This is a genomic window from Martinezella rhizogenes (genome assembly GCF_027460065.1).
Taxonomy (GTDB): Bacteria; Pseudomonadota; Alphaproteobacteria; order Rhizobiales; family Rhizobiaceae; genus Agrobacterium; species Agrobacterium rhizogenes_C.
Genome location: NZ_JAPYZZ010000006.1, coordinates 57061 through 172403 on the forward strand (window position 1 = coordinate 57061; position 115343 = coordinate 172403).

Consider the following 115343-nt stretch of genomic DNA (forward strand, 5'->3'; position numbering starts at 1 on the left):
GCCGAGACAAACGCGGCGGTCCATCTCATTCGAGAAAGTGCCCAGAGAACCGGAAACGTGACCGCGACCGGGAGAAGCAGGACATGGCCACTCCATCCCACCGTCCCGGCGACGATTGAAACGGCAATCAATGCGGTCGGCTGGAGGTGCTCACGGCACATAGGTGAGCACCGGTTGTGCCAAGCCGAGAATGCCGGATGCGGGCAGGGGGCCGAAATAACGGGAGTCATAGGAACCCCGGAACGGTGAATGGAGAAAGACACTTTTCTCCGGCACGATGCCGCCGGACCACGACTTCATCGGTCGGCCCTTGCCGTCCCGTGCAGTCCGAGCGGAAAATGGAACCGGGCGTCCATCGACCGTTACGCCGGTGCCGATTTCGACTTGCTGCCCGGCAATAGCGATGACGGTCTTGATAAGCGGCGCGACCGCGCTCGGGCAGGTTCCTGATCGGAGATAGCCACGCTCTCGCCCCTCCTGCATGACAGGCGTTTGGGGCGGGCAAATGAAGACGAGGTCGCCAGCGGATGCCGGACGATCGAGTGCGACGATACGCCAGAGGCCGAGGGGTTCGCTCGGAGTCAGGTTGATGCGGTAGCCGCCGATGATGGCCGCAGCAACGCTGCCCCCAACGATGAATGCCGCTACCAGCAAGAGCGCGACGGCATTCGATCGTTGCGCACTTCCCATCCGACGTGCAGAGGCCTGCGCCGTCATTTCAACGAGAGCCCCTGGCTCTTTGTCTGGCGCAGGGCTTCTGCCTGTTTCAACGCCTCGGTCGTGCGCTCATGCGCGGCCAGCTGCTGCACTGTCCGCATCGAATTCCATGCCGATTGCACTTCCGCCTTCTGGCCGGGTGTCATCCCCGCAGTGACGGTGTTGAATGTCTGTCCGTTGGTGTCTTTTGCAGCGAGAGGCAGGAAGGTCCGCTCGCCGAAACGCTCCGACACGGCTCTCGCAAATCCCTCCAGTTCCGCCTTCACCATTTTGTCGGCGAGTGCATATTCGAGACCGGCCGGCAGGTCGTTCCGGTCGATCGCATCGCGCACACGTTCGAGGGTCAACTTTGCATTAGCCGAGAGCGCCGGAATATCGATCGACACCTTCAGACGGACCGCACGTTCCTCGAACTCATACTTGTGTTCTGCCTCCGCCCGCTGGCGCAGATAGCGCTCTAAGTTGCGGGTCAGCGCCGGCGCGTTGGTCTCAGCCTTCTCTCGCTCCTGCTTCTCGGCGCGACTTGCGAACATCCCGGTCTTGCCCCTCAGCGCACCGAAGTGTTCAGGGTTCGATCCGATCGTCGCCAGCGTGGATTTTGCGGCAGTCTCGTCTTTCAGCATCGCATCGACATTGATCGCCTTGAACGCGCTTTCCGGCTGCGCGTAGACGAGGTGGAAACGGGTCGAGACTTCCTCCCACTGCTTCTTCAATCCGGGATCGGCGGCGACCTTGTCCTCGATCGCCTGATCGATCGATTTGGCAAAGGTGGTGATACCTGTAACCATCGGCTTGGCCTCCTTGGTGCTGGTTCGATTTGGGGATTGCGGCGCGCCAAGGACGAGCCCGAGCCTGCCGGCGACGGCGGCAAGGCGCGCACCAAGATCGACGAGCTTTTGCTTTTGCCTGACCGTCCATTCCAGCTGGTCACGAAGGAGCGTGCGGGCCACGTTGACGAGATTGAGGCCGCGCGCTTCGGCGAAGCGAAGCGCCTGGCGATAGAAGGCGCTTTTCTCGTAGTCGAGAGTCGTTTCCTTCGCATTTCGTCGCGACAGGATCGGGATCAACCCACCGTTCTTCGCGAAGGATCTGCGCCCGTAATAGACGGCAAGGTCCTCACGATGACGCGTCATGGCAACATAGGTGAGGTGCCGGTCCAGCGAGAGCGAGGCCAGCACCTTCACCCGGTCGACCGTGGCGCCCTGGCTCTTGTGGATTGTCGTGGCATAGCCATAGTCGAGGTTGTTGTAGAAGCGTTGTTCGACCAGGACCTGGCGCGCATGCTCGCCGTCGCCGATCTGTGCGATGATGCGACCCGGTCCGGTCTCGACGACCTTGGCCAGCATGCCGTTCTTGACGCCGAGAGACCCTTCATTCTTGAGGAAGACGATCTGGTCGCCGACGGCGAAATTGCGATCGCCATCCGCCGTCTTGAACATGGTTCCCTTGTCGAGAACCCCGCGTTCGATCAGCTTGATGCGGGCCATCTGGTTCAGCATACGCACGTCCATGCGCAAATGAGCAAGGATCAGCGACGTCTTCGTCGGATCGTAATCGCGGTCCCAGGCAGCGATGAGGTTGTCGACGGCCTCGGCCTTCAGATCCCAGCCGATCACCTTGCCATTGGCGCGGTAGGCATCGACCGCCTTGCCGACATTGCCGCGCGCCAGATCAAGCGAGGCATCGCGCATCCATTGCTCACGCTGCCGGTAGATGGTTTCGAGTTCGGCATAGCCGATGCGATCGGCAATGGCGCGAAAGGCAGCGCCGGCCTCGATCGGTTGAAGCTGCTCGGGATCGCCGATGAGAACGAGTTTGGCACCAGCCTTGGTCACGGCTTCCACGAACAGCGCCATTTGCCGCGACGACACCATGCCGGCTTCATCAAGGACGAAGACCGTCTTGCTATCGAGCTGATTGCGCCCCTCATGCCAACGCAGTTCCCAGGACGCCAACGTGCGAGAGGCGATCCCGGCCTCCTTCTCCAGGCCTTCGGCCGCCTTGCCTGCAAGTGCTGCGCCGACAACGCGATACCCTGCCGCTTCCCAGACTTCGCGTGCCGCCCTCATCATCGTAGTTTTACCGGCGCCGGCACGGCCGATCACTGCGGCGATCCGCTCGGGTCCCGCCACATGCTCGATCGCCGTTTTCTGTTCGTCCGACAGGCGCTCATGACGATCGAATGTCGCCGCCAGCACCGCTTCCCGCACACCATGCGACGATCGCTGCGACAGCCAGATGGCGCGATTGGCCATCTCCGCTTCCAGCCGGATCATGTCGCGCGTCGTGTACTTGGCAGGCAGCCTGGATCCGGTGGCGAGGTCGATCCGCTCGCGTTCAAGACGCAGAGTCTCGGGGTGCAGGATGATCCGAAGCATCAGGCTTTGGAACAGGACTGGATCATCGATGTAGCGGTGCAGGATCTTGGCGACATCCCGCTCGTCGAATACGCTCTTCTCGCGCATGATCATGTCGATAACGAGTTTCGGACTCCGGTCGATCCGTCTCGCGTTTTCGGCTCTGCGAGCGTCCTGCAGTTCGATGCGCTCGAGCTCGACCGGCTTCGAGGCCCCATCCGATTTCCGCTCGATCGCTTTGGTGCCGACACCCAGGTGGATGGTCGGTTCGAGTTCGATCCCTTGCTTCTCAAACGATCGCCCGTCGACGCGAAGGTCGAGACCGGCCAGCGCCAGATGCCGGTTCTGGCAGGCAAACCATCCGTCGCGAAACGCGTTGAAATCGTCGATGCTTCCGGCCCAGAGCTCATAGACGATTTTGCCAGAATCGTTGCGGATCGGATTGCCGTCCGGTCCTGTTACCGCGACCTTCTTGGCGCCGAAGCCATCTTCGTTCAGCGGCCGCAAGGTGGTCATGAGATGGACATGCGGATTGCCGGGCGCGTCATGATAGACCCAGTCGGCCACCATGCCCTTCGACGTGATGTGCCGGTCGACGAAATCCCGCACGAGCGCGATATTCTGCTCAGCCGTCAGTTCTAGCGGCAGTGCGATGGTGACATCCTTGGCAAGCTGCGCATCGGTGCGTTTCTCGAAATCTTCGACCCTGTTCCAGAAAGCCTCGGAGGCGCCGGACACCGAACGGTCCGCGATCATCGAACGCAGCCATTCCGGCGCATCGGCGGGGATGACGAACTCCTCATGAAGCAAGCCCTGCTTGCGGGTGTAGTCGATTGTGCGGGCCTCGCGCTCGAACTCCATCTTGGCGCAGTGCCGGTAGGCCGCCGACAGCACGGCGCTGCGGCCGGAGCCGCGGGCGACAACGCTGACGGAGAAATGAGGGACGGCCACGGCAATTCTTTCCCGGTTGCGAACGAAATCAACGGGTTCGTCGGAAGCGGAAGGCCCCGCCAGGGGCAAAAAGCAGAACGTCGCGTCAGCGACGTATAATTGCGCCCTTCGGATCCGCTCCTTCGGAACGGCCGGGATCATTCACCAAAGCTTGCGCTTTGGCGATTGTAGGATTCACAGTAGTGCGTTCCGCGCTCACCTCCGGAAAAATGGGTTCGAAAGACAAGCTTTCTCACCCAAAGGAGACGATCGGACATGAAGAAGCCATCCTCGAAAATCCGTGACGAAATCGCCAAGCTCCAGGAGCAGCTTAAGGCCGCCGAGACCCGTGAGGCAGAGCGTATCGGCCGGATCGCCCTCAAGGCAGGTCTTGGCGAGATCGAAGTCGACGAGGCGGAGCTGCAGGCGACCTTCGAGGATCTGGCCAAACGGTTTCGCGGAGGAAAGGCCGCGACGAACGGAGGGAAAAGGGGAGGGAACATCGGTGAAAGCAGCGCACCGTCCACGCAGAACGCGGCTGGCGCGGCTGCGGGCGGGACTGCTGAGGCTTGAGCGGATGGCACGCACAACCACATCCGACGCCCGCAAGAAGGACACGCGGGAAAAAATCGAGCTTGGCGGCCTGATCGTCAAAGCCGGTCTTCGCTACGAGAAGCGAGCGCTTCTGCTGGGCGCGCTGATCGAGCTGAGCCAACGGCTCAAAGCCGACGACACCGAACGCTCGCGGCTGTTCGCGATCGGAGTAGAGGCCTTCAAGACAGATGAATAGGATCATGCTCTTCATCGTACCTGTCGCGCTGATGTTCCTGGTCACGATCGGATTGACCGGGGTTGAACACTGGCTGTCCGACTTCGGAAAGACGGAGGCTGCTCGGCAGACGCTCGGCCGCGCCGGCATTGCCCTGCCTTATGTCGCCGCGGCGGTCATTGGCATCGTTTTCCTGTTCGCGAGCGTCGGCGCGATCAGGATCAAGACAGCAGGATGGGGCGTCGCCGCCGGAGGGCTAGCGACGATCGTTGTCGCCATCGCTCGCGAGGCGATCAGGCTATCGGCATTCGCAAACCAGGTTCCGGTCGACAAGTCGATCCTCTCCTATGTCGATCCGGCGACACTGATCGGAGCCGCGGCGGCGGCGATGGCCTCATGCTTTGCTATGCGCGTCGCGCTGTCCGGCAATGCGGCCTTCGCCAGTGCTGAGCCCAAACGCATACGCGGCAAGCGGGCGCTGCACGGCGAGGCCGACTGGATGAAGATGCAGGAAGCGGCCAACCTGTTTTCGGAGGCTGGCGGCATCGTCATCGGCGAACGATATCGCGTCGACAAGGACAGCGTAGGAATGCGCGCGTTTCGCGCTGACCATCCCGATACATGGGGTCTCGGCGGCAAGTCGCCGCTCCTGTGCTTCGACGGCTCGTTCGGCTCATCACATGGCATCGTGTTTGCCGGTTCCGGTGGCTTCAAGACGACGTCGGTGACGATCCCGACTGCGCTCAAATGGGCCAGGTCCCTTATCGTTCTCGACCCGTCGAACGAGGTTGCCCCGATGGTCTCGGCCCATCGCACCAGTGCGGATCGTGACTTGTTCGTGCTCGATCCCAGGAACGCGGAGACCGGCTTCAATGCGCTGGATTGGATCGGACAGTTCGGCGGCACCAAGGAAGAGGATATCGCTTCCGTCGCTTCATGGATCATGAGCGATACCGGCGGCACGCGCGGTGTTCGCGACGATTTCTTCCGTGCCTCGGCTTTGCAGTTGCTCACCGCGATGATCGCTGACATTTGTCTCTCAGGCCACACGGCGAAGGAGAACCAGACGCTTCGCCAGGTTCGCGCCAATCTCTCCGAGCCGGAGCCGCAGTTGCGCCAACGCCTGCAGGAAATCTACGACAATTCGGACTCGGATTTCGTCAAGGAGAACGTCGCGGCCTTCGTGAACATGACGCCCGAAACCTTCTCCGGCGTCTACGCCAATGCGATAAAGGAAACCCATTGGCTTTCCTATCCGAACTATGCCGCGCTGGTTTCCGGAAAGACGTTTTCGACCGATGACATTGCCGGCGGCAACACCGACTTCTTCATCAACATCGATCTCAAGACCTTGGAGACGCATGCCGGCTTGGCGCGTGTCATCATCGGTTCGTTCCTCAACGGGATCTATAACCGCAATGGGGTGATGCCCGGTCGAGCGCTTTTCCTTCTCGATGAGGTGGCGAGGCTTGGCTACATGCGGATCCTGGAAACTGCGCGCGACGCCGGCCGCAAGTATGGCATCACCCTTGTCATGATCTACCAGTCGATCGGCCAGATGCGCGAAACCTATGGCGGACGTGACGCCTCGAGCAAATGGTTCGAGAGCGCGAGCTGGATCAGTTTCGCGGCGATCAACGATCCCGAAACCGCCGACTACATTTCTCGGCGCTGCGGCATGACGACAGTCGAGATCGACCAGGTCAGCCGTAGTTCACAAATGAAAGGATCGTCGCGGACGCGATCGAAGCAACTGGCCGCACGGCCGTTGATCCAACCGCACGAGGTGCTTCGCATGCGCGCCGACGAGCAGATCGTATTCACGGCAGGGAATGCCCCACTTCGGTGCGGCCGTGCGATCTGGTTCCGGCGAGATGACATGAAAGCGTGCGTCGGAACGAACAGGTTCCATAGAACCAACGATCCAGACGCTGCCGCTTAGAAAACTGCGACACTCCGCCTTCGAATGTAACACTCTCAATTTCATTTGTAGCGATTTTGACAATGCCGATATGTAGAGAACTGCCTGATGCCGAGCTATAGTTCTCGCAATGGATCATATCGTCGAGAAGATGTTCATCTCAGGTCAACGAATTAAATCCTTCGTCAAAAATACTTGAGAGCCGCGCGGCACAGCTGGCCTGGCGTCTGGATTTTGATGATCGCCATGCTCCATCCAATAGACTTTGAGACTTCAGCGGATGCTTGTTGCGCTCTGAATTAGCACCTACCGGACTGCGCATCCTTGAATGAGTGATCACCAAACAGATTGAAAAGTGAGAAGAATAGGAGCGGCAAGCATGCCAGTCGATGACATTATGATGTCCGATCCCGGATTGGCCGCTATTGACACATCTGTGCCGGCGCGATCGCAGGCGGAACCCAGCCAGTCCAGTAAGCGGCTGGATCAGAGCGATATTGTGGAGTGGGTCGTAAACCACGCCTCCAACCGCAACGCGGTCTTCGGACAAGACCAACTTAAGATTTCGACGGCCCGGGCACTCACGCGCTTCAAACGACCTGCACAAGAAATCGATCGACTTTTCGAGCAGGTCGCCTCAAGCGAAATGCTTACTCAGCTTGGATCACCCGATGGCCAACCTCTCTATACCTCAACCGAACTTAGAAATGCGGAAGAGAATATTGTACGGCATGTCAGCAATCTTTCGGCGGAAGAAAGCTTCGGCGTTCCAGGAACCATTGTTGATACGGTCGCCGACAGAGGCAGTTTCACACCGGAGCTCAGAGGAGCCCTACACTATCTGTCTAGGCCTAATCGCGCTGCCACCATGGTAGGCGTGGCGGGTTCTGCTAAAACAAGTGTACTTGGAGCCCTGAACGAAGCGGTGGACCGGTTCAACGTTGAAGCGCTGGCGGCCGAGCAAATAAAGCTGGTTGCCTTCGCACCCACAAATAGGGCAGCGCAGGAGCTTCGTCAGAAAGGGCTTCGCGACGTCGCGACGACGTTTAAGGCGAAGGATCGGACTATCGGAAAAAATACCATTGTCGTCATCGACGAAATGTCAATGGTCAAGACGCAGGAGATTGCGCAGCTAATCCACAAGATCGCAAGTGCCAATTCCTACCAACCAACCGAGAGGCCGAAACTTATCTGCGTGGGGGACGATCGTCAGCTGCCTCCGGTTGGCCCCGGTGATCTGCTTCCGACGATCATGCGGCAAGCCGGTTGCTATGAACTCGTCCAGCCGCTTCGACAACTCGATGAGGCATCGCGATTAGAAACCGAAAAGCTCGGACGTGACATACGAAACGATGCCCGGAGCGCCGTCGGGAACTATCTCACAGCGCTTCAAAAAAGGGGCCATGTCCGTTTTGTATCTGCAGGCTCGAGCGGCGCGAACGTGAGGGCATCAGACCAAATCATCGACCGTATGCTCGAGCAGATGAATGGAGTTTGCGATCAATACCCGGTGGATGATCGTCTTGTGATGGCACACTCCAACAGGAGTGTTAACCGCGCCAATATCGCTCTTCATCAGAGGTTTGTCGATAAATCGGGATTGCAAAACCAGCAAATAAGCGTGTGGTCAAGCGTAATGGATGGGGGAAATTCTGAATTTGGAATAGATGATGGGTCGTCGAGACAGGTTCAGCAAAGGATCAATCTCGCCTTGGGAGACAGAATCCTGTTCAGTGAAAATCGCCTGCAGGCCGACATTCGGAATGGTACTTTTGCAACTGTAGTCGGACTTCGTAGCGCAGAACTTTCCGGAGATGAGAATGGCACACATGCGGCGGTCCGTATCAGTGCAAGGCTTGACGGATCTTCACGAATAGTCACTTGGACCGATAGTGAGTTTACAGGATTTACCTACGGTTATGCCGCTACAATTCATAAGAGTCAGGGGGCCACAGTTGATCACGCCATCCTCATCTGCGATGGCGCTCTTTCAGATAAGCTGACTTATGTCGGCTTGACGAGGCATCGCGGTCGTCTCGACGTCATTGCTTCTCCTCTCGTGGCAAACAACGTTCAAGCTCTCAGTGCAAAGCTCACTCAGCAAATCGCACCTAATAATTCCATTCAATTCCCAGTGTCCGAACATCCTGCCCGCCAGGAGCGCTCGTCGATTTCGAACGAGCAGTTGCTGGGGCCAGTCGATAGGATGGAAATCTCTCCAACGACTCCCCGTTCATTTCCGGCTACACAAGAGAGCTCCGTTGGAGAGAAACAGTTTCTCGGGCCATCCACAGCTGATGTGGAAATGCTGGAAGTCGCGCCCCTTTATCCAAGAGCCACTGATTTAGAGGTATCGCAGGCGTCCGCCATCACGACTGAAGAGCAGATGCGACCGGAATTCTATCGGCCAGGATTGCCGGCTAACGCCTCAGCCCACGGAAGACACCAGGCTTGGATCGCAACGGAAACGAAGCCGCAGATCGCGGTTGAGAAAAGGAAGCGCGGCGCGACGAACGAAGAAATCGAACCATGTAAAAAAATGGCGCGGCATTCGATCAGTTCTGCCGAAGCTGTTGAAGATATCATCCCCTTGTTCGAACGATTGAACTTGGCTGGATCTGTCGCGAACGGAATTCAACCGATCTACGCGGGCCTCGATCACGACACCAGTACGGCCGGTTCCCAATTTGGTGCCACAGTCCACCAACAAGATGTTCAGAAATCAGATTGGGAATCGTCATCAGCGGACACCCTCTCAAAATTTTCAGAAAAGCGATCGACCGAAGATTCAGGACAAAAAATACTGCCTTCGAATCACCAGGAACTAGAAGACGTCGACGTTGTGGGCAACGAGCGTCACTTTTCACAAACATCCATTGTGGAGGCCTTGCGGGGCGGCGATTACAAGAAGCTGGTGGAAACGCTTGTCGCAGCCGACTCACTTGTCGAGAGCGCAGATCCGGGGTCGGCCCTGGAAGCGATGGCAAGTGCCTACGAAGAAGATATCAAGGCTGATCCGGGGAAGGTCCGCGCGCTCTATGCTAACCGGCGTGTTGATGTAGATGCACTGGCCAAGAAGATCGAAGATCGAGGTCTCGAATCAGGCCGCCTCACCGGTGACCCTTTCACATTTAAGACGTTCAACAAGGAGGTTCGTTTTAGAGTCGGCGACAGGCTCAGTATCACCCACAGCTTCAGCAATGTGTTTGCAGGCGAAGCTGGCCGGGTTGAAGAGATCAAAGGAAAATTCATTACCTTCACTCTAGATGGCAACGGCGGGCGCAAGACCTTCGTAGCCAATACTGGCAAGCATGGTGACACAGGTGTCAAAGGCTACAAAATCGAGGGCCCCGACACCATCATCGGCTCTGGCGGTGCAATCAAAAACCACAATAATGGTTGGCGGGTTGACCAGGTCTATCTCTTGCACAATTCCATTCACGGCGCTAATGCCAACGGTGCCTTGCTGAGTAAGGCCGACGAGCGGACAAAACTTTTTACCACACAGAAATATATGCCCTGCAAAGATATCTTGGCCCCCCAACTGAGCACGCCGGGCAGCGATCTCTATCGGCGCCAATTCCCCTCCCTTCCGGATTACACAGCCGCTCTCGATCGGATCGCGAAGCGTCAGGAAGTTCTGGTCGCACGTGGTGCTGCCAAGCCGATCGTGCAGACCAAAACGCTGGAACTACAGCGGAGCTCTGAACCGAGCCATACTGAGCTGAAGAACTCATTGAAATCGTTCCAACTACCGCGCGCACAAGCCAGTATCGCTAATGAGACCTCAATCATCCGGTTGTCCGATCGGACAAAAGCCAATCGCTGGAAAACTACGGAACCCTATGTAGTCGCGAGAGAAGAGCAAAGAACTACAGGCAGCGAGGCGCGGGGCGCCCGATCCGGTTTGCCGAAAGAGAACAACAAGGCACTACAAGAGATTTTGCCGAAGGTGGCAAATGACACGGAGCGGCTGACACGGAATTTTGACGAGCGCGTCCGCGTCCGCGGTGATAGCCGTGGAATCTAAGTGAAAGAGGGTGCGCGTTGCGCACCCTCTTTCACTACCTGAACCCGTATCCGTTCCCCTTGGCGAGGATGTCGACGATACCTTGCTCAGAACTCTTCCCAGGTCTGCTTGACGGCGGCGTTACCGGAAAAGGCTTTGGCAACAGCACCTACAATACGACGCGCCGGCGATGCGATGGGCCGGTTGAATGGGCTAACCTCGGTGATCGAAGCCGGCCGGCGTACCGCATCGCCGAACTGGAATTGGCTGATGAGATCACGAAGCCGCCCGGCCTCACTGGCAAGTGTCGCGCTTGCTGCATTGCTCTCCTCGACCATCGCCGCATTCTGCTGGGTGACCTGATCCATCTGGTTGACGGCGGTGTTCACTTCCGAAAGACCCACCGATTGTTCGCGGGCGGATGTCGCAATTGCGTCCATATGCTGATTGACGGTGACAATGTAGCCCTCGATCGTTTTCAGGGCCGCGCCGGTTTCGCTGACGAGCTTGACGCCGTTCTGCACCTCGACCGATGAGTTTCGGATGAGATCCTTGATCTCCCTGGCAGCCTTTGCGGAGCGTTGCGCCAGTTCGCGTACTTCCTGCGCGACTACGGCAAAGCCCTTGCCGGCCTCGCCGGCCCGCGCCGCTTCGACACCGGCATTCAGTGCAAGAAGATTGGTCTGGAAGGCGATTTCGTCAATGACGCCGATAATGTTGGATACCTGGTTAGACGACTGTTCGATCTTCTCCATGGCATCGACGGCGCTCGCCACCACATGCCCGGATTGAGCGGCGCTGGCATTGGCTTGGGCGGCGATCGTGCGAGCTTCGTCGGCGCGCTTGGACGAATTGGCGACATTGACGGTGATCTGGTCGAGGGCTGCAGCCGTTTCTTCCAGCGACGCGGCCTGCTGCTCAGTCCGCTTGGAGAGGTCGTCGGCGCTGGCACTGACTTCGCGGCTGCCATTGTCGATGCCGTTCGCCGTATCGGCAACGGACCGCAACGTCTCGGCAAGCTGGCCGACTGCACCGTTGAAATCGGCGCGCAGCGTTTCGAATTCGGCCGCGAAGGGCTGGGAAAGCCGATAGGTCAGATCCCCGGCAGCAAGGTGCTTCAGCCCGTCGCCGAGACCATGCGTGGCCTGCGCCATCGCTTCCGCCCGAACGCGATCGCTTTCAGCCTTACGACGCCGGTCCTCTTCTGTGAGGTTGCGCTGTTCCTCTGCTTCCTGTTCGAGGCGGATGTTGGCGACAGCATTGGCGCGGAACACTTCAACGGCGCCGGCCATGTAGGTGATCTCGTCGCGGCCGGTCACAGGGACAAGGGTGGAATGGTCGCCCGCTGCGAGACGGCCCATCACCGTCGCAAGCCTGATGAGCCGCCGCGTCACGGAACGCCGGACGTAGAAGAGGGCCGTGAGAGCCGCTGCAATCACCAAGCCGCTCGTTGCCGCATTGACGGCCACGGTTTGTTGAGTCATTCCCCGAGACAATTCGGCGGCATTTCGGGCGGCTTGCTTTTCCTTCGCCGCAATCAATTTAACATCCACCCCAAGGATGATGGAGGTTACAGTCAAATCATTCAACATGTCTGCGATCTGGCCATCGATTTTGGCCTGGTCGGACCGAAGCGCAAATAGCCCTTCGGGGCCGCTGCCCTCACTTAAGAGAGCCGTTACTAGTCCCTGCATCGCAGCACTTCCGCCTGAAGCTTTTAGTCGAGCGAGTATGCCGTCAATTTCCTTGCCGGTGGCATCATATTGATCTTTGATGACCGGCAGTTCGGACTCCGATGCATCCGGTACGGCCGATATAAGTGTCGATACCTGCGCGGCCGCCATCTGGAGGTCAGTCAGAGCGCGCGATCGCTCGATACTACTATCCGCTGCTCCGGCCTGAGCGTTGCGAAGCACCGACGCCAGCGATTTGTATCGCGACAGAGCGCGGGTCATGCCCTCATGTATGCGGAACTTGGATTTGATCCGCTCGCTCGATATGCCGGTGAGCTGCTGCAGTTTTGGTTGCAGGGTTTGGCTCGTCTTTTCGACCGAATCCAGGAGTTCGGGAGCCACTCCGAGGTTGCGCAAAGTCATCAGTCGACCACCTTGACTAACGAGGATGGCCTCCAGGCGCTTCGAGTTTCCATCAAGCGAAGCAAGATCCGGCTCGTAGACAAGGTTGGGCGCCTCGGCGAGAAGAAGAGCACTTTCTTGAGCAAAGGCCAGAGATTCGGTTACGGTCGGAAGCGTTCGATCTCCCAGTCCCTTGACGATGCCGGAACTCTCCAGCGAATACCAGGATGAGGAAGCGCCGGCGATGGCTGCCAAGGTCGCAATGCCGACAAAGGCCGTCGTCAACCGTCCGGCAATTCCGAAACTGCGTCTGTCTTTGGTTTTCGTTGCTGCTGGTGTCATTTAAGACGGCTCCTTGGAATCGGGGCGACCGCAGGCGCGCTGGCCCTGCCACGCTCGATAGAGTGGTAAAATAGTGATACTGCCGACATCGACGTTTAGGGTTCGCCGACCGGCCTGGAATCTGTGCCAACGAGTACTTTACGGTTTGCCATAGAGAGCCTTGAGGTCTGAGCTGCTCAGGCTGCTCGGCATCCAGAACTTCTCTGATAGGTCCGCACGATAGTTCGCTTTTGCCTTCTCAAGGTTCCAGCCGTCAGGTTCATAAACATATCGTTTATGGATGGCCTTTCCCTCAAGCAGTGCGACGGCGGCGCGAACTGCGGCTGCTCCTTGCTCTGGCCCGTATTCGGTTGCAATAGCATCAACCCCGCTTTCGATCCATTTCTGGAGAAAGCCATTGTTTACCTCTCCAGTAATCGGAGGAACTTTTGCGCCATATTGCTGGAAGACATCCATACAGGCGCGGCTCATGTCAGCGCCAGATGACCAGATGCCGTCGACCTTCGGGTTTTCGAGATAGAATGTCTCACACACCTTGTGGCCATAATCATACGACCAGAGGCCGGCATCCTCGGCAACGATCTTGATATCAGTTCCCTTTATGGCTTCGAGCAGGCCCTTGTAGCGATTGATATCTTCGGGATGTGTTGGAAGTCCGCGCAGAACCCAGATATTGCCCTTGCCTCCCAGTTCCTTAACCAGGAAATCTCCCGAAACCTTTCCGAAATTCTCGCCGCCACCCTGTATATCGACGGTGTATTTGTCGGTTTTGGTGAGACCGGTATGCACGATGACTGGAATGCCAGCGGCGACTGCTTTCTCAATGCCGGCGTCGGCTGATGTCGGTGAAACAGGCGTGACAATGATGGCGTCTACCTTCTGCGCAATCAGCTCATCTATATCCGCAATTTGCTTGGCCTGGCTGAGATTGGCGTCGAGGAGCACGAACTGCGAGATGCGTTGATCGCTCTTGGCAGCTGCCTGCGATTCGGCAGCCATTTGACTTGCCCATGTATTGGCGTTGACGCCGAAGTGGCTCATCCCGATTTTCCAAGGGCTCGGCTTCTTGAATTGACCAGCTGATATTGTGCCTTCAACGCCTGAACGAGGCACCACACCGGTCATCAGATCGACGTCTTCGGCCATGGCACCATGGCCAAGGAGGAGGGCCGCCCCTAGCAGACAAGCGAATTGTTTTCTTCTCATGAAAGCCAGCACGGTCTCTTCCCTCACATATCTTTAGGGCGGCGGCGAGCACCAACTCGTCGAAAAATTTCAGTCATCCAACGAATTTCGGAGATTGTTGCTGCGATAGTCCACGGGGTGGTGCCGGACTTTCAACCCCATCCTGGCTGTGTGCGTGAGGAGCCATTTCGCTCTGATTTTTCTTCATCACGGCTTGGTATGCGAGAATGGCCGCTTGTGCTCGTTCGGCTTGCCGGAGGACACCAAGCAGGCTGTCGGCAGCCTTACGAAACCGCACATCTACCGGATCCTCGTTGTCGAGCGGTACATGCTCCTTCACACCACCCGCGCGCTGCGAGGGAAAGTCGATAATTTTTGCCATGTCTTTTGCCTCCTCTCTTACCACGAACACTGTCGCGGAAGATTGCTTGCGACAGAGGAATCGAGCCCGATCCGTATGACTTCGCATCGTCCAACATACCTACAAGGCAATAATTATTCAGAGAGAATGAAAATTAAATTAAAGCTTTAACGATGCCACCGGATTCGTCCTCTGGATGACTTCCGGAACCGCATCCTAGGCGCCGCAGACATTTCGATTGGTCGGATAAGGATGGCTGCGCGCCCTTGCACGCGGGTCGTCACGCGGATGTACGGAGAGCACTTTCAGCGTCCGGGAGCGCCCGCAAATAGAGCCGTGCGGCTCAGCGGCCCGACCCAAATAATCGCTAAGGTTTGCGAAACATCACAGCAATGAATCGATCAGCCTTCAACGATTCAAAACTGTCGTTGGACGCGATTTCCGGGATCAGCGATTTTCTGTTCATGATCTCGCAACCGTACCATCTCTACATCGAACGTTCGGATGCCTCAAAGAACATGGCGCGCTACTACGCCATGTCGATCGAACCCAACCTCTTCGGAGAGGTCTGTCTCCTACGCAAGTGGGGCCGCATCGGGACCAGTGGGCAGATGATGATCCATCATTTCGGTCGAGAAGAGGAGGCTGTGCAGTTGTTTCTCGATCTGCTCCGACAGAAACGAAAGCGTGGCTACCGTCCGCGCGCATCGATGCCGGTGGCTGTGATCAATTGAGCGAGCTGTCACATGTTGATCTGCTGGTTGATTGCGGGCACGACGGGGTAAGAGCGCGGACCGAAGGGGAGGGATGCACCATCGGATCGGAACGGACGTAGACGACTTGCCGCCAAGGCCGCCTACGCAGCAGGCTGCCAGTCTCATCGGACGCGAAGTAGACATCACCGTCCTCCATCACCAAGTGCGGAAGTTGATTAGCTTGCATGTAAGCGACGGCCCTTTCAGCTAAACAGGCTTCCGGATGATCGGAACGATAATGGGGCATAATTCAGAAATCGACGAGACCCATGCCGGTCCAAACGACGTCGGCGAGTTGCTCCGGCTGATCCATCAGGTCAATGCCTCCGCCGCCAATCCGAGAGCGCTAAAGTGTCTAGGGGGATCATAGACTTCGGACTCGTATTTCCGGCGAGCCTCCTCAGGGATGAAGTCTAGTGCGTTGCTAATAATGGCGACACGCTTTTTTCCGGCGATCTCCGCCAGTTTCTCCGGATAATCTGCCATGCGATATGACGACAGATACAATTTCATGCTTGTCCTTCCTTATGGAGCCGGACATGCGAGAACACTAAAAACCCCGCACAAACCGGCGGGGTTGGTTGCCGGTATTATTGCAATACGCTCACGCACCGACCTTCCGCCCAAAGGCGGTGGTGGTCGTCGTGGTTGCAGCAAAAATCATCATTCCGTCATCCTCCAGGCGTTTTCGCACCCTGTCAAATAAAAAGGTAGCAACTCTGCTACGGTCACCACCCTTCGCACCTGGCGTAGCTGACACGGGACGCACTTACCGCGATACCGGTTTCCCGTGTGATATCCTTGATGATCGGCGCAAGTGAGCCGAGTTCGTCATCGGTGAGCGCAATCAGCTCCGGATAGTCAATGTCGACGCCGGTATAGTCCGCCGTCAAAGCGCTGGACCAATCGCCGCTGTTGATGCGGTATTCGTGCGTGTCGAAATCAATGTCGAGCTCATCCAGCAGGATGATGGTGAAGCGCCCGAAGATCTCGGTCTCACCTTCCAGCAGGTACCCGGCATATTCGTCGTCGCCGGCAAGAACGCTCTGCTCCAATGCCATGATGGTCCGGATACGATCGCCAGCCGCCTCGAGCCCTTCGAGCAGTCGATCATGGACCTCTCGCGAGACTTCGGTATCGCAGCCGGAGCGGTCCGCCAGGACGACGAGCCGGAAACCGGCAAGCTTGGTATAGAGCGCAAGGTTCTGGTCAGATGTCATTGTGTGATCTCCTTCATCTTGATGACAGAGATCGGCCACTCTGTGGCAAAGAGGGGTCAAGGACCGCGGGACGCGGCGCGCAAGCGGGGGAACCGATTTTTTCGGGAAGCGCAGCGGCGGAAAAATTGGGGGAGACGCCGTCCTTGACGCCGGATTTGCTGGAGTAAAATGGGACGTCAGAGAGAGAAGAGACCCGCGGGCCCGGAGGGACCGCGACCGTCTCCGGCGTGAGCCGGGGGAGTGTCGAGGGATGAAATCCCTGACAGCCGAGAGGCCGGTCGATCCGGCGGACCGGCTCACATAACAAGAAGAAAAGCCGCCTCAGAAGGGCGGCTCGGCTTCGATGATGCCGTCCTGTTCGGCAAGCGCCACGGCCAGATCGGCCTGGGTGAGCTGAAGCTCCGCTTCGATCTGGCGCCGCTCGACGGCGTCGCAGGCGTTCCTCAACTCGGCGCGCAGCTCTTCGAGGTGTTGTTCAATGGTCATCGTCTCATCTCCTTGAATTCGTGAAAGACGAGACGGCGGGGCGGGAAGAGATGACGGGGTCAAGGAGCGCGGAAGCGACCGGCGGAGCCGGCGAGTGGGGGAGCCGATTTTGTTGGAGTGGAGGGAACCGGAGCGGAGGCAAAATTGGGGGTAACCGCTCGTCCTCGAGGCCGGCATTTCTTCCCGGCACGATAGCATCCACTGAGCAGATATATTCCGGTTCCGTATCGCACCGAAAAAGCCGACGGCAGGCTCGATGCCTGCCGTCGGCTTGTCTCGTCGCAGGTCGGCCCGCCTCGGCGGCGGAGCATGTCCAGATCTCAGTCCCGGTTGGGGCGAGACCAGATCAGCTGATAGCCGCCATCCTCTTCGACTACGGCCCGCGCTGCTTGGATCGTGGGCTAGCTACACCCGTAGTAACCGCAATTGGCCAACGCTTAGCCGCTCCCTCTTTCCGCCGGAAAACGCTGCCACGCGTGTCAAGAGCGGGGGAACAAAGTCGACTTCTTCGAATGTGATCGGGATCTTGTAGAGCGCTGCTGCGTTGCGGTTTGCCCATTTTACTTCGCGAGAGGTCACCGAAGACGGCGCAACTTGAAAGAACGCGGCAAGAATGGATAGGAAGAATGCCAAGGCCAGGAGCGCAATTGAAATTGTATCGAAGAAAGCGGGTGCATCGATCGCTTGTTTAACGAATACAGTGATGCAGAACACGACGACGGGCGGCGTCATCGACCACCAGGTCATCGGCGATTTGAGCACATATTTCAGCGTCGGATCCATAACTCTCCCTGTACCAGTTTCGAGGGTCGTCATCTCTTCGCAACAAGCGTGGACTCTTGACCCAGAGGAACTCGTCCTGCAAGGCGAGCCGCCGCCTGGCTAGAGCACGGAGACATTTTCGGCCTTCGTCTTTCCCGTCCTACGGTCCTGACCGATCTCGAAGCGGACCTTATCTCCTTGTCTAAGTGATCCGCCTCGAGTGAGAGCAGAAACATGAACGAATACGTCCGACCCTCCATCCTCCGGGGAAATGAATCCAAAACCCTTTTCGTCATTGAAGAATTTGACTGTGCCGTTCGGCATGAGATTTCCTCTGTACTGCCTGCTTCGCGAACTATCGTATGGATGACACCATCGGAGCATTCTGTGCCGTTAAAATCAAGCTGAGTCGCAGTTCGTACGGCTCTCTCGATGTTCAGGACCGACGTTTGCTCGGTCGCGCAATCAAGCTCTTCTGTTTAACGCCACGCGATGAAGCGGGTCAGGCCCCGCCTTAGTGGCGGGGCCTGTCCGGATCTCAGTCCCGGTTGGGCCGGGACCAGATCAGCTGGTAGCCGTCCTCGCCCTCGACCTCGGTGAGCGTTGCGTAGATCGGAGCGGGGAAGCTCGGGTCGTCGAGCTTGACCGAGAGGTAATCGCGGTCCTGCTCGGAGCGCTTCTGCCAGGCCGCCCCCAGCTCGACATTGCCGGCGTAGATGCGGAAGTGCGGGCCCTTGTCGGAGGGGTTCTCGACGCGTGCGATGCGGGCCTTGACGTTGAGGGCGAGCGTGCGGATCGAGCCGTTGAAGCCGGTTTCGGAGGTGGTGAAGGTGCCGATGGTTGCCATTGTCGTATTCCTCTTGCTGTTTCGGGCCGCGCCCATCGCGGCCTCATATGAGGCGCCACTCGTCAAGTTGCTGTTCGAGCGGCGGGGTTGGAGTTTTTTGTGACGCCCCAGGTACGGGGCGTCACACTGGGAGAGGTCAGTCACCGGAGCGGCGGTTCGGCCGCGACCAGATGAGGCTGAAGGCCCTGCCGTCCTCGTCTTCGACCAGATTGGCGTAGAGCGGAGCGGTGAAGCTTGGGTCGTCGAGCTTGAGACCGAGATAGTTGCGGCCCTCGTTGGACTGCTTGGACCAAGCGGCTCCGATTTCGATGCGGCCGACGAATACGCGGTGGCTGGGAGCGTTGTCGCCGTTGGAGCGCGTATCGGAAACGATGCGGACGTTCTTGGTCTGGAGGGAAAGGGTGACGATCTCGCCGCTGAAGTCGTTGCCGGATTGCTGGAAGGTGCCGATGGTAGCCATTGTCGTTCTCCTTACTGAGTTGCCGAAGCCGCCCCTTGCGACCTCGATAGCGGTCGTGAGGCGCCGATCTGGCCGACTGCATCCCATAGGGACCGCAGCGCTAGCGCAGGACGGCGAAAGCCGGACTTGTTGTCTCGCGAGGAATGCAGCAAAGCTGCAGGGGAAGAAGTTCGGCGAAGCCGTTGCAGGATCAGGACAGATTGGCGTCAGACCCGCCTGAAGAGAGGTCGCAAGGGGCGGCTTCCGGACACCGGTCTCGCGAGAACGATGCTGGCAATGGACTTCCAATCGTGAGCCGGCACTGCTGGCAGATCTGAGTTCGCCCGGTGAACCTTGGTCTGAGCCCGTTTCTGATCCGCGCCACGCACGTATCAACCTCATATCCGGTCGCCGTTCCAACGGCCGCACCACAATCCCGCCTGCGGCGGCGAGGGCTCAGGAGGACGAGACCATTCTCGATGACGGCGTTTGAAGCCAGGCCGCAATTCGGTCGTCCACCTGGTTCCGGCGAGGCTGATCAGGCCTGTGCCGAACTGGTATGTGCTTACGTGGTCACGGCCTGATTACCGCGCCATCGATCAAGACGCCCGCGCTGGCGTACTTCCAAAGTGCCACCACCAGCTTACGCGCCAGCGCCGTGATCATCACCTTCTTGAAGCGGCCGCCGTTTTGCGCAACCCGCTCATTGAACCAGCGACTGAGCGTTGACGATGGCTGGTGCCTCAGCCAAAGCCAGGCCATCTCCAGCAAAGTTGATCGGAGCCGAGGATTCCCGGACTTGCCGATCCCCTGTTCCCGATCGATCGAGCCACTCTGCCACGGCGTTGGTGCTAAGCCCGCATACGCGGCAACCTGTCGCCGGTTGTCGAAGTGCCGGAACAGACCCTCGCCCCACAGCACAGCGGCGAACTCGGGCCCGATGCCAACGACCTTAGACAGCAAAGCCACCTCTCGCGTAGATTGTCGTTCTTCGATGAGCATGTCGTCACGCTCTGCCTCGACCTCCTTGATCTGATCAATCAGCAGCTCCATGCGGGCAAACTCTCTCAGGACCTGCCGCTTCATGTTTGGGGGCAACGGTCGCCCGTCGCCGGTACGAAGCATCTCCAACTGCTCTCGTCGATCGCGACGCAAGGGATCGTAACCGGTGATGCCCTGCGAGAAGAGCAGACCTTTGACACGATTGCTGTGTCGGATACGCTCTTCCATCAGAACTTTCCGCTCCCGGACGATGCGCCGGCGATCTTCTTCATCCGGATTCGGAACACGCAACATCGAGCAGACCCGCGGCTCTCCGCGTTTGAATGCCAGCAATGCGCGGATCAAAGTCTCTCCGTCTAACCTGTCGGTCTTCACCCGCCGCTTGCGCCGTGATGTAGCAATAGAGGCTGCGTCGACAACATGGCTTTCATAGCCTTCTTCAGTCAGCGCGCGGTGAACCCAGAAGCCGTCGAGGCCGGCCTCCTGGATGATAACGAATGGACATTGATGGCCGGTTCGGTCGTAGGCCTTCCGCTTCAAGGCCGTAAGCTGGGCGAAGAGAGCGCTAATGTCGCCTCCGCAGATAATGTGGCGGGATATCTTGTCACCGGCGCCCGGTGACATCGTGGTTAGCAGCCACGTCTTTTTGCTCAATTCGATTGAGGCGAATATCGCCCCTAGTTCCCTATGAGGAGTACCTGCTGCATGAGCATTATCTTGCGACATCGTCCTGCTCCCTTCCGCAACGGCATTGACGTCAACCAGATCAGAACAGATCGCCGCCACTACTCATAGGATCTCGATGGCTGTCGCAAGGATCGGGGACGATCGGACCGCACCAGGGGGGCCGGAATGGAATGGAGGGCGGCCAGGAGAAACTTTGTTGTTCCGCGAGGAATGGGCGCATCGCGCTCAGGGGAAGAAAGTTTTGGAAGGCCGTTGCGGGAGGACGATCGAGGCGAAGCCGGTCTTCGATCAGACATGCCTCATCGAGCCCGCGAAGGACGTGGCCTTTCTCAGCGGCCAAACGTATATGGCGATGGCAGCTGCGCCGCGACTGTCTGCCGGATCCCCGCTACAGCGGGTCCGCTGCCCGGTCCACATGCCAAAATCAAACGTCCGGGAACAGCCGAACAAGAGCGTTGCGTTGGCGGTTCTACGGGCTATCGTCGTGCTCGCGAATCGTCGCCTGGAGGATCTATGCGTCAGCAGCCAAAGCCGTTTATCGTCGAAATCAAGCCGTCCCGGAAGCTCAAGCCGATCGACCGGAAATCCTCGATCTGGGGCGAACTGGACCTTACGGCCGATCCTGACACGCTCTCCGCGTTGAAGCCTGAACAGGTGCCGGCCGCTGGCGAGGCCAACGACCGACGCTGATGGCCCTCAGGCAGCGAGCCGCTCGCCGGCGGTTTCGGGCTGCAGGGCGTGCAGGAAACTTACGGCCCGTTGCGCATGCGCCGCCGCCTGGAAGATCGCCCGTCTGTCGTCGGTCAGGACCTTGAGCCAGGAGTCGAGGTACGAGGCGTGATCGGGGCGGGGCTCGAGTTCAGGAACAATGCCGAGGTCGGCGCACAGAAAGCAACTGCCGAGTTCCGCGATCAGTTCCTCTCGCGCTCGCTCGGTTTTGTCCTTGGCATAGCGGCTGAGGTCGCGGCCGAGGCGATGCGCCGGCGCCGTGAAGTGCGTGACCTCGTGACTCAAGATCGCATAGTAGCTTGCAACATTGTTGAAGCTCTCAAACGGCGGCATCTGGCCGATGTCGGCGGCCGGCGCATAGAAGGCCTGGTTCCCACCATGGCGAATCACAGCACCGGTGTTGCGAAAGAACCGGTCGGCATGCTCGATCCGCTCGACGGGATCGAGAACCGGAACCGGCTGGTGGCGATACTGGTCGGGAAGTCCGTCGATCTGTTCGACGTTGAAGACACTGTAGGCTTTCAGGAAGGGGATTTCCCGCTCCACCTCGCCGCCGTTTCCGTCGGTTTCGGACTTTGTGAACCGGCTGGCGAAGACGACCGTGGCACCCGTCTCGCCTTTGCGGACGGCAGCACCCAGTTCGAGGGCCTGCTTGAACGTCATCCACGTGGATGACGTATATCCCCGGGCGCTGCCCTCCGACCAGAGAAGCAGCACGTTGACGCCGGAATACGGCTGCCCGTTATGACGCAACGGCCGGCTAATACGGCCGGTCGTGTTCTTGGCATTCCATGGCTTCATCCACGGCCGCACGCCCTTCGCCAAATCCTCAACGATTCTATCCGTGATGCGGGTATAAAGATCGACCCGCTGTTTTTCCGTATTGCTCATCTTCAGCCTCCGTTTTGAGGCCGCGCCTATCGCGGCCCGTTGCGGAGGGCAGAAGGCAGGAGCAGATCAGCCGGCGGATGCACCGGAACGGCCGGAACTTCAGTGGAGGACGGCGGAGCCGTTGCATATGCCGGCAGCTCCTGCAGACCCGACGAACGGAACGGGCCGCGATGGGCGTGTCATTTGCCTGATTTCCGTTCCCGATTGGCCGCGTCAGCAACACGAAAATGGGCCGGCTCCGTCAGGGAACCGGCCGTTCTGGCGGTTGTCGAAGGGCGGGGTCGAAGCCCCGCCGGCATGGCTTAGTCGAAGGCCGAGATCTGCGCTTCGGCGGCCTTGCGGCCCAGCGAGTGACCCGGCTGCTCGACCGGGCGGTCGAAAGGTTTCCAGGTTTCGCCGATCACCTGGGCGTAGGCTGCGACGGCGCCTTCGGCCGCCATTCTGAGCGAATGGGCCTGTATGCCCATGTCGGCGGCGAATTCACGCTTGCGCTGGGCGGCGCTGTCATAGCCGACGGGACCATCGAGATCCTCGTCACGGGCATCGTTGGCGGCCTTGGCCGTGGCATCGCGCGCCTCGGTGACGGCGCGGCTGTAGAATTGCCCGGCGCCGTGTGCGGAGCCGACGAAGGCGCCGACGATCCGCTGCAGATGGATCTGCATGGCCTTGTCGCCCAGGCCGTCGCCGAGCGCATCGGCGGTCTCGATGACGAGCCGTTCATGCAGGTCGCGGATGCCGTCGCTGTCGATGACCGCCGTGCCGAAACTCTCGGCGATCTTCAGCGCCTGGCTGGCGTCCGGGCATGTCAGCCGGACCATTTCGACGGTGGCGCCCTTGCGCAGTTGCACGACGCGGGCGGACTGGCGAGAGGAGGGTGCGAGCTTGGCCATGATTGTTTCCTTTCGAGGTCGTCCGAACGGCTCCGGCCCCATGCCGGCTCACCCTTCGGTGCGGTCACCCCGAACCGACGAAAGACGGGCGCTTCAGGGTCCGGCCCTGCCTGGACGAGCGGAGCCGGTTTGCGGGCGAGGAGGGCAAACTGCCCTCGATAGAGCACGCGAGCCTGCTCCGTGAAGGACGGCGGGGTCCGGCCGCCCCGCGGCGCGACAGCGGCCTTGAAGCGCACGGCCGCCGGTTCAGACCGCAGCAAAACCGAAGGGCGATCCGGCATGGGGCGGGAGTATGATGTCCTCGAACAAAACGACAGGCCCGCCCGCTTGCCTGAGCCTTTCCAGCTCACCGACGTCAAGCGCTCGACCTATCACTTGGCCGGCTTCGGCAACCGGTAGGATTGCAGCCAGGTGGGACCGTGCGAGTTGCGAAGCCCGCGCAGCAGACCACCGTCATCATGCGGCGGCCCGCCCATCCAGGCGTTGTTGAGGATCGATTTCCAGCACCGTCCATGCCTGGCGGCATAGGCCTGAAGTGCTGCTTCCTGTTCCCACGTCAAAGGCGGCAGCGTTTCGCGTGTGCGACGAACGGTGCGCGTTTTTGGTCTGGGATCCGCCGGTGCTTCCCTTAGGGCGATCAGCCGCCTGAGTTCCGCGACACCGGCATTGAGGCAGGCTTCGCCTTCGAGGTGATGGAACTGCAGCCAGAAAGCGGTTCGCTCCGCCGGTGATGCGCCGATGCCTGCTCTTCGCTCCAGGTCTCCGATCGTGCTCATGGCTTCCTGCCTCCGGGACGGGTCGTTATGACGACCTTGCCGCCGAAACCGGCGCGCCCGCAGCGAAGCGAGTGCCGCATCCTGTCGGGCAAGTTTTCTCGAAAGCGCATCGATTTCCGGCTGACGCTCGGCGGTGATCGCTGCCAGGTTGGCCCGGTAGCGTTCGAGGAAGGCGCTTGGCTCCGGCGCCTTGCCACTACGATAGCCGGACTGACGGCGACCAAGCTGGGGAATGATCGTCGTCATGCGTCGCGTGATCTGCCGGTCGATCAGATCGAGCTGGTGCTGCGTCTGCCGCCGTGCCGATTCCATTCTGGTAAACTGCGCGGCGCGGTGCTTGGGATTGGACATCATGCCGCCCTCCCGCGCCATGCGGCGAAGCTGGAGGAACCCTCATAGATGGCATGCCGTGTCTCATCGATGATGAATCCGAAGCGGCCGACCGCATACTCGTCGCTCGGCACCAGAAACCGGCGCTCTTCCACCCGCTCGCCGCGCGTGCCACCGATGGTGGCGATCACCTCGGTCATACCAGGATGATGGTCCGAACGAAGTGCCGCGATGACGATCCAGTCGCCGGCATGTTCCCGTGCGAACGCCTGGGCGTCCTTCTCGTACGATTCGTCGGGTGCGAGCGACAGACCGAAGATCGTTTCCCAGGCACCCGGCCAGCTGTCGCGGATCGTCTTGTCGGCGCACTTGCGCTCATAGGTCGTGAACAGGTCCGGGAAGGTCAGCGCAACGATTGCCCAGGCGGCATCCTCTTCATACCAGCCGCCATCGGTCCTGAGCATCGGGTGGACCTTGGCATTGCGGGCGTCGGAGAGCCTGAAGCCGCCATGACCTGCCGTCGTATGGCAGACAATTCCGTCTGCGTAGACGGTGGCGCCCTGCGACGGACCCCATGGCGTGCTGCAGGTCACCCGGACGATCTGGCGGGATAGAAGCCGCAGTTCGCGGCTGTGTCCGGCCTGTTCGATCATTTGGTCGTGGAAAGCGGCTTCGCCCTCGACAGAGCCGTGGTGTGAATAGAAATCATCGCGCTTCAGTTCGGCAAGCGGCCGTGATTCGCGCCAGGCACTGGCTAGGAAATACTGACCATCCCGGGCGGGAACCATGGCGAAGACGAGATCGCCCACCCGCGCAACGGCCATGCCGTCGGCGCTTCTGCCGAACTCCACCCCTGACGCGTCAGGAGCGGAGACTTCGAAGGATTGCGAAGGAAGCATCGTCATGCCGCAGTCCTCCCCTCGATATGATCGGCGGCAACCTCGTCGGCAGTCACCTCATCGAGAACGGCATGCGGATATCCATGCCGGGTGAGCCATTCCGCGGCCGCCTGCCGATTGTCCGCGAGGTGAACGAGTTCTGCATTGGCGCCGGGGCGATCGAAGACGCGAACAGATCCAAGCGCGGGACGCTCGACGACCTTGAACGTCAGGCCGCTATCGAGCGAAAAGGTCCGGTGGATACGGACAGTGATGACGCCATTTGCGCCGAGATCGCCTTCATGCAGCGTGAAACACGGTGACAGGCAGGTAGCGCCGAGGCCGCGCTCGCCTTCCCTGCGGATCAGCCGGCCCCGGCTATTGCGCGTTTGCCAAGCGGACAGTTTCTTCTTGTGGCGCTCGGGCGGTCGTGGGCTACCATCCGACCAGGCAACGATGGAGCCGATCGGGGCGAGGTCATAAATCAGAGACGCGGACATCGCATCCTCCTTCGAGTTTTTGCGGTTGGTGAAAAAGAAACCGCCGCCGGGACAACCGGCGGCGGAAGATCAAGCGGAGAAGGATGGGGCGGCGGCTATTCCGCCGCGATCCCGTAGGCGGTTTCCTCGTCGTCGGAGGAGCCATCACCCACCGGGTCGGCGACGGGATCGTCATGTCCCGTCTCCGTTGGATCGAGCCCGTCGACATCGATGCCCTCGCCCTCAGCACCGTCGCTGTCGTCGCCAACGAGATCATCGGCGTGCTTCATGAGATCTGCGATGTCCTTCGGGTCAGGCGCAAACAGCGCCGCCGGAAGGACGAAGGCAGTATCGGCCGCGAAGTGATCGACGAGCGCTGCGCGGGTTTCGCGGACCCGTGCCCGCGGCACGAGATTGACCGACTTGGCGGCGGTTTCCAGCGCCTGACGCGTCAGGCAAAGTAAGAAATCCTCCGTTCCCATGTTCCGAAGGAAACCATCCGCACCGATCGCGTCACCGGCGATGCGCGAGACGACGCCGCTGTTCGACATGCCGCGCCGGCATGAGAGCACGTCGATGAGAACGGAGCGGGCGGCGACACGCACGCTGTCCATATCGAACGACAATCTTCCGTCTGCGGAATAGAGGCGCGCCACATGCCGCTGGAAACGCTTCGGCCCGAACACGGTGTCGTTGGCGCCGGAATCGACCCGAACATTGGTGCCGGCGAAGGCCATGACCAGGAGCGCCATCAGCATGTCGTCCTCGATCGGCGCCCGGGCGAGCGCCTCATGCAGCGCATCGGTACGGAAATCACCGATCATGTCCTGGCCCTTCTGCGTGACCTCGGGCCTGGTCTTCCCGACGACATCGGTGTCGTCATCGGCCTGCGTCGAAGCGTCACCGGCGGGACCGGGCCGCCCTTCGGTTTTCCTTGGCTCCGGCATCCGGTAGTGGACGCTCTGCACCTTGCCGTCGCGATCGAGATACATCGCGGTGCAATCGCCCTTGGCCGGCTTGCCGTAGACGCGTTCGGCCTTCTTGGGCAGGTCCGGCTGGCCCCAATGGTTGACCTCGACGATGGCGCCCTTCCTCGGAAGGTTGCTCGCCATCCACTCCTGTTGGGCGCCGAGGAAAGCCTCGACATTGGTTGTATAGCGATTGTCCTGATCGGCCGGGCCGAACAGGTCCTCGGCCCATTCGATACCGTAAGCCAGGCGAAACTCGTCGCCGAAGCTTGCATCGCGGGCATACATGCGGGTTTTCGAGAGGCCGTTGGCGATCTGCCACCAGGCCGCCGTGTCGCCCTTCTTCGGCTTGTGGGCCTTCCAGACCTCTTTCTGCTCCTCGGACGATGCCGCCGCGATCGTCCTCAGCTGCTGCTCGTTGGGCATGTCCCCCTTCGCCATCTGGTCGAGCATCGACGGCAGCACGTTGGCAAGTAGGCGGAGCTTGCGGATCTGGCGGACGGGGAGAGCAAGTGCCACGGCGATCGCCTCCTCGGTCCAGCCGAGTGCGACCAGCCGTTCGATGCCCCTCCATTGGTCGACGGGGTTGAGCGGCTCGCGCGCGATGTTCTCGACCATCGAGCGCATGGCGCCGTTGTCGTTGGCCGCCCCGACGACGATCACGTCGATTTCCTCGATACCGGCGGCGATCGCCATGCGGGTGCGCCGGTGACCGGCTTCGATGACGTAGCCGTTGCCGCCTGCTTCCGGAAAAATGACCGGCGGCTGGATCACGCCGACGGCCCTGATCGTCGCCAAAAGCAGGGCGTCGGCCTGCGGCGTCGACTTCGATTGGCGCGTGTTATCGGGGTTGTCCTTCAGCGCACGCGGATCGACCTTCATCAGTTGCATGGGATGCTCCTTCCGGGTGTGGAGCGGCCCGTTGCCGCCCCTTCCTGTCTTCATTCTTTGAGAAGACACTTTCCGGACTGCACGTCGGGCGACACGGCGCAATTGCGGTCGAGCGTCCCTGCCACGAAGCACGAGCGGGGCTTACACGCCCTGCGATGGGCGAGTGGCCGGGATGAGGAGGCCGCAATTGAGCGTCAGCGGCGGCGTGAGGACCGACTTGCGATCCATTTTGTCTCCTACCTCTTCCTTTTATCTTTCCACCTGCGCCTCTTCTTTTTCAGAGATCGGGTGGCGTCGGGGTGGCTCGACTGGTATGGGCTTGCGAGCAACTGTCCAAGCAAGGCGTTACACCATACGCTCGATCTGAATCGTAAGGTTCGGACGAGTTGCGTTGAGCACGATAGGTAAATCTGTTCAGAAAGTTCTTATATATTCGCGCTGGGCTTCCTAAATCCAGCAACTACCGTAGAGTTAGACCATGGCATCGGCACAACAGATCATCGGGCTCGTAAAGAGCCATGCTGAAGGCGACAAGGATCGATTTTACGACCTTGCGATGCAGTTGGCTGCCGCGGAATCGCAGAAGGGTCATGGACGCCTCGCCGAGCAGCTTCGGCAATGGGCGGAAGCCGGCGCGGCGACACCGGAGCAGAAGCGGCCAAGCCTGACACCGCTTGCCGCTCCGCGCGGCGAACTCGCGGGTTTTCTGGCAGCGAGCTATCCGACGGCGCGTATGGCTGACGTGATCGTGCCTCCAGTCATCGAAGACGAACTCAAACATCTGGTGGTCGAGGTCCACCACGCCGAGAAACTCGAAGAGAGAGGCCTGCGGCCGAGACGGCGCGTTCTTCTCGCTGGCCCGCCGGGTACCGGCAAGACCTTGACGGCCGCAGCCTTATCAGCGGAGTTGCGCTATCCGCTCTTCACTGTTCTGCTGCACGGTCTGATCACGAAATTCATGGGTGAGACGGCCCAAAAGCTCCGTATGGTTTTTGACGCGGTCAAGACGACGCGCGGCGTCTACCTTTTCGACGAGATCGACGCCCTCGCGTCGAGCCGCGGCAATGAGAACGATGTCGGCGAAGCGCGACGCGTCCTGAATTCGTTTCTGCAGTTTCTCGACGAGGATACCGGACCGTCGATCATCATTGCGACTACGAACCTGCCCGAATTGCTGGACCACGCGATCTTGCGTCGTTTCGATCTCGTCCTCTCCTATGATCTGCCGAACGAGGGTGCCATCGAAAAGGCTATGCGCCGGCGGCTGCGGGGATTTGAAGTAGACGAGATCAACTGGAGCCAGATCGCCGGGTGTGCGGACGGCTTGTCGACCGCGGACGTTATCGCCGCCGCAGAGGATGCTGCGCGGCGAGCCGTCATTCTTGATACGAGCGCGATCGAGACGGCGGCGGTCATGGCATCGCTCGAGCGCCGGCGCTCGCTGCAAGGCATAGGAACGGAGAAGCATGGCTCGAGACCGGCGCCACTTTACGCTGAGCGGAATAGGAAAAACGCGCCCGTTCGCAGCAAAAACCGGCGGATCGTCAAAACATCCAAGTGATGTCAATGATCGTAAAGCCCATGCTCAGGCGCTGCTTGCAGCGCTCGATCATCTTCCGGATCTCAGTCAAGTCAACCTTCCGGGTGTCTATCTCGCGATAGAAGGCCGCCACGACGAGGTGATGATCACCAAGAGCCTGAACGCCAGCGGGCTCAAGCTCTTGCGGGTCGAGAAGCAGGCCGGGGCGCTCGGAGAAGCGACAGTTTTCGCAACCGAAAAAGGCCTCCAGAAGCTTCGCAAGAAGATCGAGGATTTTGGCGGCGAGCTGCCGGTCAAAGAAGACGGAACCTTCAAGCCTGCAAAGAACGCGGACCTGGTACAGAGCATCGGCGCGATCTCAGAAGCTGGCCTTCGCGCCCTATGGCGCAGCCCTCAGAACCGCTTCTCGACAGAACCCGGCAAGAAACCTTGGGAAGTCTGGCTGGACAAAAACACTGCGCACAATTTCCTTGCTAGTGCGGCGGAGCACGGCGTTACCGTTGGAACGGACAGGCTGGAATTCCCCCTAGATTTGGTCGTAATCGCGGTCGCGACCGACGTCGAACTGGCAGCCGCCGTCCGAAATCTCGGCGGCGTGAACGCCCTTGCCACTCCGACCCGCACCGCCGCGGACTTCGATGCGATGCCGGTTGAGGAACAAAATAGCTGGGTCGATGATCTTCTCGGGCGAACCACCTTTGTCCCTCAACCCGATCCAAACTACATCACGCTTCTGGATCGCGGGGTCAGCCGTGCCCATCCACTGATCCAGCCCGCCCTTGCGGCAGGCGACCGGCACGCCGCCCAACCCGGCTGGGACGTGAATGATTTTGTCGGCCACGGCACACAACTTGCTGGCCTTGCGCTTTTCGGCGATTTGAATACTGCACTTCAGACGACTTTGCCGCTCGCCATTCGCCACCGGCTCGAATCCGCAAAGATCATGCCAGATGCGGGTCACAATCCGCATCATTTGCTTGGAACCGTCACGCGACGAGGTATTGATGCGGTCGAGGCTACGGCAGAGCGGAGGCGGACATTCTGCCTCGCGAGCACAACGGAAGACGACACTCCGCATGACGGTGCACCTACGTCATGGTCGAGCGAAGTCGACCAGCTCACTGCGGGGGCATCCGGGATCCAAAGACGACAGAGGCTTATTCTGGTTTCTGCCGGCAATAGCAACCAGAATGCGTTCACGGGCGGCAACTACCTTGCCGTCTCCGATAATCCGGACAACGAGCTGGAATCACCAGCGCAAGCCTGGAATGCGATCAGTGTCGGCGCGTATACCGAAAAGGTTACGCTTCCGCTCGGCGAACCTGGCGTTTGTGTCGCGCCGCTTGGCGATCTTTCCCCTTCGTCGCGTACCGCGAGCTGGCAGTCCTACTGGCCGATCAAACCCGAAGTCGTCTACGAGGGTGGCAACTGGTTCACGCACGGCATGCCACCGCCTATGAAGCACCCGGCCCTTACGCCCCTGACCACCGATCATCAGTATCCGCAACGTGCGTTCACGACCTGCGGCGAAACCAGCGCCGCAACCGCTCTTGCCTCACGCGACATCACCGGGCTGTGGTCCGATTATCCTGATCTTTGGCCCGAGACGGTACGGGCCATCTTCGTATCGTCTGCGCGCTGGACCAACCAGATGCTGAGCCACGTGCCGGCGCAACCGTCGAAGACCGACCTTGGGATTCTCTTTAAACGCTATGGTTATGGTGTGCCGGACATGGATCGGGCACGCCGCAGTGCCTCCAATGCGTTGACGCTAATCGTTCAGGATTCGATCCAACCCTACAAGAAGAGCACGACGAAGAATGCCGAGCACATCCATAACGAACTCAAATTGTTCGAGCTTCCGTGGCCGGTGAAGGAGTTGCGTCGACTTGGTGCTGCCCAGGTGAAACTTCGGCTTAGTCTCAGCACTTTCATGTCGCCGAACCCGTCAGAGCCTGCGCGAGGCTCGAAATATCGGTATGCATCCCATAATCTCCGCTTCAAGCTCAATCGGCCTAATGAGAGGGCAGGAGCCTTCATTCGGCGGATCAGCAAGATTGCCGAAATGACGGAAGAAGGAGCGATCGATGAACCGGATGGCTGGGATTTCGGACCGAACCGGAGGGATGTCGGCTCATTGCAGATCGACCAGCTCACCTGTGCAGCCTCGGATCTTGCGCGGCGCAATCTGATCGCGGTTCACCCCGTCACCGGTTGGTGGAAAGCGAAGGGTATCCCCGACCCAGAGAATCTGTCTGCCAGATTTGCGTTGGTCGTTGAGATCGACGCCGGCACGGTCGAAGCCGAGCTCTACGCGGAGATCCAGGCAGCAATCGCTGCTATGACCGCAGCGGTCGTAACTATTTAATAGCTCGACATAAGCTCAAAAAAATGGGCCAGCGGAAGACCGCGGCCCATGAAGTGTGAAGGTCAATTAACCTCCAGAGGGGAACAGCTGGTGCGGCGGAACTGGGAGGAGACCGCCAATGCATCAGCTGTGTGCAGTATGAACGTTTTTTGACCAAGCGAAAGCCATTTATTGTGCAATGCAGCTATGCACATGCTGCGCCGCTTCTAAAACCATACCGCGAACCGCGGCGATCCGGACTGGCGCAAAGCTCAAGCTGCTTTCGGCTCCGCGGATTCCTCGCGTGCCGCTGCCGCCAGCGACTCGTCGACGTCGCGAAGCTGCCGGCGCTTGTCGGCAAGCTCGTCCGCGAACGCAAACAGGCCGCCCTCGCGGGAGCGATAGGAAGCAAGGCGCTTGTGCGCATCTTGCAATCGATGGCGATAGCGCTCCCTCTCGCCGTCAAAACCATCGAGCGCGTGCTCGAGGCGGGAGATGGCGCCAAGCGGCGTTACGGTTACCGCCAGATCGACCTCGTAATCCGCTCCGGTGCGCTGGAGGAGGGTCGTGTAGCGATACCCATCGTCCCTGCCGAACCGCTCGCCGGAATAGACGAGATCGAAGCCTCCGATCGATGCGATGACGCTCTCGCCCTCTCGCTGGAGCTGAACAAGAGTGAGAATTTCCCTCATCAATGCGCGACCGGCGGCTTTCCGTTCGTTGAAAGCCTCGCCGACGACAGTCATGGTAAAGGCTTCGGTCGCAGTCGGAACGAGGCGCTCGATATCCTTGCCGATTTCCGCCATCCGCCGCTCCGATATCTCGATATCGCGTTCGGCGTCACGGATCTGCCGGCGCACTGCATATTGATCGTCGTCATGGGCGGCGCGCAGCCGTTCGAGCCGGGCAATGTCCGCCTCGAGTCCCGCCTTCTGCATCAGTCGCTCGTCACCGCTGGCGATGGCCTTGGCCATGGCGAACTGATTGGCCGCCCCTTCACCGAGATCTTCGAGCCGCCTGATCGAGGTGTCGCCGGAGAGTGCTGCCGCAATGAAGCGGGCCTTGCGTTCGTTGTTTTGCCACATCGACGCATCAAGCGAGCCCTGGGTGGCGTAAGCGAAGATATCGACCTCGTCATGCTGGTTGCCCTGACGCACGATCCGGCCCTCGCGCTGTTCGATCTGCGAGGGCAGCCAGGGAACGTCGAGGTGATGCAGCGCCTTCAGACGAAGCTGGGCATTGACGCCGGTCCCCATCGTGTCCGACGAGCCGATCAGGAAGCGGACCTTGCCGGCGCGGACGTCGGCGAACAGACGCTGCTTGGCCTCGGTCTTCTTGTAATCCTGCATGAAGGCGATTTCCGAGGGCGGAACACCCATGCGGATCAGTTCATCCCGGATCCACCGGTAAGCGGAAAAACCGCGGCTCTTTTCCACATTGATGGTCCCGAGATCGGAGAAGATCATCTGCGCCGCACCTGGGAGATCAAAGGGCTTGCCGTCCGGTCGCACAAACGTGCTGTGCGACGTCTCCTGCCAAATTCGGAAGGCGTTCTGGACGAGCAGGTTGAGCTTGTTGTCCGGCTCGTTGTCATTGTCCGCGTTGACCAGGCGGAGATCGATGGCGGCGTGTCGCCCATCGGTGATAACCGAGAGCAGGATGTCGTCGCCGGGCTGTGCCGGTCCCTCGCGCATTTCGATCGCCTTGATGCGGGCGTCGAGGATGGTCTGGTAGTTCTTGAACGCCTGCGTCGGCTTGGCCGTCAGGATCTGCCGCCTGCCGGTCGAGATATCAGGCACCTTCACGTATTCTCGGAGATCGTCCGGCATCACCACGTCGGCGAAGGACCGGAACATCGCAATCAACTCCGGCACATTGACGAAGCTCGCGAAACGGCTGACCGGCTTGTATTTGCCTGAAGGCTGGATTTCGAGTTCCGTGGTGGTGTCGCCGAAGGTCGAAGCCCAGGCATCGAACTCATGCAGCCCGCGCTCGCGCAAAGCGTCGGACCCGAGCAGCCTCTGGACCGAGAACATTTCGCCGAGCGTGTTGGTGATCGGCGTGCCGGAGGCGAGAACCAGAGCCCGACCGGGGTTCGTCGTTTCGATGAAGCGAGATTTGACGTAGAGGTCCCAGGCGCGCTGCGAGCCGTTCGGATCGATGCCTTTCAGGGTCGACATGTTGGTGGCGAAGGAAAGCTTGCGGAATTCCTGCGCCTCGTCGACGATAATCTGGTCGACCCCGATTTCGGAAATCGTCAGCAGATCGTCCTTGCGGGTGGACAACGCCTCCAGCCGCTCCTGGAGCCCTTCCTTAAGCCGCTCGAGACGCTTGCGGGAGACACGATCCTCGCTGTCGACCTTGGTCAGCAGCTCCTCGTAGAGCTCCAGCTCATCCTGGATCATTTGTTGTTCAAATGCTGACGGGACGGCGATGAACCGGAATGCCGAATGGGTGATGATGATCGCGTCCCAGGTTGCGGTAGCGGCACGGGACAGGAAACGAGCCCGTTTGTCCTTCGAAAAATTTGACTCGTCGGCGACGAGGATGCGGGCATTCGGGTAGAGCGCCAGAAACTCGCGCGCAGCCTGTGCCAGGCAATGTCCCGGCACAACCAGCATCGCCTTGGCGATCAGACCGAGCCGACGCTGCTCCATGATCGCCGCCGCCATCGTCATCGTCTTGCCGGCGCCGACAGCGTGCGCGAGATAGGTCGAGCCCGACGAGATAATCCGCCAGATGCCGCGTTTCTGGTGCCCATAAAGAACAAAGGTGCCTGAGGCGCCCGGAAGTTTCAGATGGGAGCCGTCGAACTTTCGCGGCGCGATATTGTTGAAGCGGTCGTTGTAGACCCGCGCCAGCCGGTCGGTGCGATCAGGATCGGTCCACACCCAGTTCTGGAAGGCCGTCTTGATTTTCAGCAGCTTGTCGCGGGCGGCTTCGGTATCAACGACGTTCAGCACCCGCCGCTCGCCGTCCGCATCCTTGAAGACGTCGAAGATCTGCGGCACGCGGCTGTTCAGCGCATCGGCAAGCAACTCTCCGGCGTGACGTCGGTCGGTGCCCCATTCCGATGTGCCGGCGGCCGTCCATCCGAGCTGCCGGGCCTCAACGGTCCATGAGCCGAGCTCCGGCATGTGGTGGATCCTGATCTGGACGCCCATCGTCTCGTGGACGAAGTCGACGATATCAGCGGACGGAATCCAGGGTGCACCCAGCCGGGCGGTGATATCAGACGGGCTGAGATCAGCCGGCTGCACCGCCTGAAGCGCACGGACGTTTCGCTCAAAGACGGGATCGAGCTCGGCCGCGGCTGCCGCGGCAGCAAGTTTGGTGCGCACGGCCCCGGAGAGGTAGGCGTCCGACGTCTGCCAGGAACCATCGGTCGGATCGCGGAAGACAGTGTCACCAAGCGCATCGAGAACCGCATCCGCATCGCAATGCAGAAGCTCGGCGATATGGTCGAGGTCGATGCGCCCGCGTTCGTTCAACACGACGGCCAATGCGTCGGCTGCGGAGGTGATGATCGGCGGGGCAGGGGGCGCGATGACCCGTTCGGAGAAAATCGGCCCGGGCTTGGCGGTGTCGGTTTCGAGGTCGTAGTCCTCGATCGAGGCGACCAGCCAGCAATCGGGATCGTCGCGGAAGGGCTGCAGGTTGGGCTGGCGATGGGTTTCGCGCACCTCCCCGGTTTCGGGATCCTCGGTCAACGAGACGGTCGTGTGGTTGATCGGCCCGAAGTCGCGGACGAAGCTCGACCAGGCGATCCGCAATCGCACCTGTACCTCGCGCCATGGCCGATCCAGTTCCTGGGCTTTCAGGACCTCGCGCACAGCGTCGCGGATCGGGATCAGCTTCTTGATGATGCGGACGTGCTTTTCCGAAATTCCATCACCGCTGCGGGCCTTGCGAACCTGCACCGTGACCGGCGCGCCGTCGACGACCTGCATGAGGCCATGCCTGACATCGACGAAATAGCTGCCTTCGCGCACCTTGGCATTGTCGGGGCGGAGATCGACGATCTCGCCGAGCTCGTCTTCCAGATCGACGTCGATGGTGGTGGGCTCGCCATCATAGACGGCTGCCGGAAGAAGAGCGATGGCTGCCGTCAGCGCCGCGTCGAGCGCCTCGCCGGCGCAAGGCCGGCATGTATAGGTCTCGCCGAACGGACCAGAGGTCAGGGCATGATCGCCGAGCACGAACTCCGGATGCTGTGCGAACCACCGGTTCACGCGGATTGCGCCCTCGTCCTCGACCGCTGGCTGGACCTCCTCCAGGTCGAGCCACGAAGGATCACCTTCAGACTCGCCTGCCTTGCGCTTGCGGAAAAAGAGGATGTCGACCACGACGTCGGTGCCGGCGTCAGGCCGAAAACTGCCTTCGGGCAGTCGGATTGCGGCGATCAGGTCAGCGGATTTGGCGATATGTTCGCGTGCGGTGCGATCCGCCTTGTCCATCGTGCCGACGCTGGTGACGAAGGCGGCCAGGGCGCCAGGTTTCAGGAGATCGATCGATCGGGCGATGAAATAGTCATGCAGCCGAAGACCGAGCGCACGATATTGCCGATCGGAGCGAACAGTTCGATCGGAGAAGGGCGGGTTGCCGATGGCAAGATCGTAGATCGCATTGAGGTCGGCGCGCGCGAAATCTCCATTGATGATGCGCGCCTTCGGCTGCAGCAATTTCGCGATGCGGGTCGTGACGGGATCGAGCTCGATACCGGTGACGTAGCTCAGTTCGCGATACTGTTTCGGCATCAGGGCCGGAAACAGGCCTGTTCCGATCCCCGGCTCCAGCACGCGTCCGCCGCGCCAGCCGAGGCGCTGCAGTCCCCTCCAGATTGCCCGAATGACGAATTCGGGGGTGAAGTGGGCATATTGGGTGCAACGGGCAAGGGACGCATATTCGCCATCGCTGACGGCTGTTTCCAGTGAGCTACCGAGATCGTCCCAACCCGTTTGGAAATCGGTTTCCCCCGGCCGCCGGAACATGCCGTTTGCCAGCTCGCCGGCGCCGAAGCCCGTGAAGCGGATTAGCCTCGCCTGCGCGGCTGGAGTCACCGGCAGGTTCATCTTCTCGATTTCGTTGGCGGTGAGGATGGCCGCGACATTCATGCGCGCGCGTTCCTTCCAGGTCGCGGCGAGCCCGCGGTCGCCATCGTCCAGATAGAAGTTGGCATGCTGCCGTTGTTTTCGCGGGGCCAGCCCGTTGGTCGCCGGCAGAGCCCGCGCCGGCGCAGGAGAGGGCGGGGTCGGATCGGGCTCGTCGTCGTTGGCGGCAAAACCGCCGAACGCAGTGACGCCAAGACCAAGTCCTGATGACAAAGCGCTGCTACCAAACATATCGAGGGTGAAGGGATCGGTGCTCATCGAAAGCTCCTTGTGAACAAGCGTCATCGATCCGCCGCAAGCGACAGTCGAGGAACGCGAAGGGGTGGAGGGGGCCGCCTGCATGGGCTGCGCGGCTATCGTGGGCCGAGCGCGATTTCTTCGCGCACGGATGCAAACGAAAACTCTCAAGCCGCGATCGGCGCGGGGAGGTGGCGCAGTTGTACCGGCAGCTTGGCGGCGATCTCGTCCTCGCTGAGGTCTTCCAGCAGCTTCAGAAACGTGCCGCCTTTGCCGCAGTAGAGCATCACCGTGCGTTTGCCGCGCGAAACCTCTGGCCAGCGCTCGCCGGCATAGCCGCGGTAGTCGTCCGCTGTGCTGCTCCAGATATGCTCGAGGCGCTCCTCGCGTGTCATGGCCCGGACGGGGCGGCTCGCGCGCTCGATAATCGCAAGGCGCATGGTCTCGACGGACGCTTTGTCGGAAAGGTCGCAATAGCCGTGAAAATAGCGGATCGCCTCGTCGATCCGGAGCGCGAAGAACACTGATGTCACCGAGCCGGTCAGGAACTCGCGCATCGCGAACATCGAACCGCGGACCCAGAGCGGCGGCAGGATTTCGAACATATAGTCGTGCTCGGCCTCGCCGATCTCGAACCATTCGCCGGCATAGAGCGCCATTGCATCGTCTTCCCAGCGGTTGGGCCGCTGTAGATGACGGTCGAACATTCGGAACATCTGCGGCCGGCTTGCGACGCCCTGGAAGACTTTTCGGATTGCGGGAGAGGGGTTCATCTGCAGCTCCTTCGGAGGTTTCGGGCCGAAGCGCGGCACTGTCCTTACGACCTTGCCTTCCTCTTCAGTCCTTCATGACCCCTTGCCCGCTGCCGGTATCGCGACCGTCGGGGTCAAGGGCCGGCTCCGCCGGGCGAAGCCTCCCTTGACGCGGATGGCGCGCATGCGGCACGTCTCCTTCCGTCCTCTCCCTCTTTTCCTTTTCCCTTATCTTCAGGGTTTCGTTCCAATCCTCCTCTGGCGGCCGAAGTCGCGTCCAGTCGCAGCCTGCATCGTCGGCAAGCGTCCGCAGCCGTTCGGCAAACATGTCGCCCTGCGGATTGGCGTCCGTTGCTGCAACCATCTGGACGCCCGGTTTCGAGGCCAACTCCCGCAATGCCGCCTCCGCGGTCGGTGACCATCCGCCACCAGTGCTGAGATAAACCGTGCCCTCCCGCAAAGCTTCGATTGCCGCAAGACTCATGGCATCGATCGCAGCTTCCGTGACGGCCAGGCGCAACGCGCTGTCTGAACCGAAACGGAAAAGAACCTTGGTTCCTCCGGACGCAAAACCCCGGAATTGCGGACCGCGCGCCTCCCAACCGGTCAAAACCCCGGTATGATCTCGGTGCGCCGCCCACATGCTGCCGTGCGGACCTTCCCGCAGTAGGTCCGCTCTGATAGCCGCTTTGATCAAAACGGCTGGCAGGCAACGCTCAACGTTCAGGTAGCGCCATGTCGACGAACGTGGCCACGGACGACGGCGGCTCTGCCAACGATCGGGAAGAGAGAGGTCGCATCTCTCGCCATCCTTTGCGGGCTGCCACTTCGGCTCCGTGATCTGAAACCCGACGAGATCCGCAACCCGTTCGGCGCCTTCGAGAAATCCGACACGATCGAGATGTTCGACGAGCCGGAATACATCGCCTTTCGCTTCAGACAGAGGATCGAACCATCCGCGCCCCTCATAGGTGACGATGATGATCTCACCGCCGCGCCGGAACTTGACCGCCCGCCGCGTGCTTTCCTTCGCGTCTATTGCAAACCCGGCGTACTCCAGCACCGCCGCACAACTGACCTGTTCGCGCAGCGCTTCAATCTCTCTTCTTTTCATTTTCTTTCCGATCGCCCAGCGATCGGCCTCCATAATCCTTGCCTGCCCGTCTGTTCACGGACGCCTTTCGGCAGGCCGCGAAGAGCAAAGACCGCAAGGGCGCGGACGCGCAATTGTCGGATCATGCAAGCTGAATGGGCCGCGGCGCAGCTTCCCTTGCGGCCTGCCGCTCGCAAGCGGCACGCCAAGGGCGCAAAGCCGGCTCAATGGGCCGGCCAGGGCATGTACTCATGCACGACCGCCAGGTCGTCGTCGGCGTCGATCTCGTCGGACGGAAGGACGCCGTATTCGCCGTCGACCTCGAAGAGGGTGACCGGGACCATCAGGTCGCGGGAGAGTTGGAAGGCGTGGGACTGGACGATTGAAAGATCGTGCGACATGTGAGAGGCTCCTTCGGGAGCGGGCCAATTCCCGCTCGATGGCTCCTCAAAAGGCACGGGGTCCGGGCGCGATCACCGCGACGCGAAGCGGAGGCGGCCGCAGCTTGCTAGCGGACCCTTTATGGGTTGATCATGGAAGATCCGGCATCGGGCCAGGACGCCATCAAAAGAGAGCGGGATTGGTCTGCTTACGCCTGGAGTTCAATACACGCACGACTTTTGAGCTTGTGCGGATTTGGGCGCCCGAGATCGAAACGAAGGCACGCTGCGAAGATCAGCGCGTTCGGACCGTTTCCGACGGTGTCTGCCCGAAGGCCTGAGAGTAAAATGCCGCAAAGCGTCCCATGTGGGTGAAGCCCACCTGCCGTGCGACCTCGGTTATCGAGACGATATTTGCGTCGGCGAGCAGAGTTTTGCGAGCGGCTTCGAGGCGGATTGTTCTCAAATAACTGAGTGGCGTCGTGCCCCTGAACTGCTGAAACGCCATTTGCAGTGCCCTGACACTTGTGCCAGTCTCGCGCGCAATCAGGGAGATGGTCAAGGGACGCGATAGATTGGCGTGCATATACTCGATCGACTTTTTCACATACCAAGGCACAGCGGGCGAAACCGGTCCTGACAGACGCGGAAGGTAGTTGTTGGGAACGACCTTCAAAAGGGCGATCATTGTGGCCTGGAACAGGCGTTCGATCGCCGCGGACGGCATTCTATGTTCTTCGGAAACATCGAGACAATGCCAGACAAGGTTGGCAAGCTCTACCAAACGCGAGCCCCGCACCGTTGTCAGGTCGACGACGCGGTCGAATTCGACGTCCTGTGTGATCGGAGTGTCCAGCAACTCGCTAAGCTGGCAAACCATAGCTGATCTCTCAAACGTCATTACGATATAGCTGCGACCTTCAAGGCAGATGAGTTTTTCGACGTGGGGGAACTCTCCGAGAAAACCGCTGGTTTGGGCCGGGGTTAGGTGACTTGCGCCGGCTTCTGCTTCGTAGACGTTGTGCCGGGGCAAATAGAGCGCGTAAACGCCGCGCGTTCCTGGAAGCGTAATCGTATTGGTAGTCTGATGGCTCCTCATCCATGCACTGAACCGGCCGACGATGTAGTGCCTTTCCTCTTCGCAATTCTGGTCACGGCTATACCGGTGAAGCACCGCCGCTTCATGACCTTCGAGATGCAGGAGTGGGGCATAGCGCAATTGAGCCCTCCAAATTTGAGCCGTCGGGCATGCGGCAGGGCATGCCGCGAGCCTGTCTCGGCGGCTACGTCCAAGCCGCCAGATTTTGGGCCTCTCGCATCAATCGGAGGCCAAAAAGTTCACCTTCATGAGCGCATCCTCCATCGATCTTGCCCCAAGCGAGAGGGCCCGCAGTTCGAAGGCAGACCCTATTTCGTCGACGCTGTTACCCTCGAGCGAGGCGATTTCCCTCACGGCTTGCCGAGACGCCGGGGAAGGCAGATCGTTTCGAATGGCGACAGCTTCCAGATTATGTCCTGGAAGCAGCGCAGATCTTCAGAAACGTCTCCGCGCGCAAGCTGGCGCCACCGACAAGAGCACCGTCGACGTTTTCAAGGCCGAGAATCTCGGCAGAATTTTCCGGTTTAACCGATCCACCATAGACGATTGATACTTCGGTACCACCGGATCCATACGCATCCGTCAGACTGCCACGAATGGCCCTGTGAGCAGACAGGATTTCATTGCCGTCCGGGATGCGGCCTGTGCCAATGGCCCACAAAGGCTCATAAGCGATCACCAGGTGGTCATGTTCGGATTTGGAGGGTAAGCCGTCACGCAACTGCTTTTCGAGGACTGCAATGGTCTCGTTGCCGATACGCTCTGCCTCCGTTTCGCCGACGCAAATGACCGGAGTCAATCCAACGCTAAGGGCGATCTCAGCCTTGCGCTTGACGATCAGGTCTGACTCGCCGCGGTACTGTCGTCGCTCGGAATGTCCGAGGATGACGAAGCGGGCACCGCAATCCACGATCATTCGAGCCGAGATGTCGCCGGTATAGGCACCGCTTTGTTCAGAGCTGCAGTCCTGTGCGCCAAGCGACAGTCGGGTGCCGACCGTGATGTTCGCAGCTGCGTGCAGCAAGGTGGCCGGAGGACAAATGACAATATCGGCTCGGAGCTCGCCAACATTCCGGGCAATTTTTTCGATTTCAGCGAGATCGGCCGCGATCCCATTCATTTTCCAGTTGCCGATCACCAATTGGCGGGAATCAATAGCCATGACTTGGGCTCGCCTCATTAGGGTTGGTAACGTTTTGCCATCTCGGCAAGAGGACGGGGCTTAATAGCAGAAGCATGCCCTGCCGCACCGAACTGTTGGTAGCGGTCACCGCAGACAGTGGCCATAGCTTCGATTCCCGGGGCCAGATACTTCCGCGGGTCGAATTCGCCGGGATGGAGCGCAAACACGCGCCGGATCGCGCCGGTGAATGCCATTTTAAGATCCGTATCGACATTGACCTTGCGAACGCCATGCCGGATGCCTTCCTGGATTTCTTCGACCGGAACACCCCAGGTGGGCTTTACCTCACCGCCGTGGGCATTGATGATCTCCTGTAGTTCCTGTGGCACGGATGACGATCCGTGCATAACAAGATGGGTGTTTGGCAGGCGCGCGTGAATCTCTTTCAGCCGTTTGATTGAGAGGATGTCGCCATCTGGCTTGCGGGAGAATTTGTAAGCGCCGTGCGAGGTGCCGATTGCAATGGCGAGCGCGTCCACCTTGGTCAGGCGTACGAACTCGGCCGCCTCCTCCGGATTGGTCAAAAGCATGTCGCGGCTCAATTCGCCGTCAAAGCCATGCCCGTCCTCTGCTTCGCCCCGCCCGCTTTCCAGTGAGCCGAGATGGCCGATCTCACCTTCGACGGACACACCGACCAGGTGCGCCATCTCCGCGACTTTCGCGGTAACAGCGACATTGTCTTCGAAGCTCAGGGGGGTACGGCCGTCGTCAGAAAGGGATCCATCCATCATCACCGACGAGAAGCCAGCCAGAATTGCGGAGAGGCAGGTCGAAGGCGAATTGCCATGGTCCTGATGCATACAGACGGGGATATGCGGATACTTCTCGATCGCGGCCCGGATCAGGTGAGAGAGCGTCTCGTCGCCGGCAAAGGCACGCGCGCCGCGGCTTGCCTGCATGATGACAGGACTGTTGGTGCGATCAGCCGCCTTCATGATGGCAAGCATTTGCTCCATGTTGTTCACGTTGAACGCCGGAACGGCGTAGTCGTTCTCGGCCGCGTGGTCGAGCAATTGGCGAAGTGTGACGAGAGCCATTTACGAGGCGATCTCCTCTTGCAGATGATGGGATTGATGGAATTCTGTCAGACGTTCGACTTCGATACTCGAGCCAAGCAGAACCGAAACGCGTTGGTGGTGGCCTTGCGGTTGGATCGCGAGAATGTCTTCGGTCCCTGTGGAGGCAGCACCGCCTGCCGCCTCGATCAGAAAAGCCATCAGATTGGCCTCATACATGAGCCGCAGTTTGCCGCCGCTTTGGCGGTTGGACTCGTCTGCGGGATAGAGAAAGACACCGCCGCGCGTCAGAATGCGGTGGACGTCCGCGACCATCGAGGCTGTCCAGCGCATATTGAAATCTCGTCCACGCGGTCCTGTGCTTCCGGCGAGGCATTCATCGACATAGCGGCGGATCGGTTCGTCCCAAAAACGCTGACGTGAAGCATTGATGGCGAATTCATTCGTCTCCTGGGGAACACGCATGCACACATCCGTGAGCTTAAAGGACCCGTCGGACGGATCCAGTGTGAAGCCGACCACGCCGACTCCAAAGGTGATCACGAAGAGGGTCGATGGGCCGTAGATGGCATATCCGGCGCAAAGATACTCACGCCCTGTTCGCAGTACGCTGCGATCGCCGTCGGCCAGAACCTTGCTCACAGCAAAGATCGAGCCGACAGAGAGGTTCACCTCGAGATTCGACGAACCGTCGAGAGGATCGACATAAAGGGTTAGATCTCCCGCGGACGGCGCCTTCAGCCACGCGACGTCCTCGACCTCCTCGGAAACATATGCCGCAAGCGAGGTGGCGCTGGCGCATGTTTTCCGAAACACGCGGTCGGCCAGAACGTCGAGCAGCTTCTGATCTTCTCCTTGGACATTCGTCGTGCCGGCGCTACCGATATGGTTTTGAAACGCTGCGTCCTTGAGGTGATTGGCAACAATGATCGCCGAGCTTGCAATTCTCTCGACCAATGCCGCAAGGGCCGAATCGACCTTCATTTCGCGGAGATAGGCGTCAAGTTCGGTATCTGTTGTCGTCGTCATGTCGATATTCAGCCTATCGCGTGCATCCGCGGGGGATCCGATTTTGTTCAATCTTTCAGGACGGCGCGGTGTCACGCCGTCCGCAGCATAGTGGCCGCCTCAGGCCACGCGTTGGTTTCCGGGAGCCTGGCTCGGGATCACGGTCGGTGTTGCCTCGGTCTCCCCGACCTTCACACTTGAGAAACCCGCCTCTTGTCCATTTCCTTCGATCCTGAACTGCAGCACGAGTGCGAGCAGGCTGTCGGCCTGCGAGGCGAGTTCGCGGCTTGCCGCCGTCGTCTCCTCGACCATCGCCGCGTTATGCTGCGTCATCTGATCCATCTGATTGACGGTGGCGTTGACCCCTTGCAGTGCGCTCGACTGATCATGGCTACCGCGGGCGATCGTCTCGACATGCTGGCTGATGGTCACAATCTGCGTGCTGATCTGCGACAGGACCGCGCCGGTTTCCTGAACCAGATGCGAGCCCGTAGTGACCTCGGCCGTCGACTTGTTGATGAGGGCCTTGATTTCTTTGGCAGCCTTCGCCGAGCGTTGCGCCAGTTCGCGCACTTCCTGGGCAACGACGGCAAAGCCCTTGCCGGCATCACCGGCGCGGGCAGCTTCCACGCCGGCATTCAGCGCCAGGAGATTGGTCTGGAAGGCGATCTCGTCAATGACACCGGTGATCTGTTCGATCTGGCGGGAGGCCTCCTCGATCCGGCCCATCGCGTCGATCGCATTGTTGACGACGACGGCGGAGTCGTCGGCGCTGCGCTTGGCCTGGCGCACAATCTGATCGGCATCCTTGGCGCGCTCGGCCGACGAGCGGACCGTGACGGTGATCTCGTCGACGGCGGCGGCCGTTTCTTCGAGCGAGGCCGCCTGCTGCTCGGTACGTCTGGCAAGATCCTCTGCTGCCTCGGCCATCTGGTTGCCGTTACCCTGGATCATTTCGACATTGTCGCGGATCTGGCGCATCGTCGCCTGCAGCCGCATCATCGAACCGTTGAAATCCTGACGGAGCTGGTCGAGCTCTCCATCGAGCGGATGGGAGATAGTTACCGTCAAATCGCCACTGGCAAGCTTGTGCAAACCGCTTGCAATCGCATCAACCGCTTGACTGATGGCAGCCGCATCGCGGGTCTTACGCAGGTCGTCTTCCTGTCGCTGTTGTCTTACCAGCGTCCGCGACTGCTCCGCATCACTTTCCACGCGGATCTTTTCCAGAGCGTTGTGCCGGAACACGTCCAAAGCCCTTGCCATTTCCCCGATCTCGTCGCGCTTCTCGGTGCTGCCGATATTTTCATCGAGCTTGCCTGACGCAACCGCCTTCATCGACGCCGTCAGCGCTTCGATTGGTGTCTTGATCGTTCTGATCAGCAGGAAACCTGCCAGGCAGCCGAAGAGCAGCGCAATCATCGTCGTTGTGAGCGATATGGTTTGCGCCCGATCCTGGGCGGTGGTGGCATGATCACGCTGGACCTGGGCAAACTCCAGGATCTTGTTCCAGGCGTCGTTCATGCTGGCGCTGGCAGCCTCGAAGGCTGCGTCGCGAGCTCTCACCCTGACGAGAAGCTGGTCAAACCTGTCCTGAGCCTGGCCGATGACAGCGATCGCCTTGTCGGCCAATTCCTGGATGGGGCCGTTGCCGGCGTGCTGTTCCTTGACCTTGCCGAGATAGAAGCCGAGCCCTTTGAAGCGCCCTTTCACCTTCTTGAGGGTATCTTCGTTCATGCCCCCCAGGAAGTCGGAGGCTGCAATGCGCAGTTCGTAGTTCATCGCATTGATCTTGTTCAGCGTCTCCACGGTGGCCGCCTGTGCGGCTGCCTGATCGGCAGGGATATTCAAATAGGTCTGAAGCTTCGACTGCACATCCGACAGCGTAGCGAGATCGGTGCTGATCTGATCTCGAAGCTTGCGTTCGTCGCTATGCATCTCCCAAAGGCTATCGATCTTACCGGAGACCTCCTTGGCGATCGTCGCGGCGCCAACCAGGCTCCGTCGTTCATCATCCTCATGCGCAAACGACAAGCTCGTCGATATCTTGGCGCCCTGGTCGGCAAGAAGCGCCTTCAGAGCGTCACGTTTGGCCTCGGTTGCTTCGAGCAGGAACGAGTTCATTCCATCTTGCGCCTGCTTGATCGCCGACAAGGTAACCATTCCGCTTGAGCTGCTCGCCAGCTGGCTGTTCAGCATATTGCCGGACAGATAGTTGACGAGGCTCAGGCCGACAATGCCGACAAGTATCGGCGTCAAAAGACAAAATATCTTTGTCCGGATCGGCCCGCGAAGCAGCACATAGTTGAGATGAATGCCCATTGTTCTCCACCCAAGATAACGAGGTTCATTAATAATTATTCTGAGTGAATGAATATTGCGTAAAGTTGATTTCAGATCAGAAATGTTCAGGTTTGTTCGACAGCGTCATCCTGTAGGATTTGCAAAATCCGGTCCGTTACCTCGTCGGGAGCAGCTAGACCATCGATCATGAAAAACGGTGATCTTGGTCTATAGAAATCAGATACCGAAAGTGTTTCTGCCCGGTATGCCTTTAGTCGCAACCGCAAAGTCTGAGCATTATCATCGGCGCGCTGTACGCCGGCGGACTCCGCTGCTCTCCGGCAAATCCGGTCGTAGAGCTCCTCCTCCGGAACGACTAGCTCGATCACCGCCGTTAGTGCGTCGAAGCCGAGCGCTTGTTCCAAAACAAGGGCCTGCGCAATTGTTCGCGGAAATCCATCGAGCACAAACCCGTTTTGAGCTTCCGGGGACCTGACCCGACTAACGACGATCGACGAGATGATGTCGTCCGAAACAAGGCCCCCCGCTTTCATCGTTGCTTCCACCGACAGACCAAGCGGCGTGCCCGCCTTGACCTCCGCCCGCAAAATGTCCCCAGTCGACAGATGCGGTATGTCGAACCGTTCGCAAATCCGCTTGGCTTGGGTCCCTTTTCCGGACCCGGGCGGGCCCATCAGTATGAGTTTCATGCGGACCTCCTAGGCGGCTTCGGCTCTGTTCTGCCGGTTGGCAATCAGGTCATCGACAACAGCGGGATCTGCCAGCGTTGAGGTATCACCGAGCGCCCCGAAATCGTCTTCGGCGATCTTGCGCAGGATGCGGCGCATGATCTTGCCGGAGCGGGTTTTCGGAAGACCCGGCGCAAACTGGATCTTGTCGGGGGTTGCGATCGGGCCGATCTCGGCGCGCACATGCTTGACCAGCTCCTGACGCAACGCGTCGTTGCCGTCTTGTCCGGCCATAAGAGTGACGTAGCAATAGATGCCCTGACCCTTGATGTTGTGCGGATAACCGACGACGGCGGCCTCGGATACGAGGTGATGCGAAACCAAAGCGGATTCAACTTCCGCTGTGCCGAGACGGTGACCGGACACATTCAGCACGTCGTCGACGCGCCCGGTGATCCAGTAATAGCCATCCTCGTCACGCCTGCAGCCGTCGCCGGTAAAATACTTGCCCTTGTAAGTGGAGAAGTAGGTCTGGATAAAGCGCTCGTGGTCGCCGTAGACCGTACGCATCTGGCCCGGCCAGCTGTCGGCAATCACGAGATTGCCGTCGGCGGCCCCCTCGATGAGCTTGCCTTCGGCGTCGACGAGCTCCGGCTTGATACCGAAGAAAGGCAGGGTGGCGGAGCCGGGCTTCAGGTCGGTCGCGCCCGGCAGCGGCGTGATCATGATGCCGCCGGTTTCTGTCTGCCACCAGGTATCGACGATCGGCGAGCGGCCCTCGCCGACTGTATGATAGTACCACTCCCAGGCTTCCGGATTAATGGGTTCGCCGACCGAGCCGAGCAGCCGGAGACTGGAGCGACTGGAGCGCTTGACGAAATGATCGCCGGCGCCCATCAGCGAGCGGATCGCCGTCGGCGCGGTGTAGAAAATGCTGACCTGGTGCTTGTCGATAACATCCCAGAAGCGGCCGGCATCCGGGAAGGTCGGGACGCCTTCGAACATCAATGTCGTCGCGCCGTTGGCGAGCGGCCCGTAGACGATATAGGAGTGACCCGTGACCCAGCCGACATCGGCCGTGCACCAGTATATATCGCCGGGTCGATAATCGAACACGCATTCATGCGTCATCGAGGCATAAATGAGATAGCCGCCGGTCGTGTGCAGCACGCCCTTCGGTTTGCCGGTCGAACCGGAGGTATAGAGGATGAACAGCGGATCTTCCGCATTCATCGGCTCCGGCGCGCAGTCGGTAGAAACCGTTTCGGCCTCGTCGTGGTACCAGAGGTCGCGGCCAGACGCCCAGGCGACTTGCCCGCCGGTGCGTCGGACCACCAGCACATCCGTGACGAAGACATGATCGCGTGCGGCAATATCGATTGCCTTGTCTACATTGGCTTTCAGCGGAACCGCTTTGCCGCCCCGCAGGCCCTCGTCGCAGGTGATGACGAAGGTCGATGCGCAGTCAACGATACGACCGCCCAGTGCTTCCGGACTGAAGCCGCCGAAGACGACAGAATGGATCGCGCCAATGCGTGTGCAGGCTAGCATCGCATAGGCCGCTTCCGGCACCATCGGCATATAGATGGTCACGCGGTCACCCTTCTTGACGCCATGCTTCTTCAGCACATTGGCGAAACGACAGACATGCCCGTAGAGCTCGTTGTAGGTGATCCTCTTGTCGATCGAAGGATCGTCGCCTTCCCAGATGATGGCGACCTTGTCGCCGTTGCTCTCGAGGTGGCGGTCGATGCAATTGTATGAGACGTTGGTCTCACCGTCCTCGAACCATTTGATCGAGACAGCGCCAGCAAAGGACGTGTTCTTGACCTTGGTGTAGGGTTTGAACCAGTCGATGCGCTTGCCGTGTTCGCCCCAGAACTGCTCCGGGTTCGCAACGCTTTCCTGATACCATTCCTCGTATTTGGGCCTATCGATTAGCGCATGGTTTTCCACCGGCTTGGCAACCGGGTAAATCTTTTCCGACATGAAAACTCCCCAAAAAAAATCTAGTGACCGGCCGCCACGACCTGCGCGCTGCGAGCGGTCAAACAATCTCATTGTGCGGCCACTTGACGCTGGACAATTTCAGAAATGAAATGGTCGAGGCGGGACACTTCACTATGGCTGAGGTGCAGCCCCTTCTTAGAGCGCCGCCAAAGAATGTCGTTCGTCGTGCGTGCCCATTCATGCTGCATGAGGTAGAGCACCTCGGCTTCGTAGAGGTCGGACCCGAACAGCCGGCCGAGATCCTCGATCTTTTGTGCATTGCCGAGAAGAACAGATGCTCTGGTGCCATACCTGCGCACAAGCCGGCGTGCATGCGAAGCCGCGAGGAACGGATAGCTCTTGCAGAGCTTTGCAACCTCCGCTTCGTAACCTTGAACCGGAAAATCCCCACCCGGCAGATGGCTCTTGGCCGTCCACGGAGCACCCTTCACGCCAATCGCACCGCCGATCTTCTCCAGAGCATGTTCGGCTAGGCGCCGGTAGGTGGTGAGCTTGCCGCCGAAGACATTGAGAAGCGGCGCATCGCTGCCACCCTTACCGATGCCCCCGTCGAGTTGAAGCACGTAATCGCGGGTCGCCTCCTGCGCCTTCGAGGCGCCGTCGTTGAAAAGTGGGCGGATCCCCGAATAGGTCCAGACGATATCGTCTTGTCTGACCGGCTCCTTAAAATATTCGCTCGCCGCCTTGCAAAGATAGTCCGTCTCTTCTTGAGATATCCTGACATCTTTTGGATCGCCGCTATAGTCGCGGTCGGTGGTCCCGATCAGCGTGAACTCGTCCTCATAGGGAATGGCGAAGATGATACGATTGTCGGGGTTCTGGAAGAAATAGGCCCGTGGCCCCTCGAACTTCTTTTTCACCACGATATGACTGCCTTGGACGAGGCGGACATTTTGCGCCTCGTTCTTGCCGAACGCGCCGCGGATCACATGATCTACCCAGGGACCGGCCGCATTGACGAGCATACGCGCCTGATGAACCCCGGCGATCCCGGAGACCGTATCCACCGTCTCGATCGTCCAGAGCCCGTTTTCGCGCCGTGCCGCGACCACTTTGGTGCGCGGCATGATCAGCGCACCCTTGTCGCTAGCATCGCGGGCGTTCAACACCACCAGGCGGGCATCGTCGACCCAACCGTCGGAATATTCAAAGGCCTTGGCAAACAGCGCCTTCAGCGGCTGGCCAGCGGGATCTTTTTTCATATCCAGCGTCGCTGTCGGCGGCAGGAGCTTGCGACCGCCGAGATGGTCGTAGAGAAAGAGACCAAGCCGGATGAGCCAGGCAGGGCGGATGCCACCCTTGTGGTAGGGCAACACGAAGCGCATCGGCCAGATGATGTGCGGCGCCATCGCCCAGAGCACTTCGCGTTCCATCAGCGCTTCACGCACCAGCCGGAACTCGTAATGCTCGAGATAGCGCAAACCCCCGTGGATGAGCTTCGTGGCACCCGACGACGTACCGGAGGCAAAATCATTCATCTCAGCCAGCGCCACCGAATAGCCGCGGCCAACAGCGTCACGCGCGATCCCACAGCCGTTGATACCGCCGCCGATTACGAACAGGTCATGGATCTTGTCTTGCATATCGGTCTCCCGCGAGATCATGCGGTTGCGGCATAGGAAAGTGTGCTCGCAACAGCCGCGCGCCATTTGCGATAGCGTCGTGCCCGCTCGTCAGTGTTGAGTTTTGGGGTGAAGCTGCTCTTCGCCTTCCAGTTTCCTGCGAAGGTCGCAAGATCAGGCCAGACGCCAGCGCGCGCGCCTGCGAGTGCAGCAACTCCCAATGCCGTAGCTTCTTGGCTCCGTGAGCGTTCGATGACGCTTCCGAGGCAGTCCGCCAAGGCCTGCATCGCCCAATCGCTGCCCGACAAGCCACCATCGACGCGAAGTGTCGCACCTCTGACCTCCATCGGATAATCGGAAGCCATGGCTTCGAGGAGATCGCGCGTTTGATAGCAGACGGATTCGAGCGTCGCCCGAGAGAGCTCGGCAATGCCTGTGCCCCGCGTCAGGCCAAAGATGGCGCCGCGGGCTTGCGAGTTCCAGTGCGGAGCTCCAAGGCCGGTAAATGCAGGGACGAGATAAACGTCTTCCTGCTCGTCCGCCAAATGCGCCAGTGGGCCGGTTTCAGAGGCTTCCTTGATAATCTTCAGCGAGTCTCGCAACCACTGAACCGCTGCTCCCGCCATGAAGATGGAGCCTTCCAGCGCGTAGGTGGTCTTGCCCTCAAGACGATATGCGATCGTCGACAGCAGCCGGTTGGACGATCTGACGATCTGGTCACCGGTGTTCAGGACAACGAAGCATCCCGTCCCGTATGTCGATTTCAGCATTCCTGGCTTGAGGCAGGCCTGGCCGATTAGGGCCGCCTGCTGGTCTCCCGCAAGAGCCCGTATCGGGATTTCGGCACCAAAGTGCGCGGCAATCGTCTGGCCGAAGTCATCCGCACAATCCTTGACCTCGGGAAGCAAAGTGCGCGGAACCCTGAATGCCCCCAGTAATTCGTCATCCCAACGATTCTCACGGATATCGAACAACGATGTCCGCGACGCATTCGTGGCGTCCGTCGCGTGTACAGCGCCGCCGGTGAGCATCCAGGTCAGATACGTATCGATCGTGCCGCAGAGCAACTCGCCAGCCTCCGCCGCGCGCCGCGCGCCGTCAACGTTGTCCAGAATCCAGGCAATTTTCGTGGCGGAAAAATACGGGTCGAGCAGGAGGCCGGTCTTCTCTTGTATCAGAGGTCCGAACCCATCGGCACGAAGAACCTCACATGCGCCGAAAGTACGTCGATCCTGCCAGACAATCGCTGGGTGGATCGGCTTGCCGCTCGACCGCTCCCAGACGAGGCAGGTTTCGCGTTGGTTTGTTATGCCGATCGCCGCGACATCGCGGGTCTCAATACCTGCGCGGGCGAGAGCGTTACGGGAGGTCTGCAGGACAGATTCCCAGATTTCAGTCGCGTCATGCTCGACCCAACCCGACTTTGGGAAGGACTGCGAAATCTCTTTTTGATCAATTGCGATCGGCTGGGCATCTGGGCCGTAGACGATGGCTCGGGAAGACGTTGTCCCCTGGTCGATCGCCAAAATATAGCCGGACATGGAAGCCTCAAATCTTGGTAACGGAGAAGGACCGCCAGCCGCCTGGGAGGTGGCGCTGGCGGCCGGCGACGGAAGGCTGCTAAGCCACAGCTTTCTTCGCCACTTGAGAGAAGATCGCTTTGACTTTCTCAGCGATTGCCCGACCGAGAGTGATGTTCGTCTCGGCGGAGAAATGGATTCCATCGCAGCCGTCGGTCTTGACGAATTCGCCTGCATCGAGGAATTCAACCTTCAAGAAATCGGCAAGGGCCTTGTACTGTTTCGCAAGCTCGAGTGACTTCTCGTAACCGCCACCGAACATGCCTTCGAACCAAGGATCCGGCATGGGAGCCAGGGGCGGCGGCGAAACGATCAGAAGCTTAGGGGCAGGGTAGGGTGTTCCGATGCCGCCGGCGCAGGTAAGAACCTGTCCTGCAAGCTTGCCCATGCCATTGGCGATTTCATAAGGTGTGCGACGAAAATAAGACTTAGTGTCGTTGGTGCCGAGCAGAATAATGACGAGATCAAGCGGCAGGTGGCTGGCGAGTGCCGTTGGCAGGTAGGCGCTACCGTTTAGCCTGGGATCGTTCGGATCTTCGACGCTGGTGGTGCGGGCGCTCAGGCCCTCCTCGATGATCGCGTAGCCGTCTCCCAGCGCCGCGGCCATTGCGCCGGTCCAGCGTTGCTCAAAAGGATATCTGAGTGTCGGCGACGATTCCGAGACCGGAATCCATCCCCACGTCAGTGAATCCCCAAAACACAATATAGAGCGTTTGTCTTCCATACCGTTACTCCTCCGATACTACTAGTTGCGTGCCTTGAGGCCATAGAAAATGGCCGCAAGGAGAATGATCAGACCCTGAGCGATGAGCTTCCCGGAGTCGCTGACGCCAAAAGACGTCATCACGACGAAGAGAAGCGCAAAAGAAAGGACACCGAAGAACGGCCCCCACACGCCGCCTTCACCCCGTCCAAACACCACGCCGCCGAGAATAGTCGCGGCAACAGACAGGATCGGCAGATCCAGTCCGACGCGTACGCTTCCAACCGCAATCGAAGCTGTTTGCACGAGTGCCGCGACGCCGGCGATCAGGCCCGCGAGCGTGTGCGCCACGATAACCGTGCGTTCGACCGGAACACCCGAGAAGTGCGCCGCTTCGGCATTTGCCCCGACAGAGGTCACGTAACGGCCGAACACCGTTCTTGAGAGAAGTAGAGACAGCAATGCTGTCAACGCCACCCAGAACAGGACCGGGAGAGGCAGCGGGCCGAATTTTACATTATAGATGTCGTTGAGGTAGCTCGGCACGTTCCCCGGCGGCTTTCCGCTCGACAAGAACTGCACGGCGCCGACAAGGATGATGCTGACGGCAAGGGTCACGATAACCGCCGAGACCCGCCGCTTGCCCACCATGTAGCCGTTGAACAGTCCGATTGCCGTGCCGGTGAAAAGCGCGAGCAGGACGAAACCCATCGCCGACATCCCGGGAAAGAGACCGGACGAGATGAAGTAGTTGACGAGCAGGATGATGCCACCGCCCGCCAAATCGATGCTCTTGACCCGCATGACGAGCAATTGTCCAAGAACAAGAACACCGAGCGGGGCAACCTGGCGAATGAAGATGCCCATGACATTTGCGTTCAGCATCTGCGGGCGTGAGACCCACAAGACGATCAGAAGCAACGCAAAGACATAGTATGAAGGCGCGATCCTGAGCATTCGCTGGATTGCCGGATTTTTCGCGAAGGCTGACATTTTAGAGCCCCATCTTCTTGCGTGTCTGGAACCCGACGACAAGGAGCAGGATGCCGCCTTTGATCGCCGTCTGGATGAACGGCGAAATGTTGACCAGATTCATTCCGTTGGAGAGGAGCGCCAGTACGAGGGCTCCGATAATCGTTCCCTGCAGGCTGCCGACACCGCCGGACAACTGCGTGCCGCCGATAGCGACCGCCGTGATCGCGTCTAGTTCGAAGAGGAGTCCGACATTTGGGTCGCCGGAGACGATGCGGCCAGCCAGGAACACCCCAGCAAGCGCCGCAAAGCAAGAGCAGGCGACATAGGCGAGAATGATATTGCGCTTGTCGGCGACGCCGAAGTTGCGCGTGGCATCTTCGACGCCGTTGGAAATGCCGCCGCCGATCGCGAAGAGATGCAGGCCGAACCGCGATCCGTAAAGCAATTTCCACGCGACCAATGCCACACAGATGCCCCAGAATATCGGCATGGGGATACCGAGGAAGGACCCTGAGACCGAGCTGATAACGATATCGGGAATAGTTCCGCCGGAGACCGGGCGCAAAATACGCGCCGCGCCGAGCACGATGTACTGCATCGCCAGAGTTGCGATAATCGGATGCACGTTGAGACGGGTGACGACATATCCATTCGTCAGACCGAGCAGAGCCGCCAACACGAAGACGGCCGGGATCAGTATGTAACCCGGGGCGTCCAAAGCAAGGACAGCCGTTGTGAAGCTGATCAACGATCCAACGGAAAGGTCGAGGCCGCCAACGAGGATGACGAACAGCTGACCGACGGCCGTGATGATCAGCGGCATCGCCTGCGCGACCAGATTGAACAGGTTTTCCCGGTTGAGGAACTGATCGGTCTCGCCGATCAGGATAGCGCTCAGAACGATCGTGATCAGCAGGGGAACCATCCAGAGACCTTGGCGGCTCTGACTTCCCGTAAATAGTCTTGTGAGGGTCTTAGTCATCGGATTGCTTCTCTGTTTTGCGTTCACGCGCTCAAAGCGGCATCGAGAATGTCGTGCTCTGTGGCCTTGGCGGCTGGCATCTCGGCAACAACCGTGTCGCCATGGACGACATAGATGCGGTCGCAGAGGCCGATGAGCTCAACGGTTTCTCTCGAGAGCACCAGCACGGCCCCGCCGTTCTGCGTGAAGTCACGTAGTAGCTTGTAGATTTCCGCCTTTGCGCCGATATCGACGCCGCGTGTCGGCTCTTCGATGAGCAGGATGTCGAGATTGGCGGCGATGTAACGGCCAAGCAGAACCTTCTGCTGATTTCCACCGGATAAGGCGCCGACGGGCGCTGAAGCATTGATGGTCCGCACGTTGAGCCGCTTGATTGTCTCGGAAACCAGCTTGCGATAGTTCTTCGCAGGCGAAAATCCAGCTCTCGTCGAGTGCAAGGCAATCTCGATATTGTGCGCGATCGGGAGGCTCAGGAACAGACCCTCCTCCTTGCGATCCTCCGGAACAAAACCGACCCCCATCTGCTGGAGCTTGCGCACACCGTTCTCGTTCGGCACCGGCAAGGCGAGCAATTTTCCGTTGAGCGTGATCGTTCCCGAAAAGGGTTGGAACTGGCCAACGAGCGAGCGCAACAGCTTCTGCTGCCCCTGTCCCTCCAGTCCTGCCAGAGCGACAATTTCACCCTTGGAAACTTGCAGCGAAAATGGCTTCGTCGTCGCGCCAATTTTGAAGTGCTTGATGTCGAGCATCGGCTCGCCGGCCGCCGAGGCGTTTCTTGCCGGGAAAAGGTCCTTCAATTCGCGGCCGACCATCATTGCGATGAGTGATGTCGGCGTCATTTCGGAAAGAGGACGCGTGCCCACCAGCTTACCATCCTTCAGGACCGTCACGGTGTCACAGATCTGGAAAATTTCATCCATGCGGTGCGAGATGTAGACGATAGCCTTGCCCGCATCGCGCAGCCGCCGGATATGCTTGTTGAGGATCTCAACATCTGCGGCGTTAAGAGCAGCCGTCGGTTCGTCAAGGATGAAGATCGAGGCATCGGCCTTGATACCATGAGCGATTTCGACAAATTGCCGTTGAGCGATACTGAGGTTCGAAACCAGCGTCCTCGGATCAAGGTCAAGCGAAAGCTCTTTCAAAGCCTTGCTGGTTTCCGCATTCATGCGCTTGTAATCGACGGTGCCGAGGCGCGTTACCGGTTCGCGCCCGAGAAACATGTTTTCGGCGATCGTGAGGTTCGACAGGAGCGTCATTTCCTGGAAGACTGTCGATATACCAAAATCAAGCGCCTCTTTCGGATTGACGAAAGAGATCTTGTGGCCGTTCTTGAAGATCTCGCCACTGTCCGGGCGATGAACACCCGCAAGGATCTTCATGAGAGTCGATTTGCCGGCGCCATTTTCGCCCATCAGGGCATGGACCGAACCCGGCAAGAGCTCCAATGACACCCGGTCAAGCGCCAGACTTCCGCCAAACGACTTTGAAATGTTCGACATTTCTACAAGGTTGGCCATTCGTTCCTCCCAATCCACGCAGCTCCGTTCGGTCGCCATTCGCCGGTTCCACTAGGAAACCGGCGAATGTGCCTTGGGAGAATGTGTTAGTTCTTCGTATAAAACTTCTTCAGCTGCTCTTCAGAGAGCTGTGAAGGCCACCAGACGTTCGCAGTGAGATCGTCGCGATAGTACTTCTTAGCCTTTTCGAGATCCCAGCCCGGCGGGTTGTAGACGTAGTGCTTATAGAGCTGCTTGCCCTCGAGCAAAGCGACGGCAGCATGCACGCCTTCAGCGCCCTGGGCAGGGCTATACTCCGGAGCAATGGACTGGAAGCCGTCCTTGATCCACTGACCGAAAAAGCCATTGTTTCCTTCGCCCGAAATTGGTGGGATCTTTGCGCCGAATTGCTTGAATACATCGACGCACGCACGTGTCATATCAGCCCCCGACGACCAGATACCGTCGACGTTCGGGTCGTTCAGATAGAGAGTTTCGCAGACGCTCTTACCTTTGTCATATTGCCAATCGCCGTGCTCTTCGGCGACGATCTTGACGTTCGTACCCTTCAGCGCTTCCTGCAGGCCGTTGTATCGGTTGATATCTTCCGGATGGCCCGAGAGACCACGCAACACCCAGATCTTGCCATTGTTTCCGACCGTCTTGACCAACCAGTCGCCCATTACCTTGCCGAAATGCTCGGCGCCGCCCTGAATCTCGGTCGTGTAGTCTTCCGAGTCGACGCGGCCGGTGTGAACGATGACCGGAATTCCGGCTGCGATCGCCTTCTTCATGGATGCGTTTGCCGAGGTGGAGGTAACCGGCTGAACGATAATCGCGTCAACTTTCTGCGCGATCAGATCTTCAATGTCGGCGACCTGCTTCTTCTGATCGAAGCCGGCATCGAGCAGAACGAACTTCTTAATGCATTTGTTGGCCGCGGCCGCCGCCTCCGACTCATGAGCGACCTGGACCGTCCAGGTATTGGCGTTGACACCAAAATCGCTCATGCCGATGACCCAACCGCAATCCTTCTTGTACTTGCCCGCCTCAGTCTGCGGATTGTCGCCAGGTTTCGGCGTGATGCCGTCCATGAACTTGAAGTCGTCAGCCCAAAGCGGACCTGCGGTAGACGCCATCAAAAGCGACGCCCCGAGAATAGATTTCAGAAAGCCGTTCACTGAGAATTCCTCCCTTGCTCAAATACCGTCGTCCTCATCGACGTCGGATCTCCATTGCCACGGAGACGCACTTATCCAGCGCCGCCGAAGCGGCTTACTTGCTGCCAATTCCCATTGAATGACTGGGCTTGGCGGTATTCAGTTCCTGGAAAATCTTGCTCTCCCATTTTTAGAAATGCCATAGCCTTTATCGTCTGTCAATAATTATTCAGACTGAATGAATATCTATAAACTTGCGCTACAGATTGACAAAGGCCATAGTCGACAGCGAATGTTCACGCGTCTTTATGATCTGTCATGAAGGTAGGGAGGAAATGCGATCAGTCTTGTGCTACGGCGACTCGAATACCCATGGCCAGGTTCCGGGTGGCTCGCCGCTCGAGCGATATGGGCCGAGCGAGCGCTGGCCCGGCGTCTTGAGACGGGAGCTTGGAAGTGAGTGGTACGTCATCGAGGAAGGTCTGAGCGGCCGCACCACCGTTCGCGACGATCCGATCGAGGGCGCGATGAAAAACGGCCGAACCTACCTGCGGCCGTGCCTCATGAGTCATGCGATCCTCGATCTTGTCATCATCATGCTCGGGACCAACGACCTGAAGGCCCGGTTCAATCAACCGCCCTCGGAGGTCGCGATGGGGATTGGCTGCCTGATACACGATATCAGGGAATTGGGTCCCGGCCCAGGCGGACGCGCGCCCGAAATCATGGTGGTTGCCCCGCCGTCAATGCTTGATGACATCAAGGAATGGGAACCAATTTTCTCCGGCGCCCAGGAGAAATCACGACGTCTCGCTCTCGAATTCGAGATCATCGCAGATTCGCTCGAGGTGCATTTCTTTGATGCTGGTTCCGTCGCGGCTTGTGATCCCTGCGATGGATTCCACATCAACCGGGAAGCTCATGAAGCATTGGGAACGGCGCTTGCAAGGGAAGTCGAGGCGATCGGTTGGAGATGATGATCTTGCCGCAGCAACAATACAAATGGATGCCAGTTCATCTTCATGCCTTACCCCGCGAGGATTGCATTGATGCCTGATATGCGTTTTTCTCCGCCGAATCCTTTGCGCATTGCCGATCGGGCAACGGGCCTGAACGCGGTCAGCGTGCGCAGCTACAATGAGCGCTTGCTGCTGTCGTTGCTCCTTCAGAACAGCGAAATAACCAGATTGGAAATCGGCGAAAGGACGGGTCTTTCGGCACAGACGATTTCGGTGCTCGTAAGGTCGCTGGAACAAGAGGGGCTCGTTGCGAAGGGGGAAGCCCAGAAGGGGCGCGTCGGCCCCCCAACCGTTCCCGTCGCTCTCAATCCGGAAGGGGCCTTTTCGATCGGCATCAGTGTCGGCCTGAAGCGGACTGACGTTGTTCTCATCGATTTTGCCGGCGCCGTTCGATATCACATGCAGCTCCCCAATCCGGAGCCTGAACGCGATAGCAACCAGACAATGTTTATCGAGACCATTCGTCAAGCGGTGAACATCGTTCCCAAGAATGCTCAAAAGCGTCTCGCCGGTATTGGCCTCGCTCTCCCCTCCAGCGCTTCCGAGGGGCGTGAGGAGAAAGCCTATTTCGATTCTCTACAGAAAGAAGTCGAGGATATCACTGGGTATTCGGTGTTCGTGCAGAACGATATCACCGCGGCGGCCGGCGGCGAAAGCATGTTCGGCGTTGCCAAGCCATATTCCAACTATCTCTATTTTTATGTTGGAGCCAACCTGCATAGCCGCCTGGTGTTGAACCACCAGATCCATCATGGCAATTCGGTGGTCAGTTTCGACGTCGGCGTGGCATCACTGGAATCCATATTGACCGCTGCGGGCGCGCCAACAGATCATTTGTGGCAGCCACTTGCACCGTGGCCTGCCGAAAATAGCCTTGTCCACGAATGGGAAGGCAAGCTGGCGGAAAAGATGCAGGGCATCGTCAGGTCGCTCGCGCAATTTATCGAGCTGGAAGCCGTTATTGTGTCGTCATTTGTGCCGAATGTAGTTTGTCGCAACATTTGCGTCTCGCTGCAGAAGCTGGTTCCCGAAGTCACGGTGATGTCGAGCGGCATTCTGAACACGCCGAAAGCCGTTGGCGCTGCAAGTTTGCCGTTTATTTCCCGGTTTATGGTCGAGAGCTAAAGCCATTCTGGTGTGGGATCGTCTGATCGTTGAGAAAGCTCGATATGGACTCTCTCAACGGCACATTTGGCGTTCAGCGACGCGTCACGATCTCCTCGCAGGGTCTTAGCTAGCCGACAACCAAGGTTGCCGTCCCGTGAATGAGGATTGCCGCCAATTAAGCCGCCCTACGGAACGCGTCGCGTTGGCTTCCCGCCAAACAACGTTTGATATGAACGATGAAAGAACATTCAGGCCGCCTCCGCTCTCTCAGAGATAACGAGCGTGTTCCGCATTTTGCTTTTAGCGGCCCGGTCCGAGAGGAAATCACTGGAGAACGTGGACCTCGAAGTAAGTTGCAGTTATTTTGAATCAACCTCGCCGTAGGTGAGCAAAGTACGAAAACAAGGATGCTCCAAATGCGGCAATGGCAAGAAACAAACATAGGCTACTCAAGGACATTAACCCAGCTAGGCTCACTGTCGAATAAATGGTTCCAGCCGCTGCTAAGCCGCTTAGAAAATAGAGTAAAGATAGGGACTTAGCGGAATCTTCTCCTCCGTGTCTTTGTAGGATTTGCGCAGTGAAAGGAGGTGAGTAGGCTCCTTTCGTGAGACCGAGCAAAGAGAAACCGAGCAAGACAATGCCGGTAGAGAGAGACGTGCTAAGCCATAAGCCGAGTGAGACGAGGACCATACCCGACCCATTGATTAAGGTGAATATCTCGAAGGATTTATTTAGCTCAAGTTTTCGCGTCACCAATGACAGATAGTATCCCATTAGAGATGACATCAATATCGCCCCAAACAATGCGCTAACGACGCCGGGATTAACTCCCAAATGTATGAGGGCTATCTGGAATAATATCGGGAGAATGGCATCAAAGGCATATACCAGGCAAAATCGTGATAATATACTTAGGGGCACAAGATGAAAATATCTTAGACAATTACGATTCGATTTGACCTTCTTGTTTTGGCTCTGAACGTCCCAGCCAAACTTCATTATGACCAAAGGCATTAGCGAGCCTAAAAACATAGCGCACGCGCTCGCGATAAAAACTGCTCGAAAGCCGAAGATGGTCGAAATTGCTGCTCCGCCCAGCAGGCCCAGAAGCAGGCCCAGATGTCTGCCAGTCCAGGCCTTGGATTCGTATTCGCTGTAGCGCTTTTCCATTCCCTCATGCTTCAGAACAGCGAAAATCATCGTTGAATCTGACCCGGCGATCACGCTTTGCCCTATTCCCTGCATCATGCCCGAAAGCATGAACCAAGCGATATGCATGGAAGACGCCTCGATGAGGTAGGCTGTCGAAACGACCAGCCCACCGGCAATCAGCGACGCTTTTGGACCGTAGCGATCCGCAAAACCGCCCGAAGGAAGCTGAAGAAGCGAAAAAGTCGCCCAGTACGTGGAACTCAGCAGTCCGATTTCCCGCGAGGAGAAACCCAAGCTCTGATAATAAGCTACCGCTAGTGCTCCATGAAACAGGGCACTCCTCAGGCATTTATGAGCCGCATATAAGAGGGACGTCAATTTTTAAACGTCCCCATCACCTCAGCGTAGAGGCCATTGGCGCCGCCTGCGGCGTCTCTTATCAAGACTGTGATAAGATGCGAATGCTCACTTTGTTCTGGATATTTGATGTCTAGATCGACCTGCCAACTCTCGGCGACATCCGTTATTTGCATCGAACCTGAAAGATCGTAGCTATCGTTTCTGTTGCGTGCCGTGGTGTACCTAGGATCTATATAGCTCCTGAAGTAGTTTTTATCGAGGTTTACCCACACATCCGGCTGAGCAATATGCTTCTTCTCGAAATGAAGAGTTATCTTCAAATTGCGACTATCGGCGAAACTAGACATTCGTACAGGAAACTTTTCGTCTTTCCAGCTTGCCTTGAAAGATCGTTCATTATCGCTGCCGAGCTCAAGCGCTTGCGGAATGTTGAGGGAAATGATGCCCAAACTGGTGCGATCTATAGCCTCTACCAACGAAAAAGGCCTTGTCACTATATCGGCTGTCGCTACGGTAAGGCGACGCCTCAGACCGAGTGCAACGAAGAAATCTTCAGACCAGTCCCCGACTTCCTCCAGAATGGAATCTTTTCCTGTTAGAAGTAAGGTATTGGTTCGGGCTGCGTCGGCAAACGTAGATCGGTGCAGGTTGATGATACGTGTATAGTAATCGAGGCAGTCGAATTGAACGAGCAGTTTTTGAAATTGCCGACGGTCAAAAGATGGCAGAGAAATCAGCTTTTCAAGCTCAATCAGCTCAAACGCTCTCACCCGCGGCCGAAAGCGTAATATGGGCGGATAAAGCCGTATATAGTCAATAAAGATGTGCTGGAGGGTAATGAAGGCAGCGTATGTGGCCGAAAGTTGCAGAGTAGATGTGGACGCGTTCGGTTTCCACGAAATGGTTTCCGCCGCAAGCAATTGATATGGCAAAGCCTGCTCACCCACCTCGGACCAAACATCCTCTATGCTACCGCTGGACATACTGCGGGGATGTCCAGCGCGGAAAATCGGGAAATGTCGGTGGACGTCGATGTCTTGCCCGCGAAAGCGAATGTTTATCTCCTCGTGAGTGGCCGGAAGGTAAGTCTCTTCGCTCCCGAACCTTATCAGTTCAGCCCCAACGCTCCCCGGGACGTCTGCTAGAAGATCAACGTCCCACGAAAAGCGTTCGAGATACTTGTCGCCGCTGAGCCGCGAAACAGTGTTTCCTTTTAAAACGATAAAGCTTTGGCTGACGACATTCGCCAACTCGGCCAGTAACTAGTTTCGGGAGCGAACCTGTATTTGGATCGCCTCGAACTCCTCGCGCAGTATACTTTTCAAACGCGAAGTATCGCGTCCGTCGGGTGCCTGTTCTATTGCACGGAGCCCAAGCCCTGTGATGCGATGTTGTCTAAGGTATTCCGCAACAGCTGTAGGTGCGATCCCTGCGATAGCGTTATAAGTTAGGGATCCACTCGCCCATCTGAGAATGTTGAGAAGCGGCTCAGACTTAAGATCTCCAAGGATGACATCTGTCTCCGGCGTCCAATTTGTCATCGCTGGCCCTCCGATACACTGCCTGCGTTTCGCCCCTCAACTGGGAGGGGTTCCCTGTGTTTTTCGAAACCTTCGAAGAAAGCGATCTCGACCAGACGAAGTGAGGCGGTCACCGATGGACGTCCCTGCCAGGGCAACGAAATGGCGAAAGCGGCTTCAAAATGTCGGGTAAGGTGACGACAAACGTTCGACAACCGCTCAAATAACATAGTCGGACCCATCGGTGATAGCGGAGATGGCGACACCTGGCTTTGACTTTTGACGCTGAGATATTCGCGCGGAATAGAGATCTATCGTGGCGATTGGATCGAATTTACTCTTGAATTCATCAAGAGAGGGAAGCTCGGACCCTCCCATATTCAGCGCTTCGATACCTTGCTCATGGAGCCTTTGGCATGTCGTCACCAATTGGAAGTCGGATAGGCCCGTGATGGTCGTGTCGCAGAGGTTTACATAAAGGTTTGCAACACCCGTCCCGATATTTTCCCATATTGTGAAGCCAACGGGCCGAGCACTTTTGAAGAAGACAAGCCCACCTACTTCTGGAATCGGGGTCGACAAAATTCTAAACAGGTGCTCGTAGAAATGTGTCATCTCGGGCGTGTCCTTGCGATCAAGGATCATCGTGCCTTCCCAGAAACGAAGTGTCGCTCTGAAGGGGGCTAGATCGCTCATTTCATCGATACTGGTCGCCTCAATGTCCGTTCCAGCTCTGCGGCATTTGTTTCTTATCTTAGCGAACTGCCGCCCGTCCAATGTTGCGACTTTTTGGGTTCCGAGGACCCGAACAGGGTATTTCCAGTCGAGCTCTTCCTCATTGATAATCGCGACGGATATATCACTTCCTGATGAGTCCAGTTTGTTTTCAAGCTTCTCCAGATCGGCCGCCGTATAGCGAGCTAGGCGAATATCATTCTGTTTCCCAACCAAATCCGGGAGAATACTTGCGGTAAGGGCATAATCGGCCTGCAAACCGATTTCCGGGAAAATCAGGATGCAGTCTTCGCTGTGAGGATGTTTGCTTTGCACAAAGCAACTTTTATCGGATGCATATACAATCGCCCCTCGTCGCCCTGTAAGCTTATAATATAGGGGAGCAATTGAATATGAGTCTGGATGGAAAGCGCCAATGCTGACGAAAAGTTTCCGTAAACTGGGATAGTCTAGAGGTCTACTAAGGCTGTCCATTCGCGCAATCCCATGAAATCTACAACGGTTTCCCGTACATTGTCAGCGGGTGATTCACGTCTTTGAATAGTTCGACGCAATGAAAGTGGTCGTTCTTATCGCGAAACATATGGAGCGATCCGACGCTAGCAGAGAGCGTTGCATCTCCCTCACTTGCCAGTTGCACCAAGCCGGTCAGGGGAAAATGGGGAGAGAATTCTAGCGGGTTGGATTTCGAGTGCGTGAACGCGTAGCGATTTCCGTCCGGCAAATATACCAGCCACCATCGGTCATTGGGCGGTGGGCTATTTGAGGTAAGCGTATAACTCACCCAACTAAGCGAGTGTCCTAGGACGTTTTCTAGGCGATACCTATCTAGCCCCACGAACACCGATCCTGGAGCAAAATCTGCTTCAAAGCGGTCTCCGACAAAATGCTGAGCGTTTGAAACATCCACCATTAAAATACGTCTCGGCTGAGAATCGCAAAGAGGGGTGTGGGCGACAGAGCTGAGCGACCATTTTTTGAAGTCGTTTCGAAAAGGGTCGCGATTTCCACAACTGTCGCCCCAGCATTTTTGAGAAGGCTCAGCGCACCCAGAGACGTACCGCCCGTTGCAACCGTGTCATCGATGAGAACAACCCTCGAGCCTGGCTCAACGACGTCATTTGCCAATGTCAGTTTACGCTCGGCGTAAACCATTCCGACGGAGGCCTCCGATGCATCGTAGACTGTATCGCTGGCCTTGCGGATTGGATGAAACGGAACGTTTAATACGTAAGCAAGCGTTGCGCCGAGACCGAAGCCACCGGCACCGATCCCTGCGACAGCATCGATCTTGCTTCCTTCATATCGTCCCTGAAGGCACTCGATCACCGCATTCCTCACGTTTGGATTTTTGTCAAAAGTTCGATAAAAATCGAGATATCTGACGCCTTGATGCGGGAAATCATCGAATAGAACCTTGTGTTCATCGAGCAAAGCTGCAGCTATCTGCTTCTTTTCCTCAAGGACCGCCTCGGTTTTTTCAGAAATAGTCGCTATTTTTTCAGGCATCTAAGCTTCCTTTTCGAGCAAAATTTCACGTTTGTATTGCTTAATCGCAGCGTCGATCGCCAAGAATATTTGCGAATTTGCGGTGTCTTGTCCCTGCGTGGAATCGATTGTTATGAAGTCGTTATCCGCACTCGTTCTCGCAAACGATTGAATCGCGCGACGATAGAAACGAGGATCAAGAATTTTCCCTTTGTCTTTTGGGCGAGCTCGTATCCTATCGAGAACGACATTCTCTGGCGCTGTGGTATGGAACCCGATAGCAGGCCTCGGCAAACGCGAGGCGACATTGACCATCGTGGCCAAATCATCAGGATTCGCGCCAAGCGCTGCGGCCTCGGCAATTGGCGTTATAGCGTAGCGGTCGCAAATCAACCAAACGCCATCCCGAAGCAGTCGGAAATAATGAGACCTGAATCTCTGCAGACGATCGGCAAGGCACACCAACCCTAAGGCAGGCTGATCAACCGTTCCATCAAAGGCGACTGAGGTGTCGTCCGCATATGACCGGAAATAAGGCAACTGCCGGCAGAATGGGGAAAGCAGGTCGAGCTTTTCGACCGCGATACCGCTGTTTTCGAGATAGTCATGCGCAGACTGCAAGCTCGTCGACTTGCCACTGCCATCAATCCCTTCAAACACGATCAGCCTACCGCGAAATTGTAGTTCGCTGAATGGTATCTTGAGATTTCGGCCTGGCGCATAATCTTCGTCAAGGGTGCTGACGGAGAGTTGCCATGGATACCGCCGTTGTTGATCGTGCCGCTGCTTGAGAAGAAAACCATCTGAAGCCATGTGATCACCTATTATCTATAAAATTAGTAGACTATCGCGATACGGGAATGTCAATGTGACAATTTTATGAAACCATACCGAAAATTATATTTTCCCGAAATATAACTCAAATATCGAATTTTGTTTTATAATTTTGATTTCTGCGATGCGGGGGCAGTTGGGACAGCTCGTATGATACCGAGACAATCTTCGAAGAAGATGCCTCCTGTGCGCTACCTGAAGTAGGCTCCCATATCGTTTGTCAAGATTTGATTTTTCCACAACAATAAGAGGGCGGTATGTGTTGGGCTTGATAGAGAGAAATCCGGCTCGTAGTGAAAGCGAGTGGAGATAGGAGCCGATTTATATGACAGACGTGCCTACACCGGTCGTATCCGTTATTATGGGCAGCCGATCAGATTGGCCCACAATGCGACATGCTGCGGACGTGCTTGACAGTTTCAGCATTCCCTATGAGACAAGAATTGTATCTGCCCATCGCACGCCGCAGCGGTTATTTTCATTTGCCTCTGATGCACAAAAGCGCGGGATAAAAGTCATCATCGCCGGCACTGCTTACGCGGCACATTTGCCAGGGATGACAGCCTCACTGACTGATCTTCCCGTGATCGGCGTACCGATAGAATCTCGATCGCTGAAAGGGTTGGACTCATTGCTATCGATTGTTCAGATGCCGAAAGGTATACCTGTAGGCACTTGCGCTATTGGTGAAGCGGGAGCTACGAATGCCGGGATTTTCGCAGCTAAAATTTTGGCACTGGCGGACGTCGATCTAGCCCGAAGATTAAATTTGGCGCGTCTTGCTTTGGCAGAAGCCGTACCCGAGACGGTCGAGGATTAGATAACCGAAAACGTGTCATATTGGACGGCGTTGCGTTTGGGGTGAAGGGCGGCAGAGTCTTGATGAAGCCGCCCCGCTCTGAGAGCGGTGGTGAGAAAGTCTGCCACCTATTTTCTTTTGCAACGGCGTCAAAAACAAAGCATTTCAACAACGGGCGACAGCGCGGCCAACATAATGTCGTATTCGACGCTGCGGCGCTATCAGCACCAATCACCGATGCGGCCGCCGAAGCTCGATGTGCTTGTTTCGACAATCGATCACTGGCTTGAAAAAGGACATCAAGGTGCGGCGCAAGGAGGGAGCTCCACCTACATCGCTGATGCGCTGGCACATCTACGTCTGACCGGCAGGAAGGTGCACGACGCGATGATGACACATACCTCACCTGTTGGATAGGAGCACATCGCATTTCCGGCGATTTCCTCTGGAAGCAAGCTGCAAGAGCGGGTCACGTAAATTACTCGCCCTTTCAAAGGTGACATTCGCTGAGCAACCAGTCTGATCGGTCTCCTCGTGGGTTCCCGCCCAGCCGGCAACATTGGTTGCCAGCTCGTCAACTAAATACCGTGGAGATAAGAGCGCAAACTCCGTTCGGACAACCGCAAATCAAGCTGCCCTATAGAGGCTCGCGTCTCGTCCGCTTTCCTCGATCTTAAACTGCTGCACCAGGGTGAGCAGGCTGTCGGCCTGGGAGGCGAGTTCGCGGCTTGCGGCCGTCGTCTCCTCGACCATCGCCGCATTATGCTGCGTCATCTGATCCATCTGATTGACGGTGGCGTTGACCCCTTGCAGCGCGCTCGACTGGTCGTGGCTGCCGCGGGCGATCGTCTCGACATGCTGGCTGATGGTCACAATCTGCGTGCTGATCTGCGCCAGCACCGCGCCGGTTTCCTGAACCAGATGCGAGCCAGTATTGACCTCGGCCGTCGACTTGTTGATGAGAGCCTTGATTTCTTTGGCAGCCTTCGCCGAGCGTTGCGCCAGTTCGCGCACCTCCTGGGCAACGACAGCAAAGCCCTTGCCGGCATCGCCGGCGCGGGCAGCTTCGACACCGGCATTCAGCGCCAGCAGATTGGTCTGGAAGGCGATCTCGTCAATGACACCGGTGATCTGTTCGATCTGGCGGGAGGCCTCCTCGATCCGGCCCATGGCGTCGATCGCATTGTTGACGACGACGGCGGAATCGTCGGCGCTGCGCTTGGCCTGGCGCACAATCTGATCGGCATCCTTGGCCCGCTCGGCCGACGAGCGGACCGTGACGGTGATCTCATCGACGGCGGCCGCCGTTTCTTCGAGCGAGGCCGCCTGCTGCTCGGTACGTCTGGCAAGATCCTCGGCCGCCTCGGCCATCTGGTTGCCGTTACCCTGGATCATTTCGACATTGTCGCGGATCTGGCGCATCGTCGCCTGCAGACGCGTCATCGAACCGTTGAAGTCCTGACGGAGCTGGTCAAGCGACGGCGCGAAAGGATGCTCGATGCGATGATCCAGTTTCCCGTCGGCCAAATTCTTCAGACCGGTCGCAAGCGCTGACATGGCCACTTCCAATTCTGCGGCACTTCGTGCCCTGTCGGCCTCGCGCAGTTGTCGCTCCTGTTCGATGAGCCCGTTGCGCTCGATCGCCTCACCCTCCATTCGCACCTTATCGACTGCGCTTTGCCGAAAGGATTCGAGCGCTCGCGCCATGATGCCGATTTCGTCAGAACGCGACACGGATCGGATCTCGATCGTCTGGTCACCGTTGTTCAGGCGGTTCATCAGCCCAGTAATGTCCTTCAAAGGTTTTGTAAGGCGCGACGAGAAGACGTAACCGACGATCCCCATGCCGACCAGCACCGCCAGAGCGGTCAGACCAGCCCATTTCGCAAGTTCATCAGCCGAGGCGAGAACCTTCGCCTTGTCCTGACCGATGACAAGAAGATGCGGTTGCCCGAAAAGCGTCACCGGCACATAGGAATAGAAGTTCACACCATTGGCGGTGTCGGCAAAAACAGAGCCACTCTTTTGGTCTCGGGCAGCCTGGAGCAGCTCCGGCGCCAAGCCGGCTTGCGCGACATTGCCAGCCCGCAATGTGCCGTCGGCCCCGATAAGAAAAGCCTCATCAACGCTGCGGCCCAGCCCTTCGGGCGAAATGAGCTGCAACAGCTTGGCTGGCGCAATCCGGATCACGACGGTGCCACGCTTGACAACAGAACCCCAGACGACATTGGCAAGAGGCTTTGCGAGGAAAGCCGAAACATCGCTTTCCTCGCTTTTGAACGAAATGAACCCCGTCCGATAAACCTGATCAGCGGCGCCGGCACTTGAGAGATCAAACAGGGACTTCAGGGATGCGTTCTTCGGATCCTGGACGGTCGTCATGAATTCCGGTCCCTTTGTAACCGTATAGACCAACTGACCATTGTTATCGATGACGAAGATATCGCTGAGATCGGCGTTCTTCCAGGCGCTGAAGAGTGACCCGTGCACTGAGCTGTGCTTGACGGCATAGAGCATCTTGACCGTCGATCCGTCGAATGCGGCTCTTTGTTCAGGAGATTTCGACATGTCCTGGAAGGCCTCCCGTACCTTCTGGTCGGACATCGCGATCGCCTTGCCAGCCTGTTCCGTCATTTCTCCGAGCGATTGGCTTTGTGCTATCTCGGTCAGTGTCTGCTCAACTCTTTCATTATAGGCTCTGAGCGCTTTCGATTGATTTGCCACTATTGCCTCGAGGCGGATCTTGCTTGCCTCGATCAAACCGTTCTTTCCGATCTGATAGCTCAACGCTCCGACAGACGCGCAAGACACGATTGCTGTTCCTATGATCACGGCCGCAAACTTGGCTTTTATGGACCGCATGCGGTGGGAGAGTCGCAAAGAATTGTGGGAAATTTGCATTTTGAATCCATTTCGAGTTCAAACCGTTGCAAATTATCTTCGCGGATACCTATGAAAAATCTCTTACGCCTCAAAATTTAATTACTATTTTCAATATATTAGCCAAATTACGGACGCATATTTCGTGGCTTTCATTTGTTGATTGTGTGGTATTTCATCCAAATATGCGATGACATTGTCCGAATATCACAACAAATCCACACACAAACAGCAAAAGGCGCCCTTACTCAATTGATCGCAAGGAACCGATTATTCGGCATAAAACCGTTGCAGCTCGGATGAGCTGGGCGAATCAGCTTTCGAGCGATTTAAGTGGCGTTCCGGGATTCTTATGCGCTGGACGTCTGCACGTTTTCGTTTGAAAGATCCGCAAACACCACATAATACACAGATCAGGGGATAACGTCGCGAGCTTCACGGTTCGCGGGTCAGCATCCTCGAAAACTCGCGTCTCGGCAACTTTACCCCTGAAGCCTTGGCGAGATGGATGCGCCGCTTACAAGGGTTGTCAGCATCAAAGATGTAGCCAGCCCGCACAGACCCGAGGAAGAGTTGCTAATGTCGAGCGAAGTCCGCAAGGAAGTCATTCTGGAACGGCTCGATCGTGAACAACGCGTCAGCGTTCAGGAGCTTTCCGCAGAGTTCGGTGTTTCAGGCGAAACGATCCGGCGCGATCTGAAGGACCTGGAGGCCGAGGGGGTGGTCCGGCGTGTTCACGGAGGGGCTATACCATCTGGGCGCACCGCAGACGTGCCGATTACCGATCGGATCAGGTTCAATGCACTCGAAAAGGATGCGGTCGCGCAGATGGCGTGCAACCTGATCAATGATGACTGCGCCATCTTTCTCGATACCGGCACCACCACTCTGTCCCTTGCGCGGCATCTGGTTGGCTTCAAGAAGCTGCGGCTCTACACGAATTCTCTGCTGGTCGCACAAGCGGCTTGCCAGCATTTCGGCGTCCGGGTCCAGATGACGCCGGGAAATCTGCGCCCGATTGAACAGGACCTGGTGGGTTACGACACGCTATCCTACATCCAGCAGTTCCATTTCGACATGGTCTTCATGGGCGCGGCGGCGATCAAAGCGGAATATGGGTTCATGGACTATGAGGAGGATGAAGCGCGAATCCGCCAGGCCCTGCTGAAGCAGACGGCTCGAAGCATCATGCTGGCCGATCATTCCAAGTGCGGCAAGACTGGCAATGTCATTACGGCCGCATTTTCCAGCGTCAACACGTTGGTCACCGATCAGCGTCCGCCGACGAATATTTTAGCGGCGGCCAAGAGAGGCGACCTTGAAATCATCCACGGTTGACCACCCGCCGATAGCAACAAACCGGCAAGATCCTCTAATCTCGGGAGAACAACTCAAAGTCAATCTCGGTGCAGAGAGGCCATAATTTGGGCATGGAGGGTGGCATTGGCCGCCGCCACGATGCCGCCGCCCTGTTCAGCTGGCCCTCCGTCCCAGTCAGTCACGACGCCGCCGGCTTGCTCGATGATCGGGATGAGCGCAACGATATCGTAGGCGAATAGTCCCGCCTCGACCACACAATCGATCTGGCCCGCAGCAAGCATGCAATAGGCGTAGCAATCGGTGCCATAGCGAGCGAGCCGTACCTGTTTTTCGAGCCGGTCATATTTTGCTCTACGGGCGGTTTCAAAAATGGCAGGCGTGGTCGTGAACAAGGTCGCGTTGGCCAAGTCCCGCGTCGAACGTGTCGAAAGCCGAATTTCACCTTGACCACGTGGTCCTTCGTAAAATGCGCCGTTGCCGGCTGCATAAAACAATTCGCCGATAAAAGGCTGCGCCATCATGCCCGCGACGGCTTTGCCGTTCTCTGTCAGTCCAACGAGCGTTCCCCAAAGGGGAATGCCGGAGATAAAGGATCGCGTTCCGTCGATCGGGTCGATCACCCAAACATAGCCGGCATCCGCTCCTTCATTGCCAAACTCTTCGCCCAGGATACCGTGGCCAGGATATTCGGCCCGAATAAGATCCCGAATGGCTTTTTCCGTTTCGCGGTCGGCCTCGGTAACTGGGTCAAATCCGCCAGCGGCCTTGTTGACAACCGCGCCTGGCAATCGGAACCGAGGCAATGCCTCACGCGCTGATACAACCGCCAAACGGCGAAAGAAATCGGGAGAAACCAGGTTTTCCTTTGTTTCAATGTGCATGTGTCAGACCACCTTCAGCCACTGCGACCACAATGGATTGCTCATCGCGAAACGTGCCCGCATATGTTTCCAGAATCCATATTTGAAAAAGTCGAAGTCCAAACGCGAAACTTCGTTCTGCACCATCGCCCAAGTCGCCCATTTGAGGTCAACAAGCGCCTTGAACAACGAGATTCGTGCCAGAACGCTTGGATCCGCCCGGCCATAATATTCCTCGATCAGTTCTTTCTCGATCTCGGGCGAGAAACACATCTCACAGAACCAGAGTGCAAGTTCGGCCGCGCGATCATTGGTGGACGCATATTCGAAATCGACTAGCATCACCCGACGATCGGAGTGGAGAAGGAAATTGCCGGCCAGTGTATCGTTCATGCACGGCGCCAGATCGAGACCTGACGCCTCCAGTGCGCTGCGCGCCTCCCGATATCGCGTATTCATCCAGCCGAAATCGCTTGGAAATTCGCCGCCCAGCTCCAGGGCCTGCTGGAAATGTTCATCGATCATATCGAAGGTGGTCTTTTGTTGCGAAAGTGGTGCGGTGTCGTTGAAGGCTTTGAGCGCACGAAGACCATTAAGGCGTATGACCGGATCCAGAAAGTCGGCATTGGTCGAGGTCCTGAGCCCTTCGACGAATTCACTCACCTCAACCCCCGTTTCGGGGAAAAAGTCGATGATCCGGGCGCCGACGCCGGCTTCGTGCGCCTTGCGCCCTGCCTCATTCGCGGTTCTTCGGTCGATGAACATTTCGGTTCCAACGCCAGGTATCTTCACGAAGAAGCTATGTGGAGCGCCGACGACATAGACGCGCCAGTTGGGATTGCTGATCCCGCCTGGCACGGGTTCATAAGAAGTATCGCGTCCCCGCCAGTCCGCCACGGCGGCGATCGCCTGCTCGATCGCCTGTTCGGCCTGCGATACGCCTTCACCTAATCTGCGTCTCATCGCATTCTCCATCAGACCTGTTTCAACCATGTCTCGAAGCGAGGTCCTTCGATGATCGTGCGGGCTCTCAGTAGCCGCCATTCGGCATATTTGAAGAATTCGACGTGCTTGCGCGGGGAGCGCGCCGCATTGATAAAGCCCCAAAGCGCCCACATGAGATCGTCGGCCGCGCCGTAAAGACGTGCCCGTGCAAGCACCGCCGCATCCGGCTTTCCGGTTGCGATCTCGATTGCCAGCAGCGCTTCGCCGTCGAAGGGGAGAAGTTCGGCCAGCACAGTTCCGAGATCGTATGCGGGATCCGCCTGACGCGCCCACTCGAAATCTACCAGCAGAACCCTGTCGTCCGGCCCCACCATGACGTTCGACGAGATGCCGTCTGCGTGGCACGGGACCGTATCGACACCCGAGGCGCCGATTGCGCCGGCAATGCGCTGGACGGCCGCGGATACGGTGAACACTGGTTCTGGCAAAATGACATCCGGTCCATCGGCAAGCTGCCGATATACGGCGGTGAGATCAAAAACGCTGCGCGTCTCCGCTAACGGCGCAGCCCTTTGGAAAGTGCGTTTTGCCGTCAGAAGATTTTCGAGAACCCGCGGGCGACGAAGGACGTCGGTATGGCCCCAGGACCATTCCTCGCCAAGCGCCTCGAACACGAGAACGCCGTTGGCGGGATCGACATGGAGCAGCCGTGGCGAAATGCCCAGTTCGCCTGCCTTGCGGCTGGCATCCGCGACGCCGTCAAGCGCGATGAATTTGGACATGTCATCGTGGCGGCGTTTGACGAAGGCTAAGGGCTGTCCGGCCTTTACCGCCAAAAAGCAGTGGTTTTCGACAGCGCGGTGAACGGGCGACACAACCCCGCCGATCGGGGCAGAGAGGCTCGCGCCGGAAAGACCAACTGCATTTAACGCCCCCTGAATTGAAACATCATCCTGCATGGAAGTCTCCCTCAACGAGGTAGCGAAGCGTGGCGGTCAGCACCGACAATCCCGCCTGCACGTCCTCCGGTTCGGTCAGCTCGTCCGGATGGTGCGCAATGCCGTCTACGCTTGGAATGAAGATCAACGCCGACGGGATGCCGCTGTTTTGTAGGGCAACGGCATCATGGCCCGCGACGGAGCGCATGGCCAACGGCTCGAAACCGCAAGAGCGTGCTACCCGCTCGACGAGCGCCATCAGTCGGCCATCCATGCTGGCGGGATCTCTCAAAGTATCGGCAACGATTTCCAGCTGCGTCCCCGTAGCGGCCGCCGCCTGTTCGAGCGCGGCAAGCGTGAGCGTACCAGCCTGGCCGAGCTCCGCTACACTTGGCCCCCGCAACTCAAACCAGACAGTCGCTCGATCGACGACGACGTTCGGCGAGTTCGGCTCGACCACAAGGCGCGCGGCCGACCAATGGAGGAGGGGATAGTTTGCGACCACGACCGCTTCAAAGGCCGCAATACCTTTTGCGGCGGCGAGAAGCGCATCGCGGCGATCGGCCATTGGCGTCGGACCCGTATGCGCCGCCCGGCCGATCCAGCGGACGGTCGTCTTGCGCGCAGCCCACGTTCCTTCAACGATGCCAATGCGTCGACCCGCTTCGAGAAGTTTCCGTCCCTGCTCGACATGCAGCTCGACATAGGCTTTCGGGGAAGGGGGAAGAGACCCGGTCTCGCCGTTGATGCCTATTGCAGCCAGCGCGTCCCTGAGGGATACGCCGTTACCATCGCGCAGCGCAAATGCATCATCGAGCGCCAGTGTACCGCAAAAGACCGCGCTGCCTGTGAGGCTCGGTTGGTAGCGAGCGCCTTCCTCATTTGTCCAGTTGACCACCGCAAGGTTATGGCGCGGTTTGCAATATCCACGTTGAACCTCGGCGTGAATATCGAGTGCGGCCTGCCCGGCAGTCAGCACTCCAAGTGTACCGTCGAAACGGCCGCCCCGCGGCTGGGTGTCGAGATGTGAGCCTGCGAAAATCCAGGGGGCATCCTTACCAGCCCAATTGAAGCAGGCAAACTGGTTGCCAATCGCATCATGCGCGATCTCAACACCCGCCTGCTCCATCCACACGGCAAAAACGCCGCGCGCCATGCCGTCCTCGGCACTTGCCGCCAGACGTGTTACCCCTTGTCCGGGCTCTGCGCCGATGGCGGAAATGCGGTCGAAGATTGTAACGAAATCGGTTTGCAATATCGCCCCCGCATCATCCATGGATGATCTCCAGTTCTTCAGCCCGAACGGCGCCAAGGATATCGTCCGGCGGACGTCGATCGGTAACGAGCGTACTGATTTGTCCAAATGGAGCGGTGATCACATTGCCGACCCTTCCAAATTTGGAATGATCGGCGAGCATTACGCTGCGCGACGATCGTCCGATAAGGATCTGGCGAATTCGCGCTTCATCCTCTTCGTAGTCCATGAATCCATAGTCCACGTTGATTGCTGCAGCACCGGTGAACACCATGTCGAAGTGAAATTGTTGGATGTAGGACAGCGTATCGTAGCCGACCAGGTCCTGCTCGATCGGGCGCAAATTTCCCGGCGTCACGTGCACACTCACGCCGAAATGCTGACAGGCCGCCTGCGCGATCATCAGGGAATTCGTGTAGAGCCGCAGCTTCTTGAAACCGATTAGCCGGCGAGCCAGCGCAAGCGTCGTCGTTCCTGTATCGAGAAAGATCACACAATCGTCGTTGATCAGGTTCCGGGCTACGCCAGCGACCGCATCCTTCTCGATCGAGTTGAACTTAATGCGCTCGGTAATCGGCGTGTCGGCCGTACGACCGGCCGGAATGGCGCCGCCATGCACGCGGCGCACAACACCTTCTGCTTCGAGGTTCTTCAGATCGCGCCGAATGGTCTCGCCCGAAACACCGAACTCTGCCGAAAGCTCCACAACGCTGACGCGCTGGTCACGGCCAAGACGCTCCAGAATTACTTCCTTTCGGACGTCACTGGACATGAACACCCTCGTCCTCGTGCCGATGGAGGCAGGCTGCGTAGTTGCCGCCCTCAAGACCTTGCAACATCGGATCGGTATTTTCGCAGTCGCGTTGCGCGCGCGGGCAGCGCGAGCGGAAAGAGCAGCCGACCGGAAGATGAATGGGGCTCGGAGGCTCGCCATCCAGGAGATATTGCGCTCCTGGGAAACGATTATCCTCCAACGTTGGCATGGCGCTCAAAAGCGCCCGCGTATAGGGGTGGTGCGGATGTTCGAAAAGGGTTTTGTTGTCCGCCAACTCGACGATACGCCCAAGATACATGACCGCAACGCGGTGACAGATGCGGCGGACCAGCGCAAGGTCGTGAGATATGAAAATATAGGAAAATCCGTGCGCCGCCTGAAGCCTTTTGAAGAGATCGAGAAGTTCGGCCTGTTCGACCTGATCAAGGGCCGACAGGGTCTCGTCAAGGATCAAGAGACGCGGCTTGAGCACGAGAGCACGAGCAATATTGATGCGCTGGCGCTGCCCTGCGCTCAACCCGACCGGCAATCGTTCCGCGAGTTCCGCATCAAGACCCACTTCTCGCATGGCCTCCTGCGCTCGCCGCTCCGCATCGCTTCGACCGACCCCATGGATGAGAAGCGGTTCCTCAATCATACGGATGATCGACATGCCTGCCGGGAGAGACCCGTAGGGATCCTGCAACAGCAGCTGGAATGATTTGCGCATCTCGGTCAACGAACGCGCAGAGAGACTTGAAAGGTTCTTCCCAAGGAAGGAAATGCGCCCGGCGTTCGGCTGTTCAAGCCAGGCAAGCAGGCGCGTAAGCGTAGACTTACCGCAACCGCTTTCCCCGACAATACCGAAATTTTCACCCGCCTTGACGGTGAAGGAAACGTCTCGCACCGCCTTGACTTCGTTGACGGCATTGAATGCGTCGCGCCGGCGCACTGAATAAGTTCGTGTTGCATTCTCGACAGTGAGGACAGCCTCACCATCTTTTGCTTCCGGTGCCGATACGTTCTTCCATATCGATGGAATGCGGGAAAGAAGTGCGCGCGTATAGGCTTGCTGCGGGCTGGCTGCAATATCGGCAGTCTTACCCTGTTCGACGATGCGGCCACCCTGCATGACGAGCGTTCGTTCCGCAATCTGTGAAACCACAGGCAACGACGAGGAGATAAACAAAAATGCCGTATTAAGGGTTTTCCTGAGGTCGTCGATGAGCCTGATAATTTGGGCCGCGACTGTGACGTCGAGGGGCTGCGTGATATTGTCGGCGATGACCAGCGATGGATCGGAAACAAGCGCATCAACAATCATCACTCGTTGCATCATGCCGCCCGAAAATTGGAAAGGCGCCTCATGGAAGCGAGAGCGCGGCGAGGGAATATGCACCCGGCCAAGAAGATCGAGAACTTTTTCCCTAGCTTCCGCCTTGCCGATGTCGGGCCTTACAGATCGAAGCTTTTCGACGATTTGGTGACCGATTGGCAGCCGCGGATCCAGGGAGCCCATGGGGTTCGCACCGATGAAGCCGATGCGGTTTCCTCTAATCGACCTCAGCCCCCTGGCATCAAGCGAGAGCACGTCTTTTTCCTCGAAGATCACCTTACCCGAAGCGATTTCGAGCGGTGCTTGAATAGCGTTTACCACGGCGCGAGCAAGCACCGACTTTCCAGATCCGGCCTCGCCGACAAGGCCGAGAACGTGCCCCGGTTGCAGCGCAAAGTCTACATTGTCAACTATGCGCCGTTTGCTGCCGTTACGTAGGAGATCGACTGAGAGATTGGAGACCGCGAGTATTGGATCACTCATTTAAGCATCCCCTCTCAGAACCGCGTTGCGGGCGCGCTCCAGCGCTGAACCCATCAGATTTAAGCAGGTCAGCGATATCAGCATGAACAAACCTGGCATCGTCGCAATCCACCACGCATTCAGCAGATACTTTCGCGAATCCGCGATCACGTTGCCGAATGTCGGCGTCGGCGGCTGAACGCCGAGACCGAGAAAGCCCAAGATGGATTCGAAGATCATCATGCGAGCAATGTCGAGAACCGCAACGAAGGCGATCGGCGGCAGCACAACGGGCGCCACGAAGAGGATCATGATGCGCAGATCGGATGCGCCGAGCACCCGCTCACCAAGAACGTAACCACGGCCACGCTCGCCGAGAGCAACCGATCGGGCAACACGGGCATAAAGCGGCCACCCCGAAAGACCGAGTACGAGGATGATCGCAGGCACCGTTGGACGGGACACCCCGAGGATCGTGATGGCGAGAATGATCATCGGAATTGAGAGCTGAGCATCGGTTAGCCGCATGATGATCGTATCGACCCAACCACCGCGAAAGCCGGCAAGAAGACCGAGGCTACAACCAACAACGAACATAAGGATCACGGTCGTCACGCCGATGAGCAGCGAATAACAAAGTCCGACGAGACAGCGCATAAGGACATCTCGGCCGAGTTGATCGGTACCGAGCACGTAAGGCCATTGCCAGCCCTCTGACGGAAATGGCGGGATGAACTTGTGGCTATAAGCCATCTTCAACGGATCAACCGAGCTGATAAAGGGCAGGAAAATCGCAAGTCCAAGCAACAATCCAAAACCGATGAGCCCGATGCGAAAGTCGAGGCGGGCGGCTGCGATCTGCAACATGCGCCGGGTCGGAGTGGTGCCGCGCTTGACGACAGTGCGCTCACTGGCGCTGAGTTCTACGATATCGGTCATCTCAATATTCCAGTCTCGGATCGATAGTCATCGCGATAAGATCGACCAGGATGTTGATCACCACGAACATCACGGAAATGAAAATCGCGACGCCCTGTATGAGCGGAAAGTCGCGCTGTTGGACGGCATTGATCGTCAGGAGACCGAGGCCCGGATAGTCGAAAATGAATTCGACCACCAGGACGCCACCCAGAAGCATGCCGAGCTGAACTCCCAGCAGATTGATTAACGGGACCGCGGAATTGCCGAGCACATGCGAGAAAATAGTGCGTCCACGGCTCAGGCCCCTGACCGCAGCAAGCTGAATAAAGTCCTCGCGCATCACCTGCGCAACTGAAACGGTGAGGGTACGCAGGATGAACGGCGCGATCTCAACCGCCAGCACGACAGCGGGCAGAATGGTATACTCGAATCCGTTATAGCCGATGGCAGGAACAAGCCTGAGCTTCACAGACAGAAAGAGCGTGAGAACGATGCCAAGCCAGAAATTTGGCGTCGAGACGAAAATCGACCCCAATGCAAGGGCGAGTTTGTCTGGCCAACGCCCTTGATAGAGCCCGCCGGCCAAGCCTAGCGGAACAGCCACCAGCAGTGCGATCACCAATGCGAGTGCCGCAAGCTGTAGTGTCATTGGCAATGTGCCGAGAATAAGATCGAGGACCTTCGCCCGCTCTTCGCGCGTTGGGTCGTTATAGGCGGCACCTGCCAGGCTCGCACCGCTCCTTGGCCTGACAAACGACGTGCCGAGATCGCCGGTCGCCAAATGGCCAAGATAGGATACAAATTGCAACGGTATGGGTCGGTCGAGACCGAGTTCCTTGGCCTTCGTCGCCACCACCGCGTCCGGCGCCATGCCACCCACGATAAGGCGTGCAGGATCACCCGGCACGACACGCAGTAGCGTGAAGATGATGAATATGACGAGAAGGATGATCAGGCTTCCCTGCAGAAGCCGTCTCAACAGGAATGAAAGAAGGAACATGAACTTACCCTAGTCTGTCTGGGCCAAGGCGGCCGCTGCTTTGCAGCGGCCGCAGCGCTGGATCAGGCCAATGTCGCCTTGTTGGCGTCCATCATACCATTCGGGTAGATGTAGAGACCACTCAATCCGTCGCGCATGCCGTGGATGAAGACCGATGTGAACAGAGAAAACGCGGGCGCCTTTGTTGCCAGCAACGGCATCAGCTCGGTCTGAATGACCTTCTTGCGTTCCTCGGGCTTCGAGGCGTTGCGCTCCTTGTCGAGAGCAGCGTCAATTTCCGGATCCTGAATGCCGCAGATGCGGTGGGTCGTCGAGTGAAAATGGGTCCTCAACACGAGATCCGGCTCCGGCGAACCCGTTGACCAGCCGCAGTCGATCATATGCCCAGGCCCGCCGCCGGGACGATCGTATAGTGCGTCGCCCCAGGCGGCAACCTCCATGACGTTCAGCTTGACGGGGAAGCCCTGTTCCTGAAGCATGGCCGTGATTGCCTCGGCATATTCCTTCGTCTTCGGGTAGAAGCCTACCGACGTGATATATTCGAGTTCGGGTAGCCCTTGTCCCTTCGGGAAGCCGGCTTCCGCCAAAAGCTTCTGGCATTGGTCAGGGTCGTAGGTCGGGTAGTTCGGGATATCGACATAGCCGAACTTGACCGGAGATACGTAGCAGTTCGAGGCATGACCGGAAACACCAAGGATGTCGTCGATTACCGACCGGTCGATCGCGTGGCAGACGGCACGGCGCAGCCGCCAGTCGTTGAAGGGTGCTTTCGAGCAACGGAACCAGAGATACTTGTTTTCGACCGAGATGGCCTTGTGAAGCTGGAAGCCTCCGGTCTTTTGAATGGTTTCGACCTGTTCAGCTTCAAGGCGCTCGATAAGGTCGGCTTCGCCGTTCAGGAGGGCCAGTGTTCGTGTCGTTGCATCGCCGACAAAGCTGAAATGCAGTCCCGGAATCGTCGGCTTGCCAAGATAGAAGCCGTCAAACGCTTCGAGCACTGTTGTATTGCCGTCCTGCTTGACGAACTTGAATCCACCGGTGCCGTTCGGCCGGGCAGACAATGTCTTGGGGTCGGCAACATCCTTCGCCGACATGATCGGCAGGAAAGAGGACAGGAACCAGAAGAGGCTCGCGGGATAACCGGCCTTGTCGGTTTTGACGCGCGCGACGTAATCGCTGACAACTTCTACCTCACATGGGCCGGGATACCATGCTGCAGGCCGGTCGGGACGACTTGCATATTCGAAGGTCGCCTTCACGTCTTCGGCCTTGAACGGCTTGCCGTCGTGGAAGGTGACGCCTTCGCGCAGCTTGAATTCGAGCGTGTGCTCGTCGATGAGCTTCATCTCGGTCGCCAGTTCCATGACGAGCTCGTCAGGCTTTTCCGGCGTCATGGGTGCACGGGTCAGATAGCCGAACACGAAGCTCTCAAGGTTGATCTGAGCCAGCGTCGTGTGAGATGAGGGATCCCAGTTGCCGGTCAGGGTTTCAGCCGAGAGAAATTTAAGAACCTTGCCTTCCGCGGCATTGGCCGGGTTGACCAGGAACTTGGTATTGAGAATAGGCAGGCCAAGGGCGATGCCCGCAAGCGCCGAACTCTTTAAGAGCGATCTTCTATTGAACTCCATGACGACGTCTCCACAGTTGGATTGCTGGGTGTTCCCCACCCCGTCTTATCGCCAGCAACGACAAGCGGAGGATTGTTGTTTTTGAAAAGATAGTCTTCCGCTTGCTGGCAAAATGCCATGACAAGCGCATCGGCGTGACGACGACCTACGACCTGCAGGCCGACCGGCAGTCCACCTGCAGTCAGGCCGCAAGGCAGCGAGGCTGCTGGATTGCCTGAAAGGTTGAACGGGTATGTAAAGGGCGTCCAGCCCGTCCAAGCAAGGGTCTCTGAAGGCGACTGAAATCCCGCCGGAGCCTCGCGGTCAGCCGCGAAGGGCTCGATCGGAATGGTTGGCAAGAGCAGAAGGTCGATGTCTTCGAAGAGCGCATGCACACGGCCGGCGAATTCCGCACGTGCTTTGGTGGCCGAAAGATAATCGCCAAGATTGTAGCGCGCCGATGCCTCGACAAGCGCACGGAAACCGCTGCCGAACTCAGATAAGTCCGACTGCGATCCGTAAGCCACACCTCGGCCTGCGACCCAGAGGGTTTCGAATATGCGGATCGGATCTTCCCAATCCGGGGAAACCGGTCGAATGTCGAGCGAAAGCGGCTTGGTCAGCGCATCGACCGCCTCACGAACGACGCGATCGATCTCGGGCGCAACCTTGAAACCAAATAGGCTGGAAGCAAAACCGATACGCAGATCCCTCAGCGATCGCGCTTGGGTGTAGTCAGCCCCGTCATTTGGAAGGGCCTGGTGATCCCGAGCATCGGGACCTTTGGCGATATTGAACAGAAGAGCGCTGTCTTTCGCCGAAATGCTCATCGGACCTGCGTGCGACAGCATCTCCGTCGCGCTCCAAGGCCAGGCCGGAACACGCCCGAGCGAGCCCTTCATCGCGAAGACGCCGCAGAATGCGGCGGGAATGCGTACGGAACCACCGCCGTCAGATCCCAACGTGAAGGGAACCATCCGAGCCGCAAGAGCCGCTCCGGAACCCGAACTCGAGCCGCCGCTTGTCAGATCCGGATTCCATGGATTGCGCGTTGGTCCGTAGAATTCCGAAAAGCCGGAACCCGACCACCCCATCTCGGTGGTCGTGGTTTTGCCGATAATAATAGATCCAGCGTCAATCATTCGCTGAACGATCGGCGCCGTCGCCTTGGGAGCGAAATCCTTATAGGCACGGGATCCGCGCTGGCACAGCTGGCCTTCGACAAAGAAAAGATCCTTGACGCCCATGGGAATACCGTGGAGGGGACCGCGGAGGCGACCTTCGGCTGCCTCGCGATCGCAGGCTCTGGCTTCTTCAAGGGCCTCTTCTGCAAAGACTCGACTGAAAGCATTTATGATTGGGTTCAGCCGCTCGATGCGCGCGAGACACTCCTGGACGAGCGCCTCGGAGGTGAGCTTGCCGGAAGCAATTGCTGTGCTGAGGGAAAGAACTGAAAAATCCACGATTGCGATCTCCTTGGAATGTGGATTTATGTGGATTTATTGCGTTTGTCAACACGGCGCCGAGGGATTTTTGCATTTCCACCTCAGGAAGTTTGCGTCGCGCTCCGCCGTTGCTAGCGGCGACGCGTCGGCCTACTAACGGAATCGACGACCCTGGCGGGATATAAATGCCTCACAAAAGGGCATGATTTTCAGGCATTATGCCCACCATTTCAGCAAACCTTTGACTCAGACGCAACGAGCGGAAGCCACAAGAGAGATTGGAATCGCCAGCCCGAATGAGCTGAGATGTCGCCATGTTGAGATTGTGTTGCTTTTATTGCTTTCGTTGATATTGTGTGGAAATCAACGGAGATCAAAATGGGTAAATTCTCGTTGCTCGGTCCTAGCGAGTCATCAATCGCGATCGAAAATAGTGCTGCTCGCGGAGACATAGTAATCGTCTGCGAGCATGCTTCGCCTCTCATTCCGCCGGCGCTTGGCGAGCTTGGCCTTGATCGGTCGGCGCTAACGAGCCACATCGCATGGGATCCCGGAGCCCTTGCACTCGCGCGGTGTCTCTCATCATCCCTGGATGCACTTCTTTACTTTCAGCGCTATTCGCGGCTCGTCTACGATTGCAATCGTCCACCTGAGGCAGCCTCGGCAATCGTAGGAAGGAGCGAGATCTATGAGGTTCCGGGCAATCAGAACCTGTCGGAAGCCGAGCGTCTGGCGCGAGTGAATGAGATTTACCTGCCGTTCCGGAACGGCCTCTCAGAGATTCTCACTACCCGTAGAACCCAAGGGCGTAAGACGATCCTCGTTACCATCCATAGCTTCACCCCCGTCTACTTCGGCAAAAGGCGCCACGTTGAAATCGGAATATTGCACGACGCCGACTCCGCGCTTGCGGATGCGATGCTCGCCGAGGCGAGAAAAAGCGATCACCGGTATCTGGTCATACGGAACCAGCCTTACGGTCCGCAAGACGGAGTGACGCATACGCTGATGGAGCACGGCATCGCAAACGGTATTCCGAACGTCATGATCGAGGTTCGAAACGACCTTCTGGCGAGCAAGGACGAACAGCACGCCATTGCTTCCTTGCTCGCCTCTCTCATTAAAAGCGGCGCGGTGGCACTAGAGGCACGAGAAAGCTAAGCCCCTTTGCCAGATTGGCACGGCTCTTGCTTTGTCGATTTTGGAGCGTTGTGCAGCCGTGCTGCGATAATCGCGTCACGACACGAACGTCGAAGGTGGCCGTGCGCTCACCCACAACGAACTGACTGATACTCACGAGCAGAGAACAAATGTACTCGATCATTCTAGGGCGCGAGCGCCATGTCTTCCAGGATCTGAAATCGGTCATGGCCTGTGCGTCGCCGCCGAAGTCGGGCGATGTGCTTGCAGGTATTGCGGCCTCGAGCAATGAGCGCCGCGTGGCCGCTCGCTGCCTGCTCGCAGATATGCCGCTTAAGACATTCCTGCAGGATCTGATGATCCCCTATGAGATCGACGAAGTCAGCCGGCTGATCGTGGATCGGCATGACCAAGTGGCTTTCGCTGCCGTCTCGCATATGACGGTTGGTCAATTTCGCGATTGGCTTCTTTCTTACGAGGCGACGCCTGAAAAGCTATCCGCACTGGCACCGGGTCTGACACCGGAAATGGTCGCGGCTGTTTCCAAGATCATGCGAAATCACGACCTGATCACTGTTGCCGGAAAATGCGGTGTGGTCACCGCCTTCCGATCGACGATTGGGCTGCCCGGCAGGCTCTCAAGCCGTCTTCAACCGAACCATCCCACCGACGATCCGGAAGGCGTGGCCGGCTCCACCCTAGACGGTCTGCTGTACGGCATCGGCGACGCGGTGATCGGCATCAATCCTGCGACAGACAACCTTGAGGCATGCATGCGGTTGATGGTCCTGTTCGACCGGCTGCGCGAACGCTTCGATATTCCGACCCAGTCGTGCGTGCTGACGCACGTCACCACCTCGATCAAAGCCGTTGAAGCCCGTGCACCGGTCGACCTCGTGTTCCAGTCGATCGCGGGGTCGGAGGCTGCCAATAGGGGCTTCGGAGTGGACCTCGCCGTCCTCAGGGAGGGAAGAGAAGCTGCACTTTCGACAAAACGCGGCACGGTCGGGAACAATGTCATGTATCTGGAGACCGGGCAGGGAAGTGCGCTTTCAGCGAACGCTCATCATGATGTGGACGAGCAGACGCTAGAGGCGCGAGCCTATGCCGTCGCCCGGGAATTCAGTCCGCTTCTCGTCAACACCGTTGTTGGATTCATCGGCCCGGAGTACCTGTTCGACGCCAAGCAAATTATCCGCGCCGGCCTCGAGGATCATTTTTGCGGCAAGCTTCTCGGCGTACCGATGGGGGTGGACGTGTGTTACACCAACCACGCGGAAGCCGACCAGGACGACATGGACAACCTGATGGTGCTCTTGACGGTCGCCGGCGTCAGTTTTCTGATCGCTGTGCCCGGCGCCGACGATGTCATGCTCAATTATCAGAGCCTTTCTTATCACGACATTGTCGGTCTCAGGCATCAGTTCAAGCGCCCACCAGCGCCAGAATTCGAAGCCTGGCTCGATCGGATGGGCATGCTTGATCATGCCGGTCGACTTGCGCCGGCAAGCGCCTCGGGTCAATTCTCGCGCAATCTCTTAAGCTACGGAATGTCGGCATGAGCAACAAGAGAGATCCATTTGAACGGTTCCGCAATGCCACACGTGCCCGGATCGGGCTTGGAAGGGCAGGGGACGCGTTGCCGACAGCGGCAATTCTGGATTTTCAGCTTGCACATGCCAGGGCGAGGGATGCCGTGCATGGCAGCGTAGACTTTGCTGTCCTCGCCAAGGAGCTCGCCCCGGCTCCAACGATCCGGATCAGGTCTTGCGCCAAGGACCGTACCATCTATCTTGCGCGACCTGATCTCGGGCGTCAGCCGCTTGCGGCCGATCTGCCTGTTCCGGGAGAACGCTACGACATTGCGTTCGTGATCGCGGACGGGCTATCCGCCTCGGCGGTCGAGCGCCATGCGGTCCCGCTTTTCAAGGCATGCATGAAGCGTCTTGACGGCTTCAGTGTCGCCCCGGTGATTTTGGGCGAACAGGCGCGGGTAGCATTCGGCGATGAGGCGGCAGCAGCGTTCGGTGCGGAGATTGCCATCGTGCTGATCGGCGAAAGGCCGGGACTAAGCGTTCCCGACAGTCTGGGTGCCTACATTACGTTCCGCCCGCAGTCAGGGCGGCGCGATAGCGAGCGCAACTGCATTTCCAATATCCATGCCAACGGGCTCAGCTACGAGATTGCCGCGGATAAGATCGTGTGGATCGTCCGGGAGGCTCTGCGGTTGCAGTTGACCGGTGTGGACCTCAAGGAAAATGCTGACAGGTCTGAAAAGGCACTTTTTGAGCGGACTCCGAGGGAGCGTGATCAATCATCAGACCATTCAGCCGACGGCGCCTTGGAGACGAATTAGTCCGTGTCTCACCGCGTCGCACCAGAATTCTCGCGACGCCCAGGAGCCGCCATTAGCTCAGCGCGTGCATCTTTGTAGGCTTTGTCGATAGACTCGGCAATTTTTCCAGCCGTATGCAGTTGTCCATCGGACCTGATTGGAGCGTCGGTTATCAAGCCATCGACTGATTTCTCGATCGCACCAATAGCCTTTTGCAAAGGCAAATTTCGCTCTGGGGTGTGGTGGTAGTCCTCCGGCCCTGAGTCCCAATCCGTTTCATTGTGAAAAGTCATCTCACTATATAGTGCAGCGCGCCCCGAATCGTGAACTAACGCATCAAGAATCTTGGCCTTTTGGGTCACGTCTAGGTGCTCGTGCATGCTTACGAGCGCCATGCCGGCGGACCTGCGGGCCCAATCGTGCGACGAACCATCCTCCATAAAAATTTGTATTGTTTGATCAACGAGCCTGGTTCTTTGCACGGCGTCAAGGTCGCCGACGTGGGGCGCAAGCGTGGATATCACGTCAGCTTGTGCACGTGGGCTGGACATGTTCACGATGTGATCTACCAGCGCAGTTTTTGCCTCAGAGGATTGGAATTTCAAAAGGGGGCCAGCATTGACTGTTCGGCCGGTGGGCAAGACGGAGTGGACACCGGTGCCTGGGCCGAGATGTTCCGGCAAGCCATCTTCGGGTATGAGCGCACCATGCACGGCCCGGGCGGAATTGCCCAGCCGTTTTACCCGCTCGTGAAATAACCCGACCGGGCTTGCCTGAACCGCATCCTTAACCCCATGACTTACACGCATAATATTCGCGAGATTTTTTGCCGTTTCCACCGGATTGTCGGAAGGCATGTGCTTCGCAATTTCGGTGAATAATTCAGGTGGGAAATAAGTCTGTTGTTCGCCACGGCTCCCGGCACTTCGAGAGCTTAGAACCTCGGTGGCCTGCTGTTGCTTTTCTCTATCCATCAATCAGCCTCCGATATGCCTTGGATGTCCACAAGCTATCATCTCGACCCAATGGGCTAAATCGAACTTTGACTACATTTGAAATTACATGTTGTCTGCTGCTCTCGGCACCGGAGTACACTTCCGGCGTCAGCTCATCAGCGACGCTATCTTCCTGCGTCGTATTGCCGCCTCGGTCTGGTCGCACTCATCAGTTCCGCGCGCGACTTTTCGCTGGCTTCCGTGGTTGCATTGGCAATCGACTCTATTTTCTCCATACGCTGCTTGCTCGATAGAGCGGCGTTGCCCAAGCAGGACGCGGTTTCTCGCTGGATGATTTCAATATTTTCATCCGCTGAACGATCGGACCTGTATACGGTGGGAGCCGGCTGGGTTTCTAGAAAGCGCGCGACCTCCTCTGCGGTCGCATAGGCAGCAGCCAACTCGGGATTGCTGTTTCTCGCGTTTAAGACGCGTGTTCGCAACTCTGAACTCAGCGTGCTATGGTTAGTAGCGAGTATTCTGGCGGCGTAGTTTCGGACGCTCCCCTGGGCACCTTCGCGCTCGAAATGGAAAATGGCTCTGTCGATGAGCCGATCCCTATCTTCCGGAGCGAGGACTTGTAAATGCTTCGTGATAGCACTGATTGCTGCGAGCTGCTTGCCGGCATTTGGCAGATCGAGGATTCGATCCACCAAGGCAGTTTTCCTGGTCCTGGTTTGAAACGGAAGAGTTGGCGCAATGGCAAAAGCTCGCAAAGTGGCTGTCGCCGCCCCTTGTCTGAGATCGGGATTAGCTGAGAACCCTTCGGATGGTATTGCCGCCTCGAACAGGGCTTTACTTGTGTTGCCTAGCCGATTTATCCGCGTGTGAAACGTTCCAGCCTCAGACTTTTCGACTGCATCTTTTGCGGAATGCCCAGCCAATTTCAGCCGAGTCATATTATTGGCAGATTCCACGAAGTCTTCGGTAATTAGACGTTTTGCCACTTCGCCGAAAATCTCCTCCGGCAATCGAACCGGCCTGCCGGTCCCGATTCCAGCAATGCGGCGCGTCGATTCTTCGCTGTGCATGTCTCTGGTATCCTGTGCCTACTTAATGGACAAGGTACCGTATCACGAGCCGGAATCGAGGTCTGAAATATCGCGTTTCATCTGCAAAATTACGACGCCTTCCGGCACTTCCATGCTGTGAAAAGCAAAATCCCCGCGACGCCGCTTGGCTAAAGCAACATAGAAGGAGCTGCGACAGTCGCCTTCCACCTCAAACCATTTAAAAGATCTGGCCCTGACCATCGTCTCCTGATTGAGGCCCATATCAGCGCGAGCGCTGCGACTCCGAGCCCTCTGCTTTTGGCGAAGGGTAGATGGATGTCAATTGAAACGAAAATCCAAAGTTAAAAGAAAATGATTTATGTATTAAAATCAATACATTTACATTATTTCTCGATAAATTTAATTTTTTCCGAGACGTTGTCAACTTTTATCGCTGTTTGCTACGGTCCATCTCGGATTATTACTATCACTCGTCCAGATCGTTTCATATTTTAGCCTGGACGTTTGTTAATTTGTACTGGGCGCGGAGACGGCATGCCTCCAATCAAACGTCTCAACAGAAGATCTGTGTCGCGTCACGCGCAGTGGCACTAGTTCCAAAACAAGAGCGAGATGCACATGTTAATCTATCTTATTTACGGACCGACCTGCAGCGGAAAAACAGACTTGGCCATCCAAGTTGCACTTGAAACGGGATGGCCAGTCATCGCACTGGATCGAGTACAATGCTGCCCTCAGATCGCGACGGGTAGCGGGCGTCCGTTGGAGTCGGAGCTGCAATCCACTCAGCGAATCTATCTAGATTCACGTCCACTCACCGAAGGCGTCATCGGAGCAGAGGAGGCTCATCTCCAGCTCATATCAGAAGTAGAGGATCGCAAATCTTCGCCCGGTCTCATCCTCGAAGGCGGTTCGATTTCCCTTCTGAGATGCATGGCCGAGGACTCCTATTGGAACGCCGGTTTCAGGTGGCACGTGAAGCGGCTGCGTCTTACGGCACCAGACGTCTTCCTGCCGCGAGCAAGGCGCAGGGTCGCGGAAATGTTTGCGGTCGAGAACGGGCGCTCCTCCCTGCTGGAGGAGCTGGCGGATCTCTGGAAGCAAGACGAACTCCGTCCGATACTGGAGGACATTGACGGGTATCGCTGCGCAATTCGGTTTGCCAGGGAACATGATATAGCAATCGGTGATTTGTTGCATCTCGATCAGATGCGACAGCAGGCGCTGATAGCGGCCATTGCAGACGAATATTTCGGCCATGCGCAATGGCAGGAGCGCGACTTCCCTGACTGGCAGGAAGGCGGGAATGTGCGCCTCGCTCCTCCAGTGGCATCACATGAGCGGAATGTAGGGAAGCTAACTTCGTAAAACGAAGAGATTTGTGATGAACCTTGCGATGAACACATCCTCCGAAATGGTCATTTTGTGCGGCGAGCACGGGGAGGCCATAGGCATGGCTCCGAAATCCGAGATCCATCACGCCCAAACACCGTTGCATTTGGGGTTCTCGGTCTACATTTTCTATGCCGACGACAAGCTGCTCGTGACGCGACGGGCGTTAGATAAGATCACGTGGCCCGGCGTCCTCACCAATAGCTGCTGTGGACATCCGCAACCGGGCGAACCGTTGACGGAAGCCATCGAGCGCCAGGTTCGAAACGAGTTGGGGATAGAGGTAGACGGCATTCGTCTTGTGCTACCCGAGTTTTCCTATCGCGCCGCAATGACGAATGGGATCGCCGAACATGAGTTGTGCCCTGTGTTCGCCGCCCGCTGCCAAACCTTGAGCGTAACGCCCAATTTGACCGAGGTGTCTGCATGGGAGTGGGTGCATTGGCTGTGGTTTCTCGAAAGCGTACAGGATGGGCGCTTGCTGGTGTCACCATGGTGCCACGCGCAAGTCGAATTGCTTGCACCGTTTGGTGCGAACCCATCGCAATGGCCCATAGCGGATGAACTGCGGTTGCCAGACGCCGCCAGAGTCAAAATATGAGACGTTGATTACGACGCTCTGGCTGCGCATTCCCCGGCCCTTCTACTGAAAGGGGATTTTGTTGGATCGCGAATTCAGGCTAACCCTGCAGGCCGTTCGGCTGTCGATTGGAGAAGCGTTTGAGATATTGCGTCTTTTCAGGTTCAAACAACGGCCGAAAGCCAGCCTATGTGACCGCGGCAAACCAGCTCGGCAAAGCTCTCGCGAGATCGGGCATCGGGCTAGTATACGGCGGCGCTTCGATTGGTTTGATGGGAGCGATTGCGGATACGGTCTGTAGCAATGGCGGAGAGGTTATCGGTGTTATCCCCCGTGCGCTGGTCGACAAGGAGGTTGCGCACACAGGTCTTGCTGATTTGCGTGTTGTCGAAACCATGCACGAGCGCAAAGCGCTGATGGCGGCGCTGTCAGATGGCTTTATCGCCTTGCCAGGGGGGTTGGGAACGCTTGAAGAGCTGTTCGAAGTATGGACCTGGGCTCAACTCGGTTATCATGACAAACCTTGTGGACTGCTCGACACCGCAGGCTTTTATCGCAAGCTCGATTCCTTTCTTGATCACGTCGTGGATGAGGCTTTCCTGACACCGAGTGATCGGCGCATTCTCCTCGTCGACGAGGACGCTGAGGCGCTCCTATCTGCGATGGCAAATGCCGGCGCCACAGGTGAACTTCGCCGCTAACCGCACCCGCGTCGTTAGTTGTTGCTGACGATATCCAGCCGCGGCAGTCATAGAAGCAAGTGAACGATATGAGTTGCGAACCGCACTGACATTGCGTTGTCTGCAAGAGGAAATGGTGCCGCCAGCCCGCAGTGCTACACGCACCTGTGACCCCTCCGTTATTTTTGTAACGCATCGGCTGTGGCAAAGCGCCGCTGATCCCATAGTCTCTTCTCTCGCGGGATGCCGGATTGAGGTGCGTTCCGAAAAGGACTGTGGGACTAGCCAGAGTGCAAGGTGAGTCATGAGAAGGACGTCGGAAGAGGCCGCGACTACCCGGCGGCGGATTTTACGCTCGGCCGAAGCTATGTTTATCGAAAGAGGGTACGACGACACGTCGATGCAGGAAATTGCCGCCGACGCGGCTGTCACAACCGGCGCTGTACAGTGGCATTTCGGACAAAAAATGCACATTCTCTTGGCGTTGCGCGATGATCTGTGCTGGCACACAAGAAAATTGGACAGTCTCTATGACGCGGGAATGATTGAGAAGCCATTGAAGGCAATCGCCGAGTTCACGGCGTCTGCAATTAACTGCTTCGCCGACAATCAAAACTGCAGGCGGATTTTCCAGATCTACGATAGTAAAGTCTCTGACACGGCCGCCTTTTATAAGGAGGATCGCAGATTCCAACAGGAGCTACGAGCTACGCTAGGGGGCGTCTTTCAATGCGCAGAGGCGAGGAAAGAATTACTAGCTCCCTGGACGTCCGATACGGCGGCATCTACCTTTTGGTTTGCGCTGCGCGGAACATTTCAGGCTTGGCTGGAGGATGGTTCAGGGTTCGACTTGAAATCTGATGGCTTGCGTATCGTTCAGACGATACTTTCCTCATATGAGCGCGCCGATGCGGTCAATGGGCAAACTGAGTAGCGTTTGCTTGGCCAATGGCATTTATACCTCCAAAGTTCAGCGCCTTCAAACGTTGCGCCGGCACATCAGCAAGGCAATATTCGGTTTCGCGGGTGCTTTTGCGTGGCCGCATTGCGAGACCAGTGAGGGATTGCATTTGTCACACCCAATGCAAAGCATGCAATTTCGGGTCGCAATGACAACGGGGCCAGCAGGATTTTGGCCCGATGTCGAGGAGACCGATGACGACGACCCGCATTGCAAGCAGCCGGGCGTTTCGCCTGCTTCAGCCTGTGACGTTTGAATCTGACGCAAACGTGAAAACATCGCTGCTACGTGCTCGATAGGAAACGAGCTGTCACTGGGAACCCTGATCCGGTTACAATTGAAAACCCAAATCAATTGCACGAGAAGCGCTATCGCGTCAAACTTCCTGTTCTTAGAAAAGGAGTCATCATAGATGGAAAACGTTACAGGTGATACAGAACACGAAGATAAGCGCCATATGCCAGAAGAGTTGCTTAGAAAGGTATCGGAACATCTGATTAGCGACGACGCGCTTGCAACCGTGAAGAATCTTACCAACCTTGCGCTTACAAGCAAAGACACGAAGCGTATAGTCGAAGATGGAGATATTGGCGAACACAAACGTAGGATCACCCGGCTTGGTAGCGACGCAAGGCGACTATTTGACCACGCAATTCCCGATAGCGGATTAAGACCATTAACAGCCCTGGTTCCAATCGCCCCATCCCAACGACATATTTATGGTGGGGGCGCTTTTACTTCCGTCCCAGTAGATGACAGGACTGGGGCTGTCAGTTCGATAGTAAAATTTCAATCAACAGAAAATAAAACCAGGCTCGTGAACGCTATCTTTGAGCTCACCAATGAGGATCAGGGAAAAGTGCTGGGGAAAATCGGACAGCACATCGGTGAGTTTGACGAAGTAAATAGAAAGCGCTTAATTGATCGTGCTGTTGAGCTTTTCATACTCGATGAACCGAAAGGTGGCCCGCTTCTTGGGTGGAGCAAGGCTGGCGAAGCGCTTGTGAAGGCTGAAAGATATCTTGATAACGAGCAAAGCCGATATCTGTCTGATCAAATAACTCAAAACTCGAAATTAAATAGACTCTACAACAGAGCCATTCGCGATGTTCGAAATGAGCAAGAAGAGGCTTCACGGGCAGGGGAGCAAGTTATCGTCCCGGATTCTCTCGATCGTCAGATTAGCAATATGCACTCCACGGTAGGCGCCATGTTGGAAACCGGCTCAACCAGTATCAGGGAGTTTAAAGAAAACTCGACTGCTTTACGCAACACTTTTGACAATTTGACAGCCTCCTACGACGATCGACGGAGAAGTAGAGAATCATCAAGTCTATCTCGATAAGACGAAATTGGTGCATAATCGGTATGCGGCGTCCACGCCCCATCGATTTTTCAGTTGCAGCGACCTGAGGCCGATTTTCGGCCGTCAAATGAGCTCACCGAAGAGTACCTGACGAGCTCATTGTGAGGCCTTGATGCGGGCGGCATAGGCCCACGGCATCAGGGAATCGATGTCTTTGGCGAGGTGGCCGTTTGCGAGGCGGGTGAAGAGGTCGCACAGATAGGCGTAGGGCTCAACGCCGTTCATTTTACAAGTGCCGATCAGGCTGGCAAACCGGGCCCAATTGCGGCCCCCTTCATCGTGCCCCGCAAAGAGCGCATTGCGGCGATTCATGGCGGGTCGGCGGATCGCGTTTTCCACCAGGTTGGAGTCGATATCGACGTGGCCGTCGTCCAGGAACAGCCGGAATCCGGCCTGTCGCGTCAGCATATAGGCCAGGGCTTTTCCGAGGTCAGACTTGCGTGAGACGCGTTTGGCTTGCGCTGCCAGCCAGGTAAGAACGCGTCTACCAGCGGGAGGGACAGGTCCTGTCGAACTGCGCGGCGATGTTCGGGATCTGAGCCCCGGATACTGTCTTCGATCTTGTAGAGCGCGGCGATCCGCACCAGCGCCTCGTCGACGATCGGCGATCCACTCTTTGGCGTGGCCTTGATCAACTTTCTGCGCCCGTGCGCCCAACAGAAAGCCAGCTTCAAGGGATCGCCACCCATCCGATCCGACGTGGCGAGGTGAGAGTAACCACCGTAGGCATCCACCTGGATTGTCCCGTTGAAGCCGTCGAGGATTTCAGCGGCATATTCGCCTTTACGTCCGGGCCGGTAATGGAACACCACGCCCGGCGGCGCGGAGCCATTCCAGCCGCGGTCGTCACGCAACACGGCCCAGAGATAACCGGTCTTCGTCTTGCCGCGCCCCGGATCAAGAACCGGAGCTGTTGTCTCGTCGACATAGAGCCGCGTGCTTTCCCACAGCAGCCGTTCGGCCATGTGGTCGACCACCGGTGCGATTTCGCTGCCCGTGCGCCCAAGCCAATCGGCCAGGACCGTGCGGTCTATCGGCACCCCGTGTCGCGCCATGACCTCGGCCTGCCGGTTGAGCGGCATATGTTCGGAATGCTTGGAGACGGCAATCTCAGCCAGAAGGGCTTCCGTCGGCCAGCTCCCTTCCAAGAGATGCGCCGGCGCTCTGGCTTGGACGACGCCCGTTCGACCCTTGGGGCATGCGTATTTCGGGCGGATCGTGACGATCACCTCGTAGCGTGCCGGAATCCGGTCGAGCCGTTCCGTCCGATCCTCGCCGATCCGGACCATGTTGCCGCAACCGCAGGGACAAACGATGCTCTCAGGCTCGATCACTCTCTCGACCCGCGGCAGGTGTTCGGGCAGTGCACGGGCCTTACGCTCCTTGCGAGGAACGGCCTTGTCCGGATCGGATGCGCTGGCTTCGATCTTTTTCTCGACGGCGGCGATCCGCGCCTGTGTTTCGGCAATCGCCGTTTCAAGGTCTTCCAGCGCCAGTTCCATCTGCGCCGGATCGAGCTTTTCCGATTTCGGCCCGAACTTCGTGCGCCGATAGTCGTGAACCTGCCCCTCAAGCTTCTCGATCAGTTCCTTCAACTCGGCGATGAACGCGTCCTTTTCGGCCACCACAGCCTGCTCATGCTGACGTGCAGCACGCTCGACCGACAGTTCCAACTGCATCGCCGCAAAGGCTTTGACCACCTCGGGCGGAAGGTCCGGAAACAGGCTGAGATCAAGGGGCGACGACATGCGGCCTTATAGCAAGGCAGCACAAAAAAGCCAAATAAAACAATGCAAAGACGGCCGGATATTCACCCTGCCGCGGACGGCGCGGTCACCCGTTGCGCCATGACCCGTCGCCAGTCAAGACCTTCGAACAAAGCCTCATATTGAGCCCTGGAAAGACGCATCGTCCCATCCTGAACCTTGGGCCAGGCAAAGTTTCCATGTTCAAGAATTTTGTAGGTTAGCACCATTCCGGTGCCATCCCACACCAGGATTTTCAGGCGATCACCGCGCTTCGACCGGAAGATCACCGTCACCCCGGAATGCGGGTCGAGCTTCAACTCGGTCTGCACCATCAGAGCCAGCGCCTGATGCCCACAGCGGAAGTCCACCGGCCGCGTTGCAATCAGGATCGGCAGTCGTTGGCCCGCGACGATCATGCCATCCCTCGCATGGCTCGCACCAGAGCGGCCACACGTTCAACCGGCACATCGCCGGGAACCCGCATCACAACATCCGGGCCGATCTCCAACGTCAAGACCGGCGAAACCGCCTTCGGCAGCGGCGGCGCCAAGACATTCACCGCCGCGCTCGGCTCTGCCGCAATCGCCAAAGGCACAAATGCAGGCTCGGCATCGCCGCTCTCCGACAGGCCCGACATAGTCTCAAAAGGCAACGCCAGAGTGCCCTCGCGCACTTGCCGGCGCCACAAGGAAAGCTGGTGCGCAACAACGTCATGACGGCGCGCGACATCAACAACACGAACACCAGGCTCAAGGCTTTCCGCCACGATCCGCGCCTTCACATCATCTGGCCAACGCCGGTTTCCGCGGCGCGGCTCGACAATTTCGTAGCGCCCAACAAATCCATCATCTGCCATGCAAATCTCCAGATAGTCCTGGAAGCCTTCTCGCACACGCAGCAAGCCTCAAAATACAGCCAATCCAATGGGGCGGAGACGGCGCTTACCATAATCGCGGTTTCGCGATCATTGGATCTAAACTGCTCCCACCTTAGACCGGACACTCAGCATTAGCACGAAGGCTCAAGCAAAAGCTTGGTGATGGACTCTAACGAGTTTCGACAGCTTGATCTGATGATCTGGAACGCCCGGCGGCGACGCTGGGCAACGGAACGCAAACTACAGATCTTCTATATCGCTGGCAGGCTCTCGAGCAAAAAGGCAAGAGGGCTGAAAGCAGTTATTATTCAACGCGTGGAACATTTCAGACTTGGCTGGAGGATGATTAAGGGCTTGACTTGAAATCCGATGGCTTGCGTATCGTTCAGGCGATACTTTTCTCATACGAGCGCGCCGATGTGGTCGATGATCAAATTGGTTAGCGCTCGTTTGGCCGGTCGTCGTCTCGGGTGGAATTCGCGCAATTAGGTAGCAATTACCACCAGACGACAATCATGACATCCATGATCTGGGTGGCGACCTAGGGTTCAAGTATCTTTTCGTGATCCGCTAGCCAAGATACGCAAAATCTATTCACAAATCTATTCACTCGATCTGCCTTGCAATCGATCTTGAAATTCACATATTTATTCAACAATTCGTCTCAGCCCAAACATCCTATGGACTAAGGCGTTGAAAGTGCTCGCCGTGAAACAATTTCCCTTGTCTCTTGCAATTCATGGATCAATTCATACGTAGAGACTACAGGGCGTGATAGCAGTAAATCCATTCGGGAATCTATTCAAATGAACGAACAAGACAAGCTGATCGTGGAGGCAGTCAGGAGCGGGAACGACACCGTTCCGAAGATTTTGAGCTGGCTGGAGCGCAATGAAACTCCCAGCAGCCAGCCAACCGTTTCCAGACGCCTTATAGGTTTGATTGCAGACCAACGCATCCGCCAGGAAGGGCGGGGCCGCGCGACTGTCTATCGATACGACGACTATCACGACTACTTCGCCGTACCGGGGACACAGCGGCGCGCGGTGCACTACAATCCCGACTTCATCGATCGGTACATCCCGAACGAGACCGCATGGTTTTCGCCAGGCGATCTTGATTCAATGACCCAGGCCGGCGGCGGCGCGGAGATGGATGCGAGCACATACTCCAGGGCGATCGCCCAAAAGCTGCTCGTCGACCTCGCCTACGCGTCGTCTAGCCTTGAGGGCAATACCTACAGTTATATCGACACCGAAGTTCTCGTCCAGTACGGCAAAATCGCCGAAGGCAAGGAAGCGGACGAGACCTTGATGATCCTCAATCATAAGGCTGCGATCAATTACCTCATCGACTACATCCAGGACATCGAGATCGACGTGCGTGAATTCAAAACGATGCACTCGCTCCTGTCGTCCGGCCTAATCGACGAAAGGCAAGTCGGCGTGGTGCGGCAACATATCGTGGGCGTGGGCAACTCGGCGTATATCCCCTTGTCGATCCCCGCAAGGCTTGAGGACGAGCTGGAAAAGATCGCGAACAAGGCTGCACAGATCGCAAACCCGTTCGAGCAGAGCCTGTTCCTCATGACGACGATCAGCTATCTGCAGTTCTTTGTCGACGTGAACAAGAGGACGGGCAGACTGATGGCGAACGTTCCGCTCCTTAAGGCAGGACTCTCACCACTCTCGTTCCTGAACGTCGACAAGACCGAATATACCAGGGGTCTGCTGACTTTCTATGAGCTTGGACGCTCAGACGTGATAGCTGCCGCCTATGCAAAGGGCTACGTGGCTTCAGCCAGTCGCTACCATGCCTATATGGGACGTGATCGCAGCATGATCGAGATGGAGGCCCGGTACAGGGTCGAACTCCACCGGGCGGTGAAGAGTTATGTAGAAGGATCTCTCACGGAAGGCCGGAGACTTTCTGACGACTTCTTCGAAGCAGAGTTCGAAGGTGTTTCGGAAGAGGAGCATAAAGCGTTTGTCAGCCTCGTCCGGAAGGCAATCGCCAGCCTGCACGACGGCAACCACGCCGTTTATGGCATACGGAGAAAGGCCTTTGACGAGTACGATGATCTCGGAGAACATGATCGCCGCAACGGCCTATGACGTCGCGACCATTGCTCCCTTCACGGCTGATACAGTCGCGATAGGCGATGTCCACGGTCGTGCCGACCTGCTCGAAGCTCTCCTGGAAACAATGGAGGGCAACGTTGGAGGCCGTCGCGTCGTCTTCCTTGGCGACATCATCGACCGCGGGCCGGATTCGCGGCTTGCTCTGAAGCTCGTCGCCGATGAACTGGACGCGATGACGGAATCGGTTCTCATCTTGGGAAATCACGAGGAACTCATGCTCTCGTTCCTGAACGCGGAACGCAAGGCGGCGCCGTTTCACACCTGGATGCAGAATGGTGGTGTCGCCACCGTTAGATCCTTTGGCATCGATCCGGATCTTGACCCTTACCGGATCGCGGCAATCCTATCTGAAACTAGCGAGGCGCAGGTGCTGCGGCGGGGAATGGACATGGTACGATCCGACAGATTCGTATTCGTACATGCGGGCATAAGGCCAGACGTTTCATTCGAACGACAGTCGCTCTTCGATCTGAGATGGATTCGAGAGCCATTTCTAAGCTACTCGGGATCGTTCGAAAAAATGGTCATCCATGGGCACACTCCGACGTCGAGCGGGCTGCCAAAAATGCGGCGAAACAGGTTGAACCTAGATACGGGCGCCTTCGCAACCGACCGCCTATCAGCCATTCATCTCGCGGCCGACGAAACTGCCTTCGGGTTTCTTTCCGCCGTGGGATCCGCGAATGAAGCAATTCAAGTCCGAGACTGCATGCCGACAGTGGACTAGCAACCATGATAAGCTTTAGCGCATACATCCACGCGGTTATGGTTGGTGGCATGGTACCTCATACCGGAATATTCTGGCGGCTTTTGCTACCTAACCAGTCGCGGGCCGGTGTCCCGCCTGCGGGAATAGAAACGGTATGCTAGTGTGGAGCTGGAGGAGAGCGACCGTCCGCATTTTGGTGGTATATAACCCCGTTACCTAACGTGGTCCATGGGCTGCTGCGCACTTGAGAGTGGCGACGCCGTTTGCGGCGATCCCGGTTAGGAATTTGATCTTTTGGCACAGCCCAGCCCCTCCATTCGTCAACCGAATAGGAGAAGCCTGCCATGTCTGGAACAATGAAGTCTCGCAACAAACGCGATATTTCCCCCACACACACAGATGCGGCTGCAATCGACATCGGTGCGACGATGCACGTAGCCGCCGTCAGGCCCGACAAGATTTCCGAGCCAGTCCGCAGTTTTGGAACCTTCACCGGCGATCTGCATCGGTTGGCGGACTGGTTTAAGCAGTGCGGCGTGCGCACGGTGGTGATGGAGTCCACGGGGGTCTACTGGATCCCGGTTTTCGAGATACTCGACCAGCGTGGCTTCGAGGTCATCCTGGTCAACGCTCGCGATGCCAAGCATGTGCCGGGCCGCAAGACCGATATCAGCGATGCGCAATGGCTGCAGCGTTTGCATGAATACGGATTGCTGAGGGCCAGCTTCCGGCTGAAGGGCGAAGTTGCCGTCCTGCGCGCCTATCTGCGCCAGCGCGAACGCTTGCTGGATTACGCCGCCTCGCACATCCAGCACATGCAAAAGGCGCTGACGCAAATGAATCTGCAGCTCCACCACGTGGTAACAGACATCACCGGCGCGACAGGTATGGCCATCATCCGTGCGATTGTGGCCGGGGAGCGCGACCCGGCGAAGCTGGCGACCCATCGCGACCCACGCTGCCATGCGTCTGTGGAAACGATCCGTCAAGCGCTCGTCGGCAATGATCGCGAAGAGCACATCTTTGCGCTGACCCAGGCGCTGGAGTTGTACGACGTCTACCAAGGTAAAGTGGCGCAGTGTGACGTGCGCATCGAGGCGGTCTTGAAACGGTTGCGGAAGGCCTCGTCCGGCGGCCCTGTAGGCAAACTGGCGCCCGTACGGACAACGAAGAAGCAATCCAATAGCCCAGCCTTCGATGTTCGCGCCGCACTGCAAGCATTGCTCGGCTGCGACGTCACCCAGATTCATGGGCTCGGGCCTTATCTGGCGCTCAAATTGGTCGGAGAATGCGGGACCGATCTCTCGGCCTGGCCTGATGCCAAGCACTTTACCTCCTGGCTATGCCTCTCACCAAGCAACAAAATCTCCGGCGGCAAGGTGCTGTCCTCACGAACCCGACGATCTGGCAGCCGGGCCGCGGCGCTACTGCGGCTTGCCGCGGTTGCGGTCGGGCGCACTCAGACCGCCTTGGGGGCATTCTTTCGGCGTTTGTCCGCGCGTGTTGGCAAGGCCAAGGCGGTCACCGCCACCGCCCGCAAAATCGCTGTTCTGTTCTACAATACGCTGCGTCACGGCATGGAATACAGCGATCCAGGAGCCTCTTATTACCAGGAGCGTTACCGCCGACGCGTCCTCACCAATCTCGAACGAAGGGCAAAGTCGCTTGGCTATACCCTACAGCCCGCACCAATGCCCGCCTGAGTGTTTCTTAGGAATTCCGGGAATTCGTCCACCAACGTGCCTGACCTCTCAAAGTGGCGAGCATCGCAAACATCATTCAGATGGCGGAATGCCCGCTTTGTCGAGCGCCTCCTTGATAGAGTTGGCATCCAACAAAATCATCGCGCGCTCCAGGTGTTGCTCTATTTCAATGATTGTCTTGCCTTCTAGCGATGCGATTTCGGCTAGAGTTCTGTCTTGAGACACCCACCGGAGGCATGCATTTTCGAGTGGTGACAGCACCTTATTCTCCTCGGCAACGCAGTAATGTTATAACTTCTCAGATAATCCAGTTTATGGAACTGGGGCCGACCATCAAGATTGGAAGCAGGTTGAGAAAGGTCATTGCTAATTCATCCTTGGGGAATGAATGTATCATTCCCGTTCTCCAGCGGGGTAGTCGTGTGCCCCCCTTCCGGAACTAGGCCGACGCGAGGAGCGCTTCACGGCGCAGGAGCATACCAAAGAGGTCTCTTGGCTCGTCAGGGTCAGCCAGAAGATCGAGTGGGATGCTGTGTTTCGACCCCTCCACCTGATCTCGAACGTACCGGAGCGCCGAAAAGTCCTCAATTGCAAAGCCGACACTGTCGAACAGCGTGATCTGCTTGTCGCTCGTCCGCCCGGTTTCCTGGCCCGTCATAACACGCCACAGCTCGGTCACTGGATGATCGGAAGCGAGCTGCTGGATCTCGCCTTCAATCCGCGTCTGCTCTGGAAACTCGATGAAGATGTCCGAACGCAGCAGGATATCGCGATGCATCTCAGTCTTGCCTGGGCAGTCGCCGCCGACACCATTGATATGCACGCCAGGGCCGATCATGTTGTCGCTGAGGATCGTGGCATTATGCTTGTCAGCAGTCGCCGTCGTGATGATATCGGCGCCTTCGACCGCCTGCTCTGCCGAGCTGCATGCCTCGATTTGGAAACCAAACCGTTGCAGATTGCGGCTGCAGCGAGCAGTCGCCTCCAAGTCGATATCGTAAAGCCGTATCCGATCGACACCGAGGAGCGCCTTGAAGGCCAAAGCCTGGAACTCGCTCTGGGCGCCATTACCGATCAGCGCCATCGTGCGCGCATTTTTGCGGGCCAGATACTTCGCCGCGATCGCGGAGGTGGCCGCCGTTCGCAGAGCCGTCAGGATTGTCATTTCGGAGAACAGCAGCGGATAGCCGCTATCGACATCGGAGAGCACGCCGAAGGCGGTCACCGTCTGGCGTCCCGACTTCGTGTTTTTCGGATGGCCGTTGACGTATTTAAAGCCATAGAGCGAGCCGTCGCTGGTCGGCATGAGCTCGATCACGCCATCTCGGGAATGCGAGGCCACCCGAGGAATTTTGTCAAAGCTCTCCCAGCGACGAAAATCGTCTTCGATGTAGCCAGCCAGTTGGACAATGAAGTTCTCGATGCCGGTGCTGACCACCAGGTCCATCATGTTTTCAACGCTGATGAACGGAACGATATTGAGGTTGGCAATTGCAGGCATCTTCTGACCTCTTCTTAGTTTGATGGACTGTCGGGCAAGGCCGGATCATGCGGGTCCGGCCGTGACCGCGTACCCGGTGACCACCCGCTCCTTGAGTGTGGGCAGGTCAAGCGGGCCGACGTGTGGAAGCAGGTCGTTTTCCTCGGAGAAGTCGCGTCCATAGCAGGCGCTCAGGATCCGGACACCACTTTCATGCAAAGGTGCCGGCACACCGGCGGCGTTTGCCAGATGCAAGGTCGGGATCAGACCGAAGGGGACGTCCTCGAGCACGTAGCGGGTGTCAAGGCTCTTCGGGCCTGCAGGATCGCTTCCGCGCTCAGCAAGGATTGATGATATTTTCGAGACGGATGCGCCGGATATGTCGAACGACAAGCGGAAGTGATCGAAGGTCGACCGGACCGTCTTGCCGAAGGCGGAAGCGATTGCGAGCCTTTCGAGGTCGAGCGCTTCGAGGAAGCGGCCTACAGCAGGTGTGACATTAGTATTCTGACCCCAATCTTCGGCTCGCTCGATGCGCGACAGATTGCACAGCGCGATCCCCATGTGGTCCTGGGGATTAAGGTTGCTCAAGGCAATCGTGAGGATATCGTCCTTCACGTCGAAGCGATCGCCAAATAGTGCGACACAGGTTCCATGCGCCCGCTCTGCGAAACGAACCGGCACGGTCGCCATATCGACCTTTGTCCTTATGGCACCGATGTTGAACGTATCCGCTGCCCGCGGCTTGCAGGTCAGAACAGTCGTGCTCCATGCCGTGATCGGGATCTCGATCTGCCGCTCGGCCAACTTGCTGGCGAGATAAAGCGCCGCAAAGGAAAGATGGGCGCTGATGATCACCGAATGACGTGTGCTGAGGTGCGGTAGAAGAGCGTCGAGAACGAAGCGGTGGCCATAGGCAGGCAGCGCCAGCACGATGACATCGGCCTCGGCCAATTCCTTGGCGCTCGCGCAGATATGAGGATGGAACGCGGTGTTTATCGCGCCGGTGATCTTCACCGGCGTGCCGGCGGCGAAAGCGGCAGTCCTTTCACGTGACCGCGACCAGATCATCGGTTCATGCCCATTCTTTAGAAGAAACGCCGCATATCCGATGGCGATCGATCCCGCCCCGGCTACTCCAACTTTCATTTCCGTCCTCATGCGTTATTGGAATCATTCGCATGCGAGATGCGGACCTCGAACGCATCGGCTAAACCCAGTTGCTCAAAATGTTATTGTCACCCGATCCGACACTGGCCGGCCGAATAGGCTTGCGGCGAGATCGGTCATCAGCCGGGCAGTACGCCCGCGCTCGTCCAGATCGCGCAGTCGGCCGTTGGTCTTGTTCACTCGATTGAGAAAAGCCTCCAACGGGCGCAAGACCCCCCTGCTCGTCCAAAACCCGCATGTCGACGACTTCGATACCGATCTCCGCAACCCGGCGCCTCTCCTCGGGGTCGACCGAACGGGTTCCCATCATCGACACGTTGCAGGGATGGACCGGCCCGGGAAGCATTTGAAGCAACATCAACTTCATGCTGCCTCACTACGTTTGAACAGCCTTTCGACATTGAAAGCTTCGATTGACCTGTTTGTGCCGCCGTGAATAACGAGGTCTGCTATGATTGCGCCGCAGACTGGTACGAGTTGGAAGCCATGTCCGGAGTAACCGAAGGAATGAAACACGCCAGTCGCGTTCGGGGAGGCGCACAATACCGGCAATTTGTCTTTCGGCGTGGATTCCATCCCCGCCCAGGTTCTCACGATGCGGACCTGTCGGACAGCCGGGAACAGATCTGTCGCAGCTTTCGCCCCGCGCGATAGTTCCTTATAGTCGACGAAGCTCCGCTGTGCTTCGAGATCAGCACGCCCCTGCAGGCCTCCACCGATCACCAACGTCCCCTGATCGGACTGCTTAAACGATAGTGGACGACCAACAACGCCGACAACCGGTTTGAGCAAGGGCGCGACCCGCTCCGTTACGATCATCATCGATGCCTTATGCCCCACCTCAACGTTATCACCGACCATCGTGGCGATCTTGTCGGCCCAGGCGCCGGCGGCGTTTATTACAGTTGGAGCGACAAAGTCCTGCGTTTCTGTTCGAACTCGCCAGTTGCCGCCGACCGGTTCGACGGATGTGACCCCTGCCCCTTCATAGATCATGACGCCGGCTGCCTCGGTCGCCTGGCGGAAGGCCCTCAGCGTGCGGTGCGGATCGGCTGCCCCGTCCCGACGCGCTATGATGGCCCCGACGCAATGCGGCGCTAACGCAGGCACCAAGCGGCGCAGTTCTGCTCGCTCGATCAGTTCTTCATTCTCGTATCCCGCTGCTCGCGTCATTGCATAGCGCTGCTCGATCTCGGGCAAATGGTGTTCGAACTCGGCAACCTCGATCTGGCCGTTGGCATGAAAACCGCAATCGTCGCCGACGATCGTCTCGATCCGGTGCCACATATCCATGGCTTCCAATGAAATCGGAAGCTCGGCCGGATCGCGATTGAGCGTGCGAACGCCTGCCGCGGTCCCGCCAGAGGAGTGGCGGCCCACCCAGGAACGCTCGAGAATAATCACCTTCCGGCCGGCGCGCGCCAAGTGAAGTGCCGCCGAGAGTCCATGCAAGCCACCTCCGATGACAATAGTGTCCAGTGCTTTTCCTGTCATCGCTTTTGATCCGCGCCATCGAGTGATGCGAGTTCACCAAGCGTTACCGGCTTGAGCGGCGGTCGAATACGGTAGAGGCCGACGTCTGGAGCCGTTCGTCCTTCCGCCGCGGCAAGAACCCGTGCGATGGTGTAACCACATTGACGACCCTGACAGGGACCCATTCCAGCGCGTGTAAAGGCTTTGACCTGATTTGGCCCTGGGCGCCCTCCCGCGATCTGAGCGCGCACAGAGGCGACAGTCACCTCTTCGCAACGGCAAGCGATTGTTTGGTCATCTGGAACGAAGATCTTCTCGCGCGGGCCATAGAGCCGGTCGAGGAAGGGACGCGAGCGAAGCGCACGCTTCAATCTCGCCCGAATGGGCTTTGCCGCCGCGTCGGCTTCGGTCCCCGAAAGACTGCCGGCCTTTAGCGCAATTCCAAGACCGGCAAGTTCTCCGCGCAGACATGCGGCGGTCGCACCGCCGATGCCGGCACCGTCACCCGCGACAAACACGCCGCTTTCCGACGTTTCGCCCCAAGGATCGAGTTCGGGGGCAAAGCTGTCTTGGTCGGTGTTCCAGACATGTTTGCATCCCAACGCAAGCGTCGGATGGATTGTCGGGACGATGCCCTCATGCACGAATAGCAATCGAGCATCGACCGTCGCGCCACGCCCTTTGGCCGTAACGTAGCGGATCCGCTCCAGCCGGTTTGTGCCGATCGCCTCAATCTCGGCGACGTCGGAGATGAACGGGACATGCCGCTTCAACAATATTAGCCAGCCTAGCCCCTTTACGAGGTCGGCCGGTGCGCTTATCGCGGCCTCGGCGAACTTCGGAAGGGCCCTTGCCATGCGGCCCGGCGGCGTCGTGTCCAGGAAACCGGCGATCCGGCCACCTGCATTGAGGAGCTGAGTTGCATAAAGAAGCGACAGTGGCCCGGTGCCTGCGATCCAGACCGGGTCAGACGGGATCTGATCGGATGTCTTTAGCACGATTTGCGCCGCGCCGATCGTCATGACCCCTGGCAACGTCCAACCTGGAAACGGCGCGGGGCGCTCTTGGGCACCTGTGGCCAGCAGTAGGTTGCCCGCCTCAACCGAGGTCGCTGCGCCGTCGCGCGTCATGAAAGCACGGGCCCCGCCCTCGATCTGCCAGACCTGAGTGCCGGGCTCGTAGGCTGCACCGCTTTTACGAAACGCACCCACGACGGCCAACCCCTCTTCATAGGCTTTGCCGAGAACCGACATTCGTGGTGTACCTGACACCTGTTCGATGTTACGCCAGATCTGCCCGCCAGGCGCCGGCTGTTCATCAACCAGAAGGACGTCCAGGCCATGCCGGCGCGCGACTGTCGCCGCCGACATCCCTGCGGGACCTGCACCAACGATCAAGAGATCAACACGACGACTCACGAAGCGATCCTCCTGCGACCGAGTTGGCGATCGACATGCAACCCGTCCTTGACCGGGACCAAACAAGTCTGGACCGAGGCTCCATCGACCAGCGCGAGACATTCGAAACAGACGCCCATCATGCAATAAGGCGCGCGCCGTTCTTCAGACACCGGCGTCGTGCGGGACCACAGAGGGTCAAGACGCAGCAAAACCGCCGCTACACTCTCTCCCGCTTCAGCCGAAACAGGCTCCCCGTCAACAACGACAGTCAAACCCTCTTCCCGGACTTCATGCAGCTTCTTGAACATCAAAAATGCCTACGGTGAATACGCACAAATCTACCACCGCATGCGAATGCATAGCGACGGATCGCCGAAACTGGTCGACGCAGGGGATACAACTCGTTCAATTCTAAGGCGCGAAGGCGCCAGCTCGAACGTCAGTGCACCCTCGAGGTGAATTGGTCGAAGTGATTATTGATACCCTTTCTGAAGATCTCCTCAGGGTGTCCGTCCACCTCGATCTGGCCTTGGTGCAAGAAGAGGACCCGGTCCGAAACCTCCTTCGCGAAAGACATCTCGTGCGTTACCACGAGCATCGTGCGGCCCTCGTCCGCGAGACCTCTCATAACTGTCAGTACTTCGCCAACAAGTTCCGGATCGAGCGCAGAAGTGGGTTCGTCGAACAGCAACACTTTCGGCTTCTGCGCCAAGGCGCGGGCAATTGCCGCCCTTTGCTGCTGGCCTCCAGAAAGCTCTGAAGGATACGCATGTCGTTTACCGGCAATACCCACTTTTTCAAGAAGAGCTTCGGCTTCCAAAACGCATTCCGGCCTGGACCGCTTTTGAACGTGAACAGGCGCTTCGATGATATTTTCCAGGATCGTCATATGAGACCAAAGATTGAAACTTTGGAAAACCATGGCCACCTCCGAGCGGATGCGGTCGACCTGCCGTTGATTGGCCGGCCTTGTCGTGCCGTTTTTTACCCGCGTCTCGATCGCCTCTCCGCAGATACTCACCGAGCCGCTTGTTGGAACTTCAAGCATGTTGATGCAGCGCAGCATTGTCGATTTGCCGGACCCGGAGGAACCGAGGATCGAAATGACGTCACCTTCTCTGGCGTCGAAAGACACCCCTTTCAATACCTCCAGCGGCCCGAACTTCTTTCGGATTTCGCGCAATGAAACGGCTGGAATTGCTGTCATTTTCTCCCCCTATGGGACTTAGTGTGTTGCTATGATCGCGGTCTGTGGATCCGGGGCATTTCTTGAGCGCCGGAGATGCGGTGAAAGAAGGCGTTCCACAAAGGCAATCATGCGCATGAGGACAAAGTTGATGATGAGGTACAAAGCACCGGCCGCAGTGAATACTTCAAAGGCGCGGTAGGTCTCGGAGATCAACTTGGCGGCGATACCGGTGATTTCCATGATAGTGACGATCGACGCCAGGGATGTCGCCTTTACCATCAGCACTATCTCGTTCCCGTAAATCGGAACGATGTTTCGTACCGCAATAGGGAGCGTAATCCGGCGGAACAACAAAAAACCTGACATTCCGCAAGCCCGACCCGCTTCGACTTGCTGTGCAGGCACCGATTGCAGCCCTCCCCGGATGATCTCACATCCGTAGGCTGCGGTGTTCAACGACAAAGCAAGCAGGACGCAGAAGTAGGGATCGCGAAACAGATACCAAAGGTGTAGATCCTGAAGGACGGCGCGATACTGTCCTAACCCGTAATAGATCAGGAAGATCTGGATCAGCATAGGCGAACCGCGAAACGCGAACACATAGCTCGCGACAAAGTAACGAGCGAGCCAAAATTGGCTCAATCGCAAAACCGCAAGGCCTAATGCCAGAATCATGCCCATCAGCACTGAGATGGCAGTGAGTTGCAACGTGACCGGGACCCCCTCAAGAAGGGCCAGGAAAGTTTCCCAAATGAATTGCGGGTTCATTGCATTGCCTCCCGGTAGCCGCGTCGCGATCGTCTCTCTATGTGCGCAAATACCAAGGTCGATACAAAGGTGATTGCAAGGTAGATCGCGGCGCCGAACAGAAAGAAATCAAACGGCATTCGCGTCGATCCGGCAGCAAGCTGCGTTGTTCGCATGAGCTCGGCGAGCCCGATTACCGAAACCAGCGCAGACTCTTTGAGCACGAGAAGCCACACATTGCTGAGCCCAGGTATCGCATGGCGGAGTAACTGCGGGACTATGATGCGTCGAAACATGAGTGCGTTGTGCATGCCGGCCGCTCGCGCAGCCTCCATCTCGCCTTTCGAGAGCGCATTGAACGATCCCCGAAAGACCTCAGCCTGATAGGCGGCGGAAACAACGCCGATAGCCGCGGCACCAACTGCGAATGATGGAATAGCGACAAAACCTTGATGCCCGAATAGACCCAGTATCGCTCCAAGCGCGGCGCTTCCCCCGAAGTAGAAGAGGTAGATGACGAGGAGATCAGGAATACCTCTCAGCACGGTCGTATACCCCTCGCCAAGGAGTTTGACGGGCAAAGTGCCGGCAATTCGCGCCCACGCAATAAGTGACCCCAAAACGGCGCCGATCAAGAATCCGGCGAGGGCGACAGAAAGCGTAACCAAAGCTCCAAACGCAAGATCGTCGCCCCAGCCGTCCGGTCCCACGCCCATAAGTGTGAGATAGTCGATCATAGCCCCCCCATCGCGCGTGGCCAATCGTCGCGTGATATCCACGAGATCAGACTGCCGAGACGACATTCCCCAATATTTTTATGTGAGCAGGTCATTTCGTCATTCACCTTAAAGCGAAGAGGCGGCGAGCAGAGGCCTGCCGCCGCAGATCAATCGGTCGCTATTCGCCGACCGGAGTGACGTCGACCGCAAACCATTGCTGTGCCAGGCGCTTCACGGTTCCATCGTCGATGGCTTCCTGCACAGCTTTGTCGAGCGAAGCCTTCAGCTTTTCATCGCCCTTACGGAGGCCGATACCCACGGCGCCAAACGGACCGTTAAAGAACGTCGGGCCATAAATTTCGTAAGCGTCGAACTTTGCATCTTTCTTTGTCGTCGCGAGGGAAATGTTGGATTGGACAATCGCGTCGACGCGGCCGGAGAGGAGATCCAACTCCGCTTCTTCGCTGGTCTTGTACTGACGGACTTCAACCTCGTTCTTGAAATATTGTTCGAGGAACGTGGCATTTGTTGACGACGTCTGTACGCCAATGACCTTACCCTTCAGCAAGGGTCGCATTTTTTCGATAGAGGCCTTCGTCGCATCATCGGCTTTTGCGAGGTTGACGATGTCTCCAGTCCCTGGCAGCTTTGCCAGATCTGAGCCTTTTTCTGCGAAAAACCCGTTGCGTGCACGAGCGTAGGGGATCGTAAAGTCGATGGCCTGGCGGCGCTTTTCGGTGATCCCCATCGCCGCGATGATAGCGTCGTACTTGCCGGCGTTGAGACCGGGGATGATGCCGTCCCAAGCTTGCGGAATGATTTCACAGGTAAGCTTGGCGCGTGCGCAGAGATCCTTGGCAAGATCAATATCGAAGCCTTTCAGGGTTCCGCCTTCTGTGAAATTCCACGGCGCGTACGCCCCTTCAGTAGCAATCTTTACGGTTTGCTCCTGTGCATTGCCAGTCACAGGAGACGTCATCATTGCAACGGCAAACGCCGCCGTGGACAGCATAGTGCGGTACTTCATGTGTTCACCTCAAGAGATCGCTGTTCACCTGGCCGCCATCCTTTTTCGTGGAAGTTTGCGGTCCAGCGCGGGCGGTTCCTTTAGCCCGTGGTCACGAGGATAGACCATATGATCGATATCACAAGGACATGAAATGGCATGCGCCTATAAGCAAATGTTATTGGGAGGGATTGAGTTGCGACCGATTTCGTGCCGTATTTAGAACCCGTCCCTACGCTGAAGGCCACTTTGACGAGCAGCGTGAACTAACTGTAAGAATGAACGAAGGATGTGAGCTTTCGAATGTTGCAGTCCCGTCAACTCGAGGTCTTTCGCGCAGTGATGCTCACCGGCGGCATGACGTCGGCTGCCGATATGGTGGGTATCACACAGCCCGCGATCAGCCGCTTAGTCCGAGATTTGGAAGAAGAAGTGGGCTTTCGGCTATTCGAAAGAATTGGGAATAGGCTTCGCCCCACACCGGAGGCGGTTATCCTGTTCAAGGAAGTTTCTTTGCACTTCCATGGTATCGATCGAATCGGAAAGGTGGCCGATGACCTTCGGAAGTCGCAACTCGGTTCCGTGCGGGTGGCATGCTATACCGCGCTCGCGATGAGCTTCATGTCGGAAGTCATTCAGACCTTCGTGGCAGATCGACCCGACGTTTCGATCTATCTGCATGACGACTCCTCGCGAACTGTTCTCGAGCTGGTAGCGCTACATCATTTCGATATCGGCATTTCCTTCACAACAGCCGACCATCCCGGTGTCGTCATGGAACCTTTGCCGACCTTTTGCGCTGAGTGCATCGTTCCAACAACGCATCGCCTTTGCGAAAAGGATTTTATTACTCCCGGCGATCTCGAAGGCGAAACACTCATCTCGTTGGGTGTTAACAGCCTTCTTCGAATGCAACTTGATGCCGTCCTTGCCGAAAGCAATGTCAGTTGCGCCCGCCACATCGAAAGTACCCTCGCCCTAAGTGTTTGCGACTTGGTGAGCAAGGGACTTGGCGTAGGCCTGGTCGATCCCTTCACCGCAAGCTTTTATGGCGATCGCGATCTTTGTAGAAAACCGTTCATTCCGGCAGTGCCTTATCACTTTGCAATAGCGCTACCCAGCGGCAAGACTCCCCCGAGGCTTGTTGGTGAATTCTGCGCTGCTTTGCGGGCGGCTGTGGACCGGTTGCCATTTGAACGAATGTAGGTCGCGCGTTGAGCAGAGATCTAACGTGTGTCACAGCCCGGGGTGGGACACTTCTGTCGGCGTCTTATGCGGTAGGTAAGCACCACAATAATCAATTTAGCCGTGGTGCACGCAAATTCGTGCCTCTCTGCTTATCGCAGTTGACGTTAGGTAACGTCAGACTTAGCCTCGCGCAAATGGGTCGAGAAAATCAGGTTGCTTGCAAGCCAGCTGATGGCTTTGAGCTGGTCCCGCGGGTCTTGGCAGATTTCGAGCGTGACAATCCTTCAATCAGATCCGATCCAGACGCCTGGCGCGGAACAAGAACACGTCGCCACAATACGGATCGGCCGCAAGGGCTGACGTCACCAAAGCCACCAGGCCATTCATGCCGCGCCGGAAGTCGAAAGGTTGCGTCGCAACCATAATCTTCACACCATTTGGCGAAACTCCGATCACCGGCGACCTCGCAACAATGCCACCATCGCTTGTGCCAGCTCAGGCGCTACCGAGCCGATAACCGTCATGCGCGCGCCAGCAATTTCGATCTCAATTCGACCTGCGGCCAAGTGGGCGACATCCGACGGCGAGCTTCCGGGAGGCCTTCGATCGCCAACCACCGTCACCGACACGAACATCGTCTGCTGCACGCCGGCCTTCGCAGTTCGTTGAGAGGTCAGCCCAGCGTCCCGACGCCAGACGTTCAGCAAGCCGCGATTGACGCCCCGGCGCCGGGCAACGGCCGAGATGTTCACGTCAGGTTCCGCGCTTTCTGCAAGAATCCGCGCCTTCTCCTGATAAGTCCAATTCCGCCGCTGGCTCCGACCGGTGATCACCTCGATCCGACGATACTTTCCCTCATGCCTGGCTTCATGCATGCCTTCATCCATGACTTCAAGCATGGCATCAGCGCGATCTCCAACCATTCCATTCCGCTCCTATCGATGCAGGAGCTTATCTCGCGGCCTCATTCACAAAAGGTGGGTTGTTCGTCGCGCTCACACTTGATTGCATCAATGGCGCAATGGAGCTCGACCAACGTCACACGAGGAACAGGCATCCGCATTATATTGATGCTCAGAGCGGCCTGCATTCAGTGCGCTAAGGCCTTCTACGAACATTCCAGCAGATTAACGCACGAACGAACACGCGAACAATTAAACAGATACACGTGACAAATTGATATATCCTGCCAAAGCAAGTTCCATAACGCCTGGTAGCAGATTAGGTACCACTGGATCAGGCTTAAAGAACCGTTGGATAAACGCCGATCGAAAATTCCTTGTATCTACCCAAACGGGACAATCATGCATTACGTGGCCACGATGGGATGCAAAGCTGTTTGCTCAAAAATGCCCACTAGCGAAAAGGGCCAATAGAAACGCTGTTTAGAGAATCTGCAACACGTCGCAAAAGCATGTGCTTATTGGAACATCCACTAGTGATGCACTTGTTCATGATTACCTGCCAGCGCAAATCCTATCATCAATACCCACTCCCAACACACGGTGCTGCGTCATTTTCACAAGCTTGGCCCGGTCTTTAAATACCCTCGTTGAACGGTTTCTAAGCACATAGCCATTTCAAAAAGATAGCATTTCAACACTCTCAACATGGCCTCGCAACTATCGAAGATGCATTGGTCAGAGTCCGACCTAGCGGTTCATGGTGTATTCGTCACCCCCGCTCTCGTGGATGAAGCGCTGGCTACTTACTGGGAGTCCTTCGCAAACGGCCAGGTCGGCCATAAGAAAGTTTACGTTCCGTTCGAAAGCGATGCGAATGGCTCGAGGGAAGGAGCACTGGTTGGATTCTTTGGAAAATACTCCGGCGTGAAAAATATTCACTTTTCGCCGTGCAATTCAGAAATTGGGCAACCGCCACGTCACGTGGACATCCTGCTTCGCGACAAGGCAAGCGGCCGACGGCTCATCTCTCTTGAAGGTCTACCAGTTTCAAATGGCCGGACTGGCTGGTTTGCGCTCGCATGTATGAACCTTTTGCTGCGAGGCAAACAGGACGTCGAAGTGTTCCTGTTCGGAGCGGGTCCTATCGCGGAGGCTGTCATTCTTTCCCTTGATCAAGGCGCCGCGAGTAGAATCAAGTGCGTTTCAGTCCTAAGCCGCAATGGAATTTCTAACCAAGCCATGGTAGAGAAGCTCGGATCGAAGGTTGGGTTCAGGTTGGATGCTGTCCATGATCGAAGCACATTGCCAAAAGCAAATTTTGTTATAACCGCGACGAACGCGGGAATGCCCGTCTTTGAATCCCACGAGATAGCCCGTAATGCCGTGACGTTATCTCTGGGAATAGACGATATGCCAGCCGACTACTTCGATGTCCTGTTGGAAGAAGGGGGGCTGCTTGTCGGAGATGATCTAGTTGCGATGGAAGCGCGTAACGTTGATCCTCTAAGTCTTTACTACTCCAGGCGAGGCATGAAACTGACGGAGCATGGAAGGGCTGACGGTGTTAAGAACTACGCAGAAGTGCTCTGTGACAAAACACTCATGAAGGAACTTGAGGACTGGAAAGGACCCGCCACGTTCATGCCGGTTGGTCTTGCTAGTCACGACATCGCGGTTGCTGCGAAAATTTACGAGATCCTGGCAGCCAAACTTTATGAGAAGGCGGCATAGGCTAGGTTGTATGGTCAGTTCTCCGGCAAGTCACTTAACTTGGCTCTCTCCCACGGTGTCATCTCTCAACCTGCGACAGTTTGCAACAACTATGTACTTCTATCCATTATCGTACGAATCAATAAAATAAATATTTCTTTTCGCGCCTTTAAAGTTTGATTTTTATATATGCTGCTGAATAAATTCGTCAAATTATTTGAAATGCGAACGAAACAAACCAACGTTTTTTATTAAATAACCCAGGAAATACAACATTATGTCAAAATACATTACATTTATGCAGATCATTACACAAATACATTCTTTCCAGCACATACAATCTCTTCACATTTAAAAAACATATGACTCTGATCCTGTGGTTGACGCTGCCGGGTAAAGACATCGAAGGGGCCGCACTCGCCGTCCACTGTCCGCACAGATATCTCGCCGGCTTTCTTGAAACTGCTGCTGAACGGGAGCGCCACAAAGTAGCCAGGAGGCTCACCAGAACGGAAGGTAGCACCCCCATCAACAATGGAGTTGAGTTTCTCAAACGCCTCAGCGCTTGCCACGCCTGCAAGGTATGGCGGCAGCGAGGTCACTTTTGCGGCTGAATTGCTACTGTTGAAAGGGAGGCAGCGATGCTTTACACACCAGTCTGCTGTTGCTCGATCCAAATACATGTAAAGAAGCTTGTCGACCGTCACGGTCTGATCGAGGTCCACCACTGGGTAACCGTGGCTTTTCCAGATTTCGAGATCGTCGCGGTAGTCTAGTAGTGCCGCCTCAAGCTCAGCTTTCACATCCGGACCTAAGACTGTAATGAGGGAAATGGCTTGCAATTGACGCTCCAACTCATCTTCCAACTCATCTTCCATGCTTATACTTTAGCAGGATTAGTGTTTTGTGCCTCAATCTCTAAATTCTCTTTTGATCATTTTAGAGCACAGCTGCAACCTATTTAAACACCTGACCTCCTCTTTATTGATTTCTGGAAACTTTTTCGAGATGCGAAATAAATAAATAAAGAACTAAGCTCAATTGAGATTATCCGAATCTGCCAACTTGCATGTATTGCGAAGAGAATCTCACATATAGCATAACAATCGAAGCAGCCCCACTTTCGATATTGGTGGTAGTCAATGGTGGGCCCGCAGATCAACCAATCAGGAAAGCATATAGTGAGCGGTGAATTCGATACGCTAGAAAACAGGAACCCTTCCACTAGCAATCGAGTGGCATCCGCGTCAGCCTCGTGCTTGAGCCGAATTCGATGCTTTGTAGATATTGTTGATTATCTAGTGGATTCTAACTTTTAAAAAGCTGGCCTTCAGCCACTTTGTTCGATGTCCACTAAGCTTCCTTTTGAATATTAAATGCTCTTCAATCAAGAGCACTGAAAATCGACACGCTATAAAGCCAGGTTTTATGAATTTGGAATGCGTGTGCAGCAATGGCGAACCGACGGGCCGTTGTGCGGGTCACCGATGGCCGGGAGGGCATCCTCATCGTTCTCAAGATCTCAGTGACTCCCTTTAAACAAGGCGTCCTGGCCGTCTGCCGACGGGCAAATTTGCGCTTCCATTTCACGGGCCTGCAAACGGTCGTTTATCCTTGTCCTGAAATCGCCCCAATGGCTATGCTCGATGAAAGTTACAGCAAGGAGCCCACCCATTACAAACACCCGCTTCTCCGGCAAAGTCCTCATGCTCCTTTGCTCAACGCAACTTTGTTTTGAACACCTGACAACTTTGCTTCGACCACCGGCAAGTCACTCCCTTGGCTACAACCTGCGTGCTCTCTCGACTTCTGTCATGTTATCTCTAAGTGTACCGGGCTACCGGGTATCGAATAAACTTTGTATCACGCGCGCAGCGTTATTATAATGTTGTTATCTTTCAGTGTTATTATCGAATGTCGATTTAATCACCAATAAATTTATAAAAATGTTGCCATAACAAAAACATGTAACCGTTACTATTATTGACCGCATCGGAATGCCATCATGAACAATAATCGCCTATAAGCGGCAGAGACGCAACAACATTCATTACACGAATATTTCAACACCTAAACAGAGCTACAGTAAGACTTAATGCCAACTTTTTTATTCTAACACAAATGACTTGGCCGCCACATAGGAGCCACAACGAAACAAGCACGATATAAGTTCAGTAACATAGTGCAAAATATAAATCGAACCCCCCGCCGGATCGTCGGCGCACCGTTTATTCCAGCAGCACCTTGCCAATTGCCAGTATTGCGTCATAAGCCAAAGGCCCTCCCAGTTCCCTGCTATAAATCTTGCAAAGTCCTTTGCCACCACTTCGTGTCTCGATTTGGCAGCTTTGATAGTCGAAATTTTCATTTGGGATGATTGCCACAAAATAATCCATCGCTCCTTGTCCCTGGTACGCTCCTCCCGAAACGGAGTTATGGATTTCCCTTAATGCAGCCATGGATACATTTGTCTGATATGGAGGAATGGCGCAGGCTAGCAATTCCCCATCCGACTGTGCCATGTATTGGAGTTGCCTGGTCTCCTTGCAGGCTTTCGCCTGGGCCAGGGAGGTAAAGATGAAGGACAACGGAAACGTAAACCCAGCCGGATGCAGCTCCATTTCCATCTCATTGACATTGGCTGCCTCTACATGAGTGCTATGCTCAGTTGCAGATGGTATATAGTACTTTAACGTCTCTGTTCGCGCGGACTTATAGGCCTCCACCACATTCATAAGCTGAGCCTTCAATCGAGTGGGCTCCTTGATCCAACGAAAATCATCGACATGAAACCGTCGAGAGCTACCGGAAGAAAGAGACATTCGAATGCCACTTTAGGTTTGTTTAGCTTGGCAAAAATGCATCGGAGGGGAAGGTATTTAAAGGTGGGTGGTCACCAGTGTCAGCAACCCAAATTATCTGGGCATGGTCCTTTTCTCCGGTGATTACTCCAAGGCCACGTTGTTTGATAACGTTTTCTATTTGCTACAGAAATCATTCAACAATCATGAAAATGACACTTTGTCCAACAGTCGCTATGGTGTTCAAATAATCCAGATTAAAAGTCTTCG

Annotated in this window: 96 protein-coding genes and 4 pseudogenes (1 of these 100 running past the window's edge); 26 read left to right on the forward strand and 74 right to left on the reverse strand. The window is 57.4% G+C overall.

Features of this window, described 5'->3' with window-relative positions; translation table 11 throughout:
• The 3 genes in view from O8B93_RS11320 to traA are tightly spaced (each overlapping or abutting the next) and all read right to left on the reverse strand, a layout consistent with a single transcriptional unit that may run on beyond the window.
• Positions 1-161, reverse strand: partial view of a conjugal transfer protein TraB gene (locus O8B93_RS11320; protein ID WP_269710036.1) — the 5' end (the start) only. Its footprint begins 1003 nt before the window's first position; the window shows 161 of its 1164 coding nt (coding positions 1-161); the start codon lies at positions 159-161; its stop codon lies beyond the left edge, outside the window.
• A complete protein-coding gene (traF, locus tag O8B93_RS11325) occupies positions 151-717 on the reverse strand; it encodes a conjugative transfer signal peptidase TraF (protein ID WP_269710038.1) in 567 nt (188 codons plus the stop codon). Before traF ends, O8B93_RS11320 begins: the two co-directional genes overlap by 11 nt.
• Entirely contained in the window at positions 714-4025 is a 3312-nt protein-coding gene (gene traA / locus O8B93_RS11330; protein ID WP_269710039.1) for a Ti-type conjugative transfer relaxase TraA, read from the reverse strand. The genes traF and traA overlap by 4 nt, the downstream gene beginning before the upstream one ends.
• Positions 4026-4280: 255 nt before the next feature.
• On the opposite strand from traA, the gene traC reads away from it, so the two are divergent.
• From traC to O8B93_RS11350, 4 genes are all read left to right on the forward strand, one after another.
• Positions 4281-4577 carry a conjugal transfer protein TraC gene (traC, locus tag O8B93_RS11335; RefSeq protein WP_269710041.1) on the forward strand — a complete coding sequence of 99 codons (297 nt, stop codon included), beginning with the start codon at positions 4281-4283 and terminating at the stop codon, positions 4575-4577.
• Between the two features lie 4 nt (positions 4578-4581).
• Positions 4582-4794 carry a type IV conjugative transfer system coupling protein TraD gene (traD, locus tag O8B93_RS11340; protein ID WP_269710043.1) on the forward strand — a complete coding sequence of 71 codons (213 nt, stop codon included), beginning with the start codon at positions 4582-4584 and terminating at the stop codon, positions 4792-4794.
• Positions 4787-6715, forward strand: a complete 1929-nt coding sequence (traG, locus tag O8B93_RS11345; protein ID WP_269710045.1) for a Ti-type conjugative transfer system protein TraG — start codon at positions 4787-4789, stop codon at positions 6713-6715. The genes traD and traG overlap by 8 nt, the downstream gene beginning before the upstream one ends.
• Before the next feature lie 358 nt (positions 6716-7073).
• Positions 7074-10724 carry an ATP-dependent DNA helicase gene (locus O8B93_RS11350; protein WP_269710046.1) on the forward strand — a complete coding sequence of 1217 codons (3651 nt, stop codon included), beginning with the start codon at positions 7074-7076 and terminating at the stop codon, positions 10722-10724.
• Positions 10725-10810: 86 nt separating this feature from the next.
• Here the strand turns inward: O8B93_RS11350 and O8B93_RS11355 are convergent, their stop codons facing one another.
• The 3 genes from O8B93_RS11355 to O8B93_RS11365 all read right to left on the reverse strand — a co-directional run bounded on the left by O8B93_RS11355 (position 10811) and on the right by O8B93_RS11365 (position 14687).
• Positions 10811-13120 (reverse strand): methyl-accepting chemotaxis protein, encoded by a 2310-nt coding sequence (locus O8B93_RS11355; protein WP_269710048.1) that lies wholly within the window; start codon positions 13118-13120, stop codon positions 10811-10813.
• A gap of 138 nt (positions 13121-13258) precedes the next feature.
• Complete coding sequence (locus O8B93_RS11360; protein WP_269710050.1) at positions 13259-14338, reverse strand: substrate-binding domain-containing protein; 1080 nt, start codon at positions 14336-14338, stop codon at positions 13259-13261.
• A 61-nt stretch (positions 14339-14399) separates the two neighbouring features.
• The gene (locus tag O8B93_RS11365) at positions 14400-14687 is read right to left on the reverse strand and encodes a hypothetical protein (protein WP_269710052.1); all 288 of its coding nucleotides are present in this window, start codon (positions 14685-14687) and stop codon (positions 14400-14402) included.
• A gap of 443 nt (positions 14688-15130) precedes the next feature.
• Between O8B93_RS11365 and O8B93_RS11370 the strand changes: the two genes are divergently transcribed.
• Complete coding sequence (locus tag O8B93_RS11370; protein ID WP_309568504.1) at positions 15131-15400, forward strand: WGR domain-containing protein; 270 nt, start codon at positions 15131-15133, stop codon at positions 15398-15400.
• 333 nt (positions 15401-15733) lie between these two features.
• Here the strand turns inward: O8B93_RS11370 and O8B93_RS11375 are convergent, their stop codons facing one another.
• The 8 genes from O8B93_RS11375 to O8B93_RS11410 form a co-directional block, all read right to left on the reverse strand.
• Positions 15734-15934, reverse strand: coding sequence for a hypothetical protein (locus tag O8B93_RS11375; protein WP_269710055.1), 201 nt, complete (start codon positions 15932-15934; stop codon positions 15734-15736).
• Between the two features lie 215 nt (positions 15935-16149).
• Positions 16150-16641, reverse strand: coding sequence for a hypothetical protein (locus tag O8B93_RS11380; protein ID WP_269710057.1), 492 nt, complete (start codon positions 16639-16641; stop codon positions 16150-16152).
• A 321-nt stretch (positions 16642-16962) separates the two neighbouring features.
• Complete coding sequence (locus tag O8B93_RS11385) at positions 16963-17127, reverse strand: hypothetical protein (protein WP_269710059.1); 165 nt, start codon at positions 17125-17127, stop codon at positions 16963-16965.
• Between the two features lie 405 nt (positions 17128-17532).
• Positions 17533-17910, reverse strand: a complete 378-nt coding sequence (locus O8B93_RS11390; RefSeq protein WP_269710061.1) for a hypothetical protein — start codon at positions 17908-17910, stop codon at positions 17533-17535.
• Between the two features lie 99 nt (positions 17911-18009).
• Complete coding sequence (locus O8B93_RS11395; protein ID WP_269710063.1) at positions 18010-18213, reverse strand: cold-shock protein; 204 nt, start codon at positions 18211-18213, stop codon at positions 18010-18012.
• Positions 18214-18427: 214 nt separating this feature from the next.
• Complete coding sequence (locus O8B93_RS11400) at positions 18428-18736, reverse strand: DUF736 domain-containing protein (RefSeq protein WP_011427400.1); 309 nt, start codon at positions 18734-18736, stop codon at positions 18428-18430.
• Between the two features lie 136 nt (positions 18737-18872).
• Complete coding sequence (locus tag O8B93_RS11405; RefSeq protein ID WP_269710070.1) at positions 18873-19196, reverse strand: DUF736 domain-containing protein; 324 nt, start codon at positions 19194-19196, stop codon at positions 18873-18875.
• A gap of 552 nt (positions 19197-19748) precedes the next feature.
• On the reverse strand, positions 19749-20903 hold the full coding sequence (locus O8B93_RS11410; protein WP_269710072.1) for an IS110 family RNA-guided transposase: 1155 nt from the start codon (positions 20901-20903) through the stop codon (positions 19749-19751).
• 474 nt (positions 20904-21377) lie between these two features.
• On the opposite strand from O8B93_RS11410, the gene O8B93_RS11415 reads away from it, so the two are divergent.
• Positions 21378-21554 (forward strand): hypothetical protein, encoded by a 177-nt coding sequence (locus O8B93_RS11415; RefSeq protein WP_269710074.1) that lies wholly within the window; start codon positions 21378-21380, stop codon positions 21552-21554.
• Between the two features lie 6 nt (positions 21555-21560).
• On the opposite strand, the gene O8B93_RS11420 is transcribed toward O8B93_RS11415, so the two are convergent.
• The 6 genes from O8B93_RS11420 to O8B93_RS11445 form a co-directional block, all read right to left on the reverse strand.
• Positions 21561-22484, reverse strand: coding sequence for an ArdC family protein (locus O8B93_RS11420; RefSeq protein WP_269710076.1), 924 nt, complete (start codon positions 22482-22484; stop codon positions 21561-21563).
• A gap of 302 nt (positions 22485-22786) precedes the next feature.
• Positions 22787-23374, reverse strand: coding sequence for a hypothetical protein (locus O8B93_RS11425; RefSeq protein WP_269710078.1), 588 nt, complete (start codon positions 23372-23374; stop codon positions 22787-22789).
• A 371-nt stretch (positions 23375-23745) separates the two neighbouring features.
• The gene (locus tag O8B93_RS11430) at positions 23746-24504 is read right to left on the reverse strand and encodes a hypothetical protein (RefSeq protein ID WP_269710080.1); all 759 of its coding nucleotides are present in this window, start codon (positions 24502-24504) and stop codon (positions 23746-23748) included.
• The gene (locus O8B93_RS11435) at positions 24501-25385 is read right to left on the reverse strand and encodes a DUF7007 domain-containing protein (RefSeq protein ID WP_269710082.1); all 885 of its coding nucleotides are present in this window, start codon (positions 25383-25385) and stop codon (positions 24501-24503) included. The genes O8B93_RS11430 and O8B93_RS11435 overlap by 4 nt, the downstream gene beginning before the upstream one ends.
• Positions 25382-25858, reverse strand: coding sequence for a hypothetical protein (locus tag O8B93_RS11440; RefSeq protein WP_269710084.1), 477 nt, complete (start codon positions 25856-25858; stop codon positions 25382-25384). Before O8B93_RS11440 ends, O8B93_RS11435 begins: the two co-directional genes overlap by 4 nt.
• A gap of 95 nt (positions 25859-25953) precedes the next feature.
• The gene (locus tag O8B93_RS11445; RefSeq protein ID WP_269710086.1) at positions 25954-27696 is read right to left on the reverse strand and encodes a ParB N-terminal domain-containing protein; all 1743 of its coding nucleotides are present in this window, start codon (positions 27694-27696) and stop codon (positions 25954-25956) included.
• 478 nt (positions 27697-28174) lie between these two features.
• Between O8B93_RS11445 and O8B93_RS11450 the strand changes: the two genes are divergently transcribed.
• Both O8B93_RS11450 and O8B93_RS11455 read left to right on the forward strand, forming a co-directional pair.
• Positions 28175-29257 (forward strand): AAA family ATPase, encoded by a 1083-nt coding sequence (locus tag O8B93_RS11450; RefSeq protein WP_269710088.1) that lies wholly within the window; start codon positions 28175-28177, stop codon positions 29255-29257.
• A complete protein-coding gene (locus tag O8B93_RS11455) occupies positions 29163-31604 on the forward strand; it encodes a S8 family peptidase (RefSeq protein ID WP_269710090.1) in 2442 nt (813 codons plus the stop codon). The genes O8B93_RS11450 and O8B93_RS11455 overlap by 95 nt, the downstream gene beginning before the upstream one ends.
• 251 nt (positions 31605-31855) lie before the next feature.
• Here O8B93_RS11455 and O8B93_RS11460 read toward each other — a convergent pair whose 3' ends face one another.
• The 18 genes and pseudogenes from O8B93_RS11460 to O8B93_RS11545 all read right to left on the reverse strand — a co-directional run bounded on the left by O8B93_RS11460 (position 31856) and on the right by O8B93_RS11545 (position 56926).
• Positions 31856-36952, reverse strand: a complete 5097-nt coding sequence (locus O8B93_RS11460; RefSeq protein WP_269710092.1) for a helicase-related protein — start codon at positions 36950-36952, stop codon at positions 31856-31858.
• A 146-nt stretch (positions 36953-37098) separates the two neighbouring features.
• The gene (locus O8B93_RS11465; RefSeq protein WP_269710093.1) at positions 37099-37704 is read right to left on the reverse strand and encodes a DUF1419 domain-containing protein; all 606 of its coding nucleotides are present in this window, start codon (positions 37702-37704) and stop codon (positions 37099-37101) included.
• 64 nt (positions 37705-37768) lie between these two features.
• Positions 37769-38830 (reverse strand): DUF3991 and toprim domain-containing protein, encoded by a 1062-nt coding sequence (locus tag O8B93_RS11470; RefSeq protein WP_269710095.1) that lies wholly within the window; start codon positions 38828-38830, stop codon positions 37769-37771.
• A 170-nt stretch (positions 38831-39000) separates the two neighbouring features.
• Positions 39001-39177, reverse strand: a complete 177-nt coding sequence (locus O8B93_RS11475) for a hypothetical protein (RefSeq protein WP_269710096.1) — start codon at positions 39175-39177, stop codon at positions 39001-39003.
• Positions 39178-39451: 274 nt separating this feature from the next.
• Positions 39452-40375, reverse strand: a complete 924-nt coding sequence (locus O8B93_RS11480) for an AraC family transcriptional regulator (protein WP_269710098.1) — start codon at positions 40373-40375, stop codon at positions 39452-39454.
• Between the two features lie 289 nt (positions 40376-40664).
• The gene (tpiA, locus tag O8B93_RS11485; RefSeq protein ID WP_269710100.1) at positions 40665-41417 is read right to left on the reverse strand and encodes a triose-phosphate isomerase; all 753 of its coding nucleotides are present in this window, start codon (positions 41415-41417) and stop codon (positions 40665-40667) included.
• A gap of 17 nt (positions 41418-41434) precedes the next feature.
• Positions 41435-42475, reverse strand: coding sequence for a class II fructose-bisphosphate aldolase (gene fba / locus O8B93_RS11490; RefSeq protein WP_269710102.1), 1041 nt, complete (start codon positions 42473-42475; stop codon positions 41435-41437).
• Entirely contained in the window at positions 42476-43483 is a 1008-nt protein-coding gene (locus tag O8B93_RS11495) for a class 1 fructose-bisphosphatase (RefSeq protein ID WP_269710104.1), read from the reverse strand.
• Positions 43484-43582: 99 nt separating this feature from the next.
• Positions 43583-44845 (reverse strand): annotated as a pseudogene (locus O8B93_RS27930) (methyl-accepting chemotaxis protein); the annotation flags it as partial.
• 1025 nt (positions 44846-45870) lie between these two features.
• The gene (locus O8B93_RS11505; protein ID WP_269710106.1) at positions 45871-46455 is read right to left on the reverse strand and encodes an adenylate kinase; all 585 of its coding nucleotides are present in this window, start codon (positions 46453-46455) and stop codon (positions 45871-45873) included.
• Positions 46456-46464: 9 nt separating this feature from the next.
• Complete coding sequence (gene acs / locus O8B93_RS11510) at positions 46465-48423, reverse strand: acetate--CoA ligase (protein WP_269710108.1); 1959 nt, start codon at positions 48421-48423, stop codon at positions 46465-46467.
• A gap of 68 nt (positions 48424-48491) precedes the next feature.
• On the reverse strand, positions 48492-50027 hold the full coding sequence (gene glpD, locus O8B93_RS11515) for a glycerol-3-phosphate dehydrogenase (RefSeq protein WP_269710110.1): 1536 nt from the start codon (positions 50025-50027) through the stop codon (positions 48492-48494).
• A gap of 17 nt (positions 50028-50044) precedes the next feature.
• Positions 50045-51547, reverse strand: coding sequence for a glycerol kinase GlpK (glpK, locus tag O8B93_RS11520; RefSeq protein ID WP_269710112.1), 1503 nt, complete (start codon positions 51545-51547; stop codon positions 50045-50047).
• Positions 51548-51626: 79 nt separating this feature from the next.
• A complete protein-coding gene (locus tag O8B93_RS11525; RefSeq protein WP_269710114.1) occupies positions 51627-52310 on the reverse strand; it encodes an SGNH/GDSL hydrolase family protein in 684 nt (227 codons plus the stop codon).
• Positions 52311-52331: 21 nt separating this feature from the next.
• Entirely contained in the window at positions 52332-53282 is a 951-nt protein-coding gene (locus O8B93_RS11530; RefSeq protein WP_269710116.1) for an ABC transporter permease, read from the reverse strand.
• 1 nt (position 53283) lies between these two features.
• A complete protein-coding gene (locus O8B93_RS11535) occupies positions 53284-54246 on the reverse strand; it encodes an ABC transporter permease (RefSeq protein ID WP_269710117.1) in 963 nt (320 codons plus the stop codon).
• Positions 54247-54269: 23 nt separating this feature from the next.
• Positions 54270-55766: a sugar ABC transporter ATP-binding protein gene (locus O8B93_RS11540; protein WP_269710120.1), complete on the reverse strand. Its 1497-nt coding sequence runs from the start codon at positions 55764-55766 to the stop codon at positions 54270-54272.
• A gap of 86 nt (positions 55767-55852) precedes the next feature.
• On the reverse strand, positions 55853-56926 hold the full coding sequence (locus O8B93_RS11545; RefSeq protein WP_269710122.1) for an ABC transporter substrate-binding protein: 1074 nt from the start codon (positions 56924-56926) through the stop codon (positions 55853-55855).
• A 314-nt stretch (positions 56927-57240) separates the two neighbouring features.
• Between O8B93_RS11545 and O8B93_RS11550 the strand changes: the two genes are divergently transcribed.
• Together O8B93_RS11550 and O8B93_RS11555 are read left to right on the forward strand one after the other, a co-directional pair.
• A complete protein-coding gene (locus O8B93_RS11550; protein WP_309568500.1) occupies positions 57241-57882 on the forward strand; it encodes an SGNH/GDSL hydrolase family protein in 642 nt (213 codons plus the stop codon).
• Positions 57883-57954: 72 nt separating this feature from the next.
• Positions 57955-59049, forward strand: coding sequence for an ROK family transcriptional regulator (locus O8B93_RS11555; protein ID WP_269710125.1), 1095 nt, complete (start codon positions 57955-57957; stop codon positions 59047-59049).
• Positions 59050-59400: 351 nt separating this feature from the next.
• On the opposite strand, the gene O8B93_RS11560 is transcribed toward O8B93_RS11555, so the two are convergent.
• The 5 genes from O8B93_RS11560 to O8B93_RS11580 all read right to left on the reverse strand — a co-directional run bounded on the left by O8B93_RS11560 (position 59401) and on the right by O8B93_RS11580 (position 65102).
• Entirely contained in the window at positions 59401-60564 is a 1164-nt protein-coding gene (locus O8B93_RS11560) for an MFS transporter (RefSeq protein ID WP_269710126.1), read from the reverse strand.
• Positions 60561-61796: a hypothetical protein gene (locus tag O8B93_RS11565; RefSeq protein WP_269710128.1), complete on the reverse strand. Its 1236-nt coding sequence runs from the start codon at positions 61794-61796 to the stop codon at positions 60561-60563. Before O8B93_RS11565 ends, O8B93_RS11560 begins: the two co-directional genes overlap by 4 nt.
• Before the next feature lie 489 nt (positions 61797-62285).
• Positions 62286-63116, reverse strand: a complete 831-nt coding sequence (locus O8B93_RS11570; RefSeq protein WP_269710129.1) for a GNAT family protein — start codon at positions 63114-63116, stop codon at positions 62286-62288.
• 597 nt (positions 63117-63713) lie between these two features.
• Positions 63714-64310 carry a phosphoribosyltransferase family protein gene (locus tag O8B93_RS11575; RefSeq protein ID WP_269710131.1) on the reverse strand — a complete coding sequence of 199 codons (597 nt, stop codon included), beginning with the start codon at positions 64308-64310 and terminating at the stop codon, positions 63714-63716.
• Positions 64311-65102 carry a nucleoside/nucleotide kinase family protein gene (locus O8B93_RS11580; RefSeq protein WP_269710133.1) on the reverse strand — a complete coding sequence of 264 codons (792 nt, stop codon included), beginning with the start codon at positions 65100-65102 and terminating at the stop codon, positions 64311-64313.
• Between the two features lie 346 nt (positions 65103-65448).
• Here O8B93_RS11580 and purE point away from each other — a divergent pair, with 346 nt between their 5' ends.
• Both purE and O8B93_RS11590 read left to right on the forward strand, forming a co-directional pair.
• A complete protein-coding gene (purE, locus tag O8B93_RS11585; RefSeq protein WP_269710135.1) occupies positions 65449-65943 on the forward strand; it encodes a 5-(carboxyamino)imidazole ribonucleotide mutase in 495 nt (164 codons plus the stop codon).
• Positions 65944-66033: 90 nt separating this feature from the next.
• Positions 66034-66339, forward strand: a complete 306-nt coding sequence (locus O8B93_RS11590; RefSeq protein WP_269710137.1) for a hypothetical protein — start codon at positions 66034-66036, stop codon at positions 66337-66339.
• A gap of 210 nt (positions 66340-66549) precedes the next feature.
• Here the strand turns inward: O8B93_RS11590 and O8B93_RS11595 are convergent.
• Positions 66550-67992 (reverse strand): annotated as a pseudogene (locus O8B93_RS11595) (methyl-accepting chemotaxis protein); the annotation flags it as partial.
• Between the two features lie 1389 nt (positions 67993-69381).
• On the opposite strand from O8B93_RS11595, the gene O8B93_RS11600 reads away from it, so the two are divergent.
• Entirely contained in the window at positions 69382-70140 is a 759-nt protein-coding gene (locus O8B93_RS11600; protein ID WP_269710139.1) for a DeoR/GlpR family DNA-binding transcription regulator, read from the forward strand.
• 59 nt (positions 70141-70199) lie between these two features.
• Here O8B93_RS11600 and hisN read toward each other — a convergent pair whose 3' ends face one another.
• From hisN to O8B93_RS11650, 10 genes are all read right to left on the reverse strand, one after another.
• Complete coding sequence (hisN, locus tag O8B93_RS11605; protein WP_269710141.1) at positions 70200-71003, reverse strand: histidinol-phosphatase; 804 nt, start codon at positions 71001-71003, stop codon at positions 70200-70202.
• A 3-nt stretch (positions 71004-71006) separates the two neighbouring features.
• On the reverse strand, positions 71007-71945 hold the full coding sequence (locus tag O8B93_RS11610; protein ID WP_269710144.1) for a choline/ethanolamine kinase family protein: 939 nt from the start codon (positions 71943-71945) through the stop codon (positions 71007-71009).
• 11 nt (positions 71946-71956) lie between these two features.
• Positions 71957-72886, reverse strand: a complete 930-nt coding sequence (locus tag O8B93_RS11615; protein WP_269710145.1) for a phosphotransferase — start codon at positions 72884-72886, stop codon at positions 71957-71959.
• The gene (locus O8B93_RS11620; RefSeq protein ID WP_269710147.1) at positions 72876-74141 is read right to left on the reverse strand and encodes a M20 family metallo-hydrolase; all 1266 of its coding nucleotides are present in this window, start codon (positions 74139-74141) and stop codon (positions 72876-72878) included. Before O8B93_RS11620 ends, O8B93_RS11615 begins: the two co-directional genes overlap by 11 nt.
• Positions 74134-74892, reverse strand: coding sequence for a DeoR/GlpR family DNA-binding transcription regulator (locus O8B93_RS11625; RefSeq protein WP_269710148.1), 759 nt, complete (start codon positions 74890-74892; stop codon positions 74134-74136). The genes O8B93_RS11620 and O8B93_RS11625 overlap by 8 nt, the downstream gene beginning before the upstream one ends.
• The gene (locus O8B93_RS11630) at positions 74882-76693 is read right to left on the reverse strand and encodes a dipeptide ABC transporter ATP-binding protein (protein WP_269710151.1); all 1812 of its coding nucleotides are present in this window, start codon (positions 76691-76693) and stop codon (positions 74882-74884) included. The genes O8B93_RS11625 and O8B93_RS11630 overlap by 11 nt, the downstream gene beginning before the upstream one ends.
• On the reverse strand, positions 76694-77611 hold the full coding sequence (locus O8B93_RS11635; RefSeq protein WP_269710152.1) for an ABC transporter permease: 918 nt from the start codon (positions 77609-77611) through the stop codon (positions 76694-76696).
• A 1-nt stretch (position 77612) separates the two neighbouring features.
• On the reverse strand, positions 77613-78593 hold the full coding sequence (locus O8B93_RS11640) for an ABC transporter permease (protein WP_269710154.1): 981 nt from the start codon (positions 78591-78593) through the stop codon (positions 77613-77615).
• Between the two features lie 62 nt (positions 78594-78655).
• Entirely contained in the window at positions 78656-80221 is a 1566-nt protein-coding gene (locus tag O8B93_RS11645) for an ABC transporter substrate-binding protein (protein WP_269710156.1), read from the reverse strand.
• Positions 80194-81663, reverse strand: a complete 1470-nt coding sequence (locus O8B93_RS11650; protein ID WP_269710157.1) for an amidase — start codon at positions 81661-81663, stop codon at positions 80194-80196. The genes O8B93_RS11645 and O8B93_RS11650 overlap by 28 nt, the downstream gene beginning before the upstream one ends.
• Before the next feature lie 360 nt (positions 81664-82023).
• Between O8B93_RS11650 and O8B93_RS11655 the strand changes: the two genes are divergently transcribed.
• The 3 genes from O8B93_RS11655 to eutC all read left to right on the forward strand — a co-directional run bounded on the left by O8B93_RS11655 (position 82024) and on the right by eutC (position 85141).
• A complete protein-coding gene (locus O8B93_RS11655) occupies positions 82024-82806 on the forward strand; it encodes an N-formylglutamate amidohydrolase (protein WP_269710159.1) in 783 nt (260 codons plus the stop codon).
• Positions 82807-82955: 149 nt separating this feature from the next.
• The gene (locus O8B93_RS11660; RefSeq protein ID WP_269710161.1) at positions 82956-84347 is read left to right on the forward strand and encodes an ethanolamine ammonia-lyase subunit EutB; all 1392 of its coding nucleotides are present in this window, start codon (positions 82956-82958) and stop codon (positions 84345-84347) included.
• Positions 84344-85141, forward strand: a complete 798-nt coding sequence (gene eutC, locus O8B93_RS11665; RefSeq protein ID WP_269710162.1) for an ethanolamine ammonia-lyase subunit EutC — start codon at positions 84344-84346, stop codon at positions 85139-85141. Before O8B93_RS11660 ends, eutC begins: the two co-directional genes overlap by 4 nt.
• 8 nt (positions 85142-85149) lie before the next feature.
• Here the strand turns inward: eutC and O8B93_RS11670 are convergent, their stop codons facing one another.
• The 3 genes from O8B93_RS11670 to O8B93_RS11680 form a co-directional block, all read right to left on the reverse strand.
• Positions 85150-86094: a hypothetical protein gene (locus tag O8B93_RS11670; protein WP_269710164.1), complete on the reverse strand. Its 945-nt coding sequence runs from the start codon at positions 86092-86094 to the stop codon at positions 85150-85152.
• 146 nt (positions 86095-86240) lie between these two features.
• Complete coding sequence (locus tag O8B93_RS11675) at positions 86241-87146, reverse strand: virulence protein (RefSeq protein WP_269710166.1); 906 nt, start codon at positions 87144-87146, stop codon at positions 86241-86243.
• 42 nt (positions 87147-87188) lie between these two features.
• Positions 87189-87389 (reverse strand): hypothetical protein, encoded by a 201-nt coding sequence (locus O8B93_RS11680; protein WP_269710168.1) that lies wholly within the window; start codon positions 87387-87389, stop codon positions 87189-87191.
• 357 nt (positions 87390-87746) lie between these two features.
• Here O8B93_RS11680 and O8B93_RS11685 point away from each other — a divergent pair, with 357 nt between their 5' ends.
• The 5 genes from O8B93_RS11685 to O8B93_RS11705 all read left to right on the forward strand — a co-directional run bounded on the left by O8B93_RS11685 (position 87747) and on the right by O8B93_RS11705 (position 92086).
• On the forward strand, positions 87747-88496 hold the full coding sequence (locus tag O8B93_RS11685; protein ID WP_269710170.1) for an isopentenyl transferase family protein: 750 nt from the start codon (positions 87747-87749) through the stop codon (positions 88494-88496).
• A 16-nt stretch (positions 88497-88512) separates the two neighbouring features.
• Positions 88513-89121 carry an isopentenyl-diphosphate Delta-isomerase gene (idi, locus tag O8B93_RS11690; RefSeq protein WP_269710172.1) on the forward strand — a complete coding sequence of 203 codons (609 nt, stop codon included), beginning with the start codon at positions 88513-88515 and terminating at the stop codon, positions 89119-89121.
• A gap of 107 nt (positions 89122-89228) precedes the next feature.
• On the forward strand, positions 89229-89801 hold the full coding sequence (locus O8B93_RS11695; protein ID WP_269710174.1) for an LOG family protein: 573 nt from the start codon (positions 89229-89231) through the stop codon (positions 89799-89801).
• A 283-nt stretch (positions 89802-90084) separates the two neighbouring features.
• Positions 90085-90714: a TetR family transcriptional regulator gene (locus O8B93_RS11700; RefSeq protein WP_269710176.1), complete on the forward strand. Its 630-nt coding sequence runs from the start codon at positions 90085-90087 to the stop codon at positions 90712-90714.
• A gap of 439 nt (positions 90715-91153) precedes the next feature.
• Positions 91154-92086, forward strand: a complete 933-nt coding sequence (locus O8B93_RS11705) for a hypothetical protein (RefSeq protein WP_269710178.1) — start codon at positions 91154-91156, stop codon at positions 92084-92086.
• A 117-nt stretch (positions 92087-92203) separates the two neighbouring features.
• Here the strand turns inward: O8B93_RS11705 and tnpC are convergent.
• The 3 genes and pseudogenes from tnpC to tnpA (O8B93_RS11720) form a co-directional block, all read right to left on the reverse strand.
• Positions 92204-93855, reverse strand: a pseudogene (gene tnpC, locus O8B93_RS11710) (IS66 family transposase).
• A gap of 62 nt (positions 93856-93917) precedes the next feature.
• On the reverse strand, positions 93918-94271 hold the full coding sequence (gene tnpB, locus O8B93_RS11715) for an IS66 family insertion sequence element accessory protein TnpB (protein ID WP_120663849.1): 354 nt from the start codon (positions 94269-94271) through the stop codon (positions 93918-93920).
• Positions 94268-94711 carry an IS66-like element accessory protein TnpA gene (gene tnpA / locus O8B93_RS11720; RefSeq protein ID WP_269710181.1) on the reverse strand — a complete coding sequence of 148 codons (444 nt, stop codon included), beginning with the start codon at positions 94709-94711 and terminating at the stop codon, positions 94268-94270. The genes tnpB (O8B93_RS11715) and tnpA (O8B93_RS11720) overlap by 4 nt, the downstream gene beginning before the upstream one ends.
• 827 nt (positions 94712-95538) lie before the next feature.
• On the opposite strand from tnpA (O8B93_RS11720), the gene O8B93_RS11725 reads away from it, so the two are divergent.
• The 3 genes from O8B93_RS11725 (at position 95539) to O8B93_RS11735 (ending at position 99285) form a co-directional block, all read left to right on the forward strand.
• On the forward strand, positions 95539-96846 hold the full coding sequence (locus tag O8B93_RS11725) for a Fic family protein (RefSeq protein WP_269710183.1): 1308 nt from the start codon (positions 95539-95541) through the stop codon (positions 96844-96846).
• Positions 96824-97600 (forward strand): metallophosphoesterase family protein, encoded by a 777-nt coding sequence (locus O8B93_RS11730; protein ID WP_269710185.1) that lies wholly within the window; start codon positions 96824-96826, stop codon positions 97598-97600. Before O8B93_RS11725 ends, O8B93_RS11730 begins: the two co-directional genes overlap by 23 nt.
• Positions 97601-97926: 326 nt before the next feature.
• Positions 97927-99285, forward strand: a complete 1359-nt coding sequence (locus O8B93_RS11735) for an IS110 family RNA-guided transposase (RefSeq protein WP_269710187.1) — start codon at positions 97927-97929, stop codon at positions 99283-99285.
• A gap of 72 nt (positions 99286-99357) precedes the next feature.
• Here the strand turns inward: O8B93_RS11735 and O8B93_RS11740 are convergent, their stop codons facing one another.
• The 10 genes from O8B93_RS11740 to O8B93_RS11785 form a co-directional block, all read right to left on the reverse strand.
• Entirely contained in the window at positions 99358-99546 is a 189-nt protein-coding gene (locus O8B93_RS11740; protein ID WP_269710189.1) for a helix-turn-helix transcriptional regulator, read from the reverse strand.
• Positions 99547-99724: 178 nt separating this feature from the next.
• Positions 99725-100786: an ornithine cyclodeaminase gene (locus O8B93_RS11745; RefSeq protein WP_269710191.1), complete on the reverse strand. Its 1062-nt coding sequence runs from the start codon at positions 100784-100786 to the stop codon at positions 99725-99727.
• A 45-nt stretch (positions 100787-100831) separates the two neighbouring features.
• A complete protein-coding gene (locus O8B93_RS11750; RefSeq protein WP_269710302.1) occupies positions 100832-101914 on the reverse strand; it encodes an NAD/NADP octopine/nopaline dehydrogenase family protein in 1083 nt (360 codons plus the stop codon).
• 384 nt (positions 101915-102298) lie between these two features.
• Positions 102299-103429, reverse strand: a complete 1131-nt coding sequence (locus O8B93_RS11755) for an NAD(P)/FAD-dependent oxidoreductase (protein ID WP_269710193.1) — start codon at positions 103427-103429, stop codon at positions 102299-102301.
• Positions 103426-104826, reverse strand: coding sequence for an NAD(P)/FAD-dependent oxidoreductase (locus O8B93_RS11760; RefSeq protein WP_269710195.1), 1401 nt, complete (start codon positions 104824-104826; stop codon positions 103426-103428). The genes O8B93_RS11755 and O8B93_RS11760 overlap by 4 nt, the downstream gene beginning before the upstream one ends.
• Positions 104823-105116 (reverse strand): (2Fe-2S)-binding protein, encoded by a 294-nt coding sequence (locus tag O8B93_RS11765; protein WP_269710197.1) that lies wholly within the window; start codon positions 105114-105116, stop codon positions 104823-104825. The genes O8B93_RS11760 and O8B93_RS11765 overlap by 4 nt, the downstream gene beginning before the upstream one ends.
• Positions 105117-105247: 131 nt before the next feature.
• Positions 105248-106015: an ABC transporter ATP-binding protein gene (locus tag O8B93_RS11770; RefSeq protein WP_269710199.1), complete on the reverse strand. Its 768-nt coding sequence runs from the start codon at positions 106013-106015 to the stop codon at positions 105248-105250.
• Between the two features lie 18 nt (positions 106016-106033).
• Entirely contained in the window at positions 106034-106765 is a 732-nt protein-coding gene (locus O8B93_RS11775) for an ABC transporter permease (protein WP_269710201.1), read from the reverse strand.
• Positions 106762-107481, reverse strand: a complete 720-nt coding sequence (locus O8B93_RS11780) for an ABC transporter permease (protein ID WP_269710203.1) — start codon at positions 107479-107481, stop codon at positions 106762-106764. The genes O8B93_RS11775 and O8B93_RS11780 overlap by 4 nt, the downstream gene beginning before the upstream one ends.
• A gap of 160 nt (positions 107482-107641) precedes the next feature.
• Complete coding sequence (locus O8B93_RS11785) at positions 107642-108490, reverse strand: transporter substrate-binding domain-containing protein (RefSeq protein ID WP_269710204.1); 849 nt, start codon at positions 108488-108490, stop codon at positions 107642-107644.
• Between the two features lie 282 nt (positions 108491-108772).
• Between O8B93_RS11785 and O8B93_RS11790 the strand changes: the two genes are divergently transcribed.
• Positions 108773-109675 (forward strand): LysR substrate-binding domain-containing protein, encoded by a 903-nt coding sequence (locus O8B93_RS11790; RefSeq protein ID WP_269710206.1) that lies wholly within the window; start codon positions 108773-108775, stop codon positions 109673-109675.
• Between the two features lie 273 nt (positions 109676-109948).
• Here O8B93_RS11790 and tnpB (O8B93_RS11795) read toward each other — a convergent pair.
• Both tnpB (O8B93_RS11795) and tnpA (O8B93_RS11800) read right to left on the reverse strand, forming a co-directional pair.
• Positions 109949-110113, reverse strand: a pseudogene (gene tnpB / locus O8B93_RS11795) (IS66 family insertion sequence element accessory protein TnpB); the annotation flags it as partial.
• The gene (tnpA, locus tag O8B93_RS11800) at positions 110110-110580 is read right to left on the reverse strand and encodes an IS66-like element accessory protein TnpA (RefSeq protein ID WP_269710208.1); all 471 of its coding nucleotides are present in this window, start codon (positions 110578-110580) and stop codon (positions 110110-110112) included. The pseudogene tnpB (O8B93_RS11795) and the gene tnpA (O8B93_RS11800), both read right to left, overlap by 4 nt.
• Before the next feature lie 687 nt (positions 110581-111267).
• On the opposite strand from tnpA (O8B93_RS11800), the gene O8B93_RS11805 reads away from it, so the two are divergent.
• A complete protein-coding gene (locus tag O8B93_RS11805; protein ID WP_269710210.1) occupies positions 111268-112293 on the forward strand; it encodes a hypothetical protein in 1026 nt (341 codons plus the stop codon).
• 287 nt (positions 112294-112580) lie between these two features.
• Here O8B93_RS11805 and O8B93_RS11810 read toward each other — a convergent pair whose 3' ends face one another.
• Entirely contained in the window at positions 112581-113150 is a 570-nt protein-coding gene (locus tag O8B93_RS11810) for a RolB family protein (RefSeq protein WP_269710212.1), read from the reverse strand.
• A gap of 1350 nt (positions 113151-114500) precedes the next feature.
• Positions 114501-115094, reverse strand: a complete 594-nt coding sequence (locus O8B93_RS11815) for a RolB family protein (RefSeq protein ID WP_269710214.1) — start codon at positions 115092-115094, stop codon at positions 114501-114503.
• Positions 115095-115343: the final 249 nt, after the last annotated feature.

Excerpts from the sequence above, each read along its gene's own strand:
- traF (WP_269710038.1), bottom strand. The coding sequence starts at position 717 with ATGACGGCGCAGGCCTCTGCACGTCGGATGGGAAGTGCGCAACGATCG.
- traC (WP_269710041.1), top strand. The coding sequence starts at position 4,281 with ATGAAGAAGCCATCCTCGAAAATCCGTGACGAAATCGCCAAGCTCCAG.
- traD (WP_269710043.1), top strand. The coding sequence starts at position 4,582 with ATGGCACGCACAACCACATCCGACGCCCGCAAGAAGGACACGCGGGAA.
- traG (WP_269710045.1), top strand. The coding sequence starts at position 4,787 with ATGAATAGGATCATGCTCTTCATCGTACCTGTCGCGCTGATGTTCCTG.
- O8B93_RS11350 (WP_269710046.1), top strand. The coding sequence starts at position 7,074 with ATGCCAGTCGATGACATTATGATGTCCGATCCCGGATTGGCCGCTATT.
- O8B93_RS11355 (WP_269710048.1), bottom strand. The coding sequence starts at position 13,120 with ATGACACCAGCAGCAACGAAAACCAAAGACAGACGCAGTTTCGGAATT.
- O8B93_RS11365 (WP_269710052.1), bottom strand. The coding sequence starts at position 14,687 with ATGGCAAAAATTATCGACTTTCCCTCGCAGCGCGCGGGTGGTGTGAAG.
- O8B93_RS11370 (WP_309568504.1), top strand. The coding sequence starts at position 15,131 with ATGATCTCGCAACCGTACCATCTCTACATCGAACGTTCGGATGCCTCA.
- O8B93_RS11375 (WP_269710055.1), bottom strand. The coding sequence starts at position 15,934 with ATGAAATTGTATCTGTCGTCATATCGCATGGCAGATTATCCGGAGAAA.
- O8B93_RS11380 (WP_269710057.1), bottom strand. The coding sequence starts at position 16,641 with ATGACATCTGACCAGAACCTTGCGCTCTATACCAAGCTTGCCGGTTTC.
- O8B93_RS11385 (WP_269710059.1), bottom strand. The coding sequence starts at position 17,127 with ATGACCATTGAACAACACCTCGAAGAGCTGCGCGCCGAGTTGAGGAAC.
- O8B93_RS11390 (WP_269710061.1), bottom strand. The coding sequence starts at position 17,910 with ATGGATCCGACGCTGAAATATGTGCTCAAATCGCCGATGACCTGGTGG.
- O8B93_RS11395 (WP_269710063.1), bottom strand. The coding sequence starts at position 18,213 with ATGCCGAACGGCACAGTCAAATTCTTCAATGACGAAAAGGGTTTTGGA.
- O8B93_RS11400 (WP_011427400.1), bottom strand. The coding sequence starts at position 18,736 with ATGGCAACCATCGGCACCTTCACCACCTCCGAAACCGGCTTCAACGGC.
- O8B93_RS11405 (WP_269710070.1), bottom strand. The coding sequence starts at position 19,196 with ATGGCTACCATCGGCACCTTCCAGCAATCCGGCAACGACTTCAGCGGC.
- O8B93_RS11410 (WP_269710072.1), bottom strand. The coding sequence starts at position 20,903 with ATGTCGCAAGATAATGCTCATGCAGCAGGTACTCCTCATAGGGAACTA.
- O8B93_RS11415 (WP_269710074.1), top strand. The coding sequence starts at position 21,378 with ATGCGTCAGCAGCCAAAGCCGTTTATCGTCGAAATCAAGCCGTCCCGG.
- O8B93_RS11420 (WP_269710076.1), bottom strand. The coding sequence starts at position 22,484 with ATGAGCAATACGGAAAAACAGCGGGTCGATCTTTATACCCGCATCACG.
- O8B93_RS11425 (WP_269710078.1), bottom strand. The coding sequence starts at position 23,374 with ATGGCCAAGCTCGCACCCTCCTCTCGCCAGTCCGCCCGCGTCGTGCAA.
- O8B93_RS11430 (WP_269710080.1), bottom strand. The coding sequence starts at position 24,504 with ATGATGTCCAATCCCAAGCACCGCGCCGCGCAGTTTACCAGAATGGAA.
- O8B93_RS11435 (WP_269710082.1), bottom strand. The coding sequence starts at position 25,385 with ATGACGATGCTTCCTTCGCAATCCTTCGAAGTCTCCGCTCCTGACGCG.
- O8B93_RS11440 (WP_269710084.1), bottom strand. The coding sequence starts at position 25,858 with ATGTCCGCGTCTCTGATTTATGACCTCGCCCCGATCGGCTCCATCGTT.
- O8B93_RS11445 (WP_269710086.1), bottom strand. The coding sequence starts at position 27,696 with ATGCAACTGATGAAGGTCGATCCGCGTGCGCTGAAGGACAACCCCGAT.
- O8B93_RS11450 (WP_269710088.1), top strand. The coding sequence starts at position 28,175 with ATGGCATCGGCACAACAGATCATCGGGCTCGTAAAGAGCCATGCTGAA.
- O8B93_RS11455 (WP_269710090.1), top strand. The coding sequence starts at position 29,163 with ATGGCTCGAGACCGGCGCCACTTTACGCTGAGCGGAATAGGAAAAACG.
- O8B93_RS11460 (WP_269710092.1), bottom strand. The coding sequence starts at position 36,952 with ATGAGCACCGATCCCTTCACCCTCGATATGTTTGGTAGCAGCGCTTTG.
- O8B93_RS11465 (WP_269710093.1), bottom strand. The coding sequence starts at position 37,704 with ATGAACCCCTCTCCCGCAATCCGAAAAGTCTTCCAGGGCGTCGCAAGC.
- O8B93_RS11470 (WP_269710095.1), bottom strand. The coding sequence starts at position 38,830 with ATGGAGGCCGATCGCTGGGCGATCGGAAAGAAAATGAAAAGAAGAGAG.
- O8B93_RS11475 (WP_269710096.1), bottom strand. The coding sequence starts at position 39,177 with ATGTCGCACGATCTTTCAATCGTCCAGTCCCACGCCTTCCAACTCTCC.
- tpiA (WP_269710100.1), bottom strand. The coding sequence starts at position 41,417 with ATGGCTATTGATTCCCGCCAATTGGTGATCGGCAACTGGAAAATGAAT.
- fba (WP_269710102.1), bottom strand. The coding sequence starts at position 42,475 with ATGGCTCTCGTCACACTTCGCCAATTGCTCGACCACGCGGCCGAGAAC.
- O8B93_RS11495 (WP_269710104.1), bottom strand. The coding sequence starts at position 43,483 with ATGACGACGACAACAGATACCGAACTTGACGCCTATCTCCGCGAAATG.
- O8B93_RS11505 (WP_269710106.1), bottom strand. The coding sequence starts at position 46,455 with ATGAAACTCATACTGATGGGCCCGCCCGGGTCCGGAAAAGGGACCCAA.
- acs (WP_269710108.1), bottom strand. The coding sequence starts at position 48,423 with ATGTCGGAAAAGATTTACCCGGTTGCCAAGCCGGTGGAAAACCATGCG.
- glpD (WP_269710110.1), bottom strand. The coding sequence starts at position 50,027 with ATGCAAGACAAGATCCATGACCTGTTCGTAATCGGCGGCGGTATCAAC.
- glpK (WP_269710112.1), bottom strand. The coding sequence starts at position 51,547 with ATGTCCGGCTATATTTTGGCGATCGACCAGGGGACAACGTCTTCCCGA.
- O8B93_RS11525 (WP_269710114.1), bottom strand. The coding sequence starts at position 52,310 with ATGGAAGACAAACGCTCTATATTGTGTTTTGGGGATTCACTGACGTGG.
- O8B93_RS11530 (WP_269710116.1), bottom strand. The coding sequence starts at position 53,282 with ATGTCAGCCTTCGCGAAAAATCCGGCAATCCAGCGAATGCTCAGGATC.
- O8B93_RS11535 (WP_269710117.1), bottom strand. The coding sequence starts at position 54,246 with ATGACTAAGACCCTCACAAGACTATTTACGGGAAGTCAGAGCCGCCAA.
- O8B93_RS11540 (WP_269710120.1), bottom strand. The coding sequence starts at position 55,766 with ATGGCCAACCTTGTAGAAATGTCGAACATTTCAAAGTCGTTTGGCGGA.
- O8B93_RS11550 (WP_309568500.1), top strand. The coding sequence starts at position 57,241 with ATGCGATCAGTCTTGTGCTACGGCGACTCGAATACCCATGGCCAGGTT.
- O8B93_RS11555 (WP_269710125.1), top strand. The coding sequence starts at position 57,955 with ATGCCTGATATGCGTTTTTCTCCGCCGAATCCTTTGCGCATTGCCGAT.
- O8B93_RS11575 (WP_269710131.1), bottom strand. The coding sequence starts at position 64,310 with ATGCCTGAAAAAATAGCGACTATTTCTGAAAAAACCGAGGCGGTCCTT.
- O8B93_RS11580 (WP_269710133.1), bottom strand. The coding sequence starts at position 65,102 with ATGGCTTCAGATGGTTTTCTTCTCAAGCAGCGGCACGATCAACAACGG.
- purE (WP_269710135.1), top strand. The coding sequence starts at position 65,449 with ATGACAGACGTGCCTACACCGGTCGTATCCGTTATTATGGGCAGCCGA.
- O8B93_RS11600 (WP_269710139.1), top strand. The coding sequence starts at position 69,382 with ATGTCGAGCGAAGTCCGCAAGGAAGTCATTCTGGAACGGCTCGATCGT.
- hisN (WP_269710141.1), bottom strand. The coding sequence starts at position 71,003 with ATGCACATTGAAACAAAGGAAAACCTGGTTTCTCCCGATTTCTTTCGC.
- O8B93_RS11610 (WP_269710144.1), bottom strand. The coding sequence starts at position 71,945 with ATGAGACGCAGATTAGGTGAAGGCGTATCGCAGGCCGAACAGGCGATC.
- O8B93_RS11615 (WP_269710145.1), bottom strand. The coding sequence starts at position 72,886 with ATGCAGGATGATGTTTCAATTCAGGGGGCGTTAAATGCAGTTGGTCTT.
- O8B93_RS11620 (WP_269710147.1), bottom strand. The coding sequence starts at position 74,141 with ATGGATGATGCGGGGGCGATATTGCAAACCGATTTCGTTACAATCTTC.
- O8B93_RS11625 (WP_269710148.1), bottom strand. The coding sequence starts at position 74,892 with ATGTCCAGTGACGTCCGAAAGGAAGTAATTCTGGAGCGTCTTGGCCGT.
- O8B93_RS11630 (WP_269710151.1), bottom strand. The coding sequence starts at position 76,693 with ATGAGTGATCCAATACTCGCGGTCTCCAATCTCTCAGTCGATCTCCTA.
- O8B93_RS11635 (WP_269710152.1), bottom strand. The coding sequence starts at position 77,611 with ATGACCGATATCGTAGAACTCAGCGCCAGTGAGCGCACTGTCGTCAAG.
- O8B93_RS11640 (WP_269710154.1), bottom strand. The coding sequence starts at position 78,593 with ATGTTCCTTCTTTCATTCCTGTTGAGACGGCTTCTGCAGGGAAGCCTG.
- O8B93_RS11645 (WP_269710156.1), bottom strand. The coding sequence starts at position 80,221 with ATGGAGTTCAATAGAAGATCGCTCTTAAAGAGTTCGGCGCTTGCGGGC.
- O8B93_RS11655 (WP_269710159.1), top strand. The coding sequence starts at position 82,024 with ATGGGTAAATTCTCGTTGCTCGGTCCTAGCGAGTCATCAATCGCGATC.
- O8B93_RS11660 (WP_269710161.1), top strand. The coding sequence starts at position 82,956 with ATGTACTCGATCATTCTAGGGCGCGAGCGCCATGTCTTCCAGGATCTG.
- eutC (WP_269710162.1), top strand. The coding sequence starts at position 84,344 with ATGAGCAACAAGAGAGATCCATTTGAACGGTTCCGCAATGCCACACGT.
- O8B93_RS11670 (WP_269710164.1), bottom strand. The coding sequence starts at position 86,094 with ATGGATAGAGAAAAGCAACAGCAGGCCACCGAGGTTCTAAGCTCTCGA.
- O8B93_RS11675 (WP_269710166.1), bottom strand. The coding sequence starts at position 87,146 with ATGCACAGCGAAGAATCGACGCGCCGCATTGCTGGAATCGGGACCGGC.
- O8B93_RS11680 (WP_269710168.1), bottom strand. The coding sequence starts at position 87,389 with ATGGGCCTCAATCAGGAGACGATGGTCAGGGCCAGATCTTTTAAATGG.
- O8B93_RS11685 (WP_269710170.1), top strand. The coding sequence starts at position 87,747 with ATGTTAATCTATCTTATTTACGGACCGACCTGCAGCGGAAAAACAGAC.
- idi (WP_269710172.1), top strand. The coding sequence starts at position 88,513 with ATGAACCTTGCGATGAACACATCCTCCGAAATGGTCATTTTGTGCGGC.
- O8B93_RS11700 (WP_269710176.1), top strand. The coding sequence starts at position 90,085 with ATGAGAAGGACGTCGGAAGAGGCCGCGACTACCCGGCGGCGGATTTTA.
- O8B93_RS11705 (WP_269710178.1), top strand. The coding sequence starts at position 91,154 with ATGGAAAACGTTACAGGTGATACAGAACACGAAGATAAGCGCCATATG.
- tnpB (WP_120663849.1), bottom strand. The coding sequence starts at position 94,271 with ATGATCGTCGCGGGCCAACGACTGCCGATCCTGATTGCAACGCGGCCG.
- tnpA (WP_269710181.1), bottom strand. The coding sequence starts at position 94,711 with ATGGCAGATGATGGATTTGTTGGGCGCTACGAAATTGTCGAGCCGCGC.
- O8B93_RS11725 (WP_269710183.1), top strand. The coding sequence starts at position 95,539 with ATGAACGAACAAGACAAGCTGATCGTGGAGGCAGTCAGGAGCGGGAAC.
- O8B93_RS11730 (WP_269710185.1), top strand. The coding sequence starts at position 96,824 with ATGATCGCCGCAACGGCCTATGACGTCGCGACCATTGCTCCCTTCACG.
- O8B93_RS11735 (WP_269710187.1), top strand. The coding sequence starts at position 97,927 with ATGTCTGGAACAATGAAGTCTCGCAACAAACGCGATATTTCCCCCACA.
- O8B93_RS11745 (WP_269710191.1), bottom strand. The coding sequence starts at position 100,786 with ATGCCTGCAATTGCCAACCTCAATATCGTTCCGTTCATCAGCGTTGAA.
- O8B93_RS11750 (WP_269710302.1), bottom strand. The coding sequence starts at position 101,914 with ATGAAAGTTGGAGTAGCCGGGGCGGGATCGATCGCCATCGGATATGCG.
- O8B93_RS11755 (WP_269710193.1), bottom strand. The coding sequence starts at position 103,429 with ATGACAGGAAAAGCACTGGACACTATTGTCATCGGAGGTGGCTTGCAT.
- O8B93_RS11765 (WP_269710197.1), bottom strand. The coding sequence starts at position 105,116 with ATGTTCAAGAAGCTGCATGAAGTCCGGGAAGAGGGTTTGACTGTCGTT.
- O8B93_RS11770 (WP_269710199.1), bottom strand. The coding sequence starts at position 106,015 with ATGACAGCAATTCCAGCCGTTTCATTGCGCGAAATCCGAAAGAAGTTC.
- O8B93_RS11775 (WP_269710201.1), bottom strand. The coding sequence starts at position 106,765 with ATGAACCCGCAATTCATTTGGGAAACTTTCCTGGCCCTTCTTGAGGGG.
- O8B93_RS11780 (WP_269710203.1), bottom strand. The coding sequence starts at position 107,481 with ATGATCGACTATCTCACACTTATGGGCGTGGGACCGGACGGCTGGGGC.
- O8B93_RS11785 (WP_269710204.1), bottom strand. The coding sequence starts at position 108,490 with ATGAAGTACCGCACTATGCTGTCCACGGCGGCGTTTGCCGTTGCAATG.
- O8B93_RS11790 (WP_269710206.1), top strand. The coding sequence starts at position 108,773 with ATGTTGCAGTCCCGTCAACTCGAGGTCTTTCGCGCAGTGATGCTCACC.
- tnpA (WP_269710208.1), bottom strand. The coding sequence starts at position 110,580 with ATGGTTGGAGATCGCGCTGATGCCATGCTTGAAGTCATGGATGAAGGC.
- O8B93_RS11805 (WP_269710210.1), top strand. The coding sequence starts at position 111,268 with ATGGCCTCGCAACTATCGAAGATGCATTGGTCAGAGTCCGACCTAGCG.
- O8B93_RS11810 (WP_269710212.1), bottom strand. The coding sequence starts at position 113,150 with ATGGAAGATGAGTTGGAAGATGAGTTGGAGCGTCAATTGCAAGCCATT.
- O8B93_RS11815 (WP_269710214.1), bottom strand. The coding sequence starts at position 115,094 with ATGTCTCTTTCTTCCGGTAGCTCTCGACGGTTTCATGTCGATGATTTT.